The sequence below is a fragment of the Ruminococcus hominis genome (assembly GCF_014287355.1).
Classification (GTDB): domain Bacteria; phylum Bacillota; class Clostridia; order Lachnospirales; family Lachnospiraceae; genus Schaedlerella; species Schaedlerella hominis.
On the sequence record NZ_JACOPE010000001.1, the window covers coordinates 461,372 to 576,714 of the forward strand.

A 115,343-nucleotide genomic window follows, 5' to 3' on the forward strand; every position below is an offset into this window, starting at 1 on the left:
GATGATTTTTTAATTTCATATTCTCTGAGAAGTGTTTCAATTTCTTGGGGATTTGTCATATTCTTACGTAAACTCTGCAACCAAAGATTTTCTTTTGGATCCAACTCTTTTGTTACGAGAAGTTGTATTGGAAAAGCATCCCCGGTTATATAATAAATTCCGGCATCCATAGGAATAGTGTCCAAACCTCGAAAGTCCTTTAGATGTTGAATCATCTTTCTAGGGAAATGGTTGCATATGAAAGTAATAGTTAATTCTTGTGGCGGAATCTCGCAGACTTTGTCTGTGTCGGACTGATAAAAACAGCAATATCCATACACTTTGTAAAAATCGTTAATTGTTAAATTGTCATCCGGACTTTTGTATTCAAGGATATTGTATCTTTTGAAAATCCTGCCGATATTCTTGTGAATCACTTCATTTTCAGCTACTTTGATAATCAACTCATCCATCTGCATGGGCTTTTTCGATAATAAATGCTCTGGCTCAAAGGTGAGTTTTTCGGCTTCTGCTTCAAATTCAATCTGGATTGATGCCTGAAAAGCCGGATGCCATTGAATCGTATCTTTTGTACCTTTCGTCAATTAAAGTCTCCTTTCATTATAAAGTTTTCAGTTACTTAATGCAATGACAAAGAGACAACAAAAAATACACCACTGAAGTGAAAATAATATAGAAATCTCCAATTATCAACTTGTCAAAAGCATTTCTTTTCATATCGGATTATGTTTCGGAATTCGAAACCCGAGATGAGAGCCTTGCGGCTTAGAAAATTCAGAGAAAAGAAGGTCTCTGAAGATGTAGGAATACCATAGCATGAATTTTGTGTTGTGTAAAGGGGGAAGTTGCATATGCTCCTTTCTTGAGATTATCAGAAGATAATCGCTTATTGCCAAAAACAAAATAAAAATTATAGAATGCTATTTCGGAACAGAGGGGCAAGATAAGCCTCTCTGTTTTTTGTGAGCTTATTTATAGAAATAAGAATTTATTTTGACATTTTTAAAGATAGATGTTAGCATGACTTGAAGATATTACAATATTACAAATTGTTAGGATTAAGGAAGAACGATTTATATGTTAAATAAAAAGGATTTCTTAAAATATGCATCAAAATTAGCATTTCCAATTATGCTTCAAAATCTGATAGGAACATTGGTAAATATTGCTGATACGGTAATGCTTGGATATGTAAGCCAGACTGCTATGTCAGCTTCATCACTTGCTAATCAGTATACTTTTATTCTGTTCTGTTTATATTATGGTATGGCTACAGGTACTTCTGTTTTGTGTGCTCAGTACTGGGGAAAAGGGGATAAAAAAACAGTAGAAAAGATTCTCGGTCTGGCGGAACGGATTTCGCTGATTGTTTCTCTTATATTTTTCGTTGTTTCATTCACCATGCCAACAATGGTTATGAAGATTTTTACAAATAGTCCAGGTACGATTGCAGCCGGAAGTGAGTATTTGAAGGTAATTTCATTTTCATTTATATTTATGGGATTTTCACAAGTTTTTATGAGTGCTCTTCGAAGTATTGGAAAAATAATGCTCCCTTCTATTACGTACATTGTTTCTTTATGTGTCAATGTGCTTTGTAATGCGACCTTTATCTTTGGCCTGTTTGGATTCCCAAAGCTTGGCGTTACCGGTGTTGCCCTTGGTACTGTTATTGCCCGAATCACAGAAGTAGTGATTTGCCTTATCTACTCATTAAAGAGTTCTGATGTCAGATTCCGGATAAAATACTTCTTTGCAAAATCAGGAATTTTGTTTCAGGACTTTATGAAAATTGCTGCTCCGGCCGTAATAAATGATGTTATTTGGAGTTTTGCTGCTTCAACATTTGCAGCAATTTTTGGTCATATTGGCGATGATATGGTCGCTGCAAATGCCGTTGCTGTTATGGTGGTAAATATTGGTGCTATTGCCTGTCGCGGGTTTGCCAACGCAACTACTATTATTATCAGCCAGGAGTTGGGTAAAGACCGCATTGATACAGCCAGAGAATATGGGAAACGCATGCTCAGAATAACAATTATTGTAAGTCTGATAGGTTGTGTCATTATTCTGGCAATTCGTCCGTTGATATTAGATTTCTATCGGGATAAATTAACAGAGGCTGCCATTTATTATCTGGGCGTTTTTATAATGATGACAACCTGGCGTCTAGTAGGAGAAGGCATTAATACTTGTCTTATATGTGGATGTTTCAGAGGAGGCGGCGATTCTAAATTTGGAATGATTATAGATTTCATATTTATGTGGCTTGTTGCAGTTCCTACTACATTTATTGCAGCGTATGTTTTAAAATTACCGCCCATCTGGGTCTACTTTGTTATGACGTTGGATGAGTTTGAAAAAATGCCTGTGGTGTTTATTCATTATTTCAGAAAGAAATGGCTTACAAATATTACCAGAAATTTTGAGTGATTATTGTAAATCTATGGCATCTGTATAAAAAAAAGAGGAGGAAAATCTTGGAATTAAGCAAAATAACTATTAAAAAAATTCGGGAACTGATTGTATTTACAGCATTTCTTGTGGTTGCCTTGTGGAAGTTTGACGTGGTGCTCGATGTGCTAAAAGCAATGTGGAAGATTATATTTCCATTTGTGCTTGGTGGAGCAATTGCATTTGTGACCAATGTGCCAATGAGTTTTTTAGAAAAGAAAATTTTTAAAAAGCAAAATAAGGCAACTGAAAAACTGGCAAGACCGGTAAGTCTGCTTCTTACAATCGTATTGGTGGTTGGTGTGATTGCAGTGGTGATGTTTGGTGTAATTCCACAGCTTACACGGACAATGGGAACTTTAATGATGAGTATCGCTGATTTTGTCCCGCAGATGCAAAGATGGATTCGGGAATTTTCCCATAATAACCAGGAGATTATGAAGCTGGTAAATCAATTACAATTTAATTCAGACCAGGCAATCAAGTGGGGAATAAGCTTTCTTGGAAATGGTGCAGGGAATATGATGAATACGACAATGTCGGCAGTTGGTTCTATAGTCAGTGGGCTGGCAACTTTTTTCATTGCATTTTCTTTTGCCTGTTATGTTCTGTTTCAAAAAGAAAAGCTGCATGTTCAAGTGAGAAAAGTCTTTTTTGCCTTTCTTCCAAAACAAAAAGCAGATAGTATTCTTAACGTTTGTTCTTTAACTTATCGGACATTTGCAAACTTTCTTACAGGGCAGTGCTTAGAAGCCGTGATTCTTGGAAGTATGTTTTGTGTTATATTGAGTATTTTGAGGATGCCATATGCACTTCTGATTGGAGTTTTAATTGCGTTTACAGCTTTGGTTCCCATTTTCGGGGCTTTCATTGGGTGTGCAGTTGGAACATTTTTAATCTTTATGGTAAGTCCGAAACAAGCAGTTTTATTCATTATAGTATTTTTGGTGCTGCAACAGATTGAGGGAAATCTGATCTATCCACATGTTGTAGGTGAATCGGTAGGGCTTCCGTCGATTTGGGTGCTGGCAGCAGTTACAATTGGTGGAAATCTTATGGGAATTGTAGGCATGCTTATTTTTATTCCGCTGTTGTCAGTGTTCTATACTATTTTTCGCGAATTTGTATATTTGCGTTTGAAAAAACAACATATCAAGCAGGTGACAGAGACAGAAATATTCTTTGATTAAGTTTAAAAAAGGTGTTAAATATCAATTATGATTCAACGCTTTAAGAAAGGATAACCTATTATGAATACAGTAACAGTAAGAAATATTACGATTGGTGAAGGACGCCCGAAAATTTGTGTTCCTATCGTTGGCAAGACTCGTGAAGAAATTCTGAATGAAGCAGCTACCTTCATTACTCTTCCGGTAGACATTGCAGAATGGCGTGTAGACTGGTACGAAGATGTGTTCTCTATTCAGGAAGTTCTGGATACAGCCCGTCAGTTAAAAGAGGCTCTTGGACAGATTCCGGTACTCTTTACATTCCGAACATCTAAGGAAGGCGGAGAAAAAGAAATTTCTCCGGAACAATATGCACAGTTGAACAAAGCTGTATCAGAAAGCGGTTTTGTGGATTTGATTGATGTGGAGGTATTTATCGGGGATGAAATAGTATCCTCTATCATTGCTCATGCTCATGCACATGGTGTAAAAGTGATTGCGTCGAATCATGACTTCGCAAAAACTCCTGAGAAAGACGAAATTGTACGTCGTCTCAGAAAAATGCAATCTCTTGATGCGGATATTCCAAAGATTGCTCTTATGCCCACTTGTAAAAGAGATGTTCTGACATTATTAGAGGCTACTTTGGAAATGTCTGAACAGTATGCAGACCGCCCGATTATTACTATGTCCATGGCAGGAACAGGGGGTGTAAGCCGTCTTACAGGTGAGACCTTTGGATCCGCACTGACTTTTGGTGCTGCTTCTAAAGCTTCTGCTCCGGGACAGATAGGTGTTCATGAACTGAAACAGGTTCTGGACATCATACATAAAAGTTTAACGATTTAAAGTGAAAAATCGTTGAAATATATTGTGATATAGAAAAACACCTGCTATAATAACAAAAAATAATAATCAGATAAGAAGGGGATAAGAAGAATGGGAGAACAATTTAACTATAATATTGTCCTGATCGGATTCATGGGAGTAGGAAAGAGTACTATCTCAGAGTTTTTGAAAACATCCTTTGCCATGGAGGTTATTGAGATGGATCAGATTATCGCAGAAAGAGAAGGTATGACTATTTCTGATATTTTTAAAATACACGGAGAAGAATATTTTCGCAATCTGGAGACCAATCTTCTTATCGAGATGCAGTCAAAAACTAATGTAGTGATTTCCTGCGGTGGCGGAACTCCAATGAGAGAATGTAATGTTGCTGAAATGAAGAAAAACGGACGGGTAGTTCTTCTGACTGCAAAACCGGAAACCATTTTAGAGCGTGTCAAAGACAGTCACGATCGCCCGCTGATTGAAAATAATAAGACAGTTTCATTTATTGCAGAGTTGATGGAGAAACGAAGAGAGAAATATGAGGCGGCAGCGGATATTATCATCGAAACAGACGGAAAAGATAAATCGCAGATTTGCGAAGAGCTGATTCTTAAGCTGCGTCAGATGGATGATAAATAAAATTTACATAATCGTTTAGTGACTTAACTGATGCAAAAATGCAGCAGTTAATAGGAGGATAAGAGATGGAACAGAGAATTAAAGGAACAACAGGTTTATTGGCATTAATCGGAAGTCCGGTAGGACATTCAGGCTCTCCGGATATGTACAATTTCTGTTTCCGTTATCATAATCTGGATTACAGCTATATGGCTTTTGATATCAAAGAAGATCAGGTGCCGGCAGCATTGGATGCAATGCGTTTATTTAAGATGAGAGGATGCAATGTAACTATGCCATGCAAAACAGCAGCAGCCCAGAACATGGATGAATTATCACCTGCAGCAAGAATCATTGGCGCTGTAAATACAATCGTTAATGAAAATGGAAAACTAGTTGGACACATGACGGATGGTATCGGTTTCGTAGGAAATCTGAAAGATCATGGCGTAGATGTAAAAGGAAAGAAAATGGTAGTTTTAGGTGCGGGAGGAGCTGCAACAGCTATCCAGGTGCAGTGTGCATTGGACAAAGCAGCATCTATTTCTATTTTTAATCCAAATGATCCTTTTCTTGATCGTGCAAAAAATACAGCAGCAAAGCTGAAAGCTGAAGTGCCTGATTGCGATGTGCAAGTATTTTGTCTGGAGGATCAGGATAAATTAAAAGAAGAAATTGCAAAAGCGGATATTCTGGTAAATGGAACATCAGCAGGAATGAAACCTCATGAAGATTTTTCTCTAATCACAGATAAATCTGTATTTCGTCCGGATTTGATTGTATGTGATGTTGTATACAATCCAGAAGAAACAAAACTCCTTCGTGAAGCAAGAGAAGCTGGTTGCACAAAAACTATTGGCGGAAAAGGTATGCTTCTGTGGCAGGGAGTTGCAGCTTATAAACTGTATACCGGCATGGATATGCCTGTAGAAGAATATAAGAAATATCAGGCAGAAAACGAGAAATAAAAACTGAAGATACAGGCGCAACAATGTCTGCAAACGGAAACCATATGGATCGCACATGAGCGTGTTCGTATTTCAAAATAATAGATAAACCTTCATTTAAATTTAATAATAGTAGTTATTTAAATAGAACTCAAGGAATATTAAGTGGTGGTATCTGCGATAGTGGATTTTTGGAGATTGAAGATGAGTAATTTTGCTAGAGAGCATCCGCAAGGTATGGAAAATGTGAGATGCAGATGAAAAATTTGCAAAGGAAGTATCCTCAAATCCTAGAAAAAGCAAGATGTAGATGCAATTACATATGCCAGGCAGGACGAAAAGCATCTGCAAGTCATGAAAAGAGCAAGTTGTAGATACATTGGTCTAAAAAAAGAGTATCTGCAAAAACGAATATCAAGGTCTTGCAGATACGTCAGCTGCCAAAAGAGTATCTGCGACAGAGCATATTAAGGGATTATAGATACATCAGACACCAGAAAAGCATATTTCTTCATCATTCCATCTATTTCAACCACGATATACCTTAAAGCAAGAAAAAGACTATGCAATCCAGCGAATTGGAGTCGGGCTTGCCCGACGAAGCTGAGCAGGAGTGCATAGTCTTTTTCTTGTTTGTAGGTTGTCGCGAACTAAATCATAATAAAAATTGCGGAAAAAAATTAGCAGTTTTTGTCGAAAAAATCTCATTGCGTATTTATAGAGAAGTTGTTTATAATAAGCATATAAGAAAAGATGGAATAATTTCATGAAAATCAAGTTTTTGAAAAGATGATGATTCAGCATGAATATCTCCATCAGATAAGTTTTGAAGAAGTGTTTTGTGTATGAATACTTGTTTGAGGAAAATTCAGTATTAAATGTGAAAAGATTCGATGCTTTGAGTGAAGAATGGTTGGAATTTATTAAAGAAAATAGAAGTAAAGGCAGATTACAGCATAATTATGATGCAGTGTTTACAGTTGGTAAGGAGGAATTCTTATGCCAGAAATGATATATAGTTTTAATGGAAAAGATATCACTATGAATGTGTGCATACAAATCAGGGATGTATTAAAATTGTTACAACAGCATTTTCATATTAGTTTTGAGGAAGCAGCATTGAAATTTCATAAATCTGAAACGTATAAGACGTTACAAGAAACAGAGAATGGCTTATGGGCAGAATCAGCGGAATATATAGCTGATAGATATTACGAAGAAGCAGAAAACAATCAAGTTACTGTATAAATTATCAGTCGATGTGTGGAAGAATAATTAATAGTCTGTCACATTAATGAATCACTCGGGCAACGAAAAAAATCGTTGCCTTTTGTTCTATCTAAAATTAATTGCTAATATTCCTTTTTACGATTATAATATGCAGTAGACGTATAAATAAGACTTATAATATATACTAGCTGAACGAGAATTATAATATTTACAAACAGAATACTGTGTAAAGGAGAAGAATTATGCCAAAAAGACTTATAGATACTACAGCAAGTGAATTAGCACGATACAGTAAGTCGGAGCTTTTGAATGCTATTGCTGAGAGTGAAGGTAGAGTGCTGGCAGCGGAGACGATTGGAACAGTAACCCCGATGTTAGTTAATATTACCAACGCAGAATTTGTAGCATCTCTTGGAACCGATTTGATTATGCTAAATATTTTTGATGTGAATAATCCAATGATTCAGGGATTGCCACAGGTGGCACCGGAAGATACAATCCGCGAGGTGAAACGTCTGACAGGAAGAATGGTTGCAATTAATTTGGAACCGGCGGTGATAAAAGAAGGAGAAGAAGAATCTGTCTGGAATCTTACAACAGGACGTCAGGCTACAGTGGAAAATGCAATAAAGGCTGCAGATATGGGAGTAGACATGATTGTCCTGACGGGAAATCCGGGAGTAGGAGTAGATAACGAAGCAATCATACAGGCACTTTCAACATTAAGAGAGGTCGTTGGTGACAGAGTGATTCTTACAGCTGGTAAGATGCATGCATCCGGAATTATTTCAGAGGCTGGCGAAAAGATTCTTACAAAAAAAGATGTAGAAGCATTTGTTGATGCGGGAGCAGATGTGATATTGCTTCCAGCACCAGGAACAGTTCCTGGAATTACCATGGAATATGCACGAAAGCTTATCAAGAAAGCACATGAAAAAGGTGCTTTGGCGATGACAACCATTGGAACATCTCAGGAAGGTGCGGATGAAGCTACAATCCGTCAGATTGCACTTATGTGCAAGATGGCAGGTGCAGATATTCATCATATTGGAGACAGTGGATATATGGGGATGGCATTGCCGGAAAATATTACAGCGTACAGTGTGGCTATACGAGGAAAACGCCATACATATCGTAGAATGGCAATGTCGCTTGAGCGATAAACGCTCCGCGAGGATGCGCAGTGATTCTGTAAAGAATGTGTCAGTTTACGCTGACCAGAATCACGCGCCAAGTCTCGCGGCTGCTCGACTTGAATAGTTTTGAGGGATAAAATCAGTAGATAGCCGGTCTTCGGTTATCTGCGTAAAATTTTAATGAAAATGAGGGGTGTTTTTATGGGTGGAGAGAGTAAAACGAGAATGACGGAGGGAAGTATCTCCAAAAAAATCATTTTATTTGCAATCCCATTGTTTTTTGGAAATTTATTTCAACAGTTATATAATACAGCGGATTCCCTGATTGTGGGGAACTTTCTTGGCAGTAACGCACTGGCGGCAGTCAGCTCTTCGGGAAATTTGATTTTTCTTATGGTGGGATTTATTAATGGAATAGCCATGGGAGCAGGAGTTGTTATTGCCAGGTATTATGGGGCGAAGAAGAAAGACTCTCTGCAGAAATCAATTCATACAACAGTGGCTTTGGGGTTGGTGTCTGGTTTAATATTGATGGTTGCAGGGATGGTATTGGCACCGAAGATATTGGTGCTGATGGGAACGCCTGCAGATGTATTGCCGGAATCGATAGTGTATTTCCGGACATATTTTGCCGGATCTGTCGGTGTTGTTATGTATAATATTTTTGTGGGAATCCTGCAATCAGTAGGGGATGGGCGTCATCCGTTGATTTATTTGATCATTTCATCCTGCATTAATGTCGTGCTGGATATATTTTTTATTGCAGGTCTTGGTATGGGAGTTGGTTCAGCGGCATTGGCTACAGTGATATCCCAGTTTGCCAGTGCAATTTTCTGTATGGTTCACCTGATGCGTGTGAAGGCTGAATATCGTTTGGAATTGCGGCAGGTTCGTTTTGATAAACGTATGTTACAGCAGATTATTCAGAATGGTGTACCTTCTGGTTTTCAGAATTCAGTCATTGCGATTGCAAATGTTTTTGTACAATCTAATATCAATGCATTTGGAAAAATGGCGATGGCAGGATGTGGTTCTTATTCCAAAGTAGAGGGATTTGCATTTTTGCCGGTAACCTGTTTTACTATGGCGTTGACAACTTTTGTCAGCCAGAATCTTGGTGCAAAGCAATATGAACGTGCAAAAAAAGGTGCAAGATTTGGGATTCTCTGTTCGATTTCCATTGCAGAGTTGATAGGAGTCATCATTTACACAGCAGCACCGGTATTGATCGCAGCATTTAACAGAGATCCGAATGTGGTACATTATGGAGTAATGCAATCTAGAACTATTGCATTATTTTATTTTCTATTAGCATTTTCCCACTGCATTGCGGCAGTGCTTCGAGGTTCAGGAAATGCAGCAGTACCGATGATCGTTATGTTTTGTGTCTGGTGTTTGTTCCGTGTAAGTTACATTGCTGTAACGGTTCGTATTATTCCGGATATCAGAGTAATATTTTGGGCTTACCCGTTGACATGGAGTATTAGTTCCGCTATTTTCCTGTTTTTATTTTTACGGGGAAAATGGGTCTATGGATTTGAGAAAAAATGAAAGGATTATTTATGAAAAAAGAAAAACGAAACAGAATAATTTCCGTGCTTATGGTACTTGTAATGGGTGTCCTTCTTATGACAGGATGTGGAGACAAAAGTACAGAAAAAGAAGACAAAGAGACGCTCACGGTATATTTATGGAGTACGAGTTTATATGATAAATATGCACCATATATTCAAGAGCAGCTTCCTGATATTAACATCGAATTTGTAGTTGGAAATAACGATTTGGATTTTTATAAGTTTCTTGATGAAAATGGTGGTCTGCCGGATATTATTACATGTTGCAGATTTTCACTTCATGATGCAAGTCCGTTAAAAGACAGTTTGATGGATCTTTCAACAACGAATGAGGCAGGTGCTGTCTATAATACATATCTTAACAATTTTATGAATGAAGATGGTAGTGTAAACTGGCTGCCAGTATGTGCAGATGCTCATGGATTTGTAGTGAATAAAGACCTGTTTGAAAAGTATGGTATTCCACTGCCTACAGATTACGACAGCTTTGTTTTTGCATGTCAGGCATTTGAGGAAAAAGGAATCCGTGGATTTACAGCAGATTATTTTTATGATTACACTTGTATGGAGACTTTGCAGGGACTTTCAGCAGCAGATCTTACTTCTACAGAAGGCCGTAAGTGGCGTACAGCTTATAGTGATCCTGCCAATATAGAAAAAGTGGGATTGGACGATGTTGTCTGGCCAAAGGCATTTGAACGCATGAATCAGTTTATTCAGGATACCAACTTGGGACCGGATGATTTAAATATGACGTATGATGATGTGATCGATATGTTTCAAAATGGTGAAGTTGCTATGTACTTTGGCAGTTCTGCCGGTGTGAAAATGTTTCAGGATCAGGGGATTAATACTGGATTCTTACCATTCTTTGAGGAGAATGGAGAAAAGTGGCTGATGACTACACCATATTTCCAGGTTGCATTGAATCGTGATCTTGAACAGGATGAAGCACGCAAGGAAAAAGCAATGAAAGTGTTAAATGTAATGCTTTCTGATGAAGGTCAGAATAAAATTATTTCTGAAGGGCAGGATTTGTTGAACTATAGTCAGAATGTGACTCTTAAACTTACTGAATATATGCAGGATGTCAAGCCTGTGATTGAAGAAAATCATATGTATATCCGTATTGCGTCGAACGATTTTTTTGCAATTTCCAAAGACGTGGTTTCGAAGATGATTTCTGGAAATTATGATGCAGAACAGGCGTATCAGGCATTTGATGCTCAGCTTTTAGATGATGAAAATGTTTCGGAGGATGTTGTGTTAAGTTCGTCGAAGTCATACAGTAATTATTTCCATTCAGAAGGTGGAAATGAATCCTATTCTGTTATGGCAAATACATTACGGGATATTTATGGGACAGATGTGTTGCTCGCAACAGGAAACAGTTTTACCGGCAGTGTATTGAAGGCTGATTATACAGAAAAAATGACAGGCGACATGATCATGCCGAATGGTCTTGCTGCTTACAAGAAGGAAATGAGCGGAGCCGAACTGAAAGAACTGGTGAAATCTTTTGTGGAGGGTTACGAAGGTGGTTTAGTTCCATTTAATCAGGGTTCGCTTCCTGTAGTTAGCGGTATTTCTATGGAAATCAAAGAAAATGAGGATGGATACACACTGTCTGAAGTAAAAAAGGACGGGAAAAAGATTCAGGATGATGATAGCTTTACAGTAACTTGCCTGGCAATACCACGACATATGGAGCCTCTTCTTGCTGATAAAGACAATACATTTGAGGCTGAAGATACAGTAGTGAAAGATACATGGATGAATTATGTTTTAGAAGGTGATGTGGTTTTAGCAGAACCGGAAGACTATATTACTTTGAGGTAAGAAAATGAATGCTAAAAATCATAACACGAGAAAGAGAAAAAATTTTATAAGGAAACGTTCAGAAATAGTAGCTATTATTGTTTTACTTAGCTGTATCATTTTGGCAGGTATTCAATATTATAGATTTGTTTCAAAGGTTGTTTATCAAGAAAGCGTTTCTCATTTGACAGAGATTTTACATCAGTCAAATAATGCATTAACGGAGATGTCAAATAAGAATTTGACCTATCTTCATATGTTGAGTGAATACTTACAAAACATTTCAAGTGAAAATGAAATTGTGGATTATATAAATAGAGCACAGGAAGAAACAGAGTTTTCAGATTTCTATTTTCTGTCTATCGATGGTAATTACAAGACAGTAACAGGAGAGACAGGTTATCTTGGTTTGCAAGGGACAATTGCAGATGAGATTATTCAAGGAAATGATATCATAATGAATGCGGTACTTCCGGGAAAATCACAATTGCTGGTTTTTGTCAGCCCTGTACCTCGCGGATACTATGAGGGATTCGAATATGATGCGATAGCGATTGCCTACGAAAATTCAGATATTGTAAAAATACTGGACATTTCTTCATTTCATGGACAGGCGAGCAATTATGTTATCCATTCCGATGGCCGTGTCGTGATCGATCATTCTTCGGAGGAACTGGAATCAGTTTATAATTTCTTTGGCGTTTTGGGAGAACGTTCGAATTTGTCTGAAAAAGAGATTCTCGCACTTTCAAAGAAATTAGAACAGGGACAAAGTGGTTCTACGCTTATAAAACTGGACGGAACAAAATACTATCTGATCTATGAAAAATCAGAGATCCAGGATTGGTCAGTGCTTGGGATGGTGCCGGTTAATGTAGTTAACGCAAGTATGAATATGTTACAGTTTACTACGATGGTACTTGTCGGTATTATAGTACTTAGTATTGCAGGATACATTATTGTAGTTATTCTTCGAAAAAATAAAGTAAGCCTGAAGGAAAAGAATACTGAAATTTTATATCGAGACGAATTATTCCAGAAGCTGTCAATGAATGTGGATGATGTCTTTCTAATGTTGGATGCAAAGACATCAAAAGTGGATTATGTCAGCCCAAATGTTGAGAAACTACTAGGTATCACGGCAGAACAAATCAGGCAGGATATTCATGTTCTTAGAAATCTACATCCAAAGAGCTCTGCAAATCGGAACAAAAATCATCTGGAAGGATTGATGGTCAGAGAACAGCGCGAGTGGGAGTTTGAGTATGTCCACCAGAAAACAAAAGAACATCGCTGGTTTCATATTGTTGCCATGGGCAGTGAGGTAGAGAAAAAGAAAAAATACATTTTAGTTATGTCAGACAGAACTGCTGATAAACAAATGAATCATGCACTTTCTGAAGCCGTACATGCTGCTGAAACAGCTAATAAGGCAAAGAGTATGTTCCTTTCCAATATGTCGCATGATATTCGTACACCAATGAATGCAATTATAGGTTTTGCAACATTGGCTGTAAGTAATATTAATAATCAGGAGAAAGTCAGAGATTATTTGAGTAAAATTCTTTCTTCAAGTAAACATTTACTTTCACTTATCAATGATGTATTAGATATGAGTCGTATTGAGAGTGGTAAGATCCATTTAGAAGAGACGGAGGTTAGTCTTCCGGAGGTTCTGCATGATCTGAAGACCATTGTAAGCGGACAGATTCATGCTAAGCAATTGGAACTTTATATGGATGCCATAGATATTACCGATGAGGATGTTTATTGTGATAAGACACGACTTAGCCAGGTGCTGCTAAATCTTTTATCGAATGCAATTAAATTTACTCCGGCAGGTGGAACAGTTTCTGTCCGACTTAGACAGCTTCCGTGTACAAAAAAAGGAAGTGGATGCTATGAAATCCGGGTAAAGGATACAGGAATCGGTATGAGTCAGGAGTTTGCACAGAAAATTTTTGACCCATTTGAACGTGAACGGACGTCTACAGTCAGCAAGACGCAGGGCACGGGGCTTGGCATGGCTATTACAAAAAATATTGTGAATATGATGGGTGGTACGATCGAAGTTAGGACAGAGCAAGGAAAAGGTACAGAATTTATTGTTCGAATAGAGCTTGGTATTCAGTCTGAGCAGCATCACGTAGAAAAGATTGCAGAACTGGAAGGTCTCAAAGCGTTGGTTGTAGATGATGATTTTAATACTTGTGACAGTGTGACTAAGATGCTGGTGAAAGTAGGAATGCGTTCAGAATGGACACTTTCCGGTAAAGAGGCTGTTCTTCGTGCACAACAATCAATAGAACTTGGGGATGCTTTCCATGCATATATCATCGACTGGCGTTTGCCGGATATGAATGGTATAGAAGTGACTCGTCAGATTCGCAGTCTTGGTGATGACACACCGATCATTATTCTAACTGCTTATGATTGGTCTGATATTGAAGTAGAAGCAAAGGCAGCAGGAGTAACAGCGTTTTGTTCGAAGCCTATGTTTATGTCAGATTTACGTAATACTTTAATGACTGCGATTGGACAGAAACAGGCCGAGGAGAATGAAATTTTCCCTGTTGCAGATAAGGCCTTCAAAGGCAAGAGAGTATTACTTGTGGAAGATAATGAATTAAATAGTGAAATTGCGATGACAATTCTTAATGAGTATGGAATTCAAGTGGATACAGCAGGAAATGGAGTTGAAGCCGTAGAGAAAATCAAAATCTCAACACCGGGAGATTATGATTTGGTATTGATGGATGTGCAGATGCCGATAATGAACGGATATGAGGCAACGAAACGTATCCGAAAACTTAACGAACCAAAGCTGGCAGGCATACCAATTCTTGCTATGACAGCAAATGCATTTGATGAAGATCGGAAAAATGCATTGGAATCAGGAATGGATGGTTTTTTATCAAAACCAATTGTTGTGGATGAGCTGCTCCATACATTGCAGGAATATTTTGGAAAAAATAAAATGAATTGACAGGTAGTTTTAGGGTTTTCTTAAGAAAATTGATATGATAAAATAAGAATTGGAATTTCTAAATTTAAGGAGGATGAGAGATGATTAAAGTATGGATAGCAGGATCGAACGGACAGATCGGACATGCGTTGAATGAGGTCCTCGACCCATTAGAGATTGAAGTATTGAATACAGATAAAGACGAACTGGACATAACAGATACAGAAGAAGTGCTCAATTTTGGTATTGTAAACCGTCCGGATGTGATTATCAACTGTACCGGTGTTACAGATACACAGTTGTGTGAAGAAGAACCGGAGCTTGCTTATCGGGTGAATGCACTTGGAGCGAGAAATTTAAGTATTGTTGCAAGAAAAAATGGTGCGAAGATTGTTCAGCTTTCGACAGATGATGTATTTGACGGAAAGAGTAAGAAGCCATATACAGAATTTGATGATACAAATCCGTTGACTGTTTATGGATCCTCTAAAAGAGCAGGAGAAAACTATGTAAAGGAATTTACACACAAACATTTTGTTATCCGTAGCAACTGGGTTTACGGAAAAGTAGGACAGAATTTCGTGAATCAGGTATTGGAAGCGGCAGAAAAGGGAAATGCCCTTTCTGTAGCAGCAGACCAGTTTGGTTCGCCGACAAGTGCAAAAGATCTTGCAAGAATGATACTGTATTTAATTAATACAAATGAATATGGTACTTACCATGTAACTTGTAGCGGAGTCTGCAACCGACATGAATTTGCAAAGGAAATCCTTAGGTTGTCAGGAAAGGAAATTGAATTAAAGGCGGTTCCGACAGAACAGTCGGATCTTTCAGCGGTAAGACCACCATATGCGGTATTGGATAATTTTATTCTTCGTATTATCGATATGTATGATATGCCAGATTGGAAAGCGTCATTAGAAGAATATATGAATGAAAGAACGGAGAAATAGGATGAAAAACAAGAATGTGAAAGAAAAAAAGAAAGAGAAAAAGATCGGACTGACGACGAAGATCTTCATAGCTTTGCTTTTAGGTGCTGTTTTTGGAATTGTACTTTGTTATCTGATTCCTGACAGCAAGATTAAACATGATATTATTGTAGAAGGTGTGCTTTATGTAGTCGGGCAGGGATTTATCCGTCTGATGAAAATGCTTGTTGTACCACTTGTATTTTGTTCTCTTGTGTGTGGAAGTATGGCCATCGGAGACACAAAGAAGCTTGGAACAGTCGGTGTCAGAACTTTGATTTTTTATCTTGCCACAACAGCACTTGCTGTAACAGTAGCATTGTCAGTTGGTAATTTGATTAATCCTGGTATCGGGCTTGACATGAGTGCGATCCAGACAAGTGCTTCTACTGTCGAGACAATGGAAGCAACTTCACTGACGGATACAATTTTAAATATTATTCCGGATAATCCGATCAATTCACTGGCAAGCGGAACAATGCTTCAGGTTATCGTTTTTGCGCTGATCATTGGTGTTATTCTTGCAAAAATGGGAGAACGTGCAGAGACAGTTGCAAACTTCTTCAGTCAGTTTAATGATATCATGATGGAAATGACAATGATGATCATGAGTCTGGCACCAATCGGTGTATTCTGTCTGATTAGCAGAACATTTGCAAATATTGGATTTAGTGCATTTATTCCACTTGCAAAATATATGCTTGCAGTACTTTTAGCACTTGCAATTCAGTGCCTTGGAGTATATCAGATCCTTTTGAAGATTTTTACAGGATTGAACCCAATCCGTTTTATCAAGAAATTCTTCCCGGTTATGGCATTTGCATTCTCTACAGCGACATCAAATGCAACCATTCCACTTTCTATCGATACACTTTCTAAGAAGGTCGGAGTTTCTAAGAAGATTTCTTCATTTACGATTCCACTTGGAGCAACCATCAATATGGATGGTACATCCATCATGCAGGGAGTTGCAGTTGTGTTTGCGGCACAGGCATTTGGAATCCATTTGAGCATGGCAGATTATATTACAGTAATCGGAACAGCAACACTTGCATCTGTCGGAACAGCCGGAGTACCAAGCGTTGGTCTGGTTACACTGACAATGGTATTTAATTCTGTCGGACTTCCGGTAGAGGCAATTGGTCTGATCATGGGTATCGACCGTATTCTGGATATGACAAGAACAGCTGTTAATATCACTGGTGATGCAGTATGTACAACAATTGTTGCACATCAGAATAAAGCGTTAGATAAAAAAGTATTTTATGAGACAGAATAAATAACAGGGAGATGATTCGGGGTACTCGAATCATCTCCCTGTTTAAATTTGTAAAATGTTTTGTTTATACTCAGAAACTGTCATTTTATAATAATTTTTAAAAGCGGTATGAAAATGGTTCGGATAAGAATAGCCCAACCGGTCGGAGATTTCAGAAATTGAAAGCTTACCTTCCTTTAAAAATGTAACAGCTGCAGCCATTCTGGCTTCTGTCCTTTTTTGGAGAAAGTTTTGTCCATATCGATTAAAGAGAATCCGACTGGTCTGTCTGGTGCTTAATCCTAAACGGCGTGATAATTCATTTAATGTAATTGTATCGTATTCCAGTAAAAAGCTATCTTCAATGAGGATATAAGCTTTCACCAAAGGAATCGGAATATATGTGATAGCAGCATTTGAAGCCGGTTCGTAGTTTCGCAGTATTTTAACCAGGAACTGCATAAAAAGAGCACGCAACATGATAGTGGCGGCGGAGCCGGGAGCAGAAAACTCCTGATAAATTGCTTCGAGGGTAGCTTGCAACTTAGCACAGTCCTTTCCGTACCAGAACGGATAATGTAAAAATGGTTCTATAATAGCGTTTTCGGAAGAGTTCTTTTTTGTGTCGTGTGCTTTTTCAATTCTTAAATAAATACAATACTCATATGTCGGATCATCTGAGTCGGAATATTGTTGATGCTCGATATGAGGACCGGTTGTATAGAGTATATTTGGATATAATTCATAGGAGCATTGATTGCTGATCAATGTTCCCTTACCTTTTGGAATATAATGGATCTCATAGCTGTTCGAGCTATGTGCATGTGAAGGTGTATTCCACGTCTGGCATTCATATGTAAATTTCAATATATTGATCTGATAATCACCTATCGAAAATGTAATATATAAGTTATCATTTTTCATACTGTAGACTCCTTTTTGAAAGTACGCTAATCGGACATGAATATATCTATTTTGTCTGCTGTTCCAATATTATTATCGTACTATAGATTTTATAATGAAATCAAGAACAAGATAGAAAAAAACAAAAAGGAGGATGACGATGATTATTGATGCACATTTACATCTCTGGAAAAAACAATCGGGATGTGTAAATGGAAAACCAGTCTTTGCATTAAGCGGAGGAAAAAGTGATTTTGGCGGTGCGATACGTCAAATGATGCCACCCTATATGCTGGATGGAAGTAATACAGTAGAAATGCTGATTGCAAATATGGATTATGCGAGAGTCAGTGGATGCGTGGTGACGCAAGAGTATATCGATGGTAATCAGGATGCATATTTATTAGAATGTAGAAAGAAATATCCGGAAAGAATAAAAATTTGTTGTCTGTATGAAGAAAAAGAAATAGACGATAAATGGATAGAACAGTTTGATGGGATTAAAATTTGTGCGGGCAGATTAAAAGATCAAAACTTGTTACATCATAAAGATATTTTTGAAAAAGCAGACAAGCTGAATAAATTTATTTCAATCGATATGGCGGATGGAGAGCTTCAAGTAGGTGATATGGAAAAATTGATTGAGATGCATCCGAATCTGCGGATTGCTATCGGACATTTTGGAATGGTCACGGTAGAAGGCTGGGAGAAGCAGATTGCATTGGCAAAGCATAAAAATGTTTATATTGAAAGTGGCGGAATTACATGGTTATTTCACAAAGAATTTTATCCATATCCATCTGCTGTCAAGGCGATACGCAAGGCGATAGAAATTTGCGGAGTTGAAAAATTGATGTGGGGAAGTGATTACCCGCGTACAATGACCGCCATAACTTATGGGATGAGTAAAGATTTTATAGAAAAATCGACTGCTTTATCGGATGAAGAAAAGAAAAAAATCTTAGGAGAAAATGCAAAAGGATTTTATGGTTTTCCAGAATTAGAAGTTCCGGAAAAAATAATTAACATGGTTGAGTAGGAGAAATAAGATGATTGTAAAAGGAACATATTTTCAGAATAGCGAAGAGAATCCATTGGTATATGGAGATGTTGAAATTAATAATATCCCAAGAAGACGATTAAGAGGAGAGGAAGAAAAAGAAGGTGTGATTGCAGAGAGTGTTCTGGTTGGATTTTGCGGAACAGATTACACATTGATGAATATGGGGCGAGAAGGAAAATTAAAACCTAAATTTCCGGAAGGCTGTAACAGATTGATCAATGGTCATGAGGGCGTTGTATGGGTACCGTCACAAGAGCGTTTTGCAATCGTGTTGATCCGTGGCGGAAACAGCTATGATCCAACCAGATATACAGAAGAAGAAACGTATTTTGAATATGGATGTGATCAGGCTGATGGTTTGTTTTCAGATAAAAATTATTACAATCCCGACATGCTATTGAAAATCCCGGATGGTTATGTGAAGGATGGAAAAATCTCTCTTAATCTATGTAAGAAGCTGGTATTCAGTGACCCATATGCCTGTATGATTTTCCAGAGAGAACGAATGGAAGATATAGGAGAGGCTCAGAATTTCAGAGTGAAAATGGCTCAATATAAATGCAGCGAAGAAGAGGCAAGAAAAATTGCGAAGAAGGAAACCTTTGACAGAGTATGTATTTTCGGGCTTGGAACAACAGGTATGTTTATCGGAGATTTGATTCGTCAGAAATATCCGGAGGCGAAGATTGTTTTCGTGGCAAGAAGTGAAGAAAACAGTCCAAAAGTCGCATTTGCGCTAAAACAGGCAGGGGCATCTTATGTCAGAAGTGCATTTGATACAAAAGAAGAACTTGCAGATGCAATTAAAGAAAAATTGGGTGGTACCGCAACTGTATTTATCGGTTCCAGCGGAGCAGCGATTGAACATGAAATTGCATTCCAATATGGTGTACTAGGCTGTAATGGTATTTATAATTCTTTCTCATTGGGACCGGAAATTACAGTCGATACAATGCCATTCGGATTTAAAAATCAGGTGATATTCGGCTCCATAAATTTCCGTCAGGATCATATGGAGGAGGCTATTCAGATACTTCAAAACAGCTGCTATGATGAAATCGTTGAATTGATAGACAAAGATGAATTTACAGAGGATCCGATTGATGCATATGAAAATAAAATTTATGCAAAAGGTGCACCAATGAAAACCGCAGTTATATGGAATGAAAAATATGTTGATAGAGAACGTTAAATAAAAGAACGTAAGGAGGAAGGAAAAAACATGAGAACAATTATAATTTCTGAACCGGGAAAGGTTGCAGTTACAGAAACTGAAATGCCGAAAGTAAAAGAGGGAGAGGCATTATTAAAATTATTATATGGTGGAATTTGTGGAAGTGATCTGGGTACATATCGCGGAACTTTCGCATATGCAAGCTATCCGAGAATACCGGGACACGAGTTTTCTGCGCAGATTGTAGAAATCGGTGAAAATGACAGAGGATTAAAGCCGGGAATGATCGTAACCTGCAATCCATATTTCAATTGCCAGAAATGTTACTCTTGTGAGAGAGGACTGGTAAATTGCTGTGAATCCAATGAAACAATGGGGGCACAGAGAGACGGAGCATTTTCCGAGTATATCACAATGCCGATTGAGCGGATTTATGATGGAAAAGGATTGAATCCAAAACAGCTTGCACTGATTGAACCATTTTGTATCAGTTATCATGGGGTATCAAGAGCAGATGTAAAAAAAGGCGATAAAGTGCTTGTCATCGGTGCAGGAACAATCGGTGTTCTTGCTGCAATTGCCGCAAAAGCAAAAGGTGGAGAAGTATACATTGTAGATGTTGCCGAAGAGAAACTTCAATATGCATATGAAACATTTGGACTTGCCGGTATGATAAAGAATGACAGCAAGGAAGAGTTTATGAACCGTGTAAATGAAATTACAGGGGAGCATCATGGATTTGATGTTTGTATTGAAGCTGTCGGACTTCCGTCTACATTCCAGAATTGTATTGATGCGGCAGCCTATGGCGGACGTATAGTTCTGATTGGAGTAGGCAAGAAAAATCTGGATTTCAATTTTACATTAATCCAGAAAAAGGAGTTAAATATATTCGGATCAAGAAATGCGTTGAAAGCAGATTTTACAGAACTGATTGATTTAGTAAAAAGTGGAGAAATTGATTTGGAAAAGATTGTAATGAATCCAGATTCGACAGATGTGAAGAAGAAATCAGAATATGAATTGGATGAAGCAGACAGGGCGTTTGAAGAGTTTAGTAAATATGGCGGCAGTAAACTGAAAGTATTAATTCACTTTTCTGATCCTTCATAGGAGTAAAAAATTAAAATAAAATAGTAGGTTTACTTATGAAATAGATGCTATAATAGAGGAAATCGGCAGGGGTCGTTTTCCTCTTTCTTTTTGCATTACAGTAGCAACGTAAGAATAATAAAATTCGCAGTTGACAATACTATAAAAGTGAGTTATATTAAAGATAGTAATAATAGTAATTATTACTATAATAAACAAAGGAGGTATGTCGCATGGAGAAAAAAGCACTTTATAATCTGTCGTATGGAGTATTTATGTTGTCTACTCGTTCTGGTGAGAAAGTGAATGGTTGTATTACAAACACTTGTATGCAGGTAGCGAACAATCCAATTCGAATTGCAATATCCGTTTTGAATAGTAATTATACCTGTGATTTAATTAAAGAGAGTGGTATATTTGCATTGAGTCTGCTGGATGTGAATTGTTCTTTTGAGACAATTAAGCATTTTGGTTTTCAGTCAGGAAGAGATGTGGATAAAATGAAAGATCTTTCGTTGCCGGTTGATCATAACGATATACCATATTTGGGATATCAGACATGTGCTGTTATTAGCGGGAAAGTTTTAGAACAGCAGGATCTTGGCACACACACATTGTTTATTGCAGAAGTGACAGATGCGAAGTTGTTGAATGAGAACGAACCACTTACTTACGCTGATTATCAGAATCGCGTAAAACCAAAGAAGAAAGAGATACCTCAGGATAAGAAGATTGTTGGCTGGAGATGTAAGATTTGTAATTATGTCTATGAAGGAAGTGAGCTTCCACCTGATTATACATGTCCTCTTTGTGGACACGATATCAGTGATTTCGAGCCAATATATGAAAGGAGATAATGAATTATGAAGTATGTATGTGATTTATGTGGATGGGAATATGATGAGGAGCAGGGATATCCAGAAGGCGGTATTGAACCAGGAACAAAATGGGAAGATGTGCCGGAAGATTTTGAATGTCCGTTATGTATGGCCGGAAAGGATCAATTCTCAGAAGAATAAGAATTTTTAGTAGAATGGAAAAACAAATTGATTATAAAAACCTTGTAAGGGAGATAGTTACATTGACTGTAGCAGTATTTATTATTGCTGCGGCGGTATATTTCTTTTTGGTTCCCAGCCACACTTCGGTTAGTAGTATTTCAGGTCTGGGAATCATCCTTACAAATTTTATACCATTGCCACTCTCTGTGATTACAATGGTTATGAATGTAGTACTTCTGTTGATTGGATTTATTACATGCGGTAAAGAATTTGGGACAAAGACGGTTTATACCAGTGTTGCATTGCCGTTTTTTTTATGGATATTTGAACGTATTCTTCCGGATATCGGCTCATTGACAGATAGTCAGGAATTGGATGTGCTTTGTTATGTTTTAGTAGTCAGCATAGGTCTGAGTATTCTTTTTAATATGAATGCATCTTCCGGAGGTCTTGATATTGTAGCGAAGATCATGAATAAATATTTGCATATAGAGATGGGAAAAGCTATGTCATTAGCCGGGATGTGTGTGGCATTGTCAGCGGCACTTGTGTATGATAAGAAGACAGTTGTCCTAAGTGTTCTGGGTACATATTTCAATGGTATGGTAGTAGACCATTTTATCTTTGGTCAAAATCTGAAGAGGCGAGTTTGCATTATTACTCAGTATGAAGAAGAACTTCGCCAGTTTATTATCCATGATCTGCATAGCGGAGCAACAATATATGAAGCATTTGGTGCTTATAATATGGATAAGAGACATGAGATTATCACTATTGTAGATAAAAACGAGTATCAGAAGTTGATGAGTTATATTAATAAACTCGATCCTAAGGCATTTATTACAGTGTATACGGTGGCAGATATGCGTTATCAGCCTAAAACGATTGGAGCTCCAGCAAAATGAGATCATTCAAATTTAGTCAGATAGATATCAGTGCAGCGGTATTACATGTTATTGCCATGACACTTATGTTAATGGATCATCTATGGGCGACACTTTTTCCGGCTCAAGAGTGGCTGACTTGTGCAGGGAGACTGGCCTTTCCGATATTTGCTTTTATGACGGTGGAAGGATATTTTTATACTCATAACCTAAAAAAATATATTTCCAGATTGTTTTTGTTTGCGTTACTTTCAGAGATACCATTTGATTTGATGTATGGAGGAACATGGTTTTATCCGGTCCATCAAAATGTTATATGGACGTTCCTTATAGGACTGCTTGGAATCTATTTGATGGAGAAAACACGGAAAATACAAAAGAAATGGGTGTATTTACCGATAGCAATTATTGTTGTTGTAGTGGGAATGATGCTGGGAACAATATGCATGGTAGATTACTATGGTGCTGGGGTTCTGACAGTGTTTCTTTTCTATTTTTTTAGAGGACGAAAATGGTGGTGTCTGTTAGGGCAATTTCTTACACTTTATTGGATAAATATAGAATTACTAGGAGGCTTGATGTATCCGGTCCAATTGTTTGGTGTGAAATTTGAATTTTGCCAGCAAGGATTAGCACTGCTGGCTTTGATTCCTATCTGGCTATATCGTGGACGTCAGGGATATCACAGCAAGTTATTCCAGTATAGTTGTTATGCGTTTTATCCGGTGCATATGTTAGTGCTTGTGTTGATATTGGAGTGTGTAAATTAACAATAAGAAGAACAATAAGAAGATAAAAAAAGGAATGGACTTTTTCATACAGAAACTGTATAATTATTAAAAAAATAATTGAGTCAGTTGAAAGTCTAAGACGAAACGTTACATGTCTATAGAATAATAGCTAATTGTAATGTGTAAGATGCATTGTCTGGAAGGACAATGCATCTTTTGGGTTTGAAGAGTTAATTTGAATGAAACTGAAGGAATAAAAAACAGCAAGGTGGGAACAACATGAAAGGAAGAAGAATTATTGCAGGGATGCTGCTTGTGGGTATATTAATTACATCTTTTACAGGATGCAGTGAATCAGTGCATCAAAAAAAAGAAAAAAATAAGCCTACAATTACACTTGGAAGTGATAGCTATCCCCCATATAATTATCTGAATGAAGATGGAATTCCGACAGGAATTGATGTAGATTTGGCAACGGAAGCATTTGAAAGGATGGGATATCAGGTAGATGTTGTACAGATTAACTGGGAGAAGAAAAAGGAACTGGTGGAAAGTGGCGAAATTGACTGTATTATGGGATGCTTTTCCATGGAAGGAAGACTGGATGAGTACCGCTGGGCAGGACCATATATATCAAGTCGTCAGGTGGTTGCGGTGAATGAAAACAGTGACATTTATGAACTGAAAGATTTGGAAGGAAAAAATGTTGCAGTTCAGTCAACGACTAAGCCGGAAGGTATCTTTTTGAAACGAACGGATGAGAGAATTCCGAAGCTTGCTAATTTGATCAGTCTTGGTCATAGAGAACTAATCTACTCTTTTCTTGGAAAAGGTTATGTAGATGCAGTAGCAGCACATGAAGAGTCTATTGTACAGTATATGAAAGATTATGATACAAACTTTCGTATTTTAGAAGAACCATTGATGACAGTTGGAATAGGTGTTGCATTTGCTAAAAATGATGACAGAGGCATTTGTGAAGAGCTGGATCAGATATTAGAAGAAATGCGGCAGGATGGGACATCGTTGAAAATAATCGGAAAATATCTGGATGACCCGGAAAAATATCTGGAGGTGGATGGTTTTGAGTATTAAAAGAAACCCAAAAGAAATGAAAAAGCGCTTCTGGATGTTTGGGGCTTTGATAGGTGTCTGCGTAGTGGCAGCCTCTGTATTGTATTTTTTTCATAAGGAAAAGACAGAAGTGGAGCAAAGACTGGTTGAGATTGTAAATTACGTCAAGGTTCAGTGTTCTACTTATACACATTATAATGAGGCTACAGAATCCAAAAGTCTTCTTAGATCGATTGAGAGTGCTCGTCAGATGAGCACGAACATCGATATTGAGATAGAAAATGGCGGGCAGTTAAGCCAGGAATTATTAAAAGAAAATTTGCAGACACTGTGGGTGGATGGGATTCTTGTACTTAATGCAGATGGAAGTGTAGTTTGTGAATATAGTGCAAACGAAAAATATACGGAAAAAGCAGTTCGTTATTTACAAAAAGATGTCATTATGGATTATATAGAATATGAAGAACGTTCGTATTCTGAGAGAATCAATCTTGATGATGGCAGTTGTATTGATCTTGCAGCCTGTGCCAGAAAAGACGCTCCGGGAGTGGTTGCTATATATTATTATACTCCGTCAGAATATATGCGAAATTATACATTGACAATGCAGAGCCTTTTAAATGGTTACAGTACGGAAAAGGACGGAACAATTGTTGTTGCAGATAGCGGGATGATTATTGCCAGCAACGACGAAAATCTGTTAGGACAGTCTACAGCTGAAAATGAGGTTGTCCAGACAATGAAACAGCATACGGATAGTCATCATATTTTTCATTTGAAAAATGAAGGAACCGGATGTTATGGAATTATGCTAAAACAAAGAGATTATTACATTTATGCATATATTCCGGATAAAAAAATATTTCAGGATCTTCCGTTAAATGTAATTTTTGTGACGTTTTTATATTTGCTTTTGCTTAGTGTTTCATGGGTGAGGATACAGAAAGCAAGTGCGGAGCGAGAAAAACAAGAAAGAGAAAAAGAGGAGAAGTATAAAGAAGAGCTTCTTAAGGCAGCAAAAAGAGCGGAAGCTGCGAACAGAGCAAAAACTGAGTTCCTCCAGCGAATGAGCCATGACATCCGTACTCCGATTAATGGAATCTGCGGCATGCTTGATGTGGCGGAACATTATGCAGAGGATTTGGATAAACAGACAGAATGTCGTGAAAAAATCAAAGAAGCTTCGAATTTATTATTGGGATTGGTAAATGAAGTTCTGGATATGAGTAAGCTGGAATCCGGTGAAGTTACTTTGGAAGAGAGTCCGTTTGATTTGCATAATATTTCAGAAGAGGTACTGACAGTAATTGAGTTGTTGGCAGAGGAGAGAAATATTAAGCTGATTCGGGAAAAACAGGAAATAACTCATTGGAATCTGATTGGCAGTCCGGCACATGTGAAAAGGGTATGGATGAATATTCTGAGTAATGCGGTGAAATACAATAAGGATAATGGAAGTATTTGTATTCAATGCAGAGAAGTTCCTTATAATCAGGCAGGCATGACGATGATTGAATTCATCTGTCAAGATACCGGAATCGGTATGAGCAGAGAATTTCAGAAAGTGATTTTTGAACCATTTGCACAGGAAAATGCAGGAAGCCGTTCTAAATATGGTGGAACAGGACTTGGAATGCCAATTACAAAAAGTCTCGTAGAAAAAATGGGTGGAACGATTCAGTTTGAAAGTGAAGAAGGAGTCGGAACTACATTTGTAATTCAGATTCCGTTTAAGATTGATACCGAGACTGACAGGATGGAAAAAGAAGAAAAAACTGCGGCATCTCTTCATGGATTGCATATTTTGCTTGTAGAAGATAATGAGCTGAATATGGAAATTGCGGAGTTTATTGTAACAGATGAAGGCGCTGTGGTGACAAAGGTGAAAAATGGAAAAGAAGCGGTGGATTATTTTGAAAAATCTTCCGTTGGGACATATGATGCAATTCTTATGGATGTAATGATGCCGATTATGGACGGATTAACTGCTTCAGAAACGATTCGAAAAATGGGCAGAGCAGATGCAAAGACAATACCGATCATAGCAATGACAGCCAATGCATTTACAGATGATAAGATGAAAGCAAAAGAAGCGGGAATGGATGCGCATATAGCAAAACCATTGAATAGGGAAGTGCTGGTTGAGACTGTTTTCAAGGTTATCACTAAGAAAAACAGAGGAAATAAAGCAGAAAATGAAATACACGTTAGAAGTGATGAGAATGAAATATAAATAGTCTTAGACAAGGAAGTTGTGGCAAAGATGGACAAAAATAAGAAAAGGATTAATTTAAATAATCAATTTTTAGAGCAGGCGGTTTTTGCAATTGCGGATGGATATTGTAGAATAAATCTTACGAAGGACCTGGTGCCGGGGGTTATGTATCAGGTACTGGACGGAGTAGAATATGATTTAAACGAACAATTGGGAATGCCGGAAAATTCCAGTTTTTCAGAACTGGTCAAGATATGGGCTTTAACAATTCCGGAAGAGGGAAGAGAAGAATTTTTGGAAACTGTGAACCGAGAGAAACTTTTAGAACGTTTTTACAAGGGAGAGCAGCACATTACATTTTATTACTGGACAAGAACAGTAACATATGAACCAATGCTTGCGGAAAATCATATGGCACTCTTTGAGGATGAAGAAACAGGAGATGTTCTGGCAATTAATTACGTGCTTGACAGGACAGAGCAATATCATCTGGAGCAATATAAAAAAGAGTTGGAACAGAAAAACAAAGAACTGGAAAGACTGTTAAAAAGAGAAAAAAATTACAATAATAAAATATATCGCGATGCACTGACCGGAGCATTTAATCGACGATACTATGAAGAAGTTGTAAAAAACTCTGTTGAGAATGCCGGAATTGCCTTAATGGATCTGGACGATTTTAAGGTCAGTAATGATACATATGGACATCATGTTGGTGATGTTGCACTCAAGACTGCCACAGAGGTGGTTTTATCTTGTATCGGGGAGGAGGATATGTTGATCCGATATGGTGGGGATGAATTTTTACTGATTCTTTCAGATGTCCAGGAAGAAGCTTTGAAAAATAAATTGAATCAGATTCGGGATAAAGTACGGAATGTAGTAATTCCGGGATATTCATATTTACATCTGTCTTTGAGTATAGGCGGAACGATAAAAAATAAGGAAGATGCGATAGAAGATGTCGTGTGCTATGTCGACCAGTTAATGTATCAGGCAAAGAATAAAAAGGACGAAGTTGTTGTATATCAAGAGGGAGAAAAACAATATTTACATACTTCTGTGCAGGAAAATATCAAACAACAAATTTTAATCGTAGATGATTCTATGATGAATCGAGAACTGCTGTCTGTAATATTGGAAGATGATTATCGGATATTGGAGGCAAAAGATGGACAGGAGTGTTTGAACATACTTTATAAAAATAAAAAGGATATCGCGTTAGTACTGCTGGACATAAATATGCCGGTGTTGGATGGATTTGAAGTTTTACGTGCGATGAATGAAAATCAAATGATAGAGGATGTTCCTGTTATTATGATTTCCAGTGAGGATTCAGAAGAGGCCATTCGAAGAGCGTATGACCTGGGAGCGTCAGACTATGTTAATCGACCATTTGATGCAAGGGTTGTTTATCGACGCGTAATGAACACGATAAAACTTTATTCGAAACAACGAAGACTGGTAAAAATGGTTTCGGAACAGATACAGAAACGTGAACACAATACGTCTACGTTAGTAGGTGTTTTAAGTCAGATTGTTGAATTCCGTAACGGAGAAAGCGGAGATCATGTTCGTCATATCCGTATGATTACGGAAATGATGCTGGAGCATTTACTTAAGGTTACGAATAAATATGATATCAGTCCGGAAGAGAAAGAAAATATTCCTCTTGCATCGGCGCTTCATGATATAGGGAAAATCGCAATCGATGAAAGAATTCTCAATAAGCCTGGAAAACTGACAGATGAAGAATTTGTGATTATGAAGACACATAGTATGTGCGGAGCAGAGATATTGACTAAGCTGGATAACTTTCAATTTGAGCCTTTGCTGCATACAGCATATGAAATCACAAGGTGGCATCATGAACGATGGAATGGTCGGGGGTATCCGGATGGATTGAAGGAAGATGAGATTCCAATCAGTGCCCAGATCGTTTCGATGGCAGATGTATATGATGCCTTGACCAGCGAGCGATGTTATAAGAAAGCATTTTCACATGAAACAGCTATTCAGATGATTCAGAATGGTGAATGTGGAGCATTTAACCCATTGCTTATTAAATGTCTGGTTGAGATTCAAGATGAATTAAAAAATTATACGCAGCATCTGGCAGATAAATAATAAATTCAAGTCGAACGTCCGTGAGACTTGGCGCGTGATTCTGGTCAGCGAAGCTGACATATTCCTATCAGAATCACTGCGCATCCTCGCGGAGCGTTTATCTCAGTCGGAGATTGGACTCCCACTGAGACAAATTTGCTATTACTCACCACCTGAAGAGGTGGGAGTCTTCTCGACTGAGATAAAAAATGCACTTGTAAGTTTTGAATGTCTTACAAGTGCGTTTCTTTTTTTATAAAATATCACTTCCGTCCGGAATCGTTGAAATAATAGTACGATAAATTCGGAAAAGAAAGAATAATGAAACCGTAAGGGATACAATTTCTGCAATAGGGAAAGACCACCATACCGCGTGGAGTCCTCCAAGCTTAGATAAAATATAGGCTGCAGGAACCAAAATAATAAGCTGACGCATAATGGATACGATCATGCTGAATACTGCTTTTCCAAGAGCCTGGAATACGGTACCGCAGATGATGCAGAACCATGCGATCAGATAATGGATACCGATGATCCGAAGTGCAGGGACGCCGATTTTGAGCATATCTGCGGATGCACTAAACATTCCAAGCAATGCCTGAGGAATAAATTCAAAACAAAGGAATCCGATAAATGTCAGGCAGAATGCAGTAATCATACTTAATTTAATTGTTTTAACCATACGTTTTCTGTTTTGTGCACCATAGTTGAATGCAATGATTGGAGTAATACCATTGTTTAAACCAAATACAGGCATAAAGAAGAAGCTTTGTAGTTTGAAGTACACACCAAAAACAGCAGTGGCAGTTGAAGAAAATTCAATCAAAATACGGTTCATGGAGTATGTCATAACAGAACCAATGGACTGCATGATGATAGAAGGAATGCCAATCGCATAAATTGTTCCGATAATTCTTCCGCTTGGACGAAAACCGCGGAAGATAAGTTTTACCTCGTGGTTGTATTTGTGATTGCACGTAAAGGCAACGACTGCGGCAACGCATTGTCCGATCACGGTTGCGACAGCAGCACCGGTCACACCCATCTTAGGGAGTCCGCATAATCCGAAAATTAAGATCGGATCAAGAATGATATTTGTAATCGCTCCACATAACTGTGAAGTCATGCTGAAGATCGTCTTTCCGGTTGAAGTCAGAAGACGCTCAAAATAAATCTGTGAAAGTAAACCGAAAGAAAAAAGCATAACAGTACTTAAGTAGTCGATTCCCATCTCCATAATCTCAACATCGGCATGTCCCATCTGACTCATGTAAAATGGTTTGACAATAGTAAACCCGAGAATACAAATTACGACGTAACTTACAAAATAGAGAAATGCCGCATTGGAAGCAATTCGATTTACTTCGTCTGAACGACGCTCACCAAGTGCTTTGGAAAGCAATGCATTCATACCGACGCCGGTACCGGTTGCAACAGCGATTAAGAGCATCTGCAAAGGGAAGGCGAGCGAAACGGCAGTAAGTGCATTTTCAGATAATTTAGATACAAAAATACTGTCTACAATATTATAAAGTGCCTGCACGAGCATGGAAATCATCATAGGTAAAGACATGTTAAACAGAAGTTTACCAATCGGCATGGTTCCCATTTTATTTTCTGCTGCAGGGGCAGTTTTCATTTCTTGACTCATGTTTTCCTCCTTGTGGTTATTTTTTTGAAGTTGTATAAAAACACTAATTAATTATCATAGCAGGGTGAAAAAAAACATGCAAGGTTTTATGTGTATATTTTGAGGTACATTTTTAGGAAAACAGATTTTGAAAGCATGTTAGCATTATCTTGAATTTATAGCAAAACAAGAGTATAATCAAAACATTGATGAGAGTTAAAATAAAGGGTGTAAGAAATAGGAGGATTAATTATGATCACTTGGAACAACTTAGATAAGCTTACTTCTTATCAGGAACTGGCAAAGACAAATAAAGTAAAACTTGCAGAGGTAATGTCAGGAGAGAATGGTGCAAAAAGAGTAAAAAATTACAGTATACCTATGGCAGCCGGACTGGCATACAACTATGCAGCAAAACAGGTTGACGAAGAGGTACTTGCAGCACTTGGCAAATTGGCAGAAGAAGCACAGCTGACAGAAAAATTCGAAGCTCTTTACAACGGAGAAGTAATTAACACAGGAGAAAAACGTCTTGTTCTCCATCACATGACACGCGGACAGCTCGGTGATGCAGTAGAGGCAGACGGAGTAGATAAACGTGCTTTCTATGTAGAACAGCAGGAAAAGATTGCAGACTTTGCAAATAAAGTACATGCAGGCGAGATTACAAATGCAGCTGGAGAGAAATTTACAACAGTTGTTCAGATTGGTATCGGCGGAAGTGACCTTGGTCCTCGCGCGATGTATCTTGCACTTGAAAACTGGGCTAAAAAGAACAATACATTTAAGATGGAAGCAAAATTCATCAGTAATGTAGACCCGGATGATGCAGCAGCAGTTCTGAATTCTATTGATGTTGCACATTCTATTTTCGTACTTGTGTCAAAATCAGGTACAACACTTGAGACATTGACAAATGAATCATTTGTTAAAGATGCATTGAAGAATGCAGGATTAGACGCTTCTAAACATATGATCGCAGTTACAAGTGAGACATCCCCATTAGCTAAGAGTGATGATTATCTTGCAGCATTCTTTATGGATGATTATATCGGAGGTCGTTTCTCTTCTACATCAGCAGTTGGAGGAGCTGTATTATCACTGGCATTTGGACCGGAAGTATTTGCACAGTTCCTGGAAGGTGCAGCAGAAGAAGACAAGCTTGCTATGAATAAAGACATTCGTCAGAACCCGGAGATGCTGGATGCATTGATCGGTGTATATGAGAGAAATGTACTTGGTTATCCAAGCACAGCGGTTCTTCCATATTCACAGGCACTTAGCCGTTTCCCGGCACATTTACAGCAGCTTGATATGGAATCTAATGGTAAATCAGTAAACCGCTTTGGTGAGCCGATAGATTATGTAACAGGTCCGGTTATTTTTGGTGAGCCGGGAACAAACGGACAGCATTCATTCTATCAGCTTCTGCATCAGGGAACAGATATCGTGCCGCTTCAGTTTGTTGGATTTAAGAACAGCCAGATTGGTACAGATGTTGTTATCCAGGATAGCACAAGCCAGCAGAAATTATGTGCGAACGTAGCTGCACAGATTGTAGCATTTGCATGTGGTAAAGAAGATGAGAATCGTAATAAAAACTTTGAAGGTGGACGTCCATCAAGCATTATCGTTGGTGATCAGTTGACACCACAGGCTCTTGGAGCATTGCTTGCACACTTTGAAAACAAGATTATGTTCCAGGGATTTGTATGGAATGTAAACAGCTTTGACCAGGAAGGTGTACAGCTTGGTAAAGTTCTTGCAAAACGCGTACTTGCACACGAGACAGACGGAGCATTGAAAGTATTTAGTGATCTGTTAAATATTTAAGAATCCGATAGGTAAAAAGGTAGTGGCTCTTATTCATGAGAAAAGAGCCGCTGCCTTTTTTGTTTCGTTGGCTTTCATTTGACAGTACAAGGCACCCATGCTAAGATAATACTGCTTTACATAAAAAATAATACAATTGCATAGAAATGTGTGAGGTGTCAGTCAAAAGTAATTTTGACTGGTGAAAAGGGAAACAGGTGAGAATCCTGTACGAACTCGTCACCGTATTTTGCGAGCTTATGCGATATTCCACTGGGGAACCGGGAAGGAGAAAAGAAGCGATTGAGCAATGAGCCGGGAGACCTGCCTTTCACAGTACAGGAATAGAATATTCAGGCCACGAGGAACTGGCAGTACGAAATAGACTCCGAAAAATTGCATTTGTATAAAATGTATGGCAAAAACAGTTATAAACAGGAGGACAACAATGAAAAAGAAACTGGTAATCTTATGTATCGCAGCAGCAATGAGTGTATCTATGTTAGGTGGATGTGGAAATTCTGCAAAAACAACAGACAGCACGAAAACAGAGGATACAACAAAAGACAGTGATCAGGCGGCAGCCGATAAAGTTGCAAAGCTGATCGACGACATTTATGTACAGGAAAGAACAGACAAAACAGATGAGCAGTGTAAGGCGGCTAAAGAGGCCTGGGATGCACTTACGGATGCACAGAAAGAATTGGTAGAGGGAGAGAATGCAGATCCAGATTATTTTGGAAGAGACACAGGAGATGCATCAAAGGATGATCCTCTCAATGCAGATGACATCGGAGAAAATGAGCTTTTAGTAGTAAGCTTTGGAACATCATTCAATGACAGCCGTGCAGCAGATATCGGTGGTGTGGAGAAGGCACTTCAGGAAGCTTATCCTGACTGGTCCGTAAGAAGAGCATTTACAGCACAGATTATTATCAATCATGTACAGGCTCGTGATGACGAGAAAATTGATAATGTGGAACAGGCACTGGACCGTGCAGTAGATAATGGTGTTAAGAATCTGATCATTCAGCCGACACATTTAATGCATGGAGCAGAATATGATGAACTGACAGAGGCAGTTGAGAAATATCAGGATAAATTTGAAACTGTAAAAATTGCAGAACCACTTCTTGGAGAAGTTGGGTCAGATGCATCTGCAATCAATGAAGATAAAGAAGCTGTAGCAAAAGCAATCACAGCAGAAGCTGTAAAAACAGCAAAGTATGACAGCTTAGATGCAGCAGCTGAAGATGGAACAGCATTTGTATTTATGGGACACGGAACATCTCATACAGCAAAGATCAGTTATTCACAGATGCAGACACAGATGGAAAATCTTGGATACAAGAATGTATTTATCGGAACAGTAGAAGGTGAGCCGGAAGATACATCATGTGAAGCAGTGATTGAAAAAGTAAAAGATGCAGGATATAAAAACGTAATCCTTCGTCCACTTATGGTTGTGGCTGGAGATCATGCAAACAATGATATGGCAGGTGATGATGACGATTCATGGAAGAGTCAGTTTGAGGCATCTAAGGAATTTGACAGTGTAGAGACACAGATTGCAGGCCTTGGAGAGATTTCTGACATCCAGCAGTTATATGTGGCACATACAAAAGCAGCAATGGACGCAGAAGGAATCAAAACAGAGCAGACATCAAAAACAGCATTGGAAGATGGAACATATACAGCAGAATTTAATACAGACAGTTCTATGTTTCATGTAAATGAGGCAATGGATGGAAAAGGAACACTAACAGTAAAAAATGGTAAGATGACAATCCATATCAGTCTTGTGTCTAAAAATATTGTAAATCTGTTCGAGGGAACAGCAGAAGATGCACAGAAAGATGGAGCAAAGCTGTTAGAACCTACGACTGATACAGTAAAATACAGTGATGGAACAAGCGAAGAGGTGAATGGATTCGATGTTCCCGTTCCGGCACTTGATAAAGAATTTGATCTTGCTTTAATTGGAACAAAAGGAAAATGGTACGATCATAAGGTGAGCGTATCCAATCCGGTAAAAGCAGAATAGTAAATACAAAGAAGATATTCGATTTAGGAAAATGAATCGAATATCTTCTTTTTTGGTTGCATAACATAGGATAAAAAAGTAAAATATTTATAGATATGTAATAACGAACATGATGAGAATGTCAATATAAAGGAGAGGATATGAAAGATATCTATATTATTTTAATTCCGTTTCTAGGGACTTCGCTTGGCGCAGCATGTGTATTTTTTATGAAAAATTCGCTGAGTGATTCTGTAGAGCGGTCGTTGACTGGATTTGCCGCAGGAGTAATGATAGCAGCATCCGTATGGAGTCTGTTAATTCCGGCAATCGAGCAGTCAGAAAATATGGGGAAATGGTCGTTTATTCCGGCAGTGATAGGATTCTGGGCCGGGGTACTTTTTTTGTTGTTACTAGATCGTGCAATTCCGCATTTGCATCGGAATAGCGAGAAAGCAGAAGGACCAAAGAGTAAATTACAGAGGACAACGATGATGGTGCTGGCAGTCACGCTTCACAATATTCCGGAAGGCATGGCAGTCGGAGTGGTTTATGCGGGATATTTATCTGGAAATGAAAAGATTACAGCGGCAGGTGCACTTGCTTTATCTATTGGAATTGCAATACAGAACTTCCCGGAGGGGGCAATTATTTCATTGCCGCTTAGAGCAGAAGGCATGAAGAAAACAAAAGCATTTGTGGCTGGTGTATTGTCTGGAATTGTAGAACCGATAGGAGCAGTATTGACAGTTTTAGCAGCAGGATTGATCATTCCGTCAATGCCATATCTTTTAAGCTTTGCGGCAGGCGCAATGATCTATGTGGTGGTTGAAGAGTTAATTCCGGAGATGTCTCAAGGCGAACATTCCAATATAGGGACAGTATTTTTCGCAGTGGGATTTACTGTTATGATGATGTTGGATGTGGCACTTGGATAGTAAAAGTACATAGGAAAACGCTTTGTGAGGATGTGTAGTGATTTTAATGAGAATATGTCAGCTTATGCTGACCTTAAATCACGCACCAGGTCTCATGTGCGTTTGACTTGAAGAAGGGGGAAAGAAGGGTATGTTCATAGTGAGAGGAATCAATATCCTGGGATGTGTGTTGCTGGGAATCTGTGCAGACAGGGCAAGACGAAAGAATGGAGAATTGGCGAAAAGTGTGTGGGTATATGAGATGGCTGCATGTGCATGTGCGATTCTATCTACAATGTATATATATACTTCGAACCCTCAGGTGGCGACAGTACTCAAGAGTCTTCTTATGGCAGGAGTAGACTGGCTTTTATTATTGTTGATGGCTTTTACGCAGCGCTATACAGAGCAGTTTAAAGAAGTCAGATTTATAAGAAATGCAATGATAGTCTATGCGAGTCTGGATACATTGTTTGCTTTGGCTAATATATGGTCAAAACAGATATTTTATGTGGAGATTACAGCAGATGCTCAAAAGCAGATATATTACGGAAGCTGGCAATATGTTCGGATGATGCATAGCATATATGCGGTGGGGATTATTGCGATAATGCTTTTGACATATTGCATCGTTATTCTTAAAACATCGCGTTTTTATCGGATACGTTATACAATGATTGGACTGGCATTTTTATTAGATGGGATCGCATCTATATTTGCAGTACGGATAAGGGGAGAATATAATCTGTCATTTGTATTTTTTAGTATAACATCCGTTTTTATTTATTATTTTAGTTTGTGCTATGTGCCAAATGAATTACTGCAGAAAACATTTGCATTATTAATACAGGAATCCAATAGCGGGATAATCTGTTTTGATAATCTCGGCAGATGCATATACTGTAATGATGTAGTAAAAGAGCTTTGTCAAATAGGAGAAGATCTGGGTACTATAGAAAGACAATACAGGAAATGGTATACGGGAAATAAAGAAGATTTTGTGCAATCTTCGATTATATACCACACAGCGTATGGAGGAAAAACGGGAAAAGACAGAAAATTTGAAATCGTGGTCACACAGCTCCACGATGAGAAAGATGTTGTGGTCGGAGTTTGTTTTACATTTTATGACAGGACAAAAGAACAGGAAAAGCTGGAGTATGAACAATATCGTGCAACACATGACGGTTTAACAGGAATGTTAAATAAAGAACAGTTTTATGAAGAAACATATCAATTACTGCATAAATATTCAGATGAAAGCTTTTATATATTATACACGAATATTGAATCTTTTAAGTTTGTAAATGATATTTTCGGAATTGCAAAAGGAGATGAGATTCTCTGTAGACAGGCAGCGTCTATGGAAAGTTACGGAACAGAAAAGGTGTTGTGCGCCAGAATACAAGGTGATCATTTTGCAATGTGCATTCCGGAATCCGAATTCTCGACAGAGCGTATCAGTGATGCAATTCAGAAAATAGAAGAGGAATTTACAAGCAATGTTTTTCATTTGCGTATATATGCAGGGGTATATGAAGTCGGAGACATAGAAGAGCCGATAAGCATTATGTGCGATAAGGCGAATATAGCCGGTGGGACAATTAAAAACAATTATCAAAAAAGAATTGCATTTTATAATACAGTACAACTTATACAGTCTCTGAAGGAAAAATCAATCATAGGAGAATTTGAATGTGCATTAAATAAAGAAGAATTTGCGATGTTCTTGCAGCCACAGGTAGATGTAAAAGGTCAGATTCAGGGAGCAGAAGCACTTGTACGTTGGATTCATCCTGAAAAAGGTGTTGTTGCTCCGGGCAGATTTATGGACACATTGGAAAAGACTGGATTAGTATATAAATTAGACAAGTATATGTGGGAAAAAGCTGCACAAAAATTAAAAGAGTGGAAGCAAAAAGAAATACCATATTATATTTCTGTAAACATTTCTACAAAAGACTTTTTCTTCCTGGATATTTACGAAACATTTGTTCAACTGATAGAACAGTATGAGATAGAGCCGGAAAGGCTAAAATTAGAGATTACAGAGACAACGCTGATGTCAGATTTTAAAGAAAACATGAAAATATTGGGAAAGCTTCAAGCGTATGGCTTCCAAATTGAAATTGATGATTTTGGAAGTGGATATTCATCCTTGAATATGTTGAGAAACATCAAGGCAAATGTCTTGAAAATTGACCGTGATTTTTTGGTAGCGACAGAAAATGAAGTGCGAGATCAGGATATTCTACAAAGCATCATTGTACTTGCGGAGAAAATCGGCATGAGTGTGATTGTGGAAGGGGTAGAAACAAAGAAGCAGTTAGAAATGTTGATAGGTATGGGATGTAGGCTGTTTCAGGGATATTATTTTTCTAAGCCACTTAGCGTTGAGAAGTTCGAGGAATTCTTGAATTCAAATCAACATGAATTTTAGATTATGACGATGGAAGAAATAAAAATACATATTATAGACAAGAGTATACATTTATCTTATAATGTATGAGGTTTACACACTAAAGGGGAAAAAGATGAAATCAGATGTGGTTATGACAAGACAACAGGCAGACGAATGGATTGCACATTTAGAAAATATATTTCCAGTGGTTCGTCTACTCGATGCGGAAGATATTAAAAAGAGAATAGATGGGGTGGAAACAGATACACCTGTTACATGCCAGTGCTATTCATTCTGGAACAGGAAAGAAGAATGCAGCAATTGTATATCAATCAAAGCTTTGCAAGAGAAAAGTCAACATACAAAGCTGGAATATCTCGGCTCGCAGATATTTTATGTGATTGCAAGATATGTAGAGATTGATGGAAAAGCATATGTAGTAGAAATGTTATCCTGTCTGGAAGATGAAACAGTGTTGGATTCTAAAGGGAAAAGTCTTTTGATCAGTAAGTTGACTCAATATAATGAAGAGTTATATCAGGATGCACTGACAGGAGTATATAATCGTCGCTATTATGAAGCTTATGTGAAAAAAATGAACGGACGCATGGGCATTGCAATGATGGATTTGGATGACTTTAAATTATATAATGATACTTTGGGACATAATGCGGGAGATATGGTTTTAAAAACCGTAGCCAGAGAAATTCAGGCATGCATCCGGAAAACCGATATATTGATCCGATTTGGAGGAGATGAATTTTTACTTTTACTTCCGGATATTGATGAGACAGTATTTGCAAAAAAATTAAGACAGATACAAAAGAGAATCTATGATGCAGAAGTACCGGAATACTCCTGGTTACATATTTCTGCAAGTATTGGTGGTGCATTGAAAGGCGAAGAGCCGATTGAAGAAACAGTTGCAAGAGCAGATCAGTTGATGTATCAGGCAAAAAAGAAAAAGAATATGATCGTGACTGATACAGATAAAACGAAAAATCTGGAAACAACAAGTAAACAACGCGTTTTAATTGTAGATGATTCAGAGATAAACAGAGAGATGCTTGCGGAAATGTTAAAAGATGATTTTGATATTATGGAAGCAGCCAGTGGTGAAGAATGCGTTGAAATATTGCAGAAGCAAGGGGCAGAAATTTCAATTATCTTATTAGATATCATTATGTCAGGAATGGATGGCTTTGATGTTTTGGAATATATGAATGAAAACCAATGGATCAAAGACATACCGGTTATAGTTATTTCACAGGATAATTCCATTGCAAGTGTGACGAAAGCATATCGGATGGGGGCATCTGAGTATATCGGCAGACCATTTGATGCACAGGTTATCTATCAGAGAGTTTGCAATGTGATCAAGCTATATGCAAAGCAGAGAAGATTGATCGCACTTGTGACAGAACAGATTTACGAGAAAGAAAAAAATGAACGAGTACTGGTAGATTTGTTGAGTCAGATCGTGGAACTTCGTAATGGCGAAAATGGAGCACATATCCGTCACATGCATATTTTAACAGAGATGCTGTTGGAACAATTGGTTCAAAAGACAGACCGCTATAAGCTGAACTGGTCGGATCAACTTGTTATTAAAACAGCGTCTGCGTTACATGATATTGGGAAAATCGGAATCAGTGAAAAGATTTTAAATAAAAAAGAGTCGCTGACAGAGCGTGAGAAAGAACTGGTACAGGCACATACCATGCTCGGAGCATCGATGCTTAAAAATCTGGATTCACATAAAGAGGATGACCTGGTAACAACAGCTTACGAAATATGCAGATGGCATCATGAACGATATGATGGAAAAGGCTACCCGGATGGGCTTAAAGGGGATGAAATTCCGATTTCAGCGCAGATTGTTTCATTGGCAGATGCTTATGATAAATTGACTCGGGACCGTGTGAATAAGAAAGGTATTTCGCACAAGGAAGCAATGCATATTCTATTGCATGAGAGAGCTGAGGAATTTAATCCGATTCTGTTAGAATGTCTTGAGGAAATCCAGGAAAACATCAGTAGAGTTATGCAGGATGGGGGCAGAGATTTAGAAGTATTCAACGAGGGCTCTGCTTATAAAAAAATGATAGAAGAGGCTGAGGAATAGAACAGCTATGATGACAGAACTTGAAAAATATTATAATAAGTTTAACGAAGAAAAACGTCTGACAAGCAGACATGGACAGGTGGAGTTTATTACTTCTATGAAATATATTCATAAATATTTGCCTGTGGATAAGTCTGCAAAAATCCTGGATGTGGGTGCGGGAACCGGAAGATATAGCGTTCAACTCGCCGAAGAAGGATACGATGTGACAGCAGTAGAACTCGTGAAATACAATCTGGGAATTTTGAAAAAGAAAAACAGTGCTGTAAAAGCATATCAGGGAAATGCAATGAAGCTTTCCCGTTTTCAGGACAAAGAGTTTGATCTGATTCTTATATTTGGACCAATGTATCATTTGTACTCAAAGGAAGATAAGGTGAAAGCTCTTACTGAAGCGAAACGTGTGTTAAAAGATGAAGGTGTGATTCTGGTGGCATACTGTATGAATGAGTATAGTGTTTTGACTTATGGGTTTAAACAGAATCACATTTTGGAATGTATGGAAAATGGTAAGATAGATGAAAAATTCAGAGTGCAGCCGGAAGAGGCCGACCTGTATGATTATGTGAGACTGGAAGATATCGACTCATATAATGATGCGGCAGGAATGGAACGTATACAGATCATTTCTGCAGATGGTCCGTCGGATTATATGCGACCGGTATTAAATGCGATGGATGAAAAAACATTTCAGACATTTATAGAATATCATTTGTCTACTTGCGAGCGCTTGGAACTGGTGGGGGCCGGTTCACATACAGTAGACATTATAAGGAAAAGGGATAATAAAAAACATGAATGATTTAAAACCAAAGTTGTTTGAGGTATTAAAAGATTATAATAAAGAACAATTGATGAAGGATATCATTTCCGGAATCATTGTTGCGATTATTGCATTACCACTTTCAATTGCTCTTGCAATTGCTTCCGGGGTAGGACCTGAGCAAGGTCTTTATACTGCAATCATTGCAGGCTTCTTTATTTCATTTTTCGGCGGAAGCCGTGTGCAGATTGGAGGACCAACGGCAGCGTTTGTCGTAATTATATATGGGATTGTTGCCCAGTATGGAACAGACGGGCTGGTTGTAGCGACGATTTTAGCCGGAATTATTCTGGTAATCATGGGATTGTGTAGATTTGGTTCCTTGATCAAATATATTCCATATACAATAACGACAGGGTTTACCTGTGGTATCGCAGTGACTTTATTTGTCGGACAGTTGAAAGATTTCTTCGGTCTTGAGATGGGAGCAGTTCCATCCGAGTTTGTGCAAAAAATCATTGCGTATGCAAATCATATTTCAACAATTAATGCAGTTGCCTTGGGAATTGGTGCACTTGCTGTTGTAATCATGCTTGTGTGGCCGAAGGTGACAGATAAAATTCCCGGTTCTTTAGTTGCTATTATTATAACAACAGCAATCGTATATTTTGCTAATCTTCCGGTCAATACGATAGGAAGTGTTTATGGAGAATTAAATTCTTCATTCCCGGCATTTCATATGCCATCCGTGTCTTTTGAGCTGGTACAGGAGATGCTTTCACCAGCATTTACAATTGCAATTCTGGCTGGAATCGAATCGCTTCTGTCAGCAGTTGTTTCAGATGGTATGATAGGAGATAATCATAAGTCGAATGCAGAACTTATCGGACAAGGACTTGGAAATATTTTCTCAGGACTTTTTGGCGGAATTCCTGCTACAGGTGCAATTGCCAGAACAGCGGCAAATGTAAGAAATGGGGGACGTACTCCGATTGCCGGAATTGTACATTGTATCACACTGGCAATTATTTTACTTCTTCTAATGCCGCTTGCAGCATTGATTCCAATGACAACGCTTGCAGCAGTACTTCTTGTTGTAGCGGCAAATATGGCAGACTGGAATTCATTTTTCAGACTGTGCAAAACAGCACCGAAGAGTGATGTGATTGTATTGGTTGCAACATTCTTCCTGACAGTATTCTTTGATCTGGTAGTTGCAATTGAAGTCGGTGTCGTGCTTGCATCCTTGTTATTTATGAAACGTATGGCAGAAACAGCAGATATTAAAACATGGAAATACGTTGATGAGCCGGATATCACACCAGGTGAAGCTGAAAAACTAAGAGATATCCCTCGAAGTATTCGTGTGTTTGAGATTTCAGGACCATTGTTCTTTGCAGCAGCAGACCAGATATTAGGTATTAACAGTGATCACAGAACAAAGGTGATCGTAATTCGAATGAGAAGCGTACCTGCTATCGATGCAAGTGCGATGAAAACGTTGAGAGAACTTGTAGAACGGGCTGAGAAAAAACATATTACAATTATATTCTCGCATGTAAATGAACAGCCGATGGCAGTTATGGAGAAAGATCATTTTGTAGAAGATGTTGGAAAAGATAATTTCCGCACAAATATCGTTGAAGCATTGGATTATGCAGAGTCTCTTGTAAAATAGTATGAAGAAGGAATAAGGTATAGAATGAATAAAAAGAGAATAGGTCGAATAATAGAATTCTTACTAATTATTTTTTGTATTATGTCGCTTGCGTTTTTGGTGAAACAGACATATCAAAAAAATCAAGAGATAGAGAGTGTGGTAACAGAAATTTCATCAGATTGGTTTTATTATCAAGATGGCAAAAAAATAGATGTAAATCTGCCCGTAACGATTACGAATTATAAGGAAGATACTCTTAATCTGTATCATGTAGGTATTACCGGTGAGGAGGATTTGAAAACAATTATTACAAAAGGTGCATATTATCGGATCCAGATTAAATTGGGAGCACGGGTATTATATGAATATAATGACGAAGTGTTTCCAAGAAACGCTCAGATGCGGCATAAATTAGAGTGTCGAACGCAGCTTCCGGATCATGTTGGCGGAAAGAAAATAACCTGCGTGTATAAAAATGATGGCAGCAACACTTTTAAAATCGAACCCATATATATTGGATATAGTGATGCAGTTCTGCGTTATCAGCTGACTTCTGAAGGTTTGGTATTGGTGCTTGTGTTTATCATGTTTTTGATCAGTATGGCATCATTAGTAGTTCATATTTATTTAAAATGCAAGAAGGTTGTAGAAACACGATTTTTACATGCAGCGATTTACTTAGTCAGTTGTGGAATATGGTGTCTGACAGATACCTCTCTGCTTCAGAACATGTTTGATTACTCGCTGGCAGTATCTTATGTTTCATTTTACATGTTTATGTTTTTCCCTATTCCGATGATTCATTTTATTGGGGATACCAGAGGAATGGAGAAATATAGGATTCTGAATTGGTTGAAGTATATTTTTTATGTAAATATTCTGGTACAGAGTGTATTGAAACTGCTTCAAGTATTTGAGCTTATCGATATGCTGAGAATTACGCATATACTTATTGTAATCGCAATTATAATATTGGAAATATGCTTATATAAAGAATATCAGGAAAAAAGGACGGAAGAAATCAGAACAATTTTATTTGCATTTGTAGTAGTATCTGTAATAGGAATCACTTCATTGCTGCTCTACTGGGTATTTGATATTACGAGATATGGTTTCATATTTGAGCTTGGAAATCTGATCTTTTCCATTATTTTGATGAGTGGATTGTTACATACAGCATTTCATAATATGCAGTTTCGAGTAGAGGCAACGATTTATAATAAACTGGCACGTAGAGACAACCTGACACAGTTGCCGGATATTCAGTATTTTCAAGAGTGGCTGCCAGAACAGAAGGTTTCTAAAATCTATATGACAGCAGTTGTGCTGTTTCAATTAAAACGTGTGAATACGATTTATGGAACAAGCTTTGGAAATGAAATGCTTCGGAAGGTTTCAGAGTATATAAAGGAGCGGGTGGATGTAAACCAGATGTTCCGTGTAGGAGGAAATCAGTTTATTCTTACTGCATATTCAAAATCTGAGGCAAAGCGGATGCAAAAGGAACTGAAAGAATTATTTGACGAAGAGCTTCGGATTGGTGAAGAACAAATTCATATTCCGGCAATCATATGTGGTGTGGAATATGAACATGGTCAGGAGAGTGAGGTAGTCCTATCATATATTGAATATCTGACGGCGCAGGCAGTAAAAAGTGGTGATACAATCGTGATCCAGGGCAATCAAGAAACCATGGATGGCTTTCAATATGAAAAGGAAATCGAAAGCTTTCTGCCAAAAGCAATCCGTGAGGATTTATTTGAAGTATATTATCAGCCGATATATTCATTAGAAAGACAAAGGTTTGTAGCGGTAGAAGCACTAAGCCGTTTAAGACATCCGAAATTTGGTATGATACCGCCGGATGTATTTATTAGAATTGCAGAAAATACGGGTCAGATTAATGCGTTAAGTTCTCTTCAATTTCGAAGAATCTGCCGTTTTATGAAAGCAAATCCTAAGTTGCGAGAAAAGTTACTAAGTGTGAAATTTAATCTTTCCCCGGCACAGTTTTTGAAAAAGGGATACTGTCATAGTTTGATAGCTATGATCCGCGAATACGATCTTCCGGTTTCATTTTTCCAGTTCGAGATTACGGAGACGGTGGCAACAGAATATAATGAAGAACTTTATCGTTTTGTAAAAGAATTACAGGCAGAAAGAATAGGATTGTGTCTGGATGATTTTGGTTCGGGGTATGCAAATCTGAATACTGTATTAAAACTTCCGTTTGCATGTGTTAAGATGGATCGTTCATTACTTCAGGGAATTATGGAAGATGAAAAAGTAGCAAGGTTCTATCGAAATATGTGTGCAATTCTAAAAAATCAGGGATATAATCTGGTCGCAGAAGGTGTGGAAGAAAAGAAAGAAGTAGAATTGCTAAACCAGTGGGGAATCGACCTGATTCAGGGATATTATTTCTCCAGACCGGTATGCGAGGAAGAGCTATTGAGACAAATCGTGGACTAAAATGAATGGAGATTAGCATGAAAATCGTATTTTTAGATGTAAAAACAATTGGTGAGGATATTGACCTGTCACAATATGAAACACTGGGAGAAGTTGTCAAGCATGACTTTTCTTCCACAGAAGAAGTGCCGGAGAGGGTGAAGGATGCGGATGTAATTATTCTGAATAAAGTACAGATTAATGAGCAGACGATCGGTACTGCAAAGAATCTAAAATTAGTTTGCGTCACAGCGACCGGTACAAATAATCTGGATAAGGAATATCTGGAAAAACGAGGGATCGCATGGCGGAACGTGGCGGGATATTCTACAGAGACAGTGACGCAGCATACATTTGCAATGTTGTTTTATTTATTGGAAAAGATGCGTTACTATGATGACTATGTGAAAGAAGAGCATTATGTAAATGATGTACAATTTACACATTTTGCAGAACATTTTACAGAGATTCATGGAAAGACATGGGGAATTATCGGGCTTGGAAATATTGGAAGAAGAGTAACGGAGATTGCAAGAGCATTTGGTGCACATGTGATTTATTATTCTGCATCGGGAAGTCCGGCACAGGAAGGGTATGAGCAGGTTGACTTAGACACATTGTTATCCACATCGGATATTGTGTCGGTGCATGCTCCGCTTAATGAGTATACAGAAGGGCTGATGAACCGGGAAGCATTTGCCAAAATGAAGAAAAATGCGATATTTCTGAATCTTGGAAGGGGTCCGATAGTAGTGGAGCAGGATTTATATGGTGCGTTAGAAACGGGTGAAATTGCTGCGGCTGGTCTGGATGTGTTGACAAAAGAGCCGATGAGTGTGGATAATCCTCTTAGAAAAATCAAAGACAGTGGAAAACTTTTGATTACGCCGCATATTGCATGGGCGAGCGTCGAGGCAAGAACGAAATTGATGGACATTATATTTGGACAGGTGAAAGAATTCTTTGCGTAGAGTTTGAGAAATATAATAAAGCAGGATATACATTTTAAGAGAATGTATATCCTGCTTTTTATACTTTTAAGGAAGGCTGTTTATTTTGCTTCAGCCATAACACCAACTTTATTTTCTTTTGCTTTATGTTTATCATACATTGCAAACATACCGGCTAACAGAGTACCGGAGATGGAGTGCCATGTACAAGATACAGCACAGATGATTGCTGACTCCGGAGTAGAAGCAAACTGAGCTGTTGTAGTTGCAAGGTTAGTTGCAAGTCCTGCGTTCTGCATACCGACTTCGATAGCAATGGTTCTTTTTTTAGAGGTATTCATACCTACAAGTTTTCCGGCTCCGTAGCCAAGTAAATATCCGAGTCCATTATGAAGTAATACAGCGACGAAGATGACAACACCGGATTGGAAGAATTTAGAACCCTGAGAAGAAACAACTCCACCGACTACGCAGGCAAGACCAAGTACGGCAACACCAGGCATCATTTGCTGAATCTCATGGAACATTTTCTTTTTGCCATAGAGATAATTTAACAAGAAACCAACACCGACAGGGAGAATTACAGTTTCAATGATGGATACGAACATTGGAAGTCCTTTGATGCTGATCTGTGTGCCGCTGGCAAGCAATGAGACCATAAGCGGTGTCATGACTGGGGAAAGCAGTGTAGAAACGGTTGTCATTCCGACAGAAAATGCGACGTCCCCACCGCACAGATAAGACATAATGTTAGAAGATACACCACCAGGGCAGCAGCCAACAAGAATCAAACCAAGTGCGATACCATCAGGCAGATGCAAAGCTTTAGTAAGTGCAAATGCGAGGAATGGCATAATCAGATACTGGGCAAGTGCACCAACGCAGATATCAAATGGGCGCTGCGCCAGAATTTTGAAATCTTCAGTTGTCAGGGTAAGTCCCATGCTAAACATGATGATACCGATGATGATAGACTGACAGGTAAATTTGTTAGATACCGGGTCAGTGAAAAGTTGAAAATTTACCCATCCCATCATAGTCGGGATGAAGAATGTGACAACTGCGATTGCGATGACGACCACAGAAGTATAATCTGATAAAAATTTGCTTGCTTTTTGTAATGCTTTCATTACGAGTACCTCCTAAAATATATTTGTTCATGTTGCGGTTTACAAGAATTTGTAAATCGTAACTTGTTCACCAAATCCAGAGGAATGAAAAGATAAAAGTGAAATAAAAAATCCCTTTTCAGACCAAGAATCTGAAAAGGGACGAATAAATCCGCGTTACCACCCTAATTCTGCAAATAAAATCTGCAACACTCTAACGTACTATCATACGCGTTCCCTATAACGGAGGAGACCGGCGAGGTTTACTTAATCGTGCTTTCAACCCGCTTCTTAGAGAGGATATCCTTATCTGTTTATTACCTGCTTCCAGCAAACACAGGCTCTCTGTGAAATAAAATAAGATATGGCATTGTTCTCATCGACGAATTTCGGTGAACTGTATTTGTTTTACAATTACGCATTATAGACCTCTGAAATGAAATGTCAAGAACAAATTTTGTATGAAACAAAAAACAGAGTATCTTTATGATTGACTTGAATTGTATTTTTGAGTAGTTTATAATAAATCGAATTCATTTATAGAAACTGGAAAGGAAGATGGAAGATGTTGAAGGGAAAAACAGTGTTATTAGGTGTAACAGGAAGCATTGCAGCATATAAGATTGCATCACTTGCAAGTGCATTGAAGAAGCTTCATGCGGATGTGCATGTGTTGATGACACAGAATGCGACGAATTTTATTAATCCGATTACATTTGAGAGCCTTACGGGAAATAAATGTCTGGTGGATACATTTGACCGGAATTTTCAGTTTCAAGTAGAGCATGTTTCAATAGCAAAGAAAGCGGATGTAGTAATGATCGCACCGGCAAGTGCCAATGTTATTGGAAAGCTGGCACATGGAATTGCAGACGATATGCTGACTACTACGGTGATGGCATGCAAATGTAAGAAATATATTTCACCGGCTATGAATACGAATATGTTTGAGAATCCTATCGTGCAGGATAATTTAAAAATATTGGAGCATTATGGATATGAGGTGATCCAGCCGGCAAGCGGATATTTGGCATGTGGAGATACGGGGGCAGGTAAGATGCCGGAACCGGAGACTCTGCTTGCGTATATTGAAAAAGAGATTGCCCGTGAGAAAGATCTGCAAGGCAAGAAGATTCTTGTTACGGCAGGACCGACACAAGAAGCAATTGATCCGGTAAGATACATTACGAATCATTCTTCGGGTAAAATGGGATATGCAATTGCAAAAGCTGCGATGCTTCGTGGTGCAGAGGTTACGCTGGTAAGTGGACGTACTGCGATTGAAGCTCCGCTTTTTGTAAATGTTGTGCCAATCGTTACGGCAAAAGATATGTTTGAAGCGGTGACGGGAATCAGTAATGAGCAGGATATTATTATCAAAGCTGCGGCTGTTGCGGACTATCGTCCGGCAGTTGTTAGTTCTGAAAAAGTTAAGAAAAAAGAAGGTCAGATGTCTATAGAGTTAGAACGGACAGATGACATTTTGAAATATTTGGGAGAAAATAAAAGAGAAGGACAGTTTTTATGTGGCTTTTCTATGGAAACCCAGAATATGATCAGTAATTCCAGAGCCAAACTTGAAAAGAAAAACCTGGATATGGTTGCAGCCAACAATGTAAAAGAGGCTGGCGCAGGCTTCCAGGGAGATACTAATGTATTGACTCTGATTACGCAGAAGGAGGAAACATCACTTCCGCTTATGAGCAAGGAGGATGCAGCCAATAAACTTCTGGATAAAATTCTTGAATTGACGATTCGCTAAGAAAGTCAGTTACAAGAGAATCGCCCATATGTGCTTCAAGTGATAAGAGGATACAAAGAATGGGCGGCAACTTAATAACACACACCGTATTGCATCCGCACAAAGCGGAGCGGTAACAAGGAGGAAAACATGAACAACAAAACAAAAAAATTCAACACGATGCAACTTGCTACATTGGGACTTATGACAGCAGTCCTTATCATTATGTCCTGTACACCATTAGGTTATCTGAACATTGGACCACTGGCAATTTCATTTAATGTAATTCCGGTTGCGATTTGTGCAATCGTATTAGGACCGACAGGTGGTGCAATTGCCGGACTGATCTTTGGACTGACAAGCTTTGGTCAGTGTATTGGAATCGGCGGAGTCAGCGTAATGGGAGCAATGCTCTTTAGTATCAATCCTGTTCTGGCATTTATCCAGCGTGTAGTTCCACGTCTTTTGGATGGTTTGCTTATCGGATTTATTTATAAAGCAACAAGAAAAAGAACGAATGCATATGTGGCAAGTGCAGTGACAGGATTCTTTTCAGCATTTTTAAATACTTTGTTTTTTATGACATTTTTAGTAGTATTATTTGGAAATACAGAATATGTGCAGGGGCTTATGAACGGAAGAAATGTGATTATCGGATGCTGCATGATGGTTGGTGTGAATGCTATCAGTGAAATGGTTGCATCTACAATCATCACAGGTGCAATAGGAGCAGCACTTTTCAAAGCACGTTTACTGCCTTCAGAGAAATAGAATTGCTTGCGTTACTGGTCACAGGTACTGTGAACAGTAACTTGCTTTAGAGAAATAGAATTCTTGCCAGAGAAAGTATTTTATGTTAGAATCAGTCTGTAATTGTGTGTATCTGTTCAAGAATAACAGGTACAAGGACGTTTACAAAAGCGGGGTATGAATAATGGAAATGGAACAAGAAGTAACAATTATGAAAGAGTTCGAGCAGTTGAAACCATTTCTTTTGAGTGCACAATTAGGAAGCTATGTAGTGCTTCCGTTGAAGTACAGAAAAGAAGAGCTTGACCAGGTATGGCTGAAGGCAAACTGTGAGAAACAGGATATTACAACGACGAATCTGACAGAACAGGCAAAGATATTATTTAAAGAAAACGATCCAATGCATGTTGGTGTCTGCTACAAGTTCCTGCGTGAGACATTTATCAAAGAATTGCTAGATAATATAGAAGTAGAGAACGTAATGGGATTTGCCGTTACAGATTTGGATCAGGATAGAATTGAACTTGGAATAAACTGGGAGAAGGATGGATTTGATATTCATTCTGCTTATTTATATGTGTTTGAGACAGGAGTTGCATTCTTATGTATGGGACTTCGTTATAGTCGAATGGATGCAATCGCCCAGATTTGTAATCCGGGAAGTGCAGATACACAGTCTCGATATTTTTATCTGGACAATGAGAAAAAGACACATGAATTTTCATTGGATGAAAAACTGGATATATTACTGGATACAATTGGTCTGGAAGTATTTCATCGTAGTGGAACATCTGTGTTCTTAGATGCATTTACATATAATCTGGCTATGATCGGAAGAAGATTCCGTGACTTAGATACGATAAGACGAGTAACTTGTAATCAGAATAATATGCTGCCTTTATCTACAGATGTGGATGAAGACATGACAGGTGCACTGCAGTACCTGTATGCAGCACAGGATAAGATTCATCTGGCATATAACTGGGGAGCATGTGTTTCAGATCAGGCAGTATCCTATGTTATGGCAGACTATAATCTGAACATGGAAGGTCAGATGAAGCAGCATGCAGAAGATAAACTTCCGGCAGTAATCATCGCACTTTATGAGAAATATACATGTCAGTATCTGACAGAACAGGCAGCTGCGGAAGATATGAAAGCGAAAGAAAAGCAGGAAATCAAAGATATACTGATGCATTTTCAGGCATTCGGTGTAGTGCGTGCTATGAATCTTTCAAGAAATTATGAGATTAAGATCATTTATCAGCATTTGTTAGATATGAATGGAATTGAGGGCTCGATCAATGATCTTGATAAGAAATTGAATTTCTTAAATGAGCAGATAAAAGATATGGCTGAGAAGAAACAAAACCATATGATGGAATTGGTAGTGGGATGCTGTAGCATTTCAATTTTGTCTTCTGTATTCATGATTATGAATCTCATGGGAATAAGTGCAGCTACACAGTGGGTTGTGCTGGGAACAGTGATTGGCATTGGTGTAGTGGGAGCTTTAGTGACAATGCTTCGTAAGACAAATGTTGTATCAGCATTTTCAGAAAATATGGAGAAACTGTACGATCATTTTGAAGCGGTAAAAGAGAATGTCAATGAGACATTGGCTGAGAGAGCAGAAGCTAAAGAAGAAGCAAGAGCTGCAAAAGAAGCCGCTGAAGAAGAGGCACTGGCTGAGCAGGAAGCAGCCGAGAAAGCTGCGCAGGAAGAAGTAGAAAAGAAAGAATCTCAGCAGATTATTCATATAGAGGATAAGACTGCCAAAAAAAATAATGTAGATGATAATATTAAACATGCGTAGGTCTATCAGAATCACTGCGCATTCTCGCAAAGCGTTTGTCTCAGTCGGAGATTGGACTCAATGTCCTGAGACAAATTTGCTATTACTCACTAGCTGAAGAGGTGGGAGTCTTCTCAACTGAGATAAAAAATGATTTATAGATAAATTCAATAAATAAACCCAGACATGTAAAAAAGCTATAAGCACATGTCTGGGTTTTATTGTATTTGAAAGAAAAAAATGATACTTTGGATATAGTTGGATACGAAAGGGGAAGTTATGAATTACGTAGGAATTGATATTGGTTCAACAGCATCAAAAGTCGTAACAAGGGGTGACTGCCAGATGCAGTTTGTATTGCCAACCGGATGGAGCAGTAAAGAGACCTGCAAGATAATAAAGGAACGCTTGCAGGAATCGGGAATCGATGTGCTGGCAGATTCTACGAAGGTTGTTGCAACCGGATATGGCAGGGTTGCGGTAGATTTCGCAGATTATGTAATTACAGAAATTACCTGTCATGGAAGAGGCGGACGGAAGATCGCCGGAGAGAATTGTGGAATCATTGATGTGGGCGGACAAGATACAAAAGTGATTCTGGTAGAACACGGAATGGTAAAAGATTTTTTGATGAATGATAAGTGTTCAGCAGGAACAGGAAAATTTTTGGAAATTATGGCAAATCGTCTGGGAGTGACGCTGCAGGAACTGTTTGAGATGGCAGAATCGGGAATGGTACTTCCAATTAGTTCTCTTTGTACAGTATTTGCCGAGTCAGAAGTGATCAATTACATAGGGGAAGGGCATAAAAGAGAAGATATTGCAGCCGGTGTAGTGGATTCTGTTGCAGCAAAGGTATGTCAGCTGGCACAGAGAAAAGAACTTCCGGATAAAGTGATTTTGACAGGTGGAATCAGCAACAGTACGTATTTTACAAGGATTTTGTCGGAAAAGATAGGACGAACCGTAGAATCAACAGAAGATGGTAGATATGCAGGAGCTCTTGGAGCGGCATTGCTGGCAGAAGAAAAAAGCAGAAAAAAACGATAAATAATGAAAGGATGAACAGAAGATGGAAATAATTAAGGATTTACCAGAGGTATTTGAGGAGTTTGCAGAACAGAGAAAGAATTCATTTCTTGCAGTAAAACAGTTGAAGGATAAAGGAATTCCGGTTATCGGAGCATATTGTACATATTTCCCAAAAGAAATTGCAATGGCAATGGGAGCAGCCACAGTAGGTTTATGTTCAACATCTGATGAGACAATTCCGGATGCAGAAAAAGATTTGCCTAAAAATTTATGTCCGCTGATTAAGTCCAGTTATGGATTTGCAAAGACAGATAAATGTCCATTTTTCTATTTTTCAGATGTAGTTGTCGGAGAGACTACATGTGATGGAAAGAAAAAGATGTATGAATATATGTCTGAATTTAAAGATGTGTTTGTAATGGAGCTTCCAAACTCTCAAAGTGCGACATCATTGCAGCTTTGGAAGAGTGAGATTGTACGTTTTAAAGAATATCTGGAAGAAAAATTTGGTGTGGCAATTACAGAAGAAAAAATTGCAGAGGCTATTAAAGAAGAAAATGAAGTAAGAAAATCTTTGAAAAATTTATATGAAGTGATGAAACACGAGCCGGCACCAATCAAAGGACATGATTTGTTTAAGGTACTTTATGGAAGTGGATTTAAATTTGACAGAAAAGCAATTCCGGCGGAAGTAAATGCATTGGCAGAGAAAATAGAAAAAGAATATGCAGAAGGTAAAATGTTGGAAAGTCGTCCACGTATTCTTGTAACCGGATGTCCAATCGGCGGAGCAACAGAAAAGATTATTACAGCAATTGAGGAAAATGGCGGTGTGGTCGTAGCTTATGAAAACTGTTCCGGAGCAAAATCTATCGATAAACTGGTAGACGAGGAAAATCCAGATGTATACCAGGCACTGGCAGAAAGATATCTGGCAATCGGCTGTTCCGTTATGACACCAAATCCAAATCGTCTTGAGCTGTTACAGAGATTGATTGATGAATATCAGGTTGACGGAGTAGTGGAGATGACCTTACAGGCATGTCATACATATAATGTGGAGACACTGGCAATCCGTAAATTTGTCAATGAGAAGATGGGACTTCCGTATATCAATGTAGAGACAGATTATAGTCAGGCAGATGTGGGGCAGTTAAATACAAGAATTGCGGCATTTCTAGAGATGCTGTAGGATGTGGATGCAGAGTTTTGTTATTTAGTTCATTAAGTGTCTCCAACACTCACTCCATATTCGCTCGAATTTCTTATATCAATTTTTTTGTAACTAATGTATTGGCTCAAGTTGTGAAGCAAATAGCAACAAAGGGTGCCAGTGCCTGTCCAGTAAAGCTCTGCTTTTAGTAATAATTCTGACCTTTATGTATTTCCCGCTGACGGAGTCTGAGTGGAAATTCATATCCAATATTTTCTCTCAGGGACGCTTATCCAACTTAGTGAACTAAATAGCAAATCAAAAGGATCTAGAAAAGGGATGAAGAGTTGGAATGATTACTTATTCAACACTTTATTGATTTGTTCTACAGGTAAATTCAATAGTTCAGCCAGTTTGTCAGCATCGGTAATATTCTTAAATAAAGTTCGGATAAATTCTTCGGTTACTTGTTCAGTTACTTGCTCAGTCACTTGTTTCGTTACTTGTGCGGTTACCTCTTCCGTTACTCGTTTGGTCACAAGTTCTTCCTGTTCTTGAAATTCTTCTGCCATTAATTCTTTTAATGCTTCACACATATTCGCTTTAACCTCCTTTACTGCAACCCAGTTCGCACGGGTGATTACATCCATTGCAGCTTGATATAGTTTTGATGATTTTTTTATTTCATATTCTCTGAGAAGTGTTTCAATTTCTTGGGGATTTGTCATATTCTTACGTAAACTCTGCAACCAGAGATTTTCTTTTGGATTCAACTCTTTTGTTACGAGAAGTTGTATTGGAAAAGCATCCCCGGTTATATAATAAATTCCGGCATCTATAGGAACGGTGTCCAATCCTCGAAAGTCCTTTAGATGCTGAATCATCTTTATGGGGAAATGGTTGCATATGAAAGTAATAGTTAATTCTTGTGGTGGAATCTCGCAGATTTTGTCGGTGTCGGACTGATAAAAACAGCAATATCCATACACTTTGTAAAAATCGTTAATTGTTAAATTGTCATCCGGACTTTTGTATTCAATGATATTGTATCTTTTAAAAATCCTGCCGATATTCTTGTGAATCACTTCATTTTCAGCTACTTTGATAATCAACTCATCCATCTGCATGGGCTTTTTTGATAATAAATGCTCTGGCTCAAAGGTGAGTTTTTCAGATTCGGCTTCAAATTCAATCTGGATTGATGCCTGAAAAGCCGGATGCCATTGAATCGTATCTTTTGTACCTTTCGTCAATTAAAGTCTCCTTTCATTATAAAGTTTTCAGTTACTTAATGCAATGACAAAGAGACAACAAAAAATACACCACTGAAGTGAAAATAATATAGAAATCTCCAATTATCAACTTGTCAAAAGCATTTCTTTTCATATCGGATTATGTTTCGGAATTCGAAACCCGAGATGAGAGCCTTGCGGCTTAGAAAATTCAGAGAAAAGAAGGTCTCTGAAGATGTAGGAATACCATAGCATGAATTTTGTGTTGTGTAAAGGGGGAAGTTGCTATTTAGTTCACGATAGCCCCAAGCAAGAAAAAGACTATGCATTCCTGCTCAGCTTCGTCGGGCAAGCCCGACTCCAATTCGCTGGATTGCATAGTCTTTTTCTTGCTTTGTGGTGTACTGATCGAAATAGGTGGAGCAATGATGGATTTACTTTTCTGGGATCTGATGTATCTATATCCTGGGTTTATTTGCTGTCGCAGATGCTTTTTTGACAACTGATGTATCTGCACTTGCGTAATATTCGCTGTTGCAGATGCTTTTTTTGAGACCGATGTATCCGCAACTTACTTTTCTTTAAACTTGCAGATACTTTTCAGCCTGCCTGTCATGTATAAATTGCATCTACATCTTGCCTTTTCTAAAACTTGAGGATGTTCCTCATTGAAATTATGCATCCTCACCTTGCCCTTTCTATAACTTGCGGATACACCTCATCAAAATTTTGTATCTTCAATCCCCGAAAATTCCCTGCCTCAGAACCTTGGTTGACAATTGCCTACTAAAACGATATGATAAACAGAGAATACAGTTTATAAAGAAAATGAGGATAGAAGCAATGTTAAATCAATTTTCAAGGACAGAATTATTATTAGGAAAAGAAGCAATGGAGCGTCTTGCAGGAGCACGGGTGGCAGTGTTTGGAATCGGCGGGGTCGGCGGCTATGTGTGTGAAGCATTGGTTCGTTCCGGGGTGGGTTCTTTTGATCTGATTGACGATGACAAGGTTTGTTTGACAAATTTAAATAGACAGATTATCGCGACAAGAAAGACCGTCGGAAAATATAAAGTAGATGTGATGAAAGAACGTATTTTGGATATTAATCCGGATGCGAAAGTGGAAGTTCATAAGTGTTTCTTCTTGCCGGAGAATGCAGATGAATTTCATTTTGAAGACTATGATTATATTGTAGATGCGGTAGATACAGTGACAGCTAAAATCGAGTTGATTATGAAAGCAAAAGAAGTCGGAACACCGATTATCAGCAGCATGGGTGCGGGAAATAAATTAGATGCCAGTCGTTTTAAGGTAGCAGATATTTATAAGACAAGCGGATGCCCGTTGGCAAAGGTTATGCGTCGCGAGTTGAAAAAGCGTGGTGTAAAGAAGTTAAAAGTTGTTTATTCAGATGAACTTCCAATTAAGCCGAAAGATGATATTGCAAATAGTTGTCGTACAAACTGCATATGTCCTCCGGGAGCTGAACACAAGTGTACAGAGCGACGTGCGATTCCGGGAAGTACGGCTTTTGTGCCATCGGTAGCAGGTCTGATCATTGCAGGTGAGATTGTAAAAGATCTGTCTGGAATACAGTAAAAGATAGGACCATACCAAACTAGGGGGAATTCTTATGGAACAAAAGAAAAAACAAAATCATAAATTATATGGTGGATTTCAATATGCGTTTACAGGAATTGTAACTGGGTTGAAGCAGGAACAGAATATGAAGATGCATGCAGTAATGACAGTTTTGGTTGTGATTGCCGGATTTTTCTTTCACATTTCTATGACAGAATGGTGTATCTGTCTGTTGATTTGTGGTCTTATTATGGCATTGGAGTTGGTGAATACAGCGGTGGAAGCGGTTGTGGATCTTGTGACTGAGGAGAGAAAGCCATTGGCAAAGATTGCAAAAGATACGGCAGCAGGAGCTGTATTTATTCTGGCTATTTTTTCAGCAGTGATAGGATGCATTATTTTTCTGCCGAAGGTTATAGCATGGATATAGTTTTCGCACGCAAAAAAGTTTATGAGTGATTTCTCGTCCCTTTTTTCAGACTATTATATTTACTTTTTTTTAGAAAAAGTGTATAACAAAAGTATGAAAAATAACTGGTATGATTCACTTTCATGGCAATCACTACACGGATTGACACGAAGGGTACACGAAAGGAGAAGAAGACTATGGAAAAATTGACAGACGGATTAAAGAAAATCTTATTGGCAGGAATCGGAACAGTGGCTGTTACAGCAGAAAAATCAAAAGATATTTTGGATGACCTGGTAAAAAAAGGCGAGTTGACAGTGGAGCAGGGAAAGGCTCTGAATGAAGAACTCAAACACAATATTAAACAGACAGTAAAAGATAAAGTGAATGTTTCAGTAAAGACATCAACACCTGAAGAATTAAATGAATTGCTCAGTAAGATGACAGCAGAGCAGCTTGCACAGTTGAAAGAGCAGATAGAAAAGGTGGAAGCGGAAGCACCGGAAGAAGAGGTTGTAGAGCCGGAAGATGTAGTGGAAGCAGAAGCTAAAGAAGTTGAAGAACCAGAGGTTAATGAGTAACGCAAAATCAGGTTCCAGATTGAAGGAAATTACAGCAGTACTGCGTAAGCATGAGATCACAAAGGGCATGACCCCGGTGAAGCTGCGGTTGATTCTGGAAGATCTGGGACCTACTTTTATTAAGATAGGACAAATCATGTCGCTGCATTCGGATGTCCTTCCAAAGAAATATTGTGACGAGTTAATGAAACTGCGTTCGGATGTGCCGCCGATGTCATTTTCAGAAGTGGAAGAAGTAATAGAAGAATCCTATGGATGTCCGTGGAAGGAAGTATTTTCAGATATAGAGAAAACGACGCTTGGTTCAGCTTCAATTGCACAAGTGCATCGCGCAACGCTCAAATCTGGAGAGAAGGTTGTTATAAAGGTACAGCGCAAGGGAATCTATGACACGATGGCAAGAGATATCGGACTGCTTCATAAAGCGGTGAAACTGGTGCCGCCGATCAGCATTAAAGAGACTGTAGATTTCAGCATGGTTTTAGATGAGCTGTGGGTAGTCACGCAAGAAGAAATGAACTTTCTGACAGAAGCAGCCAACATGGAGGAATTTGCCCGGAGAAATAAAGATATCGCTTTTGTGCGTACACCGATTTTATACAAAGAGCATACGACACATCATGTTCTTGTTATGGAATATATTGATGGATATCCAATTGATGATAAAATATCGCTTCAGAAAAATGGATATGATCTGCATGAAATAGGAACAAAATTAATAGATAACTACATTAAGCAGGTTATGGAAGATGGATTTTTTCATGCTGATCCACATCCGGGAAATGTATGCGTATCCGATGGGAAAATTGTCTGGATCGATATGGGGATGATGGGAAGATTGTCTGAACGAGACAGAGAATTGATCGGAGATGCAATTCAGGGAATTGCGATTAATGATATCGGAATGATACAGGATGCGGTACTTGCGTTGGGTGAATTTCGTGGAAAACCGGATCAGAGTAAATTATATGAAGATATCAGTACTTTGATGATGAAGTATGGAAAATTGGATATGGGTAATATTGATGTGGCAGAGACAATGCAGGATTTGATGGAGGTTATGAAAACCAATCGGATTTCCATGCCACATGGACTTACAATGCTGGCTAGAGGATTGACGCAGATGGAAGGCGTTATGGCAGACATTTGTCCGGAGATCAATATGGTAGAAATTGCAGCAGCCCGTATAAAAGGTGATTTCTGGCGTAATTTCGACTGGAAAAAAGAGTTAAAAAGCAGTGGCAAACATTTGTATCGTGCACTTCATAAAACAATAGATTTGCCATCAGTGACGGCAGATGCGATACAAGGCTTTATGAAAGGGCAGACAAGAGTAAATCTGGATTTACATGTGTCAAAAGATTTATCAGAGCTGTTGAGAAGACTTGTAAGAAATATTGTAATGGGGCTGTGGGTAATGGCTCTTTTAATCAGTTCGAGTATTATTTGCACGACCAATATGCAGCCGAAGCTGTGGGGAATACCTGCAATTGGAGCTATTGGTTACCTGCTGGCATTTGTGATTGTACTCTATGTATTTATAAAACACTTTTTGTCGAGAAAATAATAGAAAAGATAATAGAAAAAATAAAATACGAGGGACATCCCATGGGAGTTTTGGGTGCCCCTCGTATTTTTGTACTAAAAGTACACACTACTATGATACGCGATATTTTTGAAGAAGTCTGTCAGCCTTCTGTTCATCATCACCATGAATGACGAGAGTAACCGGAAGACCCAGACGAATGGCCATTAGTTCGGAAAGTTCTTTTCCGTTAATATTCATACGATGATTCTCAATGTCTTTGACTGTAATATTAGCAGATAAATTTCTGCATGTGTTATAAAAAGTGACAAATTGTCCTGTAGTTACGAATTTGATATTTTGTTTAATCATAATCAATTCCTCATAGTTTGTATAAAATTGGTTAAAATGACATTGTTTGCAAAAAAGATTCGTATAATCAGATTTTTGTTTGACTTTAACCTTGTTCAGTATATAATAAGATGCATAAAAACGTAAAATACATATTTACTATGACTGATATATATTTTTTGTATATTAAAGAATGAGAAAATTTATCTCAGTCGAGAAGACTCCCACCTCTTCAGGTGGTGAGTAATAGCAAATTTGTCTCAGTGGGAGTCCAATCTCCGACTGAGATAAACGCTCCGCGAGGATGCGCAGTGATTCTGATAGGAATATGTCAGCTTTGCTGACCAGAATCACGCGCCAAGTCTCGCGAACGTTCGACTTGAAGTGTATTAAGGGAGCAAAAGCATGGAGATTACATATGATTATTATCGGATTTTTTATTATGTAGCAATGTATAAAAGTTTTTCAAAAGCCGCGAAGGCATTAATGAGCAACCAGCCGAATGTTACACATTTTATGAACAATTTGGAGAATCAGCTGGGATGTAAGTTGTTTGTGAGGTCAAACCGTGGAGTGACATTGACAGCGGAGGGACAAAAACTGTATCAACATGTTTCTATTGCATATCAACATATTCATACCGCAGAAATGGAACTTGCAAATGAACAGAGTATGGAAAGTGGCAGTATCACAATCAGTGCCAGTGAGATCGCACTGCATCTGTTACTATTACCTATACTTGGAAAATTTCATAAGAAGTATCCGGGAATCCGTCTTCGGATTTTAAATCATTCGACTCCGCAGGCGATACAAGCAGTGAGGGAAGGCGTAGTAGATTTTGCGGTGGTGACAACACCATTGAAAGCAAAAAAACCACTGAAATCAATTTCACTGATGGAATTTCAGGAAATTGTTGTTGGAAATGAGACATTTGCAGACATACAAGAAGCAATTTGTCTTGAGGAGATTGCAAAAAATCCATTAATCTGTCTGGGAAAACAAAGCACAACATATGAGTTTTATTCCAAATTCTTTTTAGAGCATAATCTTGTATTAGAACCGGATACAGAGGTGGAAACAATTGATCAGGTCTTGCCGATGATTATGAATGGATTGGGAATTGGATTCTTGCCGGAGCCGTTTGCAAGAAATGTAATAAATGAGAAAAAGGTATATGAGATTCCAATGGTTGAAACGATACCGAAGCGGGAAATCTGTCTGGTGGAGAATCATAATTTTCCACCAAGTATTGCGGCAGAAACTTTGAAGAAAATGCTTATGTGAAATCAAGAAATATAAGTATGTAAATAATACATATCGGTTATGCAAATAAAACAGTCATGGTTGGTTTGACTTTAAAAGAATAGCTTTCTATACTTAGTGCAGAAGAAGGGTTATCGTTTACAAAATAATGTTAAGCCTGACCAGAAATTTGCATAAAGGAGGAGTTGTCATGCAAACCATTTTACCTAGAGAAGAGGCTGTAGAAGGTATTTTTTCGGAGATTCTTGCCTCGCCGACAGCATGCGAGCAGTTAAGAGATGTTTTTTATGAACATTTAGATGAAGAACATGGGATTGATTTTGATGAGTCAGAACATTTCATACAGGTATTATTTAATGCCTATAAAAATGGAGATGTGACGGCTCTTTTATTAGAATTATGTGGAGGAAGCATGTTTGATTTGCTTAGAGAAGCTTTTTTGATTCCTAAGAAGTTTCACGGAAAATCAGGGGAGAATCCGGTATTGCTGACCGATGTGGATGGAAATATTCTGGAAGGAAAAGAAAAGGAAATTTCCGGACATGAGTATGAAAAATTCAAAGAAATATATGACCGACATGAATGTGCACCACGTTCTAAATTATATTTGGCAGATGGATACGATATTGTACGTTCCTATACAAAAGGAATGGAACTTGTAGAGAAAAAAGATAATAGAAATCGAGGAATCCTGATTTTATATGCATTACCAGATACTCGTAAACTTGGATTGACAGAAGCACAGGCATATGCTGTTGTGTGGGATACTTTTCATAAAATACAGGAAGAGGCGCCAAGAGCAATGGTATATTACGGACAGGAGACTGGTGTGAAGAAAGATAAGGAATTCGATGAGATTGGAATTTTACTTCCGATTCGTGAATTTGAGAAGAAAATGTTACACCATTTGAGTGAAATTGATGGAATTGTATTGACATGTCGCGAGAAAATGATGAAAAAAGCAGGAAATGAAAGTCTGGATTTTGAATAAAGGTTAGGAAGTGGAGAGTATGCGGGGAGAAACAATCAGAAAAAACCATATGGATATTCTCTGGCATGAATATACAGACCAAAATGGTGAAAATAAACCAGTGACGGAAGCTAGTTTGACGGAAAAGGCTTCTATTATCGGACGGGTGGGGATTATGCTGCTCTCATGTGGAACAGGAGCATGGCGTGTGAGAAGTTCTATGAATGCGCTGGCAGAAGTGATGGGGATTACTTGTACAGCGGATATAGGTTTGATGTCGATAGAATATACATGCTTTGATGGAGAGGAAGGATTTACACAGTCCTTGTGTCTGACGAATACGGGAGTGAATACTTCAAAGTTAAATCGTCTTGAAAACTTTATAAGAGATTTTGAAGTTGAAGGCAAGCATATGTCAGGAGAACAACTTCATTCATTTCTAGACAATATAGAAAAGATACATGGTTTATATTCACCAATTGCATTAGGATTTGCAGCAGCGCTTGCCTGTGGCGGGTTCACTTTTCTGCTTGGTGGCGGGCCGATTGAAATGTTGTGTGCATTTATTGGCGCAGGAATCGGAAATTTTATTCGATGTAAATTATCAAAACATCATTTCACTTTATTTTTATGTATTGTATCATCGGTGTCAGCGGCTTGTCTTGTATATGCCGGAGTACTGAAAATAGCAGAGCTTTTGTTGGGGATATCAATACAGCATGAAGCCGGATACATTTGTGCTATGTTATTTATTATACCGGGGTTTCCATTTATAACGAGTGGAATCGATTTGGCGAAACTGGATATGCGATCAGGTATTGAACGCTTGAACTATGCACTGATTATTATTCTGGTTGCGACAATGACTGCGTGGATCATGGCACTTTTGCTACATCTGCAGCCAGTTGATTTTATGAAAATATCATTGCCGATATGGGGATGGATTCTTTTTCGCATACTGGCAAGCTTCTGTGGGGTATTTGGGTTCTCAATTATGTTTAATAGTCCGGTGCGGTTGGCAGAAGTTGCAGCGGCAATTGGTGCAATAGCAAATACATTACGGCTGGAACTGGTAGATATCGCAAAATTTCCACCTGCGGCAGCAGCGTTTATCGGAGCACTTACAGCCGGAATACTGGCTTCTTTAATCAAAAATAAAGTGGGATATCCAAGAATTTCTGTTACGGTGCCATCTATTGTAATTATGGTACCCGGATTATATTTGTATAAAGGATTTTATAATCTTGGGATGATGTCATTAGCAGTGTCTGCATCATGGTTTGCATCTGCAATATTGATTATCGCAGCACTTCCGTTAGGATTGATATTTGCAAGAATACTTACGGATAAAACATTTCGATATTGTACCTAAACATGGGATATTAAGAAATTGATTTGTTACTACAGGAGAGTGATGGATCAATTTCTTTTTGTTAAGTTGAGAAATTAATTGACCATACAAATTTCAAAGTGTAACATAAGATAGAAACAGATGTAAAAGAACAAATACCTTTTGGTAAAGGAGAAAATATGTTACAAATTCAACATATATGCAAGGAATACCGAACCGGTAATCTGGTGCAGAAGGCGTTGGACGATGTCAGTTTGAATTTAAGAGATAATGAATTTGTTGCTATTTTAGGTCCCAGCGGTTCAGGTAAGACAACACTTCTGAACATTATCGGAGGACTGGACCGTTATGATAGCGGGGATTTGATCATTAATGGGATTTCTACAAAAAAATATAAGGACAGGGATTGGGATTCTTATCGTAATCATACGATTGGTTTTGTGTTTCAAAGCTATAATCTTATTCCGCATCAAACTGTTTTGGCAAATGTTGAACTGGCACTGACGATATCCGGTATCGGTAAAGCACAGCGGAAAAAGAAAGCAATCGAAGCATTGAAAAAAGTAGGCTTGGGTGAGCAATTACACAAGAAGCCAAACCAGATGTCCGGGGGTCAGATGCAGCGAGTTGCGATAGCAAGAGCATTAGTAAATGATCCAGATATTCTGCTTGCAGATGAGCCGACCGGTGCACTTGACAGTGATACAAGTGTGCAGGTTATGGATTTGCTTCAGGAAGTTGCAAAAGACAGGTTAGTTGTTATGGTTACGCATAATCCGGAGCTGGCAAAAGAGTATGCAACTCGAATCGTAAATCTGCGGGATGGTAAGATCCGTTCGGATACAGACCCATATGAAGTGGATGAAGCAATATTAACTCCACCGGAACATAAGAATATGGGCAAATCATCGATGTCATTTATGACAGCTTTGTCGCTTAGTTTTAACAACTTAAAGACGAAGAAAGCAAGGACTTTATTGACATCCTTTGCAGGCTCGATAGGGATTATTGGAATTGCACTGATTTTGTCACTTTCGACCGGAGTGAATAAATATATTCAAAATATTGAAGAAGAAACGTTGTCAGAATATCCGTTACAGATTCAAAGCACCGGGTTTGACATTACATCGATGATGGTTGGAGCCGGAGGTGGTGCCGAAGAAAATGTAAAAAAGAATAAAGATGACGGCAAAATTAAAGTGATTCAGATGGTGACAAATATGTTTGCGACAATGAATTCGAACGATTTGAAATCTCTGAAGAACTATCTGGATAACGAGGAAGCCAGTGGAATCCGAAAATACACAAATGCAATCGAGTACTCTTACAATGTATCTCCACAGATTTTCAAGGAAAACGGAGATAAAATCCGTCAGGTAAATCCAGATAAATCATTTTCAGCACTGGGACTTGGCTCATCTACTTCTTCAAATAGTATGATGTCATCAATGATGAGCACGGATGTATTTTACGAAATGCCGAAAAACAGCAGTTTGTATGAGAAACAATATGAAGTAAAAGCCGGAAGATGGCCGAAAAAGTATAATGAGTGTGTAGTGGTTCTGACTTCGGATGGAAGCATTAGTGATTTCATGTTGTATACACTGGGATTGCGGGACTCTATGGAACTGGACGAGATGATCCAGCAGTTTATAAAAGAGGAAAATGTAAAGACGCCTGAGAATTTGGGAACTTATACTTACGATGATATTATTGGAAAGAAATTTAAGCTGATAAACAGTTCTGATTGTTATGAATATGATAAGCAGTATAAAGTCTGGAAAGATAAAACAGACAACAGCTCTTATATGAAGAAACTGGTTGCGAATGGCGAAGACCTAAAGGTAGTCGGTATCGTGCAGCCGGATGCAGATGCCAAGGCAACGGCATTACAGGCAGGAATTGCTTATCCATATGCTTTGACAGAACATGTGGCAGAAGAGGCAAAGAAAAGTGAAATTGTAAAACAGCAGCTTAAAAATCCGGATATCAATGTATTTACAAATGAAAAGTTCGGAACTGACAAAGGTGACGATGATTTTAACATGGATTCTTTATTCACAGTTGATGAAGCTGCATTGCAAAAAGCGTTTAAATTTGATGAAAGTGCGATGAGCAATCTTGGCAATTCACTTGATTTTTCCGGTGCAGATTTAGAAAAAGCATTTCGTGTCGGAGGGGATAGTTTTGAACTTTCCAATATGGTGAATCTGGAAGAGGTACAGCTTGATCTGTCAGGTATGCCACAGTTGAATTTAGGAGAGATTCTTTCCAAATTGGATTTATCAGTATCACCGGATGGATTGAAACAAATGGCATCTAGTCTGTCAGAAGGATATCTGGAATATGCGAAGACACATCCAGAAGCAGATTACTCTCATTTGCTGGAAGATTTTACAGAATATTTAAAAACGGATGAGGCAAAGAAAATTATTGAGGATAATATCAAAGACATTATCAAAGAAAGTGCCAGTGTGACCATTACACCGGAACAAATTCAAAAGCTGCTCAAAGACACCATGGCAGGTTTCTTACAGTATGTAACAGATAATGGTTATACAGATGTTAGTAAATTTGGAGAGTACTTGCAGGAATATTTACAGACAGATGAAGCAAAGCGAATGCTTGCGTCAGTCGGAGACGGGATTCAGATTGATGATATCGAGGTAAATATTACTGCTGAACAGATGACAAAGCTGGCAAATGAATTGTATAAAGGATACCAGAATTATGCATCAGTAAATGGTAAACCGGATCCGTCCAAGATGGGAGAACAAGTAATAAAGTATCTTGGAACAGAGGATGGAAAGAAACGTCTGACAGACGGACTGACTAAAACGGTGGATATGAATGCTCTGGAAAGTCAGGTATCTGCAGCTATGCAGGATTATATGACAAAGGCAATGGGTGTGCTTAGCAATTCTATGGGCGAGGCGATTGGGACACAGGTTTCATCAGCAATGACACAGATTGTAACACAGCTTACAAAGGGTATTGAGAGTGCGATGACGCAGATGATGACGAATGTCGGGACACAACTTCAAAATGCGATGGGAAGTGCAATGACAATCGATACCGATGCATTTGCAAAAGCATTTCAGATGAATATGACGGAAGATGATCTGGTGGAATTGATGATGTCTATGAATACATCGAACAGTGTGTCTTATGACAGTAATCTGCAGAAGCTTGGCTATGTGGATTTTAATGTGCCGGCGGAAATTTCATTGTATCCGAAAAATTTTGAGAGCAAAGAAGAAGTTGTAAAAATTTTGGATAAGTACAATCACAAGATGGAAACGGAAGGAAAAGATGAACAGGTCATCAGTTATACCGATGTAGTTGGAACATTGATGTCTTCGGTGACAAATATTGTGGACATTATCAGTTATGTACTGATTGCGTTTGTTGCGATATCGTTGATTGTATCATCAATCATGATTGGAGTTATTACGTATATCAGTGTATTGGAGCGTAAGAAAGAGATTGGTATTCTGCGTGCAATTGGTGCTTCGAAAGGAAATGTATCTCAGGTCTTTAATGCAGAGACATTTATCATCGGATTATGTGCAGGGGTGATCGGTATTGGATTAACAGTAATCTTGTTAATTCCGACAAATGCGATCATTCATTCGGTTGCAGACACGACAGCTGTAAGTGCGGTATTACCGGTTATACCTGCATTGGTACTGATAGCGTTGAGTGTAGTACTGACATTGATCGGTGGTTTGATTCCATCTAGAAAGGCGTCAAAGAGTGATCCGGTAACGGCACTGAGGACAGAGTAAAACAGAGTGCATGGAGTAGCATAAAGGGAAGTATAAAGGAAATAACAAATGAAGTATAACAAGAGAAAGAGACTCTTTCTTGTGCTGGCAATTATCTGGATGATTATGATTTTTGGTTTTTCGTCCAGAAATGGTGATTTGTCAGGAGAAGACAGCGGAAGGGTCGGAAGACTTGTCGGTGAGTGGTTTGTTCCGGGATTTGATGAGTGGAGCGAGGTAAAACAAAATGCATTTGTTGATAAAGTGGATTTTCCGGTTCGAAAGACTGCACATGCGACGGAATACGCAGTATTGGGTACGTTGATTTTCGGGGCAACTTATGAGATTCAGCGAAAAAAGAGATATATCGTTGGAATCCCGTGGCTATGCGGAACGATATATGCAGCTACTGATGAAATTCATCAATTGTTTGTCCCTGGTCGAAGCGGTCAAGTGCGGGATGTACTGATTGACAGCTGCGGCGCGTTTATCGGAGTAATGCTTGTAACATGGATGATAAGTCGTAGAGAAAAGAAAGAAAGTACAAAATGATGTACTTCGTAAAGAAAAATATCAGAAAGATGAGGAAAAGAACATGAATGAATTATATGAAGCGATTGAGAAAAAAATAAAAGATGCAGGATATCCGAGAAAAATTTCAGGGGTAGATGTATACAATGATATTTGTGACCAGATAGACGGAAAGGAAAACGGAACTTACATTTTGTTATCCAAATTCGAGGATGATGTCGTATTTGAATATCATATTACAATTCAGGACGAGGATTTTAATCTTGGAATTCTGACGATGAAGACTCCGGAAGGTGTGTTCGAAGCAGATTTTGATGCTGAATAAGAAACTTGTGACAGCAGAAAAGACTATTGAATACTTTATCTAGGACAAAAAAAGAGCAGAATTTGCATGAAAATAGACAAAATATGTATTGACGATAAAATTGTTTTGAGGTATGATTAGGCAGATTTTACGGAAAGGCAGGAAAAAAAGATGGCTGATACAGTTCAGAAAAAAATCGCATTTGAAAATGCAGATGCAGCAGTAGAATTTGTTAATAGAGTACAACAATTTCCCTTCGATGTAGATTTAAAGGCAAGAAATATGAGAATTGATGCAAAGTCTTTACTTGGCGTACTTTCTATTTGCGAAGAGAAGAATATTGAAGTAGAAGCTTTTGGAACGAGTGATGAGTTTGTCGAACTGCTTGCTGAGTATACAGCATAGTTTAGATGAAGCCTATAAATTATGTGGTAAGTGCTATATAGACGAGGAGAAATAAAATGAATCCATCACAGATTACAGATTGGAGTCATCAGATTATACGGTCTGTGGCAAAGAAAGACGGATTATATATTGATGCGACTATGGGGAAGGGACACGACACAAAGCTTTTATGCGAATTAGCAGGAGAGCAAGGAAGTGTGCTTGCATTTGATATCCAGTCGGAAGCGGTGCATGCAACAGAAAACTTGCTGCAGAAAGAAGGTCTGCTTGACAGGGCAACATTACTTTTGACAGGTCATGAGCATATGGATGAATATGTGCAGACAGAATCGGTGGATGTCGTGTGTTTCAATTTCGGATATCTTCCGGGCGGGAATCATAGTATTTCAACAAAAACAAAGACAAGTCTGGAAGCAATTGAAAAAGGGCTTACCTTGTTGAAGCATGGTGGTATGATGAGTCTGTGTATTTACAGTGGCGGTGATACAGGGTTTGAAGAGAAGGATGCAATTCTTCAATATATAAAAGAAATTAATCCGAAAGAATATACAGTAATTGTAAATGAATACTATAATCGTGAGAATAATCCCCCAATCCCGGCATTTATTTTTAAACGTTAAAAGGTTGGATTTCACTGTGATTGCAGTGGAATTCAACCTTTTATTCTGTATTTTACGGGGAAGATATGGTATAGTATGGATAAATCAAAAGAAAGGTATGGTAAAGAGTGGGAGATAAGCAGGAGAAAATGAAATACCGGCTTGCGGAAGCGATGAAAACTTGTATGAGAACCATGCCGGTAGAGAAGATTACAGTTAAAGAAATAGTTCAGGAATGTGGGACAACACGACAGACATTCTATCGCTATTTTCTAGATAAATATGATTTGATAAACTGGTATTTTGACAAGATTCTTTTGGAATCCTTTGAGCATATGGGAGAGGGAAAAACTGTCTATGAAGGTTTGTGTAAGAAGTTTCAGTATATTGAAGAAGAAAAGTTATTTTTTAAGGCAGCATTTCGTAATGACCAGCAGAATTGTTTAAGAGAACATGATTTCCAATTGATACTTGCTTTTTATACAAGGCAGATTGAAGAGAAGACGAAAGAACCGATTTCAGAAAATCTACGTTTTTTGTTGGAGATGTATTGTCAGGGGTCTATTTATATGACTGTTCAGTGGGTGCTGGGTGAGAGAAAAAGCACACCACAAGAGATGGCGAAGGCACTTGTATCGGCGATGCCGTCAGAGTTGTATGATGTGATGAAACAATTAAATCTTGTGTAAAATGAATGAAAAATAAGAAAAAAGTCAATCTGACATGTGAAAATGTGACAGATTGACTTTTTTGTAACTTTTTATTTGGAGAAGATATTGTTAAAATAAAGACATAAGAAAACAAAACGGCAAAACAGAAAGGGAGAAGAAAAAATGGCAAACAGAATTATGTTGAATGAAACATCTTATCATGGAGCAGGTGCAATTGGGGAAATTGCAACAGAGGCAAAAGCAAGAGCTTACAAAAAAGCATTTGTATGTTCTGATCCGGATTTGATTAAATTTGAAGTAACAACAAAAGTAACAAAAGTGCTGGAAGATGCAGGACTTGAGTATGAAATTTATTCTGATATCAAAGCAAACCCAACAATCGAAAATGTACAGCATGGAGTAGAAGCATTTAAGAAAGCAGGAGCTGATTACATTGTTGCTATTGGTGGCGGTTCTTCTATGGATACAGCAAAAGCAATTGGTATTATCATTGCAAACCCTGAATTTGAAGATGTTAGAAGCCTGGAAGGTGTTGCACCTACAAAGAAACCTTGTGTACCAATCATCGCAGTTCCAACAACAGCAGGAACAGCAGCAGAGGTAACAATCAACTATGTTATCACAGATGTAGAAAAGAAAAGAAAATTTGTATGTGTTGACCCACACGATATGCCAATCATCGCAGTTGTAGACCCAGACATGATGTCTTCTATGCCAAAGGGGCTGACAGCTTCTACAGGTATGGATGCATTAACACATGCAATTGAAGGATACACAACAAAAGCAGCATGGGAAATGACAGATATGTTCCATCTGAAAGCAATTGAAATCATTTCAAGATCACTTAGAAGTGCAGTAAATAACGAAAAAGAGGGACGTGAAGGTATGGCTCTCGGACAGTATATTGCAGGAATGGGATTCTCAAACGTAGGACTTGGAATCGCACATTCTATGGCTCATACACTTGGTGCTGTATATGATACACCACACGGTGTTGCATGTGCAATGATGCTTCCAATCGTTATGGAATACAATGCAGATTGCACTGGCGAGAAATACAAAGAAATCGCAAGAGCAATGGGCGTAAAGGGTGTGGATGATATGTCTGTAGAAGAGTACCGCAAAGCAGCAGTAGATGCTGTACAGAAGCTTTCTGTAGATGTTGGTATCCCTACAAAACTTGAAGCACTCAAAGAAGAGGATCTTCAGTTCCTGGCAGAGTCTGCTCATGCAGATGCTTGTGCACCGGGTAATCCAAAAGATGCAAGCGTAGAAGATCTGAAAGATTTGTTTAGAAAATTAATGTAAGAAAAAGCTATATAAAAAAAGAAACGGCAGAGCAGTGCATGTTCTGTCGTTTCTTTTTTACTGGCTGTATTCATTTTTGTTGAAATAAGATAATAAAATATGATGAATCGAACGATGCAGGTACGGCATATACTCTTCTATAGGAAGAGGCTGTTCGTATAAGATACAGCTATAGCAGGTGGAACCTACAAGCTCCAGTATTGTAAAAAGTAATAATTCAGCTTCTACATCGGTGATAGAGCTCTTTTGAACCAATTCACGATAATAAGAATAGAATTCGCGAGATTCTTCTGATTCGTCAGCAACTTGTTGCTCGAAGGCAACTCTGAAAATTCCCCAGGATAAATTTTTAGAGATAAATTGCAATAATTTAGGGTTTTCCTCCAGTTTTGCTATAATGAAATCAACAACAAAAAATAATTGGTTTTCGAAACCTTCGATAGATTCTTGCAGAAGAGCATGGTGTGCTTCTGCGAAAAGCTGACCGGTTTTATGTGCGATTAAAATGTCTCGCAAGTCGTATTTATCTTTGAAATACAAATAAAATGTGCCTTTTGCAAGACCGGCTTTAGAAGAAATGTCGGAGATTGTCGTCTTGGCAAATCCCTTATCTGTGAATAATTCAAATGCAGTCTGTAAAAGTGCATTTTTCTTTTCTTTCTTATTTAAGTCTACCTTACTCATATTCCTCACTCCTGTAATACATTCTTGAACAATATCGATATCATGCGATACAGTTCAACAAGATATTATCTATTGTGTAACAAAAGTAAAAAAAAATCAATATGAAAATGACCAATATTCATTTTCGGCTACAAATTTGCAAATGTGAATATTGACCAATAGTCATTTAGGAATATAATGGGTTTAGAAATGAAAAAGATTGGGAGATGAAAATATGATTAAGGTGGGTAAAAAAATTGTGAAATACAGAATCACAATTTTAATTATCGGAATTTTATTATTAATTCCATCGGTTTTGGGGTATTTAAAGACTCGGGTAAATTATGATATTCTCTATTATCTGCCGGGGAATATTGACACAATGAAAGGTCAGGATATTTTAATCGATGAATTCCAAAAAGGCGCATTCGCAATGGAAATCGTAGATGGCATGACGACGAAAGAAGCAGCAGATGTTAAACAGAAAATTGAGCAGGTAGACGGAGTGGCAGATGTAATCTGGTATGATTCTATTGCAGATTTATCAATGCCGATCAGTGAACTGCCTGACAACCTAAAAGATGTATTTTATAAAGATGATGCGACATTGATGGCAATCTTCTTTGATGATACAACCTCCGCAGACAGTACAATGGATGCAATCAAAGAGATTCGAAGTGTTACAAATGAACAGTGCTATTTAAGTGGTATGTCAGCAGTTGTAACAGACATTAAGAACCTGTCTGAAAAAGAGATGCCGATTTATGTACTGATTGCAGTTGTGTTAAGTTGTATTGTACTTTCAATATTTACAGATTGTTGGGTTTTACCGATATTCTTTATGCTTAGTATCGGTATGGCAATTGTTTATAATATGGGAAGTAACTACTTCCTCGGACAGATTTCTTACATTACAAAGGCGTTAAGTGCAGTGTTGCAGCTTGGAGTTACGATGGATTATTCCATTTTCCTGTGGCATAGTTATCAGGAAAATAAGCAGCGTTTTGATGGCGACAAAGAGCGTGCGATGGCACATGCAATATCCAATACATTTACATCAGTAATTGGAAGTTCCATTACAACGGTGGCTGGTTTCATTGCATTGTGTTTTATGAGTTTTACACTTGGACGCGACTTGGGTGTCGTTATGGCAAAGGGCGTTGTATTTGGAGTGATCAGTTGTGTTACAATTCTACCGTCACTTTTACTTGTGTTCGATAAAGCGATTGAAAAGACAACACATCGTTCCATCATACCGCCGATGGAGAAACCTGCAAAATGGATCACAAAACATTTCAAAGTGTTTGTGGTAGTATTCCTTGTTGTATTAGTTCCGGCATTGATCGGATATACAAAGACAGATGTATATTACAATCTGGATTCTACACTTCCGAAATATCTTGCCAGCATCAAGGCAAATGATAAACTGGCAGATACATTTGACATGAATGCAACAGACATGGTACTTGTCAAATCTGATATGTCAGCAAAAGATGCGAAAGCAATGCTGAAAGAAATTAAAAAAGTAAAAGGTGTGAAATTCGCGCTTGGATTGGACGATCTGCTTGGCTCATCTATTCCAAGAGATATCATCCCGTCAGAATTGACAGAGACATTGAAACAAGGAAACTGGCAGCTGATGCTTGTTCAGTCAGAATATAAAGTAGCGTCAGACGAGGTCAATGAACAGTGTACAACAATCAACGATATTGTAAAAAAATATGACGATACAGGAATGCTCATTGGTGAAGCTCCTTGTACAAAAGATCTTATTACAATTACAGATAAAGATTTTAAAGTAGTAAGTGCGGTTTCAATCGTAGCAATCTTTATCATTATTGCATTTGTATTTAAATCTATTTCATTACCTGTTATACTGGTATCAGTAATTGAATTTGCGATTTTTATTAACCTGGGAATTCCATATTATACCCATACAACGTTGCCGTTTATTGCATCTATCGTAATCGGAACAATTCAGTTGGGAGCAACTGTCGATTATGCGATTTTGATGACGACACGTTACTGGAAAGAGCGAAGCAAAGGATGCGAAAAGAAAGAAGCAATACGAATTGCATTAGGCTCATCGATTAGTTCGGTCATTGTATCTGCACTGGGATTCTTCGCCGCAACATTCGGAGTTGGATTATATTCGGATATTGACATGATTTCTTCTCTGTGTACATTGATGTCACGTGGAGCATTGATTAGTATGTTTGTTGTAATATTTATCCTCCCGTCTATGTTGATGGTATTCGATAAAGTGATTTATAAGACAACGAAGAAAATGAAAGTATAATGATGCTGGCTAAACAGGAACATAAGGAGGTCATAAAAATGAAAAATAGAGAGTTCAGAACGTTGGTCGCAGCAGTGATGCTGACAACTTTAGTAGCAGGAAGTGTTGGAACAACACCTGCATATGTATTTGCAGCAGAGGGAAATGCGAAAGTATCGACAGAACAAAAAGATGCAAAAACAGAAAAATCAGATAAAAAAGAGTCTTCGAAAAATACAGAATCAACCAGTGCAAAACCGACAAAGAATGAGACTGTATATGCTAAAATTGATGGAAGTGGAGCTGTTACAGAGGTTACAGTTTCAGATCAGCTGAAGAATATTTCAGATGTATCAAGTTTGCAGGATGTTTCGGACTTGAGTGACATTGAAAATGTAAAAGGAGACGAAACATTTACAACAAGTGGAAAGAATCTGACATGGAATACAGAAGGTTCTGATATTTGTTATCAGGGTAAGACTGATAAGGCTCTCCCGGTCGGAGTGAAGATTAGTTATAAGTTAGATGAAAAAGATGTATCGGCCAGTGATCTGGAAGGTAAGAGTGGTCACTTGGTTATCCGATATACTTATGAAAATACAAGCGAAAAAACAAACAATGGCATAAAAGTTCCATTTATGATGGCATCCGGATTGTTGATGGATACAGATATGGTTTCGAATGTCGTAGTAAAGAATGGAAAAATTATTTCTGATGGGGATAGAGATATGGTTATCGGATATGGTTTCCCGGGTATGACAGAAATTCTCGGAACTACGGATCTTGATATTCCGGACTACTTTGAAGTAGAGATGGATGTTACAGATTATGAAGCAATTGAAGGAATTACAGTTGCTACAAACAGCTTGTTTAATGACCTTGGTGATAAAGAAAATGATTCGAAATTAGATGACTTGGAAGGACTTCAGGAGTCTATGAATGAACTTCAGGATGCAGCGAATCAGCTGGTAGATGGAACAGGGCAGCTGAAGGATGGTCTTGATACATTACTTGCATCATCAGGGACACTGACAGACGGTATCGGACAGCTTGCTACAGGAAGTAAGACATTGGCAGACGGAACAAAGAGTCTTGCAAGTGGAGCCGGGGAACTGGTATCAGGAAGTAAAGCACTTGCAAGTGGAACAGGTACATTAGCAGGTGGGACAAAGACATTAGCACAGGGGAATGCAGATTTATCAGATGGAGCAGCAACACTGGCAGCGGGAAATGGAAAACTGGCACTTGGAACATCCGCATTACTTGATGGTGCAAACACTCTGGCAACAGGAAATGCTACATTAGCAGGCGGGCTTGAGCAGATAAATAATGGCGCTAAAAAGGCATCAGATGGAGCAACAGCTCTTTCGACAGGACTGGATGGTGCAGCAACCGGTGTTGGAGCATTAAAAGGCAAAGTAGACGACATGGTAACCGGTGTGAATGCGTTGGCAGATGGAGCAAGAACATTAAATACAAATCTTATGAATGCATCAGCAAGCTCGAAGGAATTGGATGCAGGAGTACAGCAGGTTGCTACAGGTGCAGCAAAGTTGCATGCAGGCTTAAATGCGTTGAACACAAAATTGAATCCGTCAAGTACAGGGGCAGTTGCAGAATCAGCACAGAATGTCGAAAGTGAGGCGGCAAGTCTTCAGAATCAGGCAGCCGGACTGCAGGGAACAGCAGCAGAATTACAGAATGGTGCAGCAAATCTTCAGGCACAGGCAGCTACAGCAGCGGCAGAGACAACAGCGCAGGCACAACAGGCACAGAGTCAGCTGGCGGCAGCACAACAGGCAGCGCAGACAATTTTGAATTCCGGAGTGGAATTAGATGAAGGTACAGCAGCCCAGCTTCAGGCATTAGCAAATGCATATATAGATACAACAGCGTTGGAGTCGGCAGCAGTACAAATGACAACATATGCAGGCACAGCACAGGCATATGCAGACAGCACAAGTACAGCAGCAAATACAGCAACAAATACAGCAAATGAAGCAGCTAATGTGGCAACACAGGCAAATAATGTAAATCAGGCAGTTCAGAATACAAGTCAGGCAGAACTTGCAGGAACGGTAGCAGCATTGAATGAGGCCGCAGCACAGGTGGATGCAGGCTTAAATGGAGAAAAGGGCATTAAAAATGGTATGAGTGCTCTGAGTGCAGGATTAGGTCAGTTAAGTACAGGTGCAACACAGTTAGATATGGGACTGAATGGAAATGCGGCAGCTGGAATAACAGGACTGAAAGACGGAGTAACATTATTACAGAGTGCTGTATATGGAGAAGATGGGCTTGCAGCAGGTCTGGCAAATGCATCTACAGGTGCAAAAGATTTGGCAACAGGAAATGCTGATTTGTATGCAGGAGCTACAGCATTGAGTGCAGGGGCAAAATCAGCATCAGAAGGAGCAGCAACACTTGCAGCAGGAGTAAAAGACCTTAATGCAGGGGCAAAATCAGCATCAGAAGGAGCAACAGCACTTGCAGGTGGAGCAAAATCAGCATCAGAAGGAGCAACACAGCTTGCAAGCGGAGCAACACAGGTTAATGCCGGAGCAACAACCCTTGCAGCCGGAACAGTAAAACTGCATAATGGTGCAACACAGCTTGATTCGGGAGCAGCAACACTTGCAACAGGTATCGGAACACTGCAGAGTGGTTCAACAGCACTGATTGATGGTGTAAAACAGTTAGACGATGGAGCAAACCAATTGAATAGCGGTATGATCCAGTTTAATGAAGAGGGTATTAAAAAACTTGTCAGTGCATTTGATGGAGATTTGAGTGCTGTTCTTGATAAAGCAAACGGAATGATTGATACATCGAAAGCATACAAGAGCTTCACAGGTATTTCAGACGGAATGGATGGAGAAGTGAAATTTGTATTTGTAACAAACAAATAACAAATAAATAAGAAATAGCAAAGAATAATAAGGAAAAAGACTTGACTTCCATAGGTCAGATATGGTATAGTTTTCTGGCGAATGGAAGTAGGTCTTTTTTTTATGCCTAAAACTTGATGGCTTCGCAACCATCAGAAACTAAGAATTAAAAAATAAAAAGCGAGGTGGAAGTTGTGCGCACAAGAATTACATTGGAATGTACAGAATGCAAGAACCGCAATTACAACATGACAAAGGATAAGAAAACTCATCCAGACCGCATGGAAACAAAGAAGTATTGTAAGTTCTGTAAATCACACACACTGCACAAAGAAACGAAATAGTCGTTGAGAGGGAGTGGACATCATGAGTGAGAAGTCAGGAAAACCTCAGAAGAAGAGCTGGTTTAAAGGTCTTAAGGCAGAGTTCCGTAAGATTATCTGGCCAGACAAGGATGCACTTGTAAAACAGACAACGGCAGTAGTTGCAGTTTCTGTATTCTTAGGAGCAATCATAACAGTGATTGATTCTCTTTTGAAATATGGAATCGACTGGCTTGTACGCTAGGCGGCTACAGCAGAAAGGTGATTTTATGTCAGAAGCAAAATGGTATGTAGTTCATACTTATTCAGGTTATGAAAACAAAGTAAAAGCGAACATTGATAAGACGGTCGAGAATCGTCAGCTTGAAGATCAGATTCTGGAAGTAAGAGTTCCTATGGAGGAAGTTGTTGAACTGAAGAATGGTGTTCAGAAAGTAAGTCAGAGAAAGCTGTTTCCTGGATATGTCATGATTCATATGATTATGAATGATGACACCTGGTATGTTGTTCGTAATACAAGAGGTGTGACAGGATTTGTTGGTCCTGGCTCCAAACCGGTTCCATTGGATGAGACAGAGATGGAACATTGGGGAATCGGACAGACAGAGGTCAAATGCGATTACGAAATCGGAGATATGATAACTGTCTTAAGTGGTGCCTGGGAAGGAACAGCAGGTGTTGTTAATACAATCAATGAACAAAAACAGAGCCTGACGATCAATGTTGAGTTGTTTGGCCGCGAAACTCCGGTTGAACTTAACTTTTCAGAAATTAAAAAGATGGATTAAAACCGTGGGAGGGATGCCTAATCCCGTGAATACCACAAGGAGGTAATTAAAATGGCAAAAAAAGTAGAAGGATATATTAAATTACAGATTCCAGCTGGTAAAGCAACTCCAGCACCACCGGTTGGTCCTGCATTGGGACAGCACGGTGTTAACATCGTTGAATTTACAAAACAGTTCAACGCTAGAACAGCAGATCAGGGAGATCTGATCATTCCTGTTGTTATCACAGTTTACAATGACAGAAGCTTCAGCTTCGTTACAAAGACTCCACCGGCAGCAGTTTTGATTAAGAAAGCTTGTAACATCAAATCTGGTTCAGGCGTTCCAAACAAAACTAAAGTTGCTACAATTACAAAAGCTCAGGTAGAAGAAATCGCTCAGACAAAATTACCTGACTTAAATGCAGCATCTCTTGAGTCAGCTATCAGCATGATCGCTGGAACATGCCGTTCTATGGGTGTAGTAGTAGAGGACTAATATTTATTAAATAAAGTATTATAATCGGTTCCGGATTGAAAGTTTCCTGCGGTGTCTAAGCAGGTGGCAAGTAGATAGCGGAAATTGTAACAGAGTTGAATATCGTGGGAGGGGTACGATCCCGCCAATACCACAAGGAGGTTATTATAGAAATGAAACACGGAAAGAAATATATCGAAGCTGCAAAACAGATCGAAAGAGGAAACCTGTACGAAAAAACAGAAGCTATCGCTCTTGTAAAGAAAGCAGCAGTTGCAAAATTTGATGAAACAATCGAAGCTCATATCAGAACAGGATGTGATGGACGTCACGCTGATCAGCAGATTCGTGGAGCAGTAGTTCTGCCACACGGAACTGGTAAAACAGTTCGTATCCTTGTATTCGCTAAGGATGCAAAAGCTGAGGAAGCTAAAGCAGCAGGAGCAGATTTCGTTGGAGGAGACGAACTGATTCCAAAGATCCAGAACGAAGGATGGCTTGATTTTGACGTAGTTGTTGCTACACCAGATATGATGGGTGTTGTTGGACGTCTTGGACGTGTACTTGGACCAAAAGGTCTTATGCCAAACCCAAAAGCTGGAACAGTTACTATGGATGTAACAAAAGCTATCAACGATATCAAAGCTGGTAAGATTGAGTACAGATTGGACAAAACAAACATTATCCATGTACCGATTGGTAAAGCTTCATTCACTGAAGAACAGTTAGCGGACAACTTCCAGACGCTTATCGATGCAATTATTAAAGTAAAACCAGCAGCAGTAAAAGGTCAGTACCTTAAGAGCGTAACACTGACATCTACAATGGGACCTGGAGTAAAACTTAACCCATTGAAACTTGCTTAATTCGAGTTTTAGAGATTGCTTATAAAAGGAGCTTGTTAAAAGTTCGTGAATAATAAAAACCGGAGACATCAGACCGAGAGGTAAGGTGTTTCCGGTTTTTGTATATTTCGTTGATAAAATAATGTATATTGCTGAAAGGGGATTCTTCGGATATGAAGAAGCGTGAAGTGTTTCTTCTAATAAAGAAGCAGGAGAGGGATACAGTGATGTTTTGGTGGAGACAGATGATGGAGAAACAGGAATTGTGTTAGAACTGAAGTATGCGGACGATGGTAATCTGGAGACAGCCTGTCTAGAAGCATTTGAACAAATTGAAACAAACAATTATGAAGAAGTACTTCAAGATGATGGAGTGGAGAATATCATAAAATATGGAATCGCTTTTTATAAAAAGAAGTGTAGGGTGAAAATTAAAAAGTAAGAGATGGAAGGGCTAGATTGACTATTCGGGCATTTTGCTGCGAAAAATAAAACCGGAGACATTACACCAGAATGGCGGGTGTATCTCCGGTTTTGCTTTGCTGATTTTTAAAGTCTGTTTTCTATAATGTAAAGAAGTTTGAGTTCGGAATTGTATACCAACAACAATTCCGAGTTGTCTTTTTCTATACGATAGTAGTATTGACAATGTTCAAAGTCAATGCGTTCTTCTGATGGTACATCTAATTTATCCAAACAATATGTAGCAAAAGCTGGAAAATTATCTGTGAATACTGTTGAAGAAGAGTTGGTTGTCCAGTCTGCCATTGATTTTACAGAAGCTGCATCATCGGTTTGGTAAACAGTATAGAATGTTCCATCTCCATGAAAGGAGGTTCCGGTATCCTTGTGATATATTTCGTTTGAATCTTTTGGTAATTCTAGCTTCCAGTTTTGTTGAATTGTAAACTTGTTAGAATTGCATCCGGTTAAAATGAATATTAAGCTGATGAAAAAGATGCTTAATTTTACTTTCTTCAAAAAAGATACCTCCTTTGTAATTGGGAAAATCTACCATAATAAAATTAGACTTTACAACTTGTCGTCTCTTGCATAATAATCAAAATACCAAAAATCGCTACCACGGCTTACACCAAATGAATTGATATAAGAATACTTAAGGTTTTGTTCAACAGAATATATAAACGGATTGATTTTCTTTACTTTAGGTTCATCTGTAGGAATATAATATTGCAATTGTTCGATTTCGAGATTTTCCCAAAATCTTAAATTGATAAAATAGAAATAATCAAAATCGGTTGTGTAGTAAACCTTTCTTGAGGTGAAATCACTGCCATCTCCGAGGTGATCAAAATTGTTTTCTGACCTTACAGATTTCTTGCCAAAGATGGGGAGACCCTTAGCAAACATGACTGGTGGAGTGAAAATAATAAGGGCACATAATAAGAGTAGGATGGGTATTGCGAAATACTTCTTTTTCAATGTAAAACTCTCCTTTCGAAATGCTGTTATGGATGTTACTATTAGGATATCGTTTTCAGATAATAATTTCAATATAAAATAGTCAATCCAGAAAAGCTGAAAGTGAAACAGCTTTTCTGGATTTAATAAAACTTAACTATGTGTTTACAAAGATTTTAAGCTGGCAAAGTTTTGACATACATTACTTTATAATACGGTATATGAAACACTTACGTTTCCGGAGTTAGCAGTAGAATATAGTCTGAATGTCCCATTGGAGTATCCCATGTGATAATATTCTGCATCGCCACAAACTTGTGCAGGAGCGGAAGCAGAAGTCTGTTTAGCACGTATATATTGCGAAGATCTAGCACTAAAATATGACTGAGGAATTCCATATTGTGTAGAAACGCCAGATAATTGTGAAATTGTACTATAGCCTGAACCGGATGAAACTGTAAATGTGTAAGAAAAACCTTGTGAAGCCATCATTGTATAATAAGCACGATAAGTAGAGCCTGTTATGTTGTAGCCAGCGTCATAAGGAGTAACATCGGATGAAATCTTTTCGAAACCATATGCTCCATATGCTCCGTTTGCATATACGTTTAAATTGCAGATGCCACCATTATATTCAGCGGTATGTGTTTCTACAGGATTAGACAAAAAATCAGCAGCTTTTTGAGTGAAAACGTGGCTGAATTGTTATTGTAATCATCTACATATCCGTTTTTGTTTAATGAAACATCAGGAAAAAGAGCTTGTAAGGTTTCGAAGAAAATGAGTTCATCTTGTGGGGGAGTAACGGTTTGGCGTTCTGCGGCACAAATTGTAATGGATGAACTTAAGAAAAGAGTTAGCGTGAGGATAATACTGAATAATTTTTTCATAGTGATACCTCTTATTGTATAGGTGTTGGAATATCTAAGTCGTTATTTACTTTAGTGATTTCAAAGATGATTTCTGAGTGAAAATAGTCTTTTCCCAATACTACATTACTTTCGGCCTCATCTTTTGAAAAACCATTTTGCATGAGCGAAGCAATTGCAACAGCTTTTTCGGACTCTTCGGTGTTGATTACAATTTTTTTGATTTCTTGTTCTTTTAAATCAACGATATATTCTAATTGGTTGATATAAGGTACTTCTATATTTCTTCCATCTGGATCATAATGTAAAGTATCTGTATATTCTGTATAAAAAGTTGCAAGATTTTTCTCCTTTTTCTTAAGGCGAAGAACAAGATTTTGACGATTATAAATGGCGTCTTGACGTTCGCTGATTTGCTCAGCTGTCCAAAATGTATCGTTTTCGTTGCGGAGTTTCATGCGACGATAAGTTACATTATTTGATGTATAACTATAGGATGCTAATAATGAAGTTGAATGGCTGGAGTCTTCGATTAAATTTTCATATTGTTGATATGGGTTTGGAATTAGCATGCCTTCATATACACAGAGTTTACTTTTTTTATTTGCTTCATTTGTTCGGTAGTATGTGGCGGTGTATTCATAACTGTTGGAGAAAAAGTCTTTGATGATTTTTTTGCCATTATCTTCTGTGGTTGATTTACTACAACCAGAAGTAAATACTATAATTAGAAGAAAAAATAAGAGCCATTTCTTAAGAGTTTTCATAATACACCTCCTAAAATTTAGATGATAATTAAATTGTTAATTGTGAGTAGTGCTGTTTCTTAATTCTTTGGGCAGTGTAACTTCGCCCCATAAGGAGACGCATGAGCTTTGTTTTGCAAATTTTGTTGCAAATTGCTCTAAATATTTAATGGTGAGATTTTTTAGTGGCTTATTGTCTTTCTGGTGATTTTTCATCTGTTTTGTTCCTCTCTTTCTTTCGAACTGAAAATGATAAAGCAATAATGGTTTCAATTTCTACTACTAAAAGTGTACATAACATGTAACTCTCCTTCCCCACTTGTAATATATTAGATATAGAAATTATAAAAAGAATAGAAATTATTCCTTTGAATTTAAATTTAATTCGTTCAGAAAAACTTATGTCATTTTTGTTTTCAGATTGTATTGGCGCAAATAAAATAACCAAAAGCACTTCTAAAATGTAAATAAGGAATTTGGTGCTATACGCAAACTGAATACAATTTCCCAAATGAATAATACATTCTAATACTATTAGTGTTAAGCCAAAACATTGCAATACCGTTTTCAAGTGAATTCCACCAAGAAAATGTTTCGTTAAAGTTAAACAAAATAAAATTTGTAGGAACTCAGTAAAATGATTAGTTAAAGCGAATATGATGGCGAGTGCTAAAAGTTTCTCAAATTCAGAGAAAATGATGAGAAAGCTATATTCTACTTTTATTTTTGATAAATGCTCTAAGGTACGATTTGGTGTTAACCAAGAAATTGTTTGTGTAATAATAAAATTATTTAACTTTTCCATGGACTAATCGTATCATCAATCAAGAAATAAAACTATAATTTTCAGACAACTTAAACATGAACAGCTAATTATTGAGTGTGAATGACAAAGATGTTTCGTTGATGAATTGGAAAGATAAAGATATAATGAAAGTGATTATTGAAAAGCAAAGAAGGGGAAACGGATAATGTACAACATATTAATTGTAGATGATGAAGCAGAACAGTGCGAAGCATTGAAAATAATATTGGAAAGACGAAAAGAAAATATAGTTGCAGATATTTGTACAACATTAGAAAAAGCGAAGATATTTTGTGCCGGAAAGAAGTATGATGTATTTTTGCTTGATATGAAGTTGGATGAGAAGGATGGCGATGAGGGTGGGCTACAACTTGGGAATTATATACGCTCGATTATTCCTTATAAATATACACCGATTATCTATATTACTTCTGTTCCAGAAAAAATTCAGGCGGCATTGTCTGATACGGGGTGTTTCCGATACATTTTAAAACCATATACAGCAGAAAATATTAATAAGTGCCTGGATGATGTGCTGCATTCTCCGTTAGTAGCACCGGAAACATTTTCTTTTCAGAATTTTTGGGGTGGAGAAATTCGTATTCCAGAGCGTTTGATTATTTATATTTGTCCTGGGATAAATAGAAGGGTACAGATTTATACAAAAGATGGATGCTATGAAACTATAAGTTACACGATGGAGCAGGTGGAAAACATACTTAGATATGGATTCTTTCGATGTCATCGGAAATATATTGTAAATTTAAAATGCATTTCGGAATATGACAGGAGTAATCGTTTGCTTTATATTGGAGATACAGAGATACCGGTAGGCCGTAAATATAAGGAAGCATTTGAAAATATATGGAGGGTATTATAAAAGTGTACATTTATATAGCAGATTTTGTGACAGCATATATGGAGTACTTAATTTTTTACATATTTTTATGTGCAGTTTTGGCGTGTTCGATAAGAAGTAGAAAGTCTTTCTGGTATATAGGTATTATTCCGGCACTTGCGAGCAGTATTCTTAATTTTATGGGAGTTCAATCGCAGATACACTTGATAATAACACATATAATCTTGTTTGCATGTTTGGAATATCTTGTACATTTAGCGTTGATTCAAATGTTTATAGTGTATGTACTGATTTATGGTATGGTTATGATTGCTGAGATTGTTCAAGTGCCTTTTTGGAATTTGACTTCTGCAGGAGCGTTTCGGGGAGCGGCACCAATAGTCGGAATGCTGATTGTATTGGTATTTGCTGGGATAGGTTATCGTTATTTTCACTTGAATAAAATATATGAAATAATTATAAAAAGAAATTTGGGGATTTTATTAATAGCTGTTGATAGCTTTTTAGTTCTATTTGCTGTGGTTGTGTATGCCCGGTTAAGAACAGAAAAGTTCTTTTCGAATTACCTGATTATCGTTGGAGTTATGTTGATTCTTGTAATAGTTAATGGGAGTGAGATTTATCGCTATTTTAAACAACCGGAACAGTTGAAGCGGATGAAAACTTACGAAGAATATCTTCCAATCGTTGAAGGGTTAATCGAACAAGTACGAATCAGACAGCACGATTATCACAATAAGTTGCAGAGTATTCATGCTCTTGCGTATGTATATGAAGATTTTGAATCGTTAAAGGGGGCTTTGTTGGAAACAACGGAGCATGATATGCTTCCTGATTTCGAAATGAATTTGTTAAAATTGAATATGCATTTGGTAAGTGGTTTTTTGTTCAGTAAAATTCGCCAGGCAGATAAAGAAGGAAAAGAACTGCATTTGGATATTGAACAATATGTAATCAGAACAGCTTGTACAGAATATGAAGTGATTGAATACTTAGGAATCTTGATTGACAATGCAATCGAAGCAACGAATGAAGGAGAAACAATATTTGCGAAGATTGGTTCACAAGATGATAAGGCGGTATTTGAAATCAAAAATCCTGGACCACATCTTACACCGGAATTTTGTAAGAATATTTTCAAAAAGGGATATTCAACAAAGAAAGATGGCGAAGGATGCCATGGAATCGGATTGTACAAACTGAACAGAATGGTGAAAGAATATGATGGGAAACTGATATTGGAGAATGTTGAGGTGGATCAAAAGGAATATATATCGTTTGAATTGAGGATATGAACTTTTCGCATACATGAGTGAAAAAAGTAAAAAATAAAAGAAAAAACACTTGACATCTTGCTAAATTAATGCTAATCTAATATAGCAATTGACTGCCGAAGACAGCAGGTGCTGTAAAGCGTAAGTATGATGACGCCTGCCGAGGAAGACAAGATTTCGAATGAAGATGAAATTTGTAAACCTCTGTGTCTTTGGGCATGGAGGTTTTTATTTGCTTAAAGCAACCTTCTAGCAGTCATACAAATCTAATAAGGAGGTGCACCGGAACGTGGCAAAAGTTGAATTAAAACAACCAATCGTAGCAGCTATCGCTGAAGACATTAAAGACGCTCAGTCAATCGTACTTGTTGACTACCGTGGACTTACAGTAGCACAGGATACAGAGCTTCGTAAACAGCTTAGAGAAGCAGGTGTTATTTACAAAGTATGTAAAAACACTATGATGAAGAGAGCGTTTGAAGGAACAGAGTTTGCAGGTCTGGATGAATTTTTGGAAGGACCAAGCGCAATCGCTATTTCTAAAGATGACGCAACAGCTCCAGCAAGAATTATCTGTAACTTCGCTAAAGAAGCAGATAAGCTTGAACTGAAAGCAGGTGTAGTTGAAGGAACAGTATATGATGTTGCAGGATTAACAGAACTTGCAAAGATCCCTTCAAGAGAAGTACTTCTTTCAAGATTACTTGGAAGTATGCAGTCACCTATTACAAACTTCGCTCGTGTTATCAAACAGATTGCAGAGCAGGATGGTGAAGCTGAAACAGCTACAGAAGCTCCAGCTGAAGAAGCAGCAACAGAGGAGTAAGACATCCAAAACATGGTGGTTTGAGATGAATACACTGTGTATGATATGATTCGGAAGAATGATATTTATAAACCTATAATATGAAAATAATGGAGGATATTAAAATGGCTAAAATGACAACAGCTGAAATGATCGAAGCGATCAAAGAGTTATCAGTATTAGAGTTAAATGAATTAGTAAAAGCATGTGAAGAAGAATTTGGTGTATCTGCAGCAGCAGGTGTTGTAGTTGCAGCAGCAGGAGATGCTGGAGCAGCTGCAGCAGAGAAAGATGAGTTCGACGTAGAACTTGTATCTGCTGGATCAGCAAAAGTTAAAGTTATCAAAGCAGTTCGTGAGATCACAGGTCTTGGACTGAAAGAAGCTAAAGAGCTTGTAGACGGAGCTCCAAAGGTAGTTAAAGAAGCTGTTTCTAAAGCAGAAGCTGAAGATATCAAAGCTAAACTTGAAGCTGAAGGTGCTGAAGTTAACCTTAAATAATTGTTGTTCTTATACAATTAGAGAGTGTTATAGAGCGGCAGCTATGTCCAAGAGACAATTCCTGGACGTAGCTGCCGCTTTTTGTTTCGCTTATATACCACAAAAACATAAAAATGTCAAGAAAATTTTGAAAAACATGTTGACATTCAAATGGAAGATGTGCTATAGTAGAAAATGCGCTATTGTGGAAAGCTAGGCGTTGTAGATTGTAAAAAACGAAGCCTTGTTTTACCGATAATAGAAAAGTGGAGTATTAACTGGGCAATTGGAGCCCGCAAAAAAATATATGAGGAGTGAAACGTCAATGGAGAAAAACAGAATTCGTCCCATCACAAACGGAAAAAGTTCACGTATGAGCTATTCCAGACAAAAAGAAGTATTAGAGATGCCGAATCTTATCGAAGTTCAGAAGAACTCTTATGAGTGGTTTCTGGAGTCTGGTCTGAAAGAGGTATTTGATGATATTTCACCAATCGCTGATTATAGCGGTCATTTCAGCCTGGAATTTGTTGATTTCAGACTCTGCGAGGATGAAGTGAAGTACACAATTGAAGAGTGTAGAGAACGTGATGCAACATATGCTGCACCTCTGAAAGTAAGAGTAAGACTTTACAACAAAGAGACTGATGAGATCAATGAGCATGAAATTTTCATGGGAGATCTTCCGCTGATGACAAAGACAGGAACATTTGTAATCAATGGTGCTGAGCGTGTTATCGTAAGTCAGCTCGTTCGTTCCCCAGGAATTTATTATGGTATTGCTCATGATAAACTCGGAAAAGAATTATATTCATCTACAGTAATTCCAAACCGTGGAGCATGGTTGGAATATGAGACAGACTCCAATGACGTTTTCTATGTACGTGTTGACCGTACAAGAAAAGTGCCAATCACAGTGTTGATTCGTGCTCTTGGCGTTGGTACAAATGCAGAGATCGTAGAGTTGTTCGGTGAGGAACCTAAGATTCTTGCAAGTTTTGGAAAAGATACTTCTGAGAGTTATCAGGAAGGTCTTTTGGAATTATATAAGAAGATTCGTCCGGGTGAGCCACTTGCAGTAGATAGTGCTGAAAGTTTGATCACAAGCATGTTCTTCGATGCAAGACGTTATGACCTTGCAAAAGTAGGACGTTATAAATTTAATAAGAAACTGGCTCTGAAGAATCGTGTAACAGGACAGGTTCTGGCAGAAGATGTAGTAAGCCAGATCACAGGTGAAGTTGTTGCTGAAAAAGGAACAAAAATTACAAGAGAACTTGCAAAAGAGATTCAGAATGCAGCAGCACCATACATTTGGGTAGAAGGAGAAGATACATCACGTAATATCAAGATTCTTTCTAATATGATGGTTGATCTGCAGGCAGTAGTAGATATCGATCCAGAGGAAGTTGGCGTTACAGAGCAGGTATATTATCCTGTATTGGCAGGACTGATTGAAGAGTCTGCAGGAGATATTGATGAATTAAAAGAATCTATCCGCAGAGATATTCACGATTTGATTCCAAAGCATATTACAAAAGAAGATATCATGGCTTCAATTAACTACAATATGCATCTGGAATATGGTATGGGTAATGATGATGATATCGACCATTTGGGTAACCGTCGTATTCGTGCTGTCGGAGAACTTCTCCAGAATCAGTACAGAATCGGACTTTCACGTTTAGAGAGAGTTGTTCGTGAGCGTATGACAACTCAGGACCAGGATGGCGTATCACCACAGTCACTGATTAACATTAAACCGGTTACAGCAGCTGTTAAAGAATTCTTTGGTTCTTCACAGTTGTCACAGTTCATGGATCAGAACAACCCATTGGGAGAGTTGACACATAAGAGACGTCTGTCTGCGTTAGGACCAGGTGGTTTGTCAAGAGACCGTGCCGGATTCGAGGTACGAGATGTACACTATTCTCATTATGGAAGAATGTGTCCTGTAGAGACACCTGAAGGACCTAACATCGGTCTGATCAACTCACTTGCATGTTATGCAAGAATTAACGAATATGGTTTTGTAGAAGCACCATATCGTAAGATTGATAAAACAGATCCGATAAATCCAATCGTAACAGATGAAGTTGTATATATGACAGCAGATGAAGAAGATAATTACCATGTAGCACAGGCGAATGAGCCTTTGGATGAAGAAGGACATTTCATTCATAAGAATGTATCTGGTCGTTACCGCGAAGAGACACAGGAATATGAGAGAAATAAATTCGATTACATGGATGTATCACCTAAGATGGTATTCTCTGTTGCTACAGCATTGATTCCATTCCTTCAGAATGATGATGCTAACCGTGCTCTGATGGGATCCAACATGCAGCGTCAGGCAGTACCGCTTCTTTCTACAGAAGCACCGGTAGTAGGTACAGGTCTTGAGGTGAAATCTGCAGTTGACTCAGGTGTATGTGTTGTTGCAGACGAGGCAGGTGTTGTAGAGCGTTCAACATCTACAGATATTACAATCCGTCACGATGATGGAAGTAAGAAAACATATAAATTAATCAAGTATCTGAGAAGTAACCAGAGTAACTGTTACAATCAGATTCCAATCGTAGACAAGGGCGAAAGAGTAGAAAAAGGACAGGTTATCGCAGATGGTCCTTCTACATCTAATGGAGAGATGGCTCTTGGTAAGAACCCATTGATCGGATTTATGACATGGGAAGGTTACAACTACGAGGATGCTGTTCTTCTTAGTGAAAGACTGGTACAGGATGATGTATACACATCTGTTCATATCGAAGAGTATGAAGCAGAAGCACGTGATACAAAATTAGGACCAGAAGAAATCACAAGAGACATTCCGGGTGTTGGTGATGATGCACTTAAAGATCTGGATGAAAGAGGTATTATCCGTATTGGTGCTGAGGTTCGTGCAGGGGATATCCTTGTTGGTAAAGTAACTCCTAAGGGAGAGACAGAACTGACAGCAGAAGAGCGTTTGTTAAGAGCAATCTTTGGTGAGAAAGCACGTGAAGTAAGGGATACATCTCTGAAAGTACCTCATGGAGAATATGGAATCATTGTAGATGCGAAAGTATTTACAAGAGAGAACGGAGATGAATTATCTCCGGGAGTTAACCAGTCTGTACGTATCTATATCGCACAGAAGAGAAAGATTTCTGTAGGAGATAAAATGGCTGGTCGTCATGGTAACAAGGGTGTTGTTTCCCGTGTACTTCCTGTAGAAGATATGCCATATCTTCCAAACGGACGTCCACTGGATATCGTATTGAACCCATTGGGTGTACCTTCTCGTATGAATATCGGACAGGTATTGGAGATCCACTTGAGTCTTGCTGCAAAAGCACTTGGATTCAACGTAGCTACACCAGTATTTGATGGTGCAAACGAGAACGATATCATGGATACACTCGACCTGGCAAATGATTATGTAAACTTAGAATGGGATGAGTTCGAGAAGAAGCATGGAGAAGAGTTACTTCCGGAAGTACTGCAGTATCTGTCAGATAACAGAGAACACAGAAAACTCTGGAAAGGTGTACCACTTTCTCGTGACGGAAAAGTTCGTCTGAGAGATGGTCGTACAGGAGAATATTTCGACAGCCCGGTAACAATCGGACACATGCACTACTTGAAACTGCATCACTTGGTTGATGATAAGATCCACGCACGTTCAACTGGTCCTTACTCATTGGTTACACAGCAGCCACTGGGTGGTAAAGCTCAGTTCGGTGGACAGCGTTTCGGAGAGATGGAGGTATGGGCACTGGAAGCTTATGGTGCATCTTATACACTTCAGGAAATCCTGACTGTAAAATCAGATGACGTTGTGGGACGTGTGAAGACATACGAAGCAATTATCAAGGGAGAGAATATCCCTGAACCAGGAGTACCGGAATCATTCAAAGTACTGCTCAAAGAGTTGCAGTCACTTGCTCTGGATGTTCGTGTGCTTCGTGAAACTGGAGAGAATGAATTCGAAGAAGTCAAGATGATGGAATCTGTTGATTACGGTAATACAAACTTGAATGCAATTATCGAAGGCGACAGAAGATATCGTGATGAGGAGTCTTATAAAGATCATGGCTATACAGAGCAGGAATTCGTAGACGGAGAACTTGAGAATGTAGAGCAGGAAGAGGAACCAGAAGATTTCGATGAAAACGAAATAATTGATTTCGATGAATTTATGGACGAAGAATAGGAGGAGCCAACTTTATGCCAACAAATAATGAACAGGAAAACCAGCAGTTATCGTTTGATGCAATCAAAATCGGTCTGGCTTCACCGGAAACAATCTTAGAATGGTCAAAAGGCGAAGTTACAAAGCCGGAAACAATTAACTATAGAACATTGAAACCTGAGAAAGACGGTCTTTTCTGCGAGCGTATTTTCGGACCTAGCAAGGACTGGGAATGCCACTGCGGTAAATACAAAAAGATCCGTTATAAAGGTGTTGTCTGCGATCGATGCGGCGTTGAGGTCACAAAGGCCTCCGTCCGTCGTGAGCGTATGGGACATATTGCCCTGGCAGCTCCGGTTTCTCATATCTGGTATTTCAAAGGAATTCCTAGCCGTATGGGATTGATTCTGGACATCTCACCAAGAACATTGGAGAGAGTACTGTATTTTGCATCTTATATCGTACTTGATAAAGGAGAGACAGATCTTCAGTACAAACAGATTCTTTCTGAGTCTGAATATCAGGAAGCAAAAGAAAAATGGGGCAAATCATTCCGTGTAGGTATGGGTGCTGAATCCATTAAAGAATTATTGGAAGCAATTGATCTTGAGAAAGAGTATGCAGAGCTGCAGGCTTCTCTTGAGAATGCTTCAGGACAGAAACGTGCAAGAATCGTGAAACGTCTGGAAGTTGTAGAAGCATTCCGCGAGTCTGGAAACAGACCAGAGTGGATGATCTTAACAGCAATTCCGGTTATCCCACCAGACTTACGTCCAATGGTACAGCTGGATGGTGGACGTTTTGCAACATCTGACTTAAATGACTTATATAGAAGAATTATCAATAGAAATAACCGTCTGAAGAGACTTCTCGAACTCGGAGCTCCGGATATCATCGTCCGCAACGAAAAGAGAATGCTTCAGGAAGCGGTAGATGCGTTGATCGACAATGGTCGTCGTGGCCGTCCGGTTACAGGACCTGGAAACAGAGCACTGAAATCTCTCTCTGACATGCTGAAAGGTAAATCAGGACGTTTCCGTCAGAACCTGCTTGGTAAACGTGTAGACTACTCTGGACGTTCCGTTATCGTAGTAGGACCTGAACTTAAGATTTATCAGTGTGGTCTTCCAAAAGAGATGGCAATCGAGCTGTTTAAACCATTTGTTATGAAAGAGCTTGTAGCAAAGGGAACAGCACATAATATTAAAAATGCGAAGAAAATGGTAGAAAGACTTCAGCCGGAAGTATGGGATATTCTGGAAGAAGTAATCAAAGAGCATCCGGTTATGTTGAACCGTGCCCCTACACTTCACAGACTTGGTATTCAGGCGTTCGAGCCAATCCTTGTAGAAGGTAAAGCTATTAAGCTGCATCCATTGGTATGTACAGCCTTCAATGCCGACTTCGATGGAGACCAGATGGCGGTCCATGTACCGTTGTCACAGGAAGCACAGGCAGAATGCCGTTTCCTCTTGCTTTCACCAAACAACCTGTTGAAACCATCTGATGGTGGACCGGTAGCCGTTCCTTCACAGGATATGGTACTTGGTATTTACTATCTGACACAGGAAAGACCAGGTTCTAAGGGCGAGGGAATGTTCTTCAAAGATTTGAATGAAGCAATCCTTGCATATGAAAATGGATATGTGACATTACACTCTAAGATTAAAGTGCGTGTGCATAAGACAATGGCAGATGGAAGAGAAGTAACTGGTATTATCCATGCAACATTGGGACGTATGTTATTCAATGAGATTATTCCACAGGATCTTGGATTCGTAGATCGTGAAGTAGAAGGTAATGAATTGTTACTGGAAGTTGATTTCCACGTAGGAAAGAAACAGTTGAAACAGATTCTTGAGAAAGTAATCAATACACACGGTGCTACTCAGACAGCAGAAGTACTTGATGATGTAAAAGCAATCGGTTACAAATATTCAACAAGAGCTGCTATGACAGTATCTATTTCAGATATGACAGTGCCACCTGAGAAACCACAGATTATCGAAGAGGCACAGAATACAGTTGATAAGATTACGAAGAACTATAAGCGTGGTCTTATTACAGAAGAAGAGCGTTACAAAGAAGTTGTAGAAACATGGAAAAACAGTGATGATAAGCTGACAGAGGCTCTGCTTACAGGTCTGGATAAATATAACAACATCTTCATGATGGCAGACTCAGGAGCCCGTGGTTCTGATAAACAGATCAAACAGCTTGCAGGTATGCGTGGATTGATGGCTGATACAACAGGTCGTACAATCGAGTTGCCTATCAAATCAAACTTCCGTGAAGGTCTGGACGTATTGGAGTACTTCATGTCAGCACATGGAGCTCGAAAAGGTATGTCAGATACAGCTCTTCGTACAGCCGATTCAGGTTACCTTACAAGACGTCTTGTTGACGTATCACAGGAATTGATTATTCATGACAGCGACTGTGTAGAAGGAACAGGAAAAGAAATTCCAGGAATGTATGTAAAAGCATTTATGGATGGTAATGAAGAAATCGAAAGCTTGCAGGAACGTATCACAGGACGTTTCTCTTGCGAAGATATCAAAGATAAAGATGGCAATGTCATCGTTAAGAAGAATCATATGATTACACCACTTCGTGCTGAAAAAGTTATGAAGAAGGGTGTAGACAGAAATGGAAAACCACTTGAAGAAGTGAAGATCCGTACAATCCTTACATGTAAGTGTAAGAATGGTGTTTGTACGAAGTGTTACGGTGCAAACATGGCAACAGGAGAAGCAGTTCAGGTAGGTGAGGCTGTTGGTATTATCGCTGCTCAGTCAATCGGAGAGCCAGGTACACAGCTTACTATGCGTACATTCCATAGTGGTGGTGTAGCCGGAGACGATATCACACAGGGTCTTCCTCGTGTCGAGGAGCTTTTTGAGGCAAGAAAACCTAAGGGTCTTGCTATCATCACAGAATTTGCAGGTGTTGCAAACATTAGTGATACAAAGAAAAAACGTGAAGTTATTGTAACAAATGATGAGACAGGTGAATCAAAAGCATACTTGATTCCTTACGGTTCTCGTATAAAAGTACAGGATGGACAGGTACTTGAAGCCGGTGACGAACTGACAGAAGGTAGCGTAAATCCACATGATATCCTGAAGATTAAAGGTTTACGTGCCGCTCAGGATTATCTCCTTCGCGAAGTACAGCGAGTATATCGTCTGCAGGGTGTAGAAATCAATGATAAGCATATCGAGGTTATTGTACGTCAGATGTTGAAGAAGATTCGCATCGAGGAAAATGGAGATACTTCATTCCTTCCGGGAAGTATGGTAAATGTGCTTGAATTTGAGGATGTAAACGAGCAGATGGTAGCAGAAGGAAAAGAAGCTGCAACAGGAGAACAGATTATGCTTGGTATTACAAAAGCATCTCTTGCAACAGATTCATTTATGTCAGCAGCATCATTCCAGGAGACAACAAAAGTTTTAACAGAAGCTGCTATCAAAGGAAAAGTTGACCACCTTGTAGGTCTGAAGGAAAATGTTATCATTGGTAAACATATTCCGGCAGGTACAGGTATGGAAAAATATCGTGAAGTACATTTGAATACAGATATAAAAGTGGATGAAGACATTGACTTTGATGAGGATTTGGATTTTGAAGACGAGCTTCCGGTAGAGGACAATGCTGTTGAAGAAGTAACAGAAGCAGAAGCTGATGTGACAACAGAAGAAGATTCTGAAGAATAAGATTTCGTAATTTATGAATCATAAAAGAGGTTTTGTGAAAGTTGAGAAGACGGACACAGAACCTCTTTTTTGCGAAAAATTGTATGATTTGTAGAATTTGCATAAAAGAAGAAAGTTATATTTCTATTCATTATTCATCGGATATTTGCATAATATGAATTATAATTATGCTAAAAATTCATTAGATATGCATAAAAAAATTTAGGTATAGAACGAAAAAGTGTAAAAAATGCGTATTACAGGAAATAACTTTGTAGAAAGTGTACAAATTGTGTAAGCATTTGCAAGATTAAAAAGAAATACTTGCAATAAAAAGTGTAAAAAGGTATAATTATAAAAGCTGAAAAATTTACGGTATTGTGGATTTTTCACGACGACGTACAGAATATATATAGGAAAAAGGGTATGTCGATAGGGATTATTTATTTTTCAGGGAGGATGAAACAATGGAAAACATGATGTTTCTTGTTCCGGTAGCAGCAGTACTTGCACTGTTGTTTGCAGCTTACCTTGCAGCAAAAGTAAGCAAGGAAGATGTCGGAACAGACAGAATGAAAGAGATTGCAGACGCAATCGCTGAAGGCGCTCGTGCCTTCTTGATGGCTGAGTACAAGATCCTGGTTATCTTCGTAGCCGTATTATTTGTATTAATCGGATTTGGAATCAGCTGGGTAACAGCAGTATGCTTCGTTGTCGGAGCACTGTTCTCAACAATCGCTGGATACTGTGGTATGACTGTTGCTACAAAAGCTAACGTAAGAACAGCTAATGCAGCAAGAACAAGTGGAATGAACAAAGCACTTTCAATCGCTTTCTCTGGTGGAGCTGTTATGGGTATGTGCGTAGCAGGTCTTGGAGCACTTGGTGTAAGTATTGTTTATATTGTAACAAAAAATGTTGATGTATTGTCAGGATTCAGTTTAGGAGCTTCTTCAATTGCTCTGTTTGCTCGTGTAGGTGGTGGTATCTATACAAAAGCAGCAGACGTTGGTGCTGACCTTGTAGGTAAAGTTGAAGCTGGTATCCCAGAAGATGACCCACGTAACCCAGCAGTTATCGCTGATAACGTAGGTGACAACGTAGGTGACGTTGCAGGTATGGGTGCTGACTTGTTTGAGTCTTATGTAGGATCACTTGTTTCTGCACTGACTCTCGGAGCAGTAACAGCAACTGTTTCTGGTGTATTATTCCCACTTGCAATTGCAGCTTGTGGTCTGATCGCTTCTATTCTCGGAACATTCTTCGTTAAAGGTGGAGAGAATGCGAATCCACAGAAAGCACTTACAAAAGGTGATTATGCTTCAGCTATCATCGTTGTAATCGCTTCTGTTGTATTAAGTAAAGTATTATTTGATGGTTTTGAAGCAGCAATCGCTGTTATTGCAGGTCTGATTGTTGGTGTTATTATCGGTAACGTTACAGAGTATTATACATCTGCAGATTACAATCCGGTTAAAAAGATCGGTGAGCAGTCTGAAACAGGTGCAGCTACAACAATCATTAGTGGTCTTGCAGTAGGTATGCAGTCAACAGCTATTCCACTGCTTTTAATCTGTGTAGCAATTTTCATTTCATACAAAGTAGACGGATTATATGGTATTGCACTTGCAGCAGTAGGTATGCTTTCAACTACAGGTATCACAGTTGCAGTTGATGCTTATGGTCCAATCGCAGATAATGCAGGTGGTATCGCAGAGATGTCAGGACTGGATGATTCTGTTCGTGAGATTACAGATAAACTTGATTCAGTTGGTAACACAACAGCAGCTATGGGTAAAGGATTCGCTATCGGATCTGCAGCTCTTACAGCTTTAGCTTTGTTCGTATCTTATGCACAGGCAGTACAGCTTGATTCAATCGACTTACTTAGCTATAAAGTAATCATCGGTATCTTTATCGGTGGTATGCTGACATTCCTTTTCTCAGCATTTACTATGGAGTCTGTATCTAAGGCTGCATACAAGATGATCGAGGAAGTTAGACGTCAGTTCCGTGAGAAACCAGGTATCATGAAGGGTGAAGATAAACCAGATTATACATCATGTGTATCTATCTCTACATCAGCAGCTCTTCACGAAATGCTTCTTCCAGGATTGATGGCAGTTATCGTTCCATTGTTAGTTGGTATCGTTCTTGGTGTTGAGTCCCTTGGAGGACTTCTTGCAGGAGCTCTTGTAACAGGTGTTCTGATGGCTATCTTTATGTCAAATGCCGGTGGTGCATGGGACAATGCTAAGAAATACATCGAAGAAGGACATCATGGCGGAAAAGGTAGTGAGGCTCACAAAGCAGCAGTCGTTGGTGATACAGTAGGTGACCCATTCAAAGATACATCAGGTCCATCTATTAACATCCTGATCAAACTTATGACAGTAGTATCACTTGTATTTGCTCCACTGTTCCTTTCAATCGGCGGACTTCTGTAATATTAAATACAAGAGTAATATAAAATAAGAAAGGCTGTATATCTGTTTTGGATATGCAGTCTTTTTTTCACATTGATTGGAAAATCAAAATAAAAAAGTGGATAAAAAAAGAAATCCGAATGCATTATGTGAATAACATCCGGATTTCTTTTTGCTGTTAGAGATACAAGATTCTATCTTGTAAAAAGTAAATGTTTTGTTGCTTTTTTAATCAGCAACAGTTTATAGAAAAGAGATATTAAATCTCTTCGCCATTGTTGTATTTGCGAAGTACATTCTGAATTCTTTCGTTTGGACTCAGAATATTGCTTAAAGAACCATCATGGTTTAATGTGTCGATGATCAAAGCAATATATTTGCTCATGTCACAGTTAATATAATAAGGTTTTGACAATAACTCAGGTGTCTGATAAATCAGGTTTGTTGTCAAGATACCATGGATGATTCCTTTTTCATATGCTTCATCGAATTTAGCCAGTCCATTTGTGAAAAGACCAAATGTTGCAGCAGCATAGATGCGGTTAGCTTTTCTACGTTTCAGTTCAGTAGCAACTTCGATGATACTGTCTCCGGAAGAAATCATGTCATCAATGATGATTACATCTTTTCCTTCTACAGAAGAACCAAGGAATTCGTGGGCAACGATAGGATTACGTCCGTCTACGATTTTGGTATAATCTCTTCTCTTGTAGAACATACCCATATCAAGACCAAGTACGTTGGCAAGATAAACGGCACGGTTTGTACCACCTTCATCCGGGCTGATTGCCATCATGTGTTCGCTGTCGATTTTAAGATCTTTTACTGTGCGCAGAAGACCTTTGATAAACTGGTATGTTGGTGAAACTGTTTCAAATCCGCTAAGTGGGATTGCATTCTGTACACGTGGATCATGTGCATCAAATGTAATGATGTTGTCAACGCCCATACGTACAAGCTCCTGAAGTGCAAGAGCACAGTCAAGAGACTCACGTCCTGTTCTTTTGTGCTGACGGCTTTCGTATAAGAAAGGCATGATTACGTTGATACGACGACCCTTTCCACCAACAGCAGCGATAACACGTTTCAGGTTCTGATAATGATCATCAGGAGACATGTGGTTAATGTTTCCTGTCAATGAATAAGTTAAGCTGTAATTACATACATCTACCATTAGATAAAGGTCTTTACCACGTACAGATTCGTTGATAATACCTTTTGCTTCTCCGGAACCAAAACGAGGTACTTTGGCATCGATGATAAATGAATCTTTTTCATATCCTGTAAATGCAACATCATCTTTGTACTGATGAGCACTTTCTTTTCTCCATTTTACGAGGTAGTCATTGACTTTGTTGCCAAGAGCTTCACATCCTGTAACAGGAATGATTCCTAAGGCTCCTACTGGAATATTTTCTAAATTGAGTTCACTTCTGTGCAGCATTATTTGCCCTCCCTATTAGCACGTATTTTTTTAATTATTCTAATATCATCGCCGAATAATCTCAGCAAGATATAGTTACTGGTGATTCGTGAAAAAGAACGTTCTGTGTAAAGGTCTGCCAACGAATCCAGTGAAAGGTTCGTTGAGACAACGGTCGATTTCATATTTAAAAGTCTTTCATTAATGCAGGTAAAGAACTGAGAAGCCGTAAATGCATTGGCAAGCTCGGTTCCTAAATCATCTACGATCAGTAAATCGCAATCGTAAACATATTGTTGCATTTGCTTTGATTCATAATCATTATGATCAAATGTTCCCTGAGCCAGAATGTTGAATAAATTTGGCGCCGAATAATAGAGAACAGAGTATCCGGCATCGATTAAATCTCTGGCGATGCAATTGGAAAGAAAAGTCTTTCCGACACCGACATCTCCGTAAAGAAAAATATTGTCGGATGTATGTCCAAAATTTTGAACAAAATTTTTACAAGTCTGATAAGCGTGCTCCATAATAGCACGAGATGTTTTCCCTGTTTTTGGATCCACCTGTCGGTCAGAATAATAATCAAGACAAAATGTATCAAAATTCTCGGATTCCAGAATGCCCTTCAAGTTAGATTGTTCATAAAGCAATTTTGTGATAGCACGTTTAAAGCAACGGCACTTTACATTTCCAATATAACCGGTATCCTTACAGTCAGGACATTCATATACCGGTTCAAGGTAATCAGCAGGAAAACCGGCAGAGGTAAGCAGCTGTTGTTTGCTGCTTCGCAGAATGTTAAGCTCCTCTTTTAAAGAATCTAAAGCACTCTCATCACCATCGAGCAAGCGTCTGCCGTATTGGACTGACATAATTGAAATTGATTCATCCAGTGATTTGAATTCCGGTAATTTCTTATATACATCTTCATAATGTTGCGTGAGAATGTCATGGCTTTTAAGCTGCTTTTGCTCATATTCACGCATGATTGTCTGGTATTGTGAATTCGTTAGTCCCACGATACTACTCCTTCTAATTACTGTTTAATAATTGTTCTTCTAATGAATCCATATCATAAGCACGTCGCTCAAAATTATTCAGGTTTTTTGTGATTGGCTTAGATTTTGATACGTTTCTTCGTGCCTGTTTTTCTTTTTGGAACACGGTATCCAATGCAGTAATGTCATTTAAGTGGTGTACATTGTTCTGCTGCCAATGTTCTAAAATTGTATCTGTATATTCAAAACTTGGCTGATGCGTAGCGGAAATTGTACGTCGGCAGGCCTCTTGAACAATATCAAGAGAAAATCCCATCTCATCAGTCCATTTTTTAATATAGACAAGCTCAGAGTCGGCTGGCCCACGGTTTTTGATACCGAATGCATTTAATACAGTATAGCAGTTTTTATTATAATTAGCAGAATTACGCCGTGCCTGTTCTACACTTGTAATACCTTCATCAGCCCACGATAAAGCAACCTTTTGGATGTAATGGATACTTTTATGTCCGCTTTCTACACAAGATTCAATCAGGTACTCGATCAGTCTGGCTGACATACCTAAATCTTTATAGAAATATGTAATTGCTTCGACATCTGTATGAGATAAAGTTTTTCCAAGATACTGTTCTGCGATGAATAAAAGTGATCTTAACTCTTTCTTTTCCATCGAAGAATCAGAAGCGTGTTTATTTTTGTGCGACACAGTATCTTTAGGTGCTGTTGCAGGCTCTTGTTTAGGTACTTTAGCTTTCACAGGAGTCTCATCACTATCAGCTGTGATGGAAACTTCCTTGGATGCAGTTGCAATCGAAGAAATGCTTTCTTTACTGATATTGTTTGACGGAGATTGTCCTGCCTGCAGGAGTTCAATTCCGGAAACGCTATGTTCACAATCGTACTCGATCCTTAGCAGTTCGTTACTTTCCCAATAACGGAAGGCACGCAAAATATCATTCTCCGTATTATTCAAACAATCCGCAATGCCGGAAATGGTAAGGCTCATAGAAGAATCCTCCATATGCCTCAGCAAAAAAAGATAAACTTTTACAAACTCACCATTTGCGGTAGCCATATAATTGTCAATAAAATAATTAGAGACAAGAGTGGCATTGCTTTGAAAATGATTGGATAATTTTATTGCATTCATCATTTTAACAAATCTTCTCCGATATTTACAACATCTCCGGCACCCATTGTGATCAGGAGATCACCTGCAGAGCAGTGCTCTTTTAAGAAATCTTCAATCTCTGCAAAACTTGGAAAGTAATAAGCATCTGTACCAAGCTTTTTCACTTCTTCTGCAAGAGCCTTGGAAGAAACACCAAGGTTGTCCGTCTCACGTGCGGCATAAATATCAGCAAGTACCAGATGGTCTGCGTGAGAAAGTGCTTCTGCAAATTCATTGAAAAACGCTTTTGTACGTGTGTAAGTATGAGGCTGGAATACACACCACAGTTCGTTGTGTGGGTAATGCTTTGCAGCCTTTAAAGTTGCTTTAATCTCTGTTGGATGATGTGCATAGTCATCAACAATTGTAATGCCGTCCAAAGTGCCCTTGTATTCAAAACGACGGTCTGTTCCGGAGAATGAGAGCAGTCCTTTTTCAATAATAGGCATTGAAATGTTCAGAAGCTTTGCAGTTGCAATCGCAGCTAAAGCATTTGAAACATTATGGTCTCCGGTTACAGAAAGCTGGATATGGTCTGTGATAGTTCCTTTCTCTACAAGGTCAAATGCAACACAGCCTTTTTCGTTGTAGCTGACATTCTGAAAACTATAATCTGCATCAGCGGAAGAACCGTAAGTAATCACATTACAAGATAACCCGGCAAAAATTTCTTCATAATTCTGAATGTCATGGTTGATGATCAAAGTTCCATCTTCCGGCAAAAGTGCTGCAAACTGATGGAAAGAATGACGAATATCTTCCAGGTCTTTGAAGAAGTCCAAATGATCTTCTTCAATGTTCAGAATGATTCCGATTGTCGGGAAGAAATGAAGAAAACTATTCGTGTACTCACAGGCTTCCGTGATAAATGTTTCAGATTTTCCTACACGGATATTACCTCCGATAGCCTGAAGAATACCGCCTACAGAAATCGTAGGGTCAACATCTCCTTCCAATAAAATATGAGAAATCATAGATGTCGTTGTAGTTTTGCCATGTGTACCGGATACAGCGATAGATGTATCATAGTTTTTCATTAACTGGCCAAGTAATTCCGCACGAGTCAGCATAGGAATCTTGCGGGCAACAGCTTCCATTAATTCTGGGTTGGCCTTGTTGATCGCAGCAGTGTAAACAACACACTGAATACCATCGATAATATTCTCCGCCTTCTGACCGTAGAAAATGTGCGCACCATGTTCTTCGAGCTGGCGGGTAAGCGGAGACTCTTTTGAATCAGAACCAGTAACAGTAAATCCTTCTTCCAGTAAAATCTCTGCGAGACCGCTCATACTGATACCGCCAATTCCGATGAAATGGATGTGAATTGGTTTTTCAAAATCGATCTTATACATAAATTAGGTACCTTCTTTTACTTTTTTTTCAAAAAGAGTCATAAAAAGACTCTATCCATTATATTATACTATATATGGAGAAAATTTAAAGAAGTTCTTTTTGGTGAAAATAAATAAAAAGAGTTAAATTTCCTTTATGAATTTGTAAAAAACGTGCACATGAAATAAAAAGTATGATATAATAAGTGCATCTAACTAGAAATGAGGTGACTACATGATTAAAAAGGAAATGATTGCCATGCTCCTTGCGGGTGGACAAGGCAGTCGATTGGGGGTTCTTACAGCGAAAGTAGCAAAACCAGCAGTTGCTTTTGGCGGCAAGTACCGAATTATTGATTTCCCGTTAAGTAACTGTATTAATTCGGGTGTAGACACAGTAGGTGTGTTGACACAGTATCAGCCATTACGTTTGAATACACATATTGGTATTGGTATTCCTTGGGATTTGGATCGAAATGTAGGAGGCGTATCAATTTTACCGCCGTATGAAAAGAGTACAAACAGTGAGTGGTATACCGGTACTGCAAACGCGATATATCAGAACTTAGAGTACATGGAGTCTTATAATCCGGACTATGTATTGATCCTTTCAGGTGATCATATATACAAGATGGACTATGAGGTTATGTTGGATTATCACAAGGCGAATAAAGCAGATGTAACAATTGCAGCTATGCCGGTTCCAATGGAAGAGGCAAGCCGTTTCGGTATTGTAGTGACAGATGATGACGGAAGAATCAAAGAATTTGAAGAAAAGCCGGAGCATCCAAGCAGCAATCTTGCATCTATGGGTATTTACATATTCAGTTGGCCGGTGTTAAGAGATGCTTTGATTAAATTATCAGAGCAGCCGAATTGTGATTTTGGTAAACATATCATTCCATATTGTCATGAAAAAGGAGACAGGCTTTTTGCTTATGAATATAATGGCTACTGGAAAGATGTCGGTACATTAAGTTCATATTGGGAAGCAAATATGGAGTTGATTGATATTATTCCTGAATTTAATCTTTACGAAGAATTCTGGAAGATTTACACAAATAGTTCTAACATTCCACCGCAGTATATTTCAAATGACGCTGTTGTGGATCGTTGTATTATTAGTAATGGAACAGAGGTATATGGCGAGGTACATAATTCTGTGCTGGGAGCCGGAGTAACAATCGGAAAAGGCAGCGTGGTTCGTGACTCTATTATTATGAGAGATGTTATGATTGGCGAGAATTGTGTGATTGAGAAAGCCATTATAGCTGAAGATACGGAAATCGGTAATAATGTAGTCATTGGTGTTGGAAGTGAGGTTCCAAACAAAGTAAAACCAAATATTTATAGTGGCGGGCTTGCCACGATCGGAGAAAAATCAAAGATTCCGTCAAATGTTCAGATCGGAAAGAATACCGCCGTTAGTGGTGTGACATCCATAGAAGATTACAGTGATGGAGTGCTTGCAAGTGGAGAGACATTAATAAAGGCAGGTGAGCGAGTATGAGAGCAGTAGGAATTATTCTGGCAGGCGGAAACAGTAGAAAGATGCAGGAACTGACAGAAAAACGTGCAGTGGCTGCTATGCCGATCGCAACCAGTTACCGTGCAATTGATTTTGCATTGAGTAATATGACAAATTCCAAAATACAGAAAGTTGCCGTATTGACACAGTATAATGCAAGATCATTGAATGAACATTTGAATTCATCAAAATGGTGGAATTTTGGAAGAAAACAAGGCGGATTGTATGTGTTTACGCCGACAATCACATCAGATAATGGATATTGGTATCGTGGAACAGCAGATGCAATTTATCAGAACTTAGATTTTCTGAAAAAATGTCATGAACCATATGTTGTTATTACATCAGGAGATGCAGTATACAAGTTGGATTATAACAAAGTATTGGAATATCATATTGCTAAAAAAGCAGATATTACAGTGGTTGTTAAAGAACTGAGCGAGAATGAAGATGCAACACGTTATGGTACAGTACGGATGAATGAATCTGCAAGAATCGAAGAATTTGAAGAGAAGCCGATGATTGCTCATTCTCAGACAGTTTCTACAGGAATTTATGTGATGAGAAGAAGACAGCTTATCGATTTGATCGAACGTTGTGCAGAAGAAGAACGTCACGATTTTGTAAATGATATTTTAATTCGTTACAAAAATCTGAAGAAGATTTATGGATATAAAATCAGCAACTACTGGAGTAATATTTCAACAGTAGATGCATATTACAAGACAAATATGGACTTCTTAAAACCAGAAGTCAGAGACTATTTCTTTAAACAGTTACCGGAGATATATTCTAAGGTAAGTGACTTGCCACCGGCGAAGTATAATCCTGGAGCAGTAGTTAAAAATAGTCTTGTAGGAAGTGGTAGTATTATCAATGGTACGATTGAAAATTCGGTTATTTTTAAGAAAGTTTATGTTGGAAATAATTGTGTGATCAAGAATTCAATTATATTAAATGATGTATACCTTGGAGATAATACTTATATTGAAAATTGTATTGTTGAAAGCAGAGATACAATCCGTGCAAATACCAGACATATTGGTGAGAATGGTGTCAAGGTAGTTGTTGAGAAAAATGAAAGATATGCCTTATAAAGAAAAGTGTTAATAGAATCATGCAGACGAGAAAGGAGACTGGAATATGCAGATCACAGATGTGCGCGTTCGTAAAGTCGCAAAAGAGGGAAAATTAAAGGCAGTTGTATCCATTACATTTGATGATGAATTTGTTGTACATGACATCAAGGTAATTGAAGGAGAAAAAGGTTTATTTATTGCGATGCCAAGCAAGAAAGCAATGGATGGGGAATATCGCGATATAGCACATCCAATTAATTCAGGTACTCGTGACCGAATCCAGAGTACAATTTTAGAAAAATACAAACAGGTTTTGGAAGAAGAACCGGAGGCAGCAGTAGAAATCTAATTTCATTAAACGAATAAAGACGACATGCAGCACAGAGTGAGAACGTGTTGCATGTCGTTTTAGTTTGTGGCGCAATCCGAAAGAAATGTAGAACTAAAGATTTACAGCATAATAGGTTTCGGGCAAAAGAAACTCCAAATGTTTATGCGTGCTAGGATGTTTTAAAGTCAGCCGGCAGGCAAATAACTGTAATCCGCGAAAACCGGAAGAGGGATCTTCCGCAGTTCCATATTTGCGGTCGCCGATAATAGGACAACCAAGATGCGACATCTGTACGCGAATCTGATGGTGTCGGCCTGTTTTTAAAGTGATTTCAGCAAGTGTAAAAGCATCTTTTTGTTGCAATACATTGTAATGTAATTCTGCTTTTTTTGCTCCTGGAGTGTCAGGTTTACAAACGGAAGAAGTGTTTGTACGTCCATTTTTTACAAGATAATCTATGCAGTCTCCTTCGTCAGCCGGGAGATGACCAGAAAGCCAGGTACGATAATATTTTCCAAATCCTTCTGACTGAAGCTGGTGATTTAATTCTTTTGCTGCAAAAGGTGTTTTTGCAAAGACAAGCAGCCCGGTGACAGGCTGGTCTAAACGATGAATAACGGCAAGGTAAGGAGGCTGTTTGCTCTTTGTGTTGTGAGCAATGTGATTTTTTAAGATACTTACCATATCCGGTGAACCAATGCGTTTACTTTGTGTTGCGATTCCGGCAGGTTTAACACATACGATTAATTCGGAATCTTCATATATAATTTCTGGCTTCATAATATCTATCCCCTGTTCTTGACTTTTGGCAATATTCTGTCTAAACTGATTATCATATAAAAGAATCATCAGGTCAAGAGAGAGTATAATCCTTTTGAGAAGGAGTAGATGGAAAAATGAAAAATCAAGATTGGGAAAGGTTTGGGGAAGATATAAAAAGAAGTGTGCAGGATGCCGTGGATTCAGGAGATTTCAGTAGATTGAACCAGACAATAACGAATACAGTAAATGGAGCTGCAGATGCATTTGCGGACACAATGCGTAATGTGGGTGATCGGGTAAATCAGAATCGTAGACCACGTTACGGAGAAACTTTTTATGGAATGCCTCAATACGAAAAAAAGACACAACAAAAAAGAGCGAACAGTCAGGAGGGGCAAGTAAATAATAGATATTCAACAGGAGGTTTTGTGACTCCGACAAAGCCTATGCTATATAGAAGTACCAGTGCAGCAAAAGTTGGTGCGATTGTGATGAGTGTATGCGGATACATGATGTCGGGATTTAATTTCCTTGTCTGTATTTCAGCGGTTATAGCACTGGTGGTGGGAGTATCTAATAAGGCAGGAGTACTTGCGGTAGCAATCATATTTGGGATACTTGGGATAGCGACGACATTGATCGGCGTGGCAGGTACGAAAAAAATAGGCGGGATCAAACGTTTCCGACAGTATCTACAGACAATGGGTGGAAAAGAATATTGTGATATACGTAAATTGGCAGAGTATGTTGGGAAAAATGAAAAATATGTTTTGAAAGATATAAAGAACATGATACGGAGAGGCTGGTTTATTCAAGGACACTTGGATACCCAGGAAAAATGTCTTATTTCAAGTCATGATGCGTATCGTCAATATACTGATATGATGGAACAGCAACAAGAACAAAAGGATACGTTAGAAAGACAGCAAAAAGCGGCGGAGGAAGAGCGTAAAAAGAAAGAAGAAAAAGGACTTACGCCGGAAGTACAGGAGATTGTTGAGGCGGGAGAAGAGTATATACGCAAAATTCATGAAAGTAATGATGCAATTCCGGGAGAAGAAATTTCAGCAAAGATTTCCAGAATGGAGATGCTGGTTGATAAAATATTTGACCGAGTAGAGGAAAATCCGGAAACGGTAGGAGATTTACATCGTTTGATGAATTATTATCTTCCGACAACGGTGAAGCTTTTAGAAGCATATGAAGAACTGGACAGACAGCCAATTCAAGGAGATAATATTTTATCTTCAAAAGATGAAATCGAAAAAACGCTGGATACATTGAATATTGCGTTTGAAAAACTGTTGGATGCAATGTTTCAGGATACGGCGTGGGATGTTGCCAGTGACATTTCTGTGTTGAAGACGATGCTTGCACAGGAAGGACTGACAGAGGACGGACTTAAAAAATAAAAAAATGGTTGCGAAAAGAAAAGAGGAAATGTTATGGAAAATAATTTTAAAGATTTTGATACAACGCCTACATTGACATTAGATCCATTTCAAACAGCAGAAGAGAAACAAGAACCGGCTGTGGTAGAAGAAAAGAAAGAAGAAGTTATAGCGGAAGAAAATGTTTTGTCAGAAGAAGAAAGGCAGATGGCGGAGAAATTTGCAGAGCAGATTGATCTTACAAATTCTAATATGATTCTGCAGTATGGAGCAGGCACACAAAAGAAGATGGCGGATTTTTCGGAAAGTGCACTGGAGAATGTGAGAACAAAAGATCTTGGCGAAGTGGGTAATTTGTTGAGCGGTGTAGTAAAGGAACTGAAATCTTTTGATGAAGAGGAAGAAAAAGGATTTCTGGGAATATTTAAGAAAAGCTCAAACAAGCTCACAGCAATGAAAACAAAGTATGCCAAGGCAGAGACGAATGTAAATCAAATATGTAAAGTGCTGGAATCACATCAGGTTCAGCTTATGAAAGATGTTGCACTTCTGGATAAGATGTATGAATTGAATCTTACTTATTATAAAGAATTAACTATGTACATTGTAGCCGGAAAGAAAAAATTAAATGAAGTCAGAAACGGAGAACTTCAGGATTTGTTACAGAAAGCACAGGCAACAGGGCTTGCAGAAGATGCACAGGCGGCGAAAGATTTAGATTCTATGTGTAATCGCTTTGAAAAGAAATTACATGATCTTGAGCTGACTCGCCAGATTTCGATGCAGACAGCACCACAGATCAGACTGGTACAGGGAAATGATACGTTGATGGTAGAAAAAATCCAGTCGACGATTGTGAATACAATTCCGTTATGGAAGAGTCAGATGGTACTTGGGCTGGGAGTAGAACATTCTGCACAGGCGGCTGCAGCACAGCGTGAAGTGACAAATATGACAAATGAACTGTTGAAGAAAAATGCAGAGAAATTAAAGATGGCAACGATAGATACAGTGAAAGAGTCGGAGAGAGGAATCGTTGATATCGAGACATTAAAACAGACAAACGAATCCTTGATCTCTACATTAGATGAGGTGATGCATATTCAGCAGGAAGGCCGTGAAAAACGAAAAGCAGCGGAGCAGGAGATGCAGAAACTGGAGTTGGATTTGAAACAAAAATTGTTGCAGATCCAGAAGTAATAAGAGGTGGAAATGCAGTTACTGTTCACTCCCGTGTCAATCACTACGCTGATTGACACGGAGGATGCACGTTTTACCTTGAACGGCATCTCGCCCATCGCCAAAGGCGATTTAAAATGGCGAGATGCGTTTGCCTATCTTGACATTTTTGGGTAATTCGGGTAAAATTGCAACGATATGTGATATGAGCGTTGAACAGGGTTAGTATATGTTGGAGACGGCACAGAGAGGGAATCATTTGCTGGGAGATTTCTGCGGAGATAATATAGAACCTGCCTGGGAGCTTCTGTATGAAAGTACAGCGTAAGTCAGCGTTAATGACAGATAAAGAGAATCACAACAGTGGTTAATTAGGGTGGTACCGCCGAGAACTTCGGTCCCTTTTCGTTTGGAAGGGAATGGAAGTTCCCGGCGTTTTTTATTTCCGAAGGCAGGTGCATTTTTAGAAATGAAAAATGTATTCCGATAAAAATAAAATAAAAAGAAAGGAAAGCAGCAATGGCAAAAGAAAAGAAATTAGTACAGTCAATTACAGCAAGAGATGAGGATTTTGCACAGTGGTACACAGATGTTGTACGCGAAGCAAAGTTATGTGATTATTCAGGAGTAAAAGGATGTCTGAATTATCTTCCGAATGGCTATGCAATCTGGGAAAATATCCAGGCAAATCTTGATAAGAGATTTAAAGAAACAGGAGTGCAGAATGTATATCTTCCTGTTTTGATTCCAGAGTCATTACTTCAGAAAGAGAAAGATCATATTGAAGGTTTCGCACCGGAAGTTGCATGGGTAACAAAAGGTGGCGAAGAGCCTCTTCAGGAGAGATTCTGTATCAGACCTACATCAGAAACATTATTCTGTGATGTATGGAGCAAGACAGTGCAGTCTTATCGTGATCTTCCAAAGGTTTGGAATCAGTGGTGCTCTGTATTGCGTTGGGAAAAGACAACAAGACCATTCCTTCGTTCAAGAGAATTTTTATGGCAGGAAGGTCATACGATCCATGCAACATATGAAGAAGCAGAAGAACGTACATTAATGATGCGTGATGTATACAAAGATTTTGTAGAAAATGATCTTGCTATTCCGCTTGTTACAGGAAAGAAAACACCAAGCGAGAAATTTGCAGGAGCAGAAGATACTTATACAATTGAAGCACTGATGCATGACGGAAAAGCTCTGCAGTCAGGTACAAGCCATTTCTTTGGAAATGCATTTGCAGATGCTTATGGAATCAGTTACTCAGATAAAGAGAACAAGCTTCACAGTGTATATGAGACATCATGGGGATTGTCTACACGTATTATTGGAGCAATCATTATGGTACATGGTGATGACAGTGGTCTGGTACTTCCACCACACATCGCACCGGTTCAGACAAGAGTAGTTCCGATTGCCCAGCATAAAGAAGGTGTCTTAGACAAAGCAAATGAATTACTTGCAGCATTAAAGGCAGCAGGATATCGTGCAGAGATTGATGATTCAGAGAAGAGCCCTGGATGGAAGTTTAGTGAGCAGGAGATGCTTGGAATCCCTACACGTATTGAAATCGGACCAAAAGATATCGAAAACGGACAGGTTGTTATTGTACGTCGTGATACAAGAGAAAAGATTGTGGTTGCTTTAGATGAAATCGAAACAAGATTGTCAGAAATTCTTGAAGACATTCAGAAAGCACTTTTTGAGAAAGCAAAAGCGTTTAGAGATTCACATATTCACACAGCAACAAACATGGATGAGATGAAAGACATCGCTGAAAACCAGATTGGATTTATCCGTGCAATGTGGTGTGGAGATGATGCTTGTGAAGAAGCAATCAAAGACCAGACAGGCGGGGTGACATCAAGATGTATTCCAGAAGAACAGGAAGAAATTTCTAATGTATGTGTATGTTGCGGAAAACCTGCTAAACATATGGTATATTGGGGAAAAGCATATTAAGATTTACTGCATCCTCCGTGTCAATCACCTTATTGGTTGGCACGGAGGATGTACATTTTAAAATAATGCTGAAAACCCCTTGACTTTTCGCTGAAAACATACTAAACTAACAAGCGTGCACACGAGCATACTATGTTTTTGTGCGCTAAATTACAAAAGATAATATGAATTTATTATCTGCAACCCCTCATTCTCATAAGAGATGAGGCAACGAAATCATAGGAGGTGAAAAAGAATGCCAACATTTAACCAGTTAGTTAGAAAAGGACGTCAGACTTCTGAAAAGAAATCTACAGCACCAGCTCTTCAGAAAGGATACAACTCACTGAAGAAACGTGCAACTGATGTATCTGCACCACAGAAAAGAGGTGTTTGTACAGCAGTTAAGACAGCTACACCTAAAAAACCTAACTCAGCTCTTAGAAAGATCGCCAGAGTTCGTCTTTCTAACGGAATCGAAGTAACAAGCTATATCCCAGGAGAAGGACACAACCTTCAGGAACATAGTGTTGTTCTTATCCGTGGAGGAAGAGTTAAGGACCTGCCAGGTACAAGATACCACATCGTTCGTGGAACACTTGATACAGCAGGAGTTGCTAAGAGAAGACAGGCTCGTTCTAAATACGGCGCTAAGAGACCAAAAGACGCTAAATAATAGAACGCCTTAGCAAAGATTGTAACTAAACAGTTAAATCGTATCACAAACAGAACTATGATTAATCGTAGGTTGCGGATTTTATAGAGTCCGGCGGCCACGAGCACATGCAATGCGATTTCCATAGAGAGACACATGTGAGTACCGATGAATTAATCCCGGCGTAATGCCGAAAATCATGATTAAGGAGGGAAGGACCGTGCCACGTAAAGGACATACTCAGAAAAGAGATGTATTAGCGGATCCAATATACAACAATAAAGTTGTTACCAAACTTATCAACAACATCATGCTTGATGGTAAGAAAGGTGTAGCACAGAAGATTGTATACGGAGCATTTGAGAGAGTTGAAGAGAAGGCTGAGAAGCCAGCAATCGAAGTATTCGAAGAGGCAATGAACAACATCATGCCAGTACTTGAGGTAAAAGCAAGACGTATCGGTGGAGCTACTTACCAGGTACCTATCGAAGTTAGAGCTGACAGAAGACAGGCTCTTGCACTTCGCTGGATCACATTGTATTCACGTCAGAGAGGCGAGAAAACAATGGAAGAAAGACTTGCAAATGAAATCCTGGATGCAGCTAATAACACAGGAGCATCTGTGAAGAAGAAAGAAGATATGCATAAAATGGCAGAGGCTAATAAAGCATTTGCTCATTATAGATTCTAATAGGAGGCTACAATGGCTGGAAGAGAATATCCATTAGAGAGAACTAGAAACATTGGTATCATGGCTCATATCGATGCCGGTAAGACTACACTGACAGAGCGTATTCTTTACTATACTGGTGTTAACTATAAAATTGGTGATACTCATGAAGGTACTGCTACTATGGACTGGATGGAACAGGAGCAGGAAAGAGGTATCACAATTACTTCAGCCGCTACAACATGTCATTGGACATTGGAAGATCACACAAAGCCAAAGGCTGGTGCTCTGGAACATCGTATCAATATCATTGATACTCCGGGACACGTTGACTTCACTGTAGAGGTTGAACGTTCACTTCGTGTACTTGATGGTGCTGTAGGTGTTTTCTGTGCTAAAGGTGGTGTAGAGCCACAGTCAGAAAACGTATGGCGTCAGGCAGACACATACAATGTACCAAGAATGGCGTTCATCAATAAGATGGACATTCTTGGAGCTGATTTCTACAATGCTGTAGAACAGATTAAAACAAGACTTGGTAAAAATGCAATTTGTCTTCAGTTGCCAATTGGTAAAGAAGATGAATTCAAAGGAATCATTGATTTGATGGAAATGGAAGCTTATATCTACAATGATGAGAAGGGCGAAGATATTTCTGTTACAGAGATTCCGGAAGAAATGAAAGATGAAGCAGAACTGTACCACACAGAGTTGGTAGAGAAAATCTGCGAGCTTGATGATGATCTTATGATGATGTATCTGGAAGGTGAAGAACCATCTATTGATGATCTGAAAAAAGTTCTTCGTAAAGCTACATGCGAGTGTACAGCAGTTCCAGTATGTTGCGGTACAGCATATAGAAACAAAGGTGTTCAGAAACTTCTGGATGCTATTATCGAATATATGCCAGCTCCAACAGACATTCCTCCAATCGAGGGTGTTGATGAGGATGGTAACGAAGTTGTAAGACATTCTTCAGATGAAGAACCATTCTCAGCTTTGGCATTCAAGATTATGACAGACCCATTCGTAGGTAAGCTTGCTTATTTCCGTGTGTATTCTGGATCTATGAACTCAGGTTCATACGTATTGAATGCAACAAAGAATAAGAAGGAACGTGTTGGACGTATCCTTCAGATGCATGCTAATAAGAGACAGGAACTTGACAAAGTATATGCAGGTGATATCGCAGCTGCTATCGGATTTAAATTCACTACAACAGGTGATACAATCTGTGACGAGCAGCATCCTGTAATTCTTGAGTCTATGGAATTCCCAGAGCCTGTTATCGAGCTTGCTATCGAGCCTAAGACAAAAGCTTCCCAGGGTAAACTTGGTGAATCTCTTGCTAAACTGGCTGAAGAAGATCCTACTTTCCGTGCTCATACAGATCAGGAAACAGGACAGACAATCATCGCTGGTATGGGTGAGCTCCACTTAGAGATCATCGTTGATCGTCTTCTTCGTGAGTTCAAGGTAGAAGCTAACGTAGGTGCACCACAGGTTGCTTACAAAGAGTCTATCACAAAAGCTACAGATATCGACAGCAAGTATGCTAAACAGTCTGGTGGACGTGGACAGTACGGACACTGTAAAGTTAAATTCGAGCCAATGGATGTCAACGGTGAGGAGACATACAAGTTTGAGTCTACAGTAGTTGGTGGATCAATTCCTAAGGAATACATCCCAGCTGTAGGCGAAGGTATCGAAGAAGCTATGAAATCTGGTATCTTGGGAGGATTCCCGGTAGTTGGAGTTCATGCTACAGTATATGATGGTTCATACCATGAGGTCGATTCAAGTGAAATGGCATTCCATATTGCAGGATCTCTTGCATTCAAGGATGCTATGAAACAGGGAGCACCAGTTCTTCTGGAGCCTATTATGAAGGTTGAAGTAACAATGCCAGAAGAATACATGGGAGATGTTATCGGTGATATCAACTCTCGTCGTGGACGTATCGAAGGTATGGATGATCTTGGCGGCGGTAAGATCGTTCGTGGATATGTTCCATTGTCAGAAATGTTTGGATACTCTACAGACCTTCGTTCTAAAACACAGGGACGTGGTAACTACTCAATGTTCTTCGAGAGCTATGAGCCAGTACCAAAGTCTGTACAGGAAAAAGTATTATCAAACAAAAACGCATAAATTGTTATAAAAACGCTTGAAAATCGGCCGGCTTTGAAATATAATCAAAGTTAGCCGAGTATAAAAGCGGATATAATAAGTAAATGCCTGAATTCAGGTTATATTTTCAAGGAGGACATTCAAAATGGCTAAAGCTAAATTTGAAAGAAACAAACCACATTGTAATATTGGTACAATCGGTCACGTTGACCACGGTAAAACAACTCTGACAGCTGCTATCACAAAAGTTCTGTCTGAAAGAGTTGAAGGTAACGCAGCTGTTGATTTCGAGAACATCGATAAAGCTCCAGAAGAAAGAGAGCGTGGTATCACAATTTCTACAGCTCACGTTGAGTATGAGACAGCAAAACGTCACTATGCACACGTTGACTGCCCAGGACATGCTGACTACGTTAAAAACATGATCACTGGTGCTGCTCAGATGGATGGAGCTATCCTTGTAGTAGCTGCTACAGATGGTGTTATGGCTCAGACAAAAGAGCATATCCTTCTTTCTCGTCAGGTTAACGTACCATACATCGTTGTTTTCTTGAACAAATGTGATATGGTTGATGACGAAGAGCTTATCGAATTAGTAGAGATGGAAGTTAACGAAGTACTTGAAGAGTATGAATTCACAGATTGCCCAATCATCAAAGGTTCAGCTCTGAAAGCTCTTGAAGATCCAATGGGACCATGGGGAGACAAGATCATGGAACTTATGGATACTGTAGATGAGTACATCCCAGATCCAGAGCGTGATACAGACAAACCATTCCTTATGCCAGTAGAGGACGTATTCTCTATCACAGGACGTGGTACAGTTGCTACAGGTAGAGTAGAGCGTGGTACACTTCACGTTTCTGATGAAGTAGAAATCATCGGTATCCATGAGGACGTTAAGAAAACTGTTGTAACAGGTATCGAGATGTTCCGTAAACTTCTTGATGAGGCTCAGGCTGGAGATAACATTGGAGCACTTCTTCGTGGTATTCAGAGAACAGAAATCGAAAGAGGACAGGTTCTTATCAAACCAGGTACAGTAACATGCCACAAGAAATTTACATGCCAGGTTTACGTATTAACAAAAGATGAAGGTGGACGTCATACTCCATTCTTCAACAACTATCGTCCACAGTTCTACTTCAGAACAACAGACGTAACAGGTGTTTGCGAGCTTCCAGAAGGAATCGAAATGTGCATGCCTGGAGATAACGTAGAGATGACAGTTGAACTGATTCATCCAGTAGCTATGGAAGAAGGACTTCGTTTCGCTATCCGTGAAGGTGGACGTACAGTAGGTTCTGGTACAGTAGCTAAAATTATTGAGTAATCATAATCTGATTTAGATTTAATATTCGATATCAAATCCCTAGAAACTTTATGTTTCTAGGGATTTTTTATATATTAGAAAAGTGTTCTTTCCTAATATATAAAAATGCTCCGCGAGGATGTGCAAGATATATTCTTTAGTCTTTTTAGATAGAAATTGTTATGATATAATAAAAAGAAGAATGACTACAATTCAGAATGGAGGAAGAAATCATGCTTAATTATCAGAGAACAATTCCAACAAAACTTTATTTTGGTAAAGGTCAGATAAGTCACTTAGAAGAGGCATTAAAATCATTTGGTAAGAATGTGCTATTGACATATGGCGGAGGTTCTATCAAGAAAATAGGACTATATGATGAAGTGATGAAGATTTTGAATGAAGGTGGGTTTAATGTTACAGAGTTAAGTGGCATTGATCCAAACCCACGTATAGAATCAGTTACAGAAGGCGTAAGAATATGCCGTGAGAAAGATATCGATGTGATACTCGCGGTCGGTGGCGGAAGTACTCTTGATTGTTCGAAGGCAATTGCTGTCGGAACATATTATGAGGGTGACGACATGTGGGAGATGGTTGTGAATGCAGAAGGAATTGCTGAAAAAGCAGTTCCCCTTGTAACGATTCTGACATTAAGTGCTACAGGCTCGGAATATGATGGAGGCGGAGTTATCTCCAATATGAATACGAATCAAAAATTAGGAAGATCATATACTTATCCGGCTGTGTCAATCTGTGATCCAACGTATACTTTTTCAGTTTCTCCGTATCAGACAGCAGCAGGTTCGGCTGATATTATGAGCCATATTATGGAAGATTATTTTTCGAGAACAGATGACAGCGATTTGTCAGATGGTATTGCGGAAACAATTCTTCGTTCAGTGATGAAAAATTGCCCAATTGCAATAAAAGAGCCGGATAATTACAGTGCAAGAGCGAATTTGATGACAAATTCTTCCATCGCATGTTCAGGAATACCAGCTTACGGCAAACAGGAGACAGGGTGGCCTTGTCATGCTATGGAACATGAATTGTCAGCATTTTATGATATTACTCATGGAGTAGGACTTGCCATTCTGACACCAAGATGGATGCGTCATATTCTTGCAAAGGACAGTACTGCTACAGGAAGATTTGTAAAATTTGCAAGAAACGTAATGGGCTTAGACGGCGAAGATGAAGCGAAGCTTGCATTAGCAGGTATTGATGCCCTGGAAGAATATTTTAAATCTACGGG

At 38.6% G+C, this 115,343-nt stretch carries 93 protein-coding genes, 2 pseudogenes, 1 riboswitch and 3 other annotated features (2 of these 99 running past the window's edge); of the genes and pseudogenes, 77 read left to right on the forward strand and 18 right to left on the reverse strand.

From position 1 onward, the window contains the following. On the reverse strand, positions 1–584 hold the 5' portion of the coding sequence (locus tag H8S40_RS02040; RefSeq protein ID WP_118737215.1) for a 3-isopropylmalate dehydrogenase. The gene continues 325 nt to the left of window position 1, outside the view; the window shows 584 of its 909 coding nt (coding positions 1–584); its start codon is at positions 582–584; its stop codon lies beyond the left edge, outside the window. A gap of 493 nt (positions 585–1,077) precedes the next feature. On the opposite strand from H8S40_RS02040, the gene H8S40_RS02045 reads away from it, so the two are divergent. The 13 genes from H8S40_RS02045 to H8S40_RS02105 all read left to right on the forward strand — a co-directional run bounded on the left by H8S40_RS02045 (position 1,078) and on the right by H8S40_RS02105 (position 16,995). Beyond that, positions 1,078–2,433, forward strand: coding sequence for an MATE family efflux transporter (locus H8S40_RS02045; RefSeq protein ID WP_186864426.1), 1,356 nt, complete (start codon positions 1,078–1,080; stop codon positions 2,431–2,433). 47 nt (positions 2,434–2,480) lie between these two features. Next, entirely contained in the window at positions 2,481–3,644 is a 1,164-nt protein-coding gene (locus H8S40_RS02050) for an AI-2E family transporter (RefSeq protein WP_207723244.1), read from the forward strand. A 57-nt stretch (positions 3,645–3,701) separates the two neighbouring features. Beyond that, on the forward strand, positions 3,702–4,472 hold the full coding sequence (aroD, locus tag H8S40_RS02055) for a type I 3-dehydroquinate dehydratase (protein WP_436286258.1): 771 nt from the start codon (positions 3,702–3,704) through the stop codon (positions 4,470–4,472). Positions 4,473–4,562: 90 nt separating this feature from the next. Further along, positions 4,563–5,096, forward strand: a complete 534-nt coding sequence (locus H8S40_RS02060) for a shikimate kinase (protein WP_022074977.1) — start codon at positions 4,563–4,565, stop codon at positions 5,094–5,096. Between the two features lie 65 nt (positions 5,097–5,161). After that, a complete protein-coding gene (gene aroE, locus H8S40_RS02065) occupies positions 5,162–6,043 on the forward strand; it encodes a shikimate dehydrogenase (protein ID WP_186864428.1) in 882 nt (293 codons plus the stop codon). 820 nt (positions 6,044–6,863) lie between these two features. Further along, entirely contained in the window at positions 6,864–7,034 is a 171-nt protein-coding gene (locus H8S40_RS02070; protein ID WP_186864429.1) for a DUF3990 domain-containing protein, read from the forward strand. Continuing rightward, on the forward strand, positions 7,022–7,270 hold the full coding sequence (locus H8S40_RS02075; protein ID WP_186864430.1) for a hypothetical protein: 249 nt from the start codon (positions 7,022–7,024) through the stop codon (positions 7,268–7,270). Before H8S40_RS02070 ends, H8S40_RS02075 begins: the two co-directional genes overlap by 13 nt. A gap of 224 nt (positions 7,271–7,494) precedes the next feature. After that, positions 7,495–8,415: a DUF7916 family protein gene (locus H8S40_RS02080; RefSeq protein WP_186864431.1), complete on the forward strand. Its 921-nt coding sequence runs from the start codon at positions 7,495–7,497 to the stop codon at positions 8,413–8,415. A 174-nt stretch (positions 8,416–8,589) separates the two neighbouring features. Further along, positions 8,590–9,939: an MATE family efflux transporter gene (locus tag H8S40_RS02085; protein WP_243238163.1), complete on the forward strand. Its 1,350-nt coding sequence runs from the start codon at positions 8,590–8,592 to the stop codon at positions 9,937–9,939. 11 nt (positions 9,940–9,950) lie between these two features. Next, entirely contained in the window at positions 9,951–11,801 is a 1,851-nt protein-coding gene (locus H8S40_RS02090; RefSeq protein ID WP_186864432.1) for an ABC transporter substrate-binding protein, read from the forward strand. 4 nt (positions 11,802–11,805) lie between these two features. After that, positions 11,806–14,766, forward strand: a complete 2,961-nt coding sequence (locus H8S40_RS02095) for a response regulator (RefSeq protein ID WP_186864433.1) — start codon at positions 11,806–11,808, stop codon at positions 14,764–14,766. A gap of 80 nt (positions 14,767–14,846) precedes the next feature. Next, positions 14,847–15,698, forward strand: a complete 852-nt coding sequence (gene rfbD / locus H8S40_RS02100) for a dTDP-4-dehydrorhamnose reductase (RefSeq protein WP_186864434.1) — start codon at positions 14,847–14,849, stop codon at positions 15,696–15,698. Between the two features lies 1 nt (position 15,699). Beyond that, positions 15,700–16,995 carry a dicarboxylate/amino acid:cation symporter gene (locus tag H8S40_RS02105; RefSeq protein ID WP_186864435.1) on the forward strand — a complete coding sequence of 432 codons (1,296 nt, stop codon included), beginning with the start codon at positions 15,700–15,702 and terminating at the stop codon, positions 16,993–16,995. Between the two features lie 42 nt (positions 16,996–17,037). On the opposite strand, the gene H8S40_RS02110 is transcribed toward H8S40_RS02105, so the two are convergent. Beyond that, positions 17,038–17,898, reverse strand: coding sequence for an AraC family transcriptional regulator (locus H8S40_RS02110; RefSeq protein WP_118725057.1), 861 nt, complete (start codon positions 17,896–17,898; stop codon positions 17,038–17,040). Between the two features lie 139 nt (positions 17,899–18,037). Here H8S40_RS02110 and H8S40_RS02115 point away from each other — a divergent pair, with 139 nt between their 5' ends. The 10 genes from H8S40_RS02115 to H8S40_RS02160 all read left to right on the forward strand — a co-directional run bounded on the left by H8S40_RS02115 (position 18,038) and on the right by H8S40_RS02160 (position 29,238). Then, positions 18,038–18,916, forward strand: coding sequence for an amidohydrolase family protein (locus H8S40_RS02115; RefSeq protein WP_117990169.1), 879 nt, complete (start codon positions 18,038–18,040; stop codon positions 18,914–18,916). A 10-nt stretch (positions 18,917–18,926) separates the two neighbouring features. Beyond that, positions 18,927–20,132, forward strand: coding sequence for an MDR/zinc-dependent alcohol dehydrogenase-like family protein (locus tag H8S40_RS02120; RefSeq protein WP_117990170.1), 1,206 nt, complete (start codon positions 18,927–18,929; stop codon positions 20,130–20,132). Between the two features lie 30 nt (positions 20,133–20,162). Beyond that, complete coding sequence (locus H8S40_RS02125; protein ID WP_186864436.1) at positions 20,163–21,227, forward strand: zinc-binding alcohol dehydrogenase family protein; 1,065 nt, start codon at positions 20,163–20,165, stop codon at positions 21,225–21,227. Positions 21,228–21,439: 212 nt separating this feature from the next. Then, the gene (locus H8S40_RS02130) at positions 21,440–22,063 is read left to right on the forward strand and encodes a flavin reductase (RefSeq protein ID WP_022075018.1); all 624 of its coding nucleotides are present in this window, start codon (positions 21,440–21,442) and stop codon (positions 22,061–22,063) included. 6 nt (positions 22,064–22,069) lie between these two features. After that, positions 22,070–22,225 carry a rubredoxin gene (locus H8S40_RS02135; RefSeq protein WP_022075017.1) on the forward strand — a complete coding sequence of 52 codons (156 nt, stop codon included), beginning with the start codon at positions 22,070–22,072 and terminating at the stop codon, positions 22,223–22,225. Between the two features lie 14 nt (positions 22,226–22,239). Then, the gene (locus tag H8S40_RS02140) at positions 22,240–23,112 is read left to right on the forward strand and encodes a YitT family protein (RefSeq protein WP_118725054.1); all 873 of its coding nucleotides are present in this window, start codon (positions 22,240–22,242) and stop codon (positions 23,110–23,112) included. After that, complete coding sequence (locus H8S40_RS02145; protein WP_186864437.1) at positions 23,109–23,861, forward strand: TraX family protein; 753 nt, start codon at positions 23,109–23,111, stop codon at positions 23,859–23,861. Before H8S40_RS02140 ends, H8S40_RS02145 begins: the two co-directional genes overlap by 4 nt. A 240-nt stretch (positions 23,862–24,101) precedes the next feature. After that, positions 24,102–24,917 carry a substrate-binding periplasmic protein gene (locus tag H8S40_RS02150; RefSeq protein WP_186864438.1) on the forward strand — a complete coding sequence of 272 codons (816 nt, stop codon included), beginning with the start codon at positions 24,102–24,104 and terminating at the stop codon, positions 24,915–24,917. After that, positions 24,901–27,129, forward strand: a complete 2,229-nt coding sequence (locus H8S40_RS02155; RefSeq protein WP_186864439.1) for an ATP-binding protein — start codon at positions 24,901–24,903, stop codon at positions 27,127–27,129. The genes H8S40_RS02150 and H8S40_RS02155 overlap by 17 nt, the downstream gene beginning before the upstream one ends. 30 nt (positions 27,130–27,159) lie before the next feature. After that, positions 27,160–29,238 carry a diguanylate cyclase gene (locus tag H8S40_RS02160; RefSeq protein ID WP_243238165.1) on the forward strand — a complete coding sequence of 693 codons (2,079 nt, stop codon included), beginning with the start codon at positions 27,160–27,162 and terminating at the stop codon, positions 29,236–29,238. Positions 29,239–29,470: 232 nt separating this feature from the next. Here H8S40_RS02160 and H8S40_RS02165 read toward each other — a convergent pair whose 3' ends face one another. Next, the gene (locus H8S40_RS02165) at positions 29,471–30,868 is read right to left on the reverse strand and encodes an MATE family efflux transporter (RefSeq protein ID WP_186864440.1); all 1,398 of its coding nucleotides are present in this window, start codon (positions 30,866–30,868) and stop codon (positions 29,471–29,473) included. Between the two features lie 231 nt (positions 30,869–31,099). On the opposite strand from H8S40_RS02165, the gene H8S40_RS02170 reads away from it, so the two are divergent. The 9 genes and pseudogenes from H8S40_RS02170 (at position 31,100) to H8S40_RS02210 (ending at position 45,970) form a co-directional block, all read left to right on the forward strand. Beyond that, entirely contained in the window at positions 31,100–32,680 is a 1,581-nt protein-coding gene (locus H8S40_RS02170; protein WP_186864441.1) for a glucose-6-phosphate isomerase, read from the forward strand. A 136-nt stretch (positions 32,681–32,816) separates the two neighbouring features. Further along, a riboswitch (cobalamin riboswitch) is annotated at positions 32,817–33,005 on the forward strand. Positions 33,006–33,107: 102 nt separating this feature from the next. Then, positions 33,108–34,298: pseudogene (locus tag H8S40_RS02175) on the forward strand (sirohydrochlorin cobaltochelatase); the annotation flags it as partial. A 545-nt stretch (positions 34,299–34,843) separates the two neighbouring features. After that, complete coding sequence (locus tag H8S40_RS02180) at positions 34,844–35,620, forward strand: ZIP family metal transporter (RefSeq protein WP_186864443.1); 777 nt, start codon at positions 34,844–34,846, stop codon at positions 35,618–35,620. A gap of 130 nt (positions 35,621–35,750) precedes the next feature. Beyond that, positions 35,751–38,039 carry a GGDEF domain-containing protein gene (locus H8S40_RS02185; RefSeq protein WP_186864444.1) on the forward strand — a complete coding sequence of 763 codons (2,289 nt, stop codon included), beginning with the start codon at positions 35,751–35,753 and terminating at the stop codon, positions 38,037–38,039. Between the two features lie 94 nt (positions 38,040–38,133). Next, positions 38,134–40,125: a diguanylate cyclase gene (locus tag H8S40_RS02190; protein WP_186864445.1), complete on the forward strand. Its 1,992-nt coding sequence runs from the start codon at positions 38,134–38,136 to the stop codon at positions 40,123–40,125. Between the two features lie 7 nt (positions 40,126–40,132). Then, positions 40,133–40,927: a class I SAM-dependent methyltransferase gene (locus H8S40_RS02195; protein WP_022075004.1), complete on the forward strand. Its 795-nt coding sequence runs from the start codon at positions 40,133–40,135 to the stop codon at positions 40,925–40,927. After that, entirely contained in the window at positions 40,920–42,566 is a 1,647-nt protein-coding gene (locus H8S40_RS02200) for a SulP family inorganic anion transporter (RefSeq protein WP_186864446.1), read from the forward strand. The genes H8S40_RS02195 and H8S40_RS02200 overlap by 8 nt, the downstream gene beginning before the upstream one ends. 138 nt (positions 42,567–42,704) lie before the next feature. Further along, a complete protein-coding gene (locus H8S40_RS16405) occupies positions 42,705–45,020 on the forward strand; it encodes an EAL domain-containing protein (RefSeq protein ID WP_186864447.1) in 2,316 nt (771 codons plus the stop codon). A 17-nt stretch (positions 45,021–45,037) separates the two neighbouring features. After that, entirely contained in the window at positions 45,038–45,970 is a 933-nt protein-coding gene (locus H8S40_RS02210) for a D-2-hydroxyacid dehydrogenase (RefSeq protein ID WP_186864448.1), read from the forward strand. Between the two features lie 80 nt (positions 45,971–46,050). On the opposite strand, the gene H8S40_RS02215 is transcribed toward H8S40_RS02210, so the two are convergent. Then, positions 46,051–47,079: a bile acid:sodium symporter family protein gene (locus H8S40_RS02215; RefSeq protein ID WP_118725043.1), complete on the reverse strand. Its 1,029-nt coding sequence runs from the start codon at positions 47,077–47,079 to the stop codon at positions 46,051–46,053. Between the two features lie 134 nt (positions 47,080–47,213). Further along, positions 47,214–47,450, reverse strand: a binding site (T-box leader). 173 nt (positions 47,451–47,623) lie between these two features. Here H8S40_RS02215 and coaBC point away from each other — a divergent pair. The 5 genes from coaBC to H8S40_RS02240 all read left to right on the forward strand — a co-directional run bounded on the left by coaBC (position 47,624) and on the right by H8S40_RS02240 (position 53,568). Beyond that, on the forward strand, positions 47,624–48,820 hold the full coding sequence (gene coaBC, locus H8S40_RS02220) for a bifunctional phosphopantothenoylcysteine decarboxylase/phosphopantothenate--cysteine ligase CoaBC (protein WP_186864449.1): 1,197 nt from the start codon (positions 47,624–47,626) through the stop codon (positions 48,818–48,820). Positions 48,821–48,949: 129 nt separating this feature from the next. Beyond that, positions 48,950–49,570, forward strand: a complete 621-nt coding sequence (locus H8S40_RS02225) for an ECF transporter S component (RefSeq protein WP_186864450.1) — start codon at positions 48,950–48,952, stop codon at positions 49,568–49,570. 163 nt (positions 49,571–49,733) lie between these two features. Further along, positions 49,734–51,365, forward strand: coding sequence for a hypothetical protein (locus tag H8S40_RS02230; protein ID WP_118725040.1), 1,632 nt, complete (start codon positions 49,734–49,736; stop codon positions 51,363–51,365). A gap of 258 nt (positions 51,366–51,623) precedes the next feature. After that, a complete protein-coding gene (locus H8S40_RS02235; RefSeq protein ID WP_186864451.1) occupies positions 51,624–52,394 on the forward strand; it encodes an acyl-CoA dehydratase activase in 771 nt (256 codons plus the stop codon). Between the two features lie 22 nt (positions 52,395–52,416). Next, positions 52,417–53,568 carry a double-cubane-cluster-containing anaerobic reductase gene (locus H8S40_RS02240; protein ID WP_186864452.1) on the forward strand — a complete coding sequence of 384 codons (1,152 nt, stop codon included), beginning with the start codon at positions 52,417–52,419 and terminating at the stop codon, positions 53,566–53,568. A 317-nt stretch (positions 53,569–53,885) separates the two neighbouring features. Here the strand turns inward: H8S40_RS02240 and H8S40_RS02245 are convergent, their stop codons facing one another. Then, positions 53,886–54,782, reverse strand: a complete 897-nt coding sequence (locus tag H8S40_RS02245) for a 3-isopropylmalate dehydrogenase (RefSeq protein ID WP_186864453.1) — start codon at positions 54,780–54,782, stop codon at positions 53,886–53,888. Between the two features lie 822 nt (positions 54,783–55,604). Here H8S40_RS02245 and H8S40_RS02250 point away from each other — a divergent pair. The 4 genes from H8S40_RS02250 (at position 55,605) to H8S40_RS02265 (ending at position 58,902) form a co-directional block, all read left to right on the forward strand. Continuing rightward, positions 55,605–56,363, forward strand: coding sequence for a tRNA threonylcarbamoyladenosine dehydratase (locus H8S40_RS02250; protein WP_186864454.1), 759 nt, complete (start codon positions 55,605–55,607; stop codon positions 56,361–56,363). A 34-nt stretch (positions 56,364–56,397) separates the two neighbouring features. Further along, positions 56,398–56,775, forward strand: coding sequence for a diacylglycerol kinase family protein (locus H8S40_RS02255; protein WP_186864455.1), 378 nt, complete (start codon positions 56,398–56,400; stop codon positions 56,773–56,775). Between the two features lie 176 nt (positions 56,776–56,951). Then, positions 56,952–57,335: a phasin family protein gene (locus H8S40_RS02260; RefSeq protein ID WP_118738461.1), complete on the forward strand. Its 384-nt coding sequence runs from the start codon at positions 56,952–56,954 to the stop codon at positions 57,333–57,335. Then, a complete protein-coding gene (locus H8S40_RS02265) occupies positions 57,328–58,902 on the forward strand; it encodes an ABC1 kinase family protein (RefSeq protein ID WP_186864456.1) in 1,575 nt (524 codons plus the stop codon). The genes H8S40_RS02260 and H8S40_RS02265 overlap by 8 nt, the downstream gene beginning before the upstream one ends. A 90-nt stretch (positions 58,903–58,992) precedes the next feature. On the opposite strand, the gene H8S40_RS02270 is transcribed toward H8S40_RS02265, so the two are convergent. Then, a complete protein-coding gene (locus H8S40_RS02270) occupies positions 58,993–59,232 on the reverse strand; it encodes an HPr family phosphocarrier protein (RefSeq protein ID WP_022074862.1) in 240 nt (79 codons plus the stop codon). Positions 59,233–59,616: 384 nt separating this feature from the next. On the opposite strand from H8S40_RS02270, the gene H8S40_RS02275 reads away from it, so the two are divergent. The 10 genes from H8S40_RS02275 (at position 59,617) to fucO (ending at position 70,380) form a co-directional block, all read left to right on the forward strand. Continuing rightward, positions 59,617–60,495, forward strand: coding sequence for a LysR family transcriptional regulator (locus H8S40_RS02275; RefSeq protein WP_117990200.1), 879 nt, complete (start codon positions 59,617–59,619; stop codon positions 60,493–60,495). Positions 60,496–60,664: 169 nt separating this feature from the next. Continuing rightward, positions 60,665–61,465: a DUF4866 domain-containing protein gene (locus tag H8S40_RS02280; protein ID WP_022074860.1), complete on the forward strand. Its 801-nt coding sequence runs from the start codon at positions 60,665–60,667 to the stop codon at positions 61,463–61,465. 19 nt (positions 61,466–61,484) lie between these two features. After that, positions 61,485–62,816, forward strand: coding sequence for a threonine/serine exporter family protein (locus H8S40_RS02285; RefSeq protein WP_186864457.1), 1,332 nt, complete (start codon positions 61,485–61,487; stop codon positions 62,814–62,816). Positions 62,817–62,974: 158 nt separating this feature from the next. Next, a complete protein-coding gene (locus tag H8S40_RS02290; protein ID WP_186864458.1) occupies positions 62,975–66,583 on the forward strand; it encodes an ABC transporter ATP-binding protein/permease in 3,609 nt (1,202 codons plus the stop codon). Between the two features lie 48 nt (positions 66,584–66,631). Then, positions 66,632–67,114 (forward strand): VanZ family protein, encoded by a 483-nt coding sequence (locus H8S40_RS02295; RefSeq protein WP_117990203.1) that lies wholly within the window; start codon positions 66,632–66,634, stop codon positions 67,112–67,114. Positions 67,115–67,157: 43 nt separating this feature from the next. Beyond that, positions 67,158–67,418, forward strand: coding sequence for a hypothetical protein (locus H8S40_RS02300; RefSeq protein ID WP_117990204.1), 261 nt, complete (start codon positions 67,158–67,160; stop codon positions 67,416–67,418). Positions 67,419–67,568: 150 nt separating this feature from the next. Then, a complete protein-coding gene (locus H8S40_RS02305; protein ID WP_117990205.1) occupies positions 67,569–67,802 on the forward strand; it encodes an HPr family phosphocarrier protein in 234 nt (77 codons plus the stop codon). A gap of 56 nt (positions 67,803–67,858) precedes the next feature. After that, positions 67,859–68,422, forward strand: a complete 564-nt coding sequence (gene mnmM, locus H8S40_RS02310) for a tRNA 5-(aminomethyl)-2-thiouridylate-methyltransferase MnmM (protein ID WP_186864459.1) — start codon at positions 67,859–67,861, stop codon at positions 68,420–68,422. 107 nt (positions 68,423–68,529) lie between these two features. Then, a complete protein-coding gene (locus tag H8S40_RS02315) occupies positions 68,530–69,090 on the forward strand; it encodes a TetR/AcrR family transcriptional regulator C-terminal domain-containing protein (protein WP_330514282.1) in 561 nt (186 codons plus the stop codon). 144 nt (positions 69,091–69,234) lie between these two features. After that, the gene (gene fucO / locus H8S40_RS02320) at positions 69,235–70,380 is read left to right on the forward strand and encodes a lactaldehyde reductase (RefSeq protein ID WP_117990208.1); all 1,146 of its coding nucleotides are present in this window, start codon (positions 69,235–69,237) and stop codon (positions 70,378–70,380) included. 57 nt (positions 70,381–70,437) lie between these two features. On the opposite strand, the gene H8S40_RS02325 is transcribed toward fucO, so the two are convergent. Next, positions 70,438–71,064, reverse strand: a complete 627-nt coding sequence (locus tag H8S40_RS02325; protein ID WP_117990209.1) for a TetR/AcrR family transcriptional regulator — start codon at positions 71,062–71,064, stop codon at positions 70,438–70,440. Between the two features lie 214 nt (positions 71,065–71,278). Between H8S40_RS02325 and H8S40_RS02330 the strand changes: the two genes are divergently transcribed. From H8S40_RS02330 to H8S40_RS02365, 8 genes and pseudogenes are all read left to right on the forward strand, one after another. Further along, a complete protein-coding gene (locus H8S40_RS02330; RefSeq protein ID WP_118688338.1) occupies positions 71,279–73,342 on the forward strand; it encodes an efflux RND transporter permease subunit in 2,064 nt (687 codons plus the stop codon). Positions 73,343–73,380: 38 nt separating this feature from the next. After that, a complete protein-coding gene (locus tag H8S40_RS02335) occupies positions 73,381–76,230 on the forward strand; it encodes a YhgE/Pip domain-containing protein (protein WP_186864460.1) in 2,850 nt (949 codons plus the stop codon). Between the two features lie 173 nt (positions 76,231–76,403). Beyond that, positions 76,404–76,553 carry a 50S ribosomal protein L33 gene (rpmG, locus tag H8S40_RS02340; RefSeq protein WP_004842370.1) on the forward strand — a complete coding sequence of 50 codons (150 nt, stop codon included), beginning with the start codon at positions 76,404–76,406 and terminating at the stop codon, positions 76,551–76,553. Between the two features lie 22 nt (positions 76,554–76,575). After that, positions 76,576–76,776 carry a preprotein translocase subunit SecE gene (gene secE, locus H8S40_RS02345; RefSeq protein WP_022074848.1) on the forward strand — a complete coding sequence of 67 codons (201 nt, stop codon included), beginning with the start codon at positions 76,576–76,578 and terminating at the stop codon, positions 76,774–76,776. Positions 76,777–76,801: 25 nt separating this feature from the next. Next, the gene (gene nusG, locus H8S40_RS02350) at positions 76,802–77,320 is read left to right on the forward strand and encodes a transcription termination/antitermination protein NusG (RefSeq protein ID WP_022074847.1); all 519 of its coding nucleotides are present in this window, start codon (positions 76,802–76,804) and stop codon (positions 77,318–77,320) included. Positions 77,321–77,371: 51 nt separating this feature from the next. Further along, the gene (rplK, locus tag H8S40_RS02355; RefSeq protein ID WP_022074846.1) at positions 77,372–77,797 is read left to right on the forward strand and encodes a 50S ribosomal protein L11; all 426 of its coding nucleotides are present in this window, start codon (positions 77,372–77,374) and stop codon (positions 77,795–77,797) included. A 152-nt stretch (positions 77,798–77,949) separates the two neighbouring features. After that, entirely contained in the window at positions 77,950–78,642 is a 693-nt protein-coding gene (gene rplA, locus H8S40_RS02360; RefSeq protein WP_022074845.1) for a 50S ribosomal protein L1, read from the forward strand. Between the two features lie 181 nt (positions 78,643–78,823). After that, a pseudogene (locus H8S40_RS02365) lies at positions 78,824–79,063 on the forward strand (PD-(D/E)XK nuclease domain-containing protein); the annotation flags it as partial. Between the two features lie 107 nt (positions 79,064–79,170). On the opposite strand, the gene H8S40_RS02370 reads toward H8S40_RS02365, so the two are convergent. The 6 genes from H8S40_RS02370 to H8S40_RS02395 form a co-directional block, all read right to left on the reverse strand. Continuing rightward, complete coding sequence (locus H8S40_RS02370; protein WP_118688335.1) at positions 79,171–79,602, reverse strand: lipoprotein; 432 nt, start codon at positions 79,600–79,602, stop codon at positions 79,171–79,173. Positions 79,603–79,653: 51 nt separating this feature from the next. Then, a complete protein-coding gene (locus H8S40_RS02375; protein WP_118688334.1) occupies positions 79,654–80,064 on the reverse strand; it encodes a hypothetical protein in 411 nt (136 codons plus the stop codon). Positions 80,065–80,250: 186 nt separating this feature from the next. After that, complete coding sequence (locus H8S40_RS02380; protein ID WP_186864461.1) at positions 80,251–80,709, reverse strand: hypothetical protein; 459 nt, start codon at positions 80,707–80,709, stop codon at positions 80,251–80,253. Next, complete coding sequence (locus H8S40_RS02385; protein WP_186864462.1) at positions 80,694–80,933, reverse strand: hypothetical protein; 240 nt, start codon at positions 80,931–80,933, stop codon at positions 80,694–80,696. The genes H8S40_RS02380 and H8S40_RS02385 overlap by 16 nt, the downstream gene beginning before the upstream one ends. 11 nt (positions 80,934–80,944) lie before the next feature. Next, the gene (locus H8S40_RS02390) at positions 80,945–81,679 is read right to left on the reverse strand and encodes a hypothetical protein (RefSeq protein WP_118688332.1); all 735 of its coding nucleotides are present in this window, start codon (positions 81,677–81,679) and stop codon (positions 80,945–80,947) included. Positions 81,680–81,848: 169 nt separating this feature from the next. Then, a complete protein-coding gene (locus H8S40_RS02395) occupies positions 81,849–82,463 on the reverse strand; it encodes an accessory gene regulator B family protein (protein WP_186864463.1) in 615 nt (204 codons plus the stop codon). 166 nt (positions 82,464–82,629) lie between these two features. On the opposite strand from H8S40_RS02395, the gene H8S40_RS02400 reads away from it, so the two are divergent. From H8S40_RS02400 to H8S40_RS02430, 7 genes are all read left to right on the forward strand, one after another. Then, on the forward strand, positions 82,630–83,343 hold the full coding sequence (locus H8S40_RS02400) for a LytR/AlgR family response regulator transcription factor (RefSeq protein ID WP_118688330.1): 714 nt from the start codon (positions 82,630–82,632) through the stop codon (positions 83,341–83,343). Between the two features lie 2 nt (positions 83,344–83,345). Then, the gene (locus H8S40_RS16410; protein WP_186864464.1) at positions 83,346–84,617 is read left to right on the forward strand and encodes a sensor histidine kinase; all 1,272 of its coding nucleotides are present in this window, start codon (positions 83,346–83,348) and stop codon (positions 84,615–84,617) included. Positions 84,618–84,694: 77 nt separating this feature from the next. Continuing rightward, positions 84,695–84,836, forward strand: a sequence feature (ribosomal protein L10 leader region). A gap of 49 nt (positions 84,837–84,885) precedes the next feature. Further along, positions 84,886–85,422 carry a 50S ribosomal protein L10 gene (gene rplJ / locus H8S40_RS02410; RefSeq protein WP_117990214.1) on the forward strand — a complete coding sequence of 179 codons (537 nt, stop codon included), beginning with the start codon at positions 84,886–84,888 and terminating at the stop codon, positions 85,420–85,422. Between the two features lie 113 nt (positions 85,423–85,535). Then, on the forward strand, positions 85,536–85,901 hold the full coding sequence (gene rplL, locus H8S40_RS02415; protein ID WP_186865610.1) for a 50S ribosomal protein L7/L12: 366 nt from the start codon (positions 85,536–85,538) through the stop codon (positions 85,899–85,901). Between the two features lie 304 nt (positions 85,902–86,205). Then, complete coding sequence (gene rpoB, locus H8S40_RS02420) at positions 86,206–90,075, forward strand: DNA-directed RNA polymerase subunit beta (RefSeq protein WP_022074843.1); 3,870 nt, start codon at positions 86,206–86,208, stop codon at positions 90,073–90,075. Between the two features lie 14 nt (positions 90,076–90,089). Then, complete coding sequence (rpoC, locus tag H8S40_RS02425; RefSeq protein WP_186864465.1) at positions 90,090–93,773, forward strand: DNA-directed RNA polymerase subunit beta'; 3,684 nt, start codon at positions 90,090–90,092, stop codon at positions 93,771–93,773. A 446-nt stretch (positions 93,774–94,219) separates the two neighbouring features. Further along, positions 94,220–96,199, forward strand: coding sequence for a sodium-translocating pyrophosphatase (locus tag H8S40_RS02430; protein ID WP_118724742.1), 1,980 nt, complete (start codon positions 94,220–94,222; stop codon positions 96,197–96,199). 238 nt (positions 96,200–96,437) lie between these two features. Here H8S40_RS02430 and H8S40_RS02435 read toward each other — a convergent pair whose 3' ends face one another. From H8S40_RS02435 to murC, 4 genes are read right to left on the reverse strand one after another with little or no spacing between them, the layout of a single operon-like run. After that, positions 96,438–97,622, reverse strand: a complete 1,185-nt coding sequence (locus H8S40_RS02435) for a ribose-phosphate pyrophosphokinase (RefSeq protein WP_118724745.1) — start codon at positions 97,620–97,622, stop codon at positions 96,438–96,440. Further along, entirely contained in the window at positions 97,622–98,623 is a 1,002-nt protein-coding gene (locus H8S40_RS02440) for an ATP-binding protein (protein ID WP_118737633.1), read from the reverse strand. Before H8S40_RS02440 ends, H8S40_RS02435 begins: the two co-directional genes overlap by 1 nt. A 13-nt stretch (positions 98,624–98,636) precedes the next feature. Further along, positions 98,637–99,755 (reverse strand): DnaD domain protein, encoded by a 1,119-nt coding sequence (locus H8S40_RS02445; protein WP_366482172.1) that lies wholly within the window; start codon positions 99,753–99,755, stop codon positions 98,637–98,639. Beyond that, the gene (gene murC, locus H8S40_RS02450; protein ID WP_186864466.1) at positions 99,752–101,128 is read right to left on the reverse strand and encodes a UDP-N-acetylmuramate--L-alanine ligase; all 1,377 of its coding nucleotides are present in this window, start codon (positions 101,126–101,128) and stop codon (positions 99,752–99,754) included. The genes H8S40_RS02445 and murC overlap by 4 nt, the downstream gene beginning before the upstream one ends. Before the next feature lie 214 nt (positions 101,129–101,342). Between murC and H8S40_RS02455 the strand changes: the two genes are divergently transcribed. Genes H8S40_RS02455 through spoVG form a run of 3 tightly spaced genes read left to right on the forward strand, consistent with a single transcriptional unit; the run spans position 101,343 to position 104,063 of the window. Beyond that, positions 101,343–102,617, forward strand: coding sequence for a glucose-1-phosphate adenylyltransferase (locus tag H8S40_RS02455; protein WP_117990223.1), 1,275 nt, complete (start codon positions 101,343–101,345; stop codon positions 102,615–102,617). Next, complete coding sequence (glgD, locus tag H8S40_RS02460) at positions 102,614–103,732, forward strand: glucose-1-phosphate adenylyltransferase subunit GlgD (protein WP_117990224.1); 1,119 nt, start codon at positions 102,614–102,616, stop codon at positions 103,730–103,732. The genes H8S40_RS02455 and glgD overlap by 4 nt, the downstream gene beginning before the upstream one ends. A gap of 46 nt (positions 103,733–103,778) precedes the next feature. Beyond that, positions 103,779–104,063 (forward strand): septation regulator SpoVG, encoded by a 285-nt coding sequence (gene spoVG, locus H8S40_RS02465; RefSeq protein WP_118688319.1) that lies wholly within the window; start codon positions 103,779–103,781, stop codon positions 104,061–104,063. A 93-nt stretch (positions 104,064–104,156) separates the two neighbouring features. On the opposite strand, the gene H8S40_RS02470 is transcribed toward spoVG, so the two are convergent. Beyond that, a complete protein-coding gene (locus H8S40_RS02470; protein WP_186864467.1) occupies positions 104,157–104,825 on the reverse strand; it encodes an RluA family pseudouridine synthase in 669 nt (222 codons plus the stop codon). A 116-nt stretch (positions 104,826–104,941) separates the two neighbouring features. Here H8S40_RS02470 and H8S40_RS02475 point away from each other — a divergent pair, with 116 nt between their 5' ends. The 8 genes from H8S40_RS02475 to H8S40_RS02510 all read left to right on the forward strand — a co-directional run. Continuing rightward, positions 104,942–106,219 carry a 5-bromo-4-chloroindolyl phosphate hydrolysis family protein gene (locus H8S40_RS02475; RefSeq protein ID WP_117990226.1) on the forward strand — a complete coding sequence of 426 codons (1,278 nt, stop codon included), beginning with the start codon at positions 104,942–104,944 and terminating at the stop codon, positions 106,217–106,219. A gap of 33 nt (positions 106,220–106,252) precedes the next feature. Beyond that, positions 106,253–107,398, forward strand: a complete 1,146-nt coding sequence (locus H8S40_RS02480; protein WP_186864468.1) for a toxic anion resistance protein — start codon at positions 106,253–106,255, stop codon at positions 107,396–107,398. Positions 107,399–107,580: 182 nt separating this feature from the next. Beyond that, positions 107,581–107,783: a binding site (T-box leader), on the forward strand. A 113-nt stretch (positions 107,784–107,896) separates the two neighbouring features. Then, positions 107,897–109,339: a proline--tRNA ligase gene (gene proS, locus H8S40_RS02485; RefSeq protein ID WP_022074830.1), complete on the forward strand. Its 1,443-nt coding sequence runs from the start codon at positions 107,897–107,899 to the stop codon at positions 109,337–109,339. Between the two features lie 235 nt (positions 109,340–109,574). Then, positions 109,575–109,994 carry a 30S ribosomal protein S12 gene (gene rpsL / locus H8S40_RS02490; protein ID WP_117990228.1) on the forward strand — a complete coding sequence of 140 codons (420 nt, stop codon included), beginning with the start codon at positions 109,575–109,577 and terminating at the stop codon, positions 109,992–109,994. Positions 109,995–110,193: 199 nt separating this feature from the next. Continuing rightward, entirely contained in the window at positions 110,194–110,664 is a 471-nt protein-coding gene (gene rpsG / locus H8S40_RS02495; protein WP_207667541.1) for a 30S ribosomal protein S7, read from the forward strand. A 12-nt stretch (positions 110,665–110,676) separates the two neighbouring features. Then, positions 110,677–112,794, forward strand: a complete 2,118-nt coding sequence (gene fusA / locus H8S40_RS02500; RefSeq protein ID WP_186864469.1) for an elongation factor G — start codon at positions 110,677–110,679, stop codon at positions 112,792–112,794. Positions 112,795–112,918: 124 nt separating this feature from the next. Further along, a complete protein-coding gene (tuf, locus tag H8S40_RS02505) occupies positions 112,919–114,106 on the forward strand; it encodes an elongation factor Tu (protein ID WP_022074418.1) in 1,188 nt (395 codons plus the stop codon). A 212-nt stretch (positions 114,107–114,318) separates the two neighbouring features. Next, on the forward strand, positions 114,319–115,343 hold the 5' portion of the coding sequence (locus H8S40_RS02510) for an iron-containing alcohol dehydrogenase (protein ID WP_186864470.1). 148 nt of this gene lie beyond the right edge of the window; only the first 1,025 of its 1,173 coding nucleotides appear in the window; its start codon is at positions 114,319–114,321; its stop codon lies beyond the right edge, outside the window.

What these genes read in the sequence shown, in the direction of transcription:
- H8S40_RS02045 (WP_186864426.1), top strand. Translation starts at nt 1,078, where the DNA reads ATGTTAAATAAAAAGGATTTCTTAAAATATGCATCAAAATTAGCATTT.
- H8S40_RS02060 (WP_022074977.1), top strand. Translation starts at nt 4,563, where the DNA reads ATGGGAGAACAATTTAACTATAATATTGTCCTGATCGGATTCATGGGA.
- aroE (WP_186864428.1), top strand. Translation starts at nt 5,162, where the DNA reads ATGGAACAGAGAATTAAAGGAACAACAGGTTTATTGGCATTAATCGGA.
- H8S40_RS02075 (WP_186864430.1), top strand. Translation starts at nt 7,022, where the DNA reads ATGCCAGAAATGATATATAGTTTTAATGGAAAAGATATCACTATGAAT.
- H8S40_RS02080 (WP_186864431.1), top strand. Translation starts at nt 7,495, where the DNA reads ATGCCAAAAAGACTTATAGATACTACAGCAAGTGAATTAGCACGATAC.
- H8S40_RS02085 (WP_243238163.1), top strand. Translation starts at nt 8,590, where the DNA reads ATGGGTGGAGAGAGTAAAACGAGAATGACGGAGGGAAGTATCTCCAAA.
- H8S40_RS02090 (WP_186864432.1), top strand. Translation starts at nt 9,951, where the DNA reads ATGAAAAAAGAAAAACGAAACAGAATAATTTCCGTGCTTATGGTACTT.
- H8S40_RS02095 (WP_186864433.1), top strand. Translation starts at nt 11,806, where the DNA reads ATGAATGCTAAAAATCATAACACGAGAAAGAGAAAAAATTTTATAAGG.
- rfbD (WP_186864434.1), top strand. Translation starts at nt 14,847, where the DNA reads ATGATTAAAGTATGGATAGCAGGATCGAACGGACAGATCGGACATGCG.
- H8S40_RS02105 (WP_186864435.1), top strand. Translation starts at nt 15,700, where the DNA reads ATGAAAAACAAGAATGTGAAAGAAAAAAAGAAAGAGAAAAAGATCGGA.
- H8S40_RS02110 (WP_118725057.1), bottom strand. Translation starts at nt 17,898, where the DNA reads ATGAAAAATGATAACTTATATATTACATTTTCGATAGGTGATTATCAG.
- H8S40_RS02115 (WP_117990169.1), top strand. Translation starts at nt 18,038, where the DNA reads ATGATTATTGATGCACATTTACATCTCTGGAAAAAACAATCGGGATGT.
- H8S40_RS02120 (WP_117990170.1), top strand. Translation starts at nt 18,927, where the DNA reads ATGATTGTAAAAGGAACATATTTTCAGAATAGCGAAGAGAATCCATTG.
- H8S40_RS02125 (WP_186864436.1), top strand. Translation starts at nt 20,163, where the DNA reads ATGAGAACAATTATAATTTCTGAACCGGGAAAGGTTGCAGTTACAGAA.
- H8S40_RS02130 (WP_022075018.1), top strand. Translation starts at nt 21,440, where the DNA reads ATGGAGAAAAAAGCACTTTATAATCTGTCGTATGGAGTATTTATGTTG.
- H8S40_RS02135 (WP_022075017.1), top strand. Translation starts at nt 22,070, where the DNA reads ATGAAGTATGTATGTGATTTATGTGGATGGGAATATGATGAGGAGCAG.
- H8S40_RS02140 (WP_118725054.1), top strand. Translation starts at nt 22,240, where the DNA reads ATGGAAAAACAAATTGATTATAAAAACCTTGTAAGGGAGATAGTTACA.
- H8S40_RS02145 (WP_186864437.1), top strand. Translation starts at nt 23,109, where the DNA reads ATGAGATCATTCAAATTTAGTCAGATAGATATCAGTGCAGCGGTATTA.
- H8S40_RS02150 (WP_186864438.1), top strand. Translation starts at nt 24,102, where the DNA reads ATGAAAGGAAGAAGAATTATTGCAGGGATGCTGCTTGTGGGTATATTA.
- H8S40_RS02155 (WP_186864439.1), top strand. Translation starts at nt 24,901, where the DNA reads ATGGTTTTGAGTATTAAAAGAAACCCAAAAGAAATGAAAAAGCGCTTC.
- H8S40_RS02160 (WP_243238165.1), top strand. Translation starts at nt 27,160, where the DNA reads ATGGACAAAAATAAGAAAAGGATTAATTTAAATAATCAATTTTTAGAG.
- H8S40_RS02165 (WP_186864440.1), bottom strand. Translation starts at nt 30,868, where the DNA reads ATGAGTCAAGAAATGAAAACTGCCCCTGCAGCAGAAAATAAAATGGGA.
- H8S40_RS02170 (WP_186864441.1), top strand. Translation starts at nt 31,100, where the DNA reads ATGATCACTTGGAACAACTTAGATAAGCTTACTTCTTATCAGGAACTG.
- H8S40_RS02180 (WP_186864443.1), top strand. Translation starts at nt 34,844, where the DNA reads ATGAAAGATATCTATATTATTTTAATTCCGTTTCTAGGGACTTCGCTT.
- H8S40_RS02185 (WP_186864444.1), top strand. Translation starts at nt 35,751, where the DNA reads ATGTTCATAGTGAGAGGAATCAATATCCTGGGATGTGTGTTGCTGGGA.
- H8S40_RS02190 (WP_186864445.1), top strand. Translation starts at nt 38,134, where the DNA reads ATGAAATCAGATGTGGTTATGACAAGACAACAGGCAGACGAATGGATT.
- H8S40_RS02195 (WP_022075004.1), top strand. Translation starts at nt 40,133, where the DNA reads ATGATGACAGAACTTGAAAAATATTATAATAAGTTTAACGAAGAAAAA.
- H8S40_RS02200 (WP_186864446.1), top strand. Translation starts at nt 40,920, where the DNA reads ATGAATGATTTAAAACCAAAGTTGTTTGAGGTATTAAAAGATTATAAT.
- H8S40_RS02210 (WP_186864448.1), top strand. Translation starts at nt 45,038, where the DNA reads ATGAAAATCGTATTTTTAGATGTAAAAACAATTGGTGAGGATATTGAC.
- H8S40_RS02215 (WP_118725043.1), bottom strand. Translation starts at nt 47,079, where the DNA reads ATGAAAGCATTACAAAAAGCAAGCAAATTTTTATCAGATTATACTTCT.
- coaBC (WP_186864449.1), top strand. Translation starts at nt 47,624, where the DNA reads ATGTTGAAGGGAAAAACAGTGTTATTAGGTGTAACAGGAAGCATTGCA.
- H8S40_RS02225 (WP_186864450.1), top strand. Translation starts at nt 48,950, where the DNA reads ATGAACAACAAAACAAAAAAATTCAACACGATGCAACTTGCTACATTG.
- H8S40_RS02230 (WP_118725040.1), top strand. Translation starts at nt 49,734, where the DNA reads ATGGAAATGGAACAAGAAGTAACAATTATGAAAGAGTTCGAGCAGTTG.
- H8S40_RS02235 (WP_186864451.1), top strand. Translation starts at nt 51,624, where the DNA reads ATGAATTACGTAGGAATTGATATTGGTTCAACAGCATCAAAAGTCGTA.
- H8S40_RS02240 (WP_186864452.1), top strand. Translation starts at nt 52,417, where the DNA reads ATGGAAATAATTAAGGATTTACCAGAGGTATTTGAGGAGTTTGCAGAA.
- H8S40_RS02250 (WP_186864454.1), top strand. Translation starts at nt 55,605, where the DNA reads ATGTTAAATCAATTTTCAAGGACAGAATTATTATTAGGAAAAGAAGCA.
- H8S40_RS02255 (WP_186864455.1), top strand. Translation starts at nt 56,398, where the DNA reads ATGGAACAAAAGAAAAAACAAAATCATAAATTATATGGTGGATTTCAA.
- H8S40_RS02260 (WP_118738461.1), top strand. Translation starts at nt 56,952, where the DNA reads ATGGAAAAATTGACAGACGGATTAAAGAAAATCTTATTGGCAGGAATC.
- H8S40_RS02265 (WP_186864456.1), top strand. Translation starts at nt 57,328, where the DNA reads ATGAGTAACGCAAAATCAGGTTCCAGATTGAAGGAAATTACAGCAGTA.
- H8S40_RS02270 (WP_022074862.1), bottom strand. Translation starts at nt 59,232, where the DNA reads ATGATTAAACAAAATATCAAATTCGTAACTACAGGACAATTTGTCACT.
- H8S40_RS02275 (WP_117990200.1), top strand. Translation starts at nt 59,617, where the DNA reads ATGGAGATTACATATGATTATTATCGGATTTTTTATTATGTAGCAATG.
- H8S40_RS02280 (WP_022074860.1), top strand. Translation starts at nt 60,665, where the DNA reads ATGCAAACCATTTTACCTAGAGAAGAGGCTGTAGAAGGTATTTTTTCG.
- H8S40_RS02285 (WP_186864457.1), top strand. Translation starts at nt 61,485, where the DNA reads ATGCGGGGAGAAACAATCAGAAAAAACCATATGGATATTCTCTGGCAT.
- H8S40_RS02290 (WP_186864458.1), top strand. Translation starts at nt 62,975, where the DNA reads ATGTTACAAATTCAACATATATGCAAGGAATACCGAACCGGTAATCTG.
- H8S40_RS02295 (WP_117990203.1), top strand. Translation starts at nt 66,632, where the DNA reads ATGAAGTATAACAAGAGAAAGAGACTCTTTCTTGTGCTGGCAATTATC.
- H8S40_RS02300 (WP_117990204.1), top strand. Translation starts at nt 67,158, where the DNA reads ATGAATGAATTATATGAAGCGATTGAGAAAAAAATAAAAGATGCAGGA.
- H8S40_RS02305 (WP_117990205.1), top strand. Translation starts at nt 67,569, where the DNA reads ATGGCTGATACAGTTCAGAAAAAAATCGCATTTGAAAATGCAGATGCA.
- mnmM (WP_186864459.1), top strand. Translation starts at nt 67,859, where the DNA reads ATGAATCCATCACAGATTACAGATTGGAGTCATCAGATTATACGGTCT.
- fucO (WP_117990208.1), top strand. Translation starts at nt 69,235, where the DNA reads ATGGCAAACAGAATTATGTTGAATGAAACATCTTATCATGGAGCAGGT.
- H8S40_RS02325 (WP_117990209.1), bottom strand. Translation starts at nt 71,064, where the DNA reads ATGAGTAAGGTAGACTTAAATAAGAAAGAAAAGAAAAATGCACTTTTA.
- H8S40_RS02330 (WP_118688338.1), top strand. Translation starts at nt 71,279, where the DNA reads ATGATTAAGGTGGGTAAAAAAATTGTGAAATACAGAATCACAATTTTA.
- H8S40_RS02335 (WP_186864460.1), top strand. Translation starts at nt 73,381, where the DNA reads ATGAAAAATAGAGAGTTCAGAACGTTGGTCGCAGCAGTGATGCTGACA.
- secE (WP_022074848.1), top strand. Translation starts at nt 76,576, where the DNA reads ATGAGTGAGAAGTCAGGAAAACCTCAGAAGAAGAGCTGGTTTAAAGGT.
- nusG (WP_022074847.1), top strand. Translation starts at nt 76,802, where the DNA reads ATGTCAGAAGCAAAATGGTATGTAGTTCATACTTATTCAGGTTATGAA.
- rplK (WP_022074846.1), top strand. Translation starts at nt 77,372, where the DNA reads ATGGCAAAAAAAGTAGAAGGATATATTAAATTACAGATTCCAGCTGGT.
- rplA (WP_022074845.1), top strand. Translation starts at nt 77,950, where the DNA reads ATGAAACACGGAAAGAAATATATCGAAGCTGCAAAACAGATCGAAAGA.
- H8S40_RS02385 (WP_186864462.1), bottom strand. Translation starts at nt 80,933, where the DNA reads ATGAAAAAATTATTCAGTATTATCCTCACGCTAACTCTTTTCTTAAGT.
- H8S40_RS02390 (WP_118688332.1), bottom strand. Translation starts at nt 81,679, where the DNA reads ATGAAAACTCTTAAGAAATGGCTCTTATTTTTTCTTCTAATTATAGTA.
- H8S40_RS02395 (WP_186864463.1), bottom strand. Translation starts at nt 82,463, where the DNA reads ATGGAAAAGTTAAATAATTTTATTATTACACAAACAATTTCTTGGTTA.
- H8S40_RS02400 (WP_118688330.1), top strand. Translation starts at nt 82,630, where the DNA reads ATGTACAACATATTAATTGTAGATGATGAAGCAGAACAGTGCGAAGCA.
- rplL (WP_186865610.1), top strand. Translation starts at nt 85,536, where the DNA reads ATGACAACAGCTGAAATGATCGAAGCGATCAAAGAGTTATCAGTATTA.
- rpoB (WP_022074843.1), top strand. Translation starts at nt 86,206, where the DNA reads ATGGAGAAAAACAGAATTCGTCCCATCACAAACGGAAAAAGTTCACGT.
- rpoC (WP_186864465.1), top strand. Translation starts at nt 90,090, where the DNA reads ATGCCAACAAATAATGAACAGGAAAACCAGCAGTTATCGTTTGATGCA.
- H8S40_RS02430 (WP_118724742.1), top strand. Translation starts at nt 94,220, where the DNA reads ATGGAAAACATGATGTTTCTTGTTCCGGTAGCAGCAGTACTTGCACTG.
- H8S40_RS02435 (WP_118724745.1), bottom strand. Translation starts at nt 97,622, where the DNA reads ATGCTGCACAGAAGTGAACTCAATTTAGAAAATATTCCAGTAGGAGCC.
- H8S40_RS02445 (WP_366482172.1), bottom strand. Translation starts at nt 99,755, where the DNA reads ATGATGAATGCAATAAAATTATCCAATCATTTTCAAAGCAATGCCACT.
- murC (WP_186864466.1), bottom strand. Translation starts at nt 101,128, where the DNA reads ATGTATAAGATCGATTTTGAAAAACCAATTCACATCCATTTCATCGGA.
- H8S40_RS02455 (WP_117990223.1), top strand. Translation starts at nt 101,343, where the DNA reads ATGATTAAAAAGGAAATGATTGCCATGCTCCTTGCGGGTGGACAAGGC.
- glgD (WP_117990224.1), top strand. Translation starts at nt 102,614, where the DNA reads ATGAGAGCAGTAGGAATTATTCTGGCAGGCGGAAACAGTAGAAAGATG.
- spoVG (WP_118688319.1), top strand. Translation starts at nt 103,779, where the DNA reads ATGCAGATCACAGATGTGCGCGTTCGTAAAGTCGCAAAAGAGGGAAAA.
- H8S40_RS02470 (WP_186864467.1), bottom strand. Translation starts at nt 104,825, where the DNA reads ATGAAGCCAGAAATTATATATGAAGATTCCGAATTAATCGTATGTGTT.
- H8S40_RS02475 (WP_117990226.1), top strand. Translation starts at nt 104,942, where the DNA reads ATGAAAAATCAAGATTGGGAAAGGTTTGGGGAAGATATAAAAAGAAGT.
- H8S40_RS02480 (WP_186864468.1), top strand. Translation starts at nt 106,253, where the DNA reads ATGGAAAATAATTTTAAAGATTTTGATACAACGCCTACATTGACATTA.
- proS (WP_022074830.1), top strand. Translation starts at nt 107,897, where the DNA reads ATGGCAAAAGAAAAGAAATTAGTACAGTCAATTACAGCAAGAGATGAG.
- rpsL (WP_117990228.1), top strand. Translation starts at nt 109,575, where the DNA reads ATGCCAACATTTAACCAGTTAGTTAGAAAAGGACGTCAGACTTCTGAA.
- fusA (WP_186864469.1), top strand. Translation starts at nt 110,677, where the DNA reads ATGGCTGGAAGAGAATATCCATTAGAGAGAACTAGAAACATTGGTATC.
- tuf (WP_022074418.1), top strand. Translation starts at nt 112,919, where the DNA reads ATGGCTAAAGCTAAATTTGAAAGAAACAAACCACATTGTAATATTGGT.